This is a genomic window from Paenibacillus sp. plas6 (genome assembly GCF_057221655.1).
On record NZ_CM170151.1, the window covers coordinates 173015 to 288357 of the forward strand.

At 40.3% G+C, this 115343-nt stretch carries 114 protein-coding genes, 1 other RNA gene and 1 other annotated feature (2 of these 116 running past the window's edge); of the genes, 12 read left to right on the forward strand and 103 right to left on the reverse strand.

Annotated features, from left to right (window positions below):
• Positions 1–647 carry the final stretch of an ABC transporter ATP-binding protein gene (locus AC2TDL_RS00850; RefSeq protein WP_484698107.1) on the forward strand. The gene continues 1177 nt to the left of window position 1, outside the view, so 647 of the gene's 1824 nt are visible here — the last part of the coding sequence; its start codon lies off the left edge, out of view; its stop codon occupies positions 645–647.
• A 140-nt stretch (positions 648–787) separates the two neighbouring features.
• Here AC2TDL_RS00850 and AC2TDL_RS00855 read toward each other — a convergent pair whose 3' ends face one another.
• The 29 genes from AC2TDL_RS00855 to spoIIIAA form a co-directional block, all read right to left on the reverse strand.
• A complete protein-coding gene (locus AC2TDL_RS00855) occupies positions 788–1630 on the reverse strand; it encodes a flagellin N-terminal helical domain-containing protein (RefSeq protein WP_484698108.1) in 843 nt (280 codons plus the stop codon).
• Between the two features lie 126 nt (positions 1631–1756).
• Complete coding sequence (locus AC2TDL_RS00860; RefSeq protein WP_484698109.1) at positions 1757–1939, reverse strand: YezD family protein; 183 nt, start codon at positions 1937–1939, stop codon at positions 1757–1759.
• Between the two features lie 27 nt (positions 1940–1966).
• Positions 1967–2500 (reverse strand): nitroreductase family protein, encoded by a 534-nt coding sequence (locus AC2TDL_RS00865; protein ID WP_484698111.1) that lies wholly within the window; start codon positions 2498–2500, stop codon positions 1967–1969.
• Positions 2491–2616, reverse strand: coding sequence for a hypothetical protein (locus AC2TDL_RS00870; RefSeq protein WP_484698113.1), 126 nt, complete (start codon positions 2614–2616; stop codon positions 2491–2493). The genes AC2TDL_RS00865 and AC2TDL_RS00870 overlap by 10 nt, the downstream gene beginning before the upstream one ends.
• 337 nt (positions 2617–2953) lie before the next feature.
• The gene (gene spo0A / locus AC2TDL_RS00875; RefSeq protein WP_484698114.1) at positions 2954–3778 is read right to left on the reverse strand and encodes a sporulation transcription factor Spo0A; all 825 of its coding nucleotides are present in this window, start codon (positions 3776–3778) and stop codon (positions 2954–2956) included.
• Between the two features lie 243 nt (positions 3779–4021).
• Positions 4022–5353: a SpoIVB peptidase gene (spoIVB, locus tag AC2TDL_RS00880; protein WP_484700963.1), complete on the reverse strand. Its 1332-nt coding sequence runs from the start codon at positions 5351–5353 to the stop codon at positions 4022–4024.
• 115 nt (positions 5354–5468) lie between these two features.
• On the reverse strand, positions 5469–7175 hold the full coding sequence (gene recN, locus AC2TDL_RS00885) for a DNA repair protein RecN (RefSeq protein WP_484698116.1): 1707 nt from the start codon (positions 7173–7175) through the stop codon (positions 5469–5471).
• Between the two features lie 37 nt (positions 7176–7212).
• Complete coding sequence (gene ahrC / locus AC2TDL_RS00890; RefSeq protein ID WP_484698117.1) at positions 7213–7662, reverse strand: transcriptional regulator AhrC/ArgR; 450 nt, start codon at positions 7660–7662, stop codon at positions 7213–7215.
• Positions 7663–7702: 40 nt separating this feature from the next.
• Entirely contained in the window at positions 7703–8167 is a 465-nt protein-coding gene (locus AC2TDL_RS00895; protein ID WP_484698118.1) for a hypothetical protein, read from the reverse strand.
• 146 nt (positions 8168–8313) lie between these two features.
• Positions 8314–9147, reverse strand: coding sequence for a TlyA family RNA methyltransferase (locus tag AC2TDL_RS00900; RefSeq protein WP_484698119.1), 834 nt, complete (start codon positions 9145–9147; stop codon positions 8314–8316).
• 27 nt (positions 9148–9174) lie between these two features.
• A complete protein-coding gene (gene dxs / locus AC2TDL_RS00905) occupies positions 9175–11067 on the reverse strand; it encodes a 1-deoxy-D-xylulose-5-phosphate synthase (RefSeq protein ID WP_484698120.1) in 1893 nt (630 codons plus the stop codon).
• 134 nt (positions 11068–11201) lie between these two features.
• Positions 11202–12116: a polyprenyl synthetase family protein gene (locus tag AC2TDL_RS00910; RefSeq protein WP_484698123.1), complete on the reverse strand. Its 915-nt coding sequence runs from the start codon at positions 12114–12116 to the stop codon at positions 11202–11204.
• 3 nt (positions 12117–12119) lie between these two features.
• Positions 12120–12368, reverse strand: a complete 249-nt coding sequence (gene xseB, locus AC2TDL_RS00915) for an exodeoxyribonuclease VII small subunit (protein ID WP_484698124.1) — start codon at positions 12366–12368, stop codon at positions 12120–12122.
• A gap of 465 nt (positions 12369–12833) precedes the next feature.
• Entirely contained in the window at positions 12834–14186 is a 1353-nt protein-coding gene (xseA, locus tag AC2TDL_RS00920; protein ID WP_484698126.1) for an exodeoxyribonuclease VII large subunit, read from the reverse strand.
• A gap of 6 nt (positions 14187–14192) precedes the next feature.
• On the reverse strand, positions 14193–15047 hold the full coding sequence (gene folD, locus AC2TDL_RS00925) for a bifunctional methylenetetrahydrofolate dehydrogenase/methenyltetrahydrofolate cyclohydrolase FolD (protein WP_484698128.1): 855 nt from the start codon (positions 15045–15047) through the stop codon (positions 14193–14195).
• Between the two features lie 58 nt (positions 15048–15105).
• On the reverse strand, positions 15106–15543 hold the full coding sequence (gene nusB / locus AC2TDL_RS00930; RefSeq protein WP_484698129.1) for a transcription antitermination factor NusB: 438 nt from the start codon (positions 15541–15543) through the stop codon (positions 15106–15108).
• A gap of 96 nt (positions 15544–15639) precedes the next feature.
• Positions 15640–15870: a DUF2273 domain-containing protein gene (locus tag AC2TDL_RS00935; RefSeq protein ID WP_484698130.1), complete on the reverse strand. Its 231-nt coding sequence runs from the start codon at positions 15868–15870 to the stop codon at positions 15640–15642.
• 13 nt (positions 15871–15883) lie between these two features.
• Positions 15884–16441, reverse strand: coding sequence for an alkaline shock response membrane anchor protein AmaP (gene amaP / locus AC2TDL_RS00940; RefSeq protein ID WP_484700965.1), 558 nt, complete (start codon positions 16439–16441; stop codon positions 15884–15886).
• Positions 16442–16523: 82 nt separating this feature from the next.
• Positions 16524–16928: an Asp23/Gls24 family envelope stress response protein gene (locus AC2TDL_RS00945; RefSeq protein ID WP_484698131.1), complete on the reverse strand. Its 405-nt coding sequence runs from the start codon at positions 16926–16928 to the stop codon at positions 16524–16526.
• Between the two features lie 182 nt (positions 16929–17110).
• A complete protein-coding gene (accC, locus tag AC2TDL_RS00950; RefSeq protein ID WP_484698133.1) occupies positions 17111–18454 on the reverse strand; it encodes an acetyl-CoA carboxylase biotin carboxylase subunit in 1344 nt (447 codons plus the stop codon).
• Between the two features lie 41 nt (positions 18455–18495).
• Positions 18496–19002: an acetyl-CoA carboxylase biotin carboxyl carrier protein gene (gene accB, locus AC2TDL_RS00955; RefSeq protein WP_484698135.1), complete on the reverse strand. Its 507-nt coding sequence runs from the start codon at positions 19000–19002 to the stop codon at positions 18496–18498.
• A 191-nt stretch (positions 19003–19193) separates the two neighbouring features.
• Positions 19194–19778, reverse strand: a complete 585-nt coding sequence (locus AC2TDL_RS00960) for a SpoIIIAH-like family protein (protein ID WP_484698137.1) — start codon at positions 19776–19778, stop codon at positions 19194–19196.
• Between the two features lie 21 nt (positions 19779–19799).
• Positions 19800–20429 carry a stage III sporulation protein AG gene (gene spoIIIAG / locus AC2TDL_RS00965; protein WP_484698138.1) on the reverse strand — a complete coding sequence of 210 codons (630 nt, stop codon included), beginning with the start codon at positions 20427–20429 and terminating at the stop codon, positions 19800–19802.
• A gap of 11 nt (positions 20430–20440) precedes the next feature.
• The gene (spoIIIAF, locus tag AC2TDL_RS00970) at positions 20441–21184 is read right to left on the reverse strand and encodes a stage III sporulation protein AF (RefSeq protein ID WP_484698140.1); all 744 of its coding nucleotides are present in this window, start codon (positions 21182–21184) and stop codon (positions 20441–20443) included.
• 101 nt (positions 21185–21285) lie between these two features.
• Positions 21286–22491, reverse strand: a complete 1206-nt coding sequence (gene spoIIIAE, locus AC2TDL_RS00975) for a stage III sporulation protein AE (RefSeq protein ID WP_484698141.1) — start codon at positions 22489–22491, stop codon at positions 21286–21288.
• A gap of 23 nt (positions 22492–22514) precedes the next feature.
• Positions 22515–22913, reverse strand: a complete 399-nt coding sequence (gene spoIIIAD, locus AC2TDL_RS00980; protein WP_484698142.1) for a stage III sporulation protein AD — start codon at positions 22911–22913, stop codon at positions 22515–22517.
• Positions 22914–22939: 26 nt separating this feature from the next.
• The gene (gene spoIIIAC, locus AC2TDL_RS00985) at positions 22940–23143 is read right to left on the reverse strand and encodes a stage III sporulation protein AC (RefSeq protein WP_484698143.1); all 204 of its coding nucleotides are present in this window, start codon (positions 23141–23143) and stop codon (positions 22940–22942) included.
• 11 nt (positions 23144–23154) lie between these two features.
• On the reverse strand, positions 23155–23673 hold the full coding sequence (spoIIIAB, locus tag AC2TDL_RS00990; protein ID WP_484698145.1) for a stage III sporulation protein SpoIIIAB: 519 nt from the start codon (positions 23671–23673) through the stop codon (positions 23155–23157).
• A gap of 116 nt (positions 23674–23789) precedes the next feature.
• Positions 23790–24776, reverse strand: coding sequence for a stage III sporulation protein AA (gene spoIIIAA, locus AC2TDL_RS00995; protein ID WP_484698148.1), 987 nt, complete (start codon positions 24774–24776; stop codon positions 23790–23792).
• A gap of 191 nt (positions 24777–24967) precedes the next feature.
• Here spoIIIAA and AC2TDL_RS01000 point away from each other — a divergent pair, with 191 nt between their 5' ends.
• Positions 24968–25690 (forward strand): 2-phosphosulfolactate phosphatase, encoded by a 723-nt coding sequence (locus AC2TDL_RS01000; protein ID WP_484698149.1) that lies wholly within the window; start codon positions 24968–24970, stop codon positions 25688–25690.
• Between the two features lie 123 nt (positions 25691–25813).
• Here AC2TDL_RS01000 and AC2TDL_RS01005 read toward each other — a convergent pair whose 3' ends face one another.
• From AC2TDL_RS01005 to AC2TDL_RS01025, 5 genes are all read right to left on the reverse strand, one after another.
• The gene (locus AC2TDL_RS01005) at positions 25814–27067 is read right to left on the reverse strand and encodes an aspartate kinase (protein ID WP_484698151.1); all 1254 of its coding nucleotides are present in this window, start codon (positions 27065–27067) and stop codon (positions 25814–25816) included.
• A gap of 264 nt (positions 27068–27331) precedes the next feature.
• A complete protein-coding gene (gene efp, locus AC2TDL_RS01010) occupies positions 27332–27889 on the reverse strand; it encodes an elongation factor P (protein WP_484698153.1) in 558 nt (185 codons plus the stop codon).
• A 32-nt stretch (positions 27890–27921) separates the two neighbouring features.
• Complete coding sequence (locus AC2TDL_RS01015; protein ID WP_484700967.1) at positions 27922–28992, reverse strand: M24 family metallopeptidase; 1071 nt, start codon at positions 28990–28992, stop codon at positions 27922–27924.
• Between the two features lie 80 nt (positions 28993–29072).
• Positions 29073–29510, reverse strand: coding sequence for a type II 3-dehydroquinate dehydratase (gene aroQ / locus AC2TDL_RS01020; protein ID WP_484698154.1), 438 nt, complete (start codon positions 29508–29510; stop codon positions 29073–29075).
• Positions 29511–29628: 118 nt separating this feature from the next.
• Complete coding sequence (locus AC2TDL_RS01025; RefSeq protein WP_484698156.1) at positions 29629–30123, reverse strand: YqhR family membrane protein; 495 nt, start codon at positions 30121–30123, stop codon at positions 29629–29631.
• Between the two features lie 200 nt (positions 30124–30323).
• On the opposite strand from AC2TDL_RS01025, the gene AC2TDL_RS01030 reads away from it, so the two are divergent.
• Entirely contained in the window at positions 30324–31247 is a 924-nt protein-coding gene (locus tag AC2TDL_RS01030) for a DUF1385 domain-containing protein (RefSeq protein ID WP_484700969.1), read from the forward strand.
• Between the two features lie 20 nt (positions 31248–31267).
• Positions 31268–31567 (forward strand): hypothetical protein, encoded by a 300-nt coding sequence (locus tag AC2TDL_RS01035; protein ID WP_484698157.1) that lies wholly within the window; start codon positions 31268–31270, stop codon positions 31565–31567.
• A gap of 100 nt (positions 31568–31667) precedes the next feature.
• Here AC2TDL_RS01035 and mntR read toward each other — a convergent pair whose 3' ends face one another.
• The 11 genes from mntR to AC2TDL_RS01090 all read right to left on the reverse strand — a co-directional run bounded on the left by mntR (position 31668) and on the right by AC2TDL_RS01090 (position 40032).
• The gene (gene mntR / locus AC2TDL_RS01040) at positions 31668–32096 is read right to left on the reverse strand and encodes a transcriptional regulator MntR (protein WP_484698159.1); all 429 of its coding nucleotides are present in this window, start codon (positions 32094–32096) and stop codon (positions 31668–31670) included.
• Positions 32097–32210: 114 nt separating this feature from the next.
• On the reverse strand, positions 32211–32924 hold the full coding sequence (locus tag AC2TDL_RS01045) for a cytochrome c biogenesis CcdA family protein (RefSeq protein WP_484698160.1): 714 nt from the start codon (positions 32922–32924) through the stop codon (positions 32211–32213).
• 19 nt (positions 32925–32943) lie between these two features.
• Positions 32944–33753: a metal ABC transporter permease gene (locus AC2TDL_RS01050; RefSeq protein ID WP_484698161.1), complete on the reverse strand. Its 810-nt coding sequence runs from the start codon at positions 33751–33753 to the stop codon at positions 32944–32946.
• A gap of 1 nt (position 33754) precedes the next feature.
• Positions 33755–34543: a metal ABC transporter ATP-binding protein gene (locus AC2TDL_RS01055; protein WP_484698163.1), complete on the reverse strand. Its 789-nt coding sequence runs from the start codon at positions 34541–34543 to the stop codon at positions 33755–33757.
• 63 nt (positions 34544–34606) lie between these two features.
• Positions 34607–35704, reverse strand: a complete 1098-nt coding sequence (locus AC2TDL_RS01060) for a metal ABC transporter substrate-binding protein (RefSeq protein WP_484698165.1) — start codon at positions 35702–35704, stop codon at positions 34607–34609.
• 332 nt (positions 35705–36036) lie between these two features.
• Positions 36037–37986, reverse strand: coding sequence for a methionine--tRNA ligase (gene metG, locus AC2TDL_RS01065; RefSeq protein WP_484698167.1), 1950 nt, complete (start codon positions 37984–37986; stop codon positions 36037–36039).
• A 51-nt stretch (positions 37987–38037) separates the two neighbouring features.
• Positions 38038–38313: a binding site (T-box leader), on the reverse strand.
• 71 nt (positions 38314–38384) lie between these two features.
• Positions 38385–38627: a membrane protein insertion efficiency factor YidD gene (gene yidD, locus AC2TDL_RS01070; RefSeq protein WP_484700971.1), complete on the reverse strand. Its 243-nt coding sequence runs from the start codon at positions 38625–38627 to the stop codon at positions 38385–38387.
• A gap of 28 nt (positions 38628–38655) precedes the next feature.
• Positions 38656–39081, reverse strand: coding sequence for a Fur family transcriptional regulator (locus AC2TDL_RS01075; RefSeq protein WP_484698168.1), 426 nt, complete (start codon positions 39079–39081; stop codon positions 38656–38658).
• A 26-nt stretch (positions 39082–39107) separates the two neighbouring features.
• The gene (locus tag AC2TDL_RS01080) at positions 39108–39332 is read right to left on the reverse strand and encodes a hypothetical protein (RefSeq protein ID WP_484698170.1); all 225 of its coding nucleotides are present in this window, start codon (positions 39330–39332) and stop codon (positions 39108–39110) included.
• A 14-nt stretch (positions 39333–39346) separates the two neighbouring features.
• On the reverse strand, positions 39347–39547 hold the full coding sequence (locus AC2TDL_RS01085) for a hypothetical protein (RefSeq protein WP_484698172.1): 201 nt from the start codon (positions 39545–39547) through the stop codon (positions 39347–39349).
• Between the two features lie 62 nt (positions 39548–39609).
• Positions 39610–40032 (reverse strand): hypothetical protein, encoded by a 423-nt coding sequence (locus AC2TDL_RS01090; RefSeq protein WP_484698173.1) that lies wholly within the window; start codon positions 40030–40032, stop codon positions 39610–39612.
• Positions 40033–40130: 98 nt separating this feature from the next.
• Here AC2TDL_RS01090 and AC2TDL_RS01095 point away from each other — a divergent pair, with 98 nt between their 5' ends.
• The 5 genes from AC2TDL_RS01095 to AC2TDL_RS01115 are packed head-to-tail and all read left to right on the forward strand — an operon-like array spanning position 40131 to position 42175.
• Entirely contained in the window at positions 40131–40412 is a 282-nt protein-coding gene (locus AC2TDL_RS01095) for a spore germination protein (RefSeq protein ID WP_484698174.1), read from the forward strand.
• A complete protein-coding gene (locus tag AC2TDL_RS01100; protein WP_484698175.1) occupies positions 40412–40624 on the forward strand; it encodes a spore germination protein GerPB in 213 nt (70 codons plus the stop codon). The genes AC2TDL_RS01095 and AC2TDL_RS01100 overlap by 1 nt, the downstream gene beginning before the upstream one ends.
• A 26-nt stretch (positions 40625–40650) precedes the next feature.
• Positions 40651–41511 (forward strand): spore germination protein GerPC, encoded by an 861-nt coding sequence (gene gerPC / locus AC2TDL_RS01105; protein WP_484698177.1) that lies wholly within the window; start codon positions 40651–40653, stop codon positions 41509–41511.
• A 3-nt stretch (positions 41512–41514) separates the two neighbouring features.
• Positions 41515–41721, forward strand: a complete 207-nt coding sequence (locus AC2TDL_RS01110; protein ID WP_484698178.1) for a spore gernimation protein GerPD — start codon at positions 41515–41517, stop codon at positions 41719–41721.
• Positions 41722–41731: 10 nt separating this feature from the next.
• Positions 41732–42175 (forward strand): spore germination protein GerPE, encoded by a 444-nt coding sequence (locus tag AC2TDL_RS01115; RefSeq protein ID WP_484698179.1) that lies wholly within the window; start codon positions 41732–41734, stop codon positions 42173–42175.
• Between the two features lie 76 nt (positions 42176–42251).
• Here the strand turns inward: AC2TDL_RS01115 and AC2TDL_RS01120 are convergent, their stop codons facing one another.
• The 12 genes from AC2TDL_RS01120 to AC2TDL_RS01175 form a co-directional block, all read right to left on the reverse strand.
• On the reverse strand, positions 42252–44237 hold the full coding sequence (locus AC2TDL_RS01120) for a glycoside hydrolase family 15 protein (protein ID WP_484698181.1): 1986 nt from the start codon (positions 44235–44237) through the stop codon (positions 42252–42254).
• 15 nt (positions 44238–44252) lie between these two features.
• The gene (gene glgA, locus AC2TDL_RS01125; RefSeq protein ID WP_484698182.1) at positions 44253–45683 is read right to left on the reverse strand and encodes a glycogen synthase GlgA; all 1431 of its coding nucleotides are present in this window, start codon (positions 45681–45683) and stop codon (positions 44253–44255) included.
• Positions 45684–45788: 105 nt separating this feature from the next.
• The gene (gene glgD / locus AC2TDL_RS01130) at positions 45789–46904 is read right to left on the reverse strand and encodes a glucose-1-phosphate adenylyltransferase subunit GlgD (protein ID WP_484698183.1); all 1116 of its coding nucleotides are present in this window, start codon (positions 46902–46904) and stop codon (positions 45789–45791) included.
• Complete coding sequence (locus AC2TDL_RS01135; protein WP_484700973.1) at positions 46904–48064, reverse strand: glucose-1-phosphate adenylyltransferase; 1161 nt, start codon at positions 48062–48064, stop codon at positions 46904–46906. The genes glgD and AC2TDL_RS01135 overlap by 1 nt, the downstream gene beginning before the upstream one ends.
• A gap of 5 nt (positions 48065–48069) precedes the next feature.
• Positions 48070–49983 carry a 1,4-alpha-glucan branching protein GlgB gene (glgB, locus tag AC2TDL_RS01140; protein ID WP_484698184.1) on the reverse strand — a complete coding sequence of 638 codons (1914 nt, stop codon included), beginning with the start codon at positions 49981–49983 and terminating at the stop codon, positions 48070–48072.
• A gap of 80 nt (positions 49984–50063) precedes the next feature.
• Entirely contained in the window at positions 50064–52364 is a 2301-nt protein-coding gene (gene helD, locus AC2TDL_RS01145; RefSeq protein WP_484698185.1) for an RNA polymerase recycling motor HelD, read from the reverse strand.
• Positions 52345–54993, reverse strand: a complete 2649-nt coding sequence (locus AC2TDL_RS01150; protein WP_484698186.1) for an alpha/beta hydrolase — start codon at positions 54991–54993, stop codon at positions 52345–52347. Before AC2TDL_RS01150 ends, helD begins: the two co-directional genes overlap by 20 nt.
• On the reverse strand, positions 54969–55748 hold the full coding sequence (locus AC2TDL_RS01155) for an ABC transporter ATP-binding protein (protein ID WP_484698187.1): 780 nt from the start codon (positions 55746–55748) through the stop codon (positions 54969–54971). The genes AC2TDL_RS01150 and AC2TDL_RS01155 overlap by 25 nt, the downstream gene beginning before the upstream one ends.
• Before the next feature lie 239 nt (positions 55749–55987).
• Positions 55988–57991 carry a stalk domain-containing protein gene (locus AC2TDL_RS01160; RefSeq protein WP_484698189.1) on the reverse strand — a complete coding sequence of 668 codons (2004 nt, stop codon included), beginning with the start codon at positions 57989–57991 and terminating at the stop codon, positions 55988–55990.
• Between the two features lie 102 nt (positions 57992–58093).
• On the reverse strand, positions 58094–58534 hold the full coding sequence (locus AC2TDL_RS01165) for a hypothetical protein (RefSeq protein ID WP_484698190.1): 441 nt from the start codon (positions 58532–58534) through the stop codon (positions 58094–58096).
• A gap of 3 nt (positions 58535–58537) precedes the next feature.
• Positions 58538–58771: a DUF1540 domain-containing protein gene (locus AC2TDL_RS01170; protein ID WP_484698191.1), complete on the reverse strand. Its 234-nt coding sequence runs from the start codon at positions 58769–58771 to the stop codon at positions 58538–58540.
• Between the two features lie 53 nt (positions 58772–58824).
• The gene (locus AC2TDL_RS01175; RefSeq protein ID WP_484698192.1) at positions 58825–59325 is read right to left on the reverse strand and encodes a YpuI family protein; all 501 of its coding nucleotides are present in this window, start codon (positions 59323–59325) and stop codon (positions 58825–58827) included.
• A gap of 204 nt (positions 59326–59529) precedes the next feature.
• Between AC2TDL_RS01175 and AC2TDL_RS01180 the strand changes: the two genes are divergently transcribed.
• Together AC2TDL_RS01180 and katG are read left to right on the forward strand one after the other, a co-directional pair.
• Positions 59530–61392 carry a S8 family peptidase gene (locus AC2TDL_RS01180; protein ID WP_484698193.1) on the forward strand — a complete coding sequence of 621 codons (1863 nt, stop codon included), beginning with the start codon at positions 59530–59532 and terminating at the stop codon, positions 61390–61392.
• Between the two features lie 367 nt (positions 61393–61759).
• Positions 61760–63943: a catalase/peroxidase HPI gene (gene katG / locus AC2TDL_RS01185; RefSeq protein WP_484698194.1), complete on the forward strand. Its 2184-nt coding sequence runs from the start codon at positions 61760–61762 to the stop codon at positions 63941–63943.
• Positions 63944–64101: 158 nt separating this feature from the next.
• On the opposite strand, the gene AC2TDL_RS01190 is transcribed toward katG, so the two are convergent.
• The 31 genes from AC2TDL_RS01190 to AC2TDL_RS01340 all read right to left on the reverse strand — a co-directional run bounded on the left by AC2TDL_RS01190 (position 64102) and on the right by AC2TDL_RS01340 (position 98361).
• On the reverse strand, positions 64102–64608 hold the full coding sequence (locus tag AC2TDL_RS01190; RefSeq protein ID WP_484698196.1) for an AAA family ATPase: 507 nt from the start codon (positions 64606–64608) through the stop codon (positions 64102–64104).
• 137 nt (positions 64609–64745) lie between these two features.
• An RNA gene (gene rnpB, locus AC2TDL_RS01195) (RNase P RNA component class A) lies at positions 64746–65146 on the reverse strand.
• 197 nt (positions 65147–65343) lie between these two features.
• A complete protein-coding gene (locus tag AC2TDL_RS01200; protein ID WP_484698198.1) occupies positions 65344–66468 on the reverse strand; it encodes a Nif3-like dinuclear metal center hexameric protein in 1125 nt (374 codons plus the stop codon).
• On the reverse strand, positions 66444–67214 hold the full coding sequence (locus tag AC2TDL_RS01205) for a tRNA (adenine(22)-N(1))-methyltransferase (RefSeq protein WP_484698200.1): 771 nt from the start codon (positions 67212–67214) through the stop codon (positions 66444–66446). Before AC2TDL_RS01205 ends, AC2TDL_RS01200 begins: the two co-directional genes overlap by 25 nt.
• The gene (locus AC2TDL_RS01210; protein ID WP_484698202.1) at positions 67214–68056 is read right to left on the reverse strand and encodes a hypothetical protein; all 843 of its coding nucleotides are present in this window, start codon (positions 68054–68056) and stop codon (positions 67214–67216) included. Before AC2TDL_RS01210 ends, AC2TDL_RS01205 begins: the two co-directional genes overlap by 1 nt.
• Positions 68057–68136: 80 nt before the next feature.
• A complete protein-coding gene (rpoD, locus tag AC2TDL_RS01215; RefSeq protein ID WP_484698203.1) occupies positions 68137–69267 on the reverse strand; it encodes an RNA polymerase sigma factor RpoD in 1131 nt (376 codons plus the stop codon).
• A gap of 27 nt (positions 69268–69294) precedes the next feature.
• On the reverse strand, positions 69295–71139 hold the full coding sequence (gene dnaG / locus AC2TDL_RS01220; protein WP_484698205.1) for a DNA primase: 1845 nt from the start codon (positions 71137–71139) through the stop codon (positions 69295–69297).
• Positions 71140–71178: 39 nt separating this feature from the next.
• Positions 71179–71634, reverse strand: a complete 456-nt coding sequence (locus AC2TDL_RS01225; RefSeq protein ID WP_484698206.1) for a YaiI/YqxD family protein — start codon at positions 71632–71634, stop codon at positions 71179–71181.
• A gap of 136 nt (positions 71635–71770) precedes the next feature.
• Entirely contained in the window at positions 71771–72592 is an 822-nt protein-coding gene (locus tag AC2TDL_RS01230; RefSeq protein ID WP_484698207.1) for a pyruvate, water dikinase regulatory protein, read from the reverse strand.
• 51 nt (positions 72593–72643) lie between these two features.
• Positions 72644–74728, reverse strand: coding sequence for a glycine--tRNA ligase subunit beta (glyS, locus tag AC2TDL_RS01235; protein ID WP_484698209.1), 2085 nt, complete (start codon positions 74726–74728; stop codon positions 72644–72646).
• A gap of 1 nt (position 74729) precedes the next feature.
• Positions 74730–75608, reverse strand: coding sequence for a glycine--tRNA ligase subunit alpha (gene glyQ, locus AC2TDL_RS01240; protein WP_484698210.1), 879 nt, complete (start codon positions 75606–75608; stop codon positions 74730–74732).
• 317 nt (positions 75609–75925) lie between these two features.
• Entirely contained in the window at positions 75926–76669 is a 744-nt protein-coding gene (recO, locus tag AC2TDL_RS01245) for a DNA repair protein RecO (RefSeq protein WP_484698211.1), read from the reverse strand.
• 49 nt (positions 76670–76718) lie between these two features.
• Complete coding sequence (locus AC2TDL_RS01250) at positions 76719–76874, reverse strand: YqzL family protein (protein ID WP_484698212.1); 156 nt, start codon at positions 76872–76874, stop codon at positions 76719–76721.
• A gap of 99 nt (positions 76875–76973) precedes the next feature.
• On the reverse strand, positions 76974–77885 hold the full coding sequence (gene era, locus AC2TDL_RS01255) for a GTPase Era (RefSeq protein WP_484698214.1): 912 nt from the start codon (positions 77883–77885) through the stop codon (positions 76974–76976).
• On the reverse strand, positions 77882–78304 hold the full coding sequence (gene cdd, locus AC2TDL_RS01260) for a cytidine deaminase (RefSeq protein ID WP_484698217.1): 423 nt from the start codon (positions 78302–78304) through the stop codon (positions 77882–77884). The genes era and cdd overlap by 4 nt, the downstream gene beginning before the upstream one ends.
• Positions 78305–78411: 107 nt before the next feature.
• Complete coding sequence (locus tag AC2TDL_RS01265) at positions 78412–78771, reverse strand: diacylglycerol kinase family protein (protein WP_484698218.1); 360 nt, start codon at positions 78769–78771, stop codon at positions 78412–78414.
• The gene (ybeY, locus tag AC2TDL_RS01270) at positions 78771–79268 is read right to left on the reverse strand and encodes an rRNA maturation RNase YbeY (RefSeq protein ID WP_484698220.1); all 498 of its coding nucleotides are present in this window, start codon (positions 79266–79268) and stop codon (positions 78771–78773) included. The genes AC2TDL_RS01265 and ybeY overlap by 1 nt, the downstream gene beginning before the upstream one ends.
• Position 79269: 1 nt before the next feature.
• The gene (locus tag AC2TDL_RS01275) at positions 79270–81528 is read right to left on the reverse strand and encodes an HD family phosphohydrolase (protein WP_484698221.1); all 2259 of its coding nucleotides are present in this window, start codon (positions 81526–81528) and stop codon (positions 79270–79272) included.
• Positions 81529–81554: 26 nt separating this feature from the next.
• On the reverse strand, positions 81555–82529 hold the full coding sequence (locus AC2TDL_RS01280; RefSeq protein ID WP_484698222.1) for a PhoH family protein: 975 nt from the start codon (positions 82527–82529) through the stop codon (positions 81555–81557).
• A 27-nt stretch (positions 82530–82556) separates the two neighbouring features.
• The gene (gene yqfD, locus AC2TDL_RS01285; protein WP_484698223.1) at positions 82557–83741 is read right to left on the reverse strand and encodes a sporulation protein YqfD; all 1185 of its coding nucleotides are present in this window, start codon (positions 83739–83741) and stop codon (positions 82557–82559) included.
• 59 nt (positions 83742–83800) lie between these two features.
• Positions 83801–84079: a sporulation protein YqfC gene (gene yqfC, locus AC2TDL_RS01290; RefSeq protein WP_484698224.1), complete on the reverse strand. Its 279-nt coding sequence runs from the start codon at positions 84077–84079 to the stop codon at positions 83801–83803.
• Between the two features lie 575 nt (positions 84080–84654).
• On the reverse strand, positions 84655–85212 hold the full coding sequence (locus AC2TDL_RS01295) for a hypothetical protein (protein ID WP_484698226.1): 558 nt from the start codon (positions 85210–85212) through the stop codon (positions 84655–84657).
• Positions 85213–85252: 40 nt separating this feature from the next.
• Positions 85253–86227 (reverse strand): flotillin-like protein FloA, encoded by a 975-nt coding sequence (floA, locus tag AC2TDL_RS01300; protein WP_484700976.1) that lies wholly within the window; start codon positions 86225–86227, stop codon positions 85253–85255.
• Between the two features lie 66 nt (positions 86228–86293).
• Positions 86294–87682, reverse strand: a complete 1389-nt coding sequence (locus AC2TDL_RS01305) for an NfeD family protein (protein WP_484698227.1) — start codon at positions 87680–87682, stop codon at positions 86294–86296.
• Between the two features lie 115 nt (positions 87683–87797).
• Positions 87798–88241, reverse strand: coding sequence for a GatB/YqeY domain-containing protein (locus tag AC2TDL_RS01310; RefSeq protein ID WP_484698229.1), 444 nt, complete (start codon positions 88239–88241; stop codon positions 87798–87800).
• Between the two features lie 15 nt (positions 88242–88256).
• Positions 88257–88430 (reverse strand): 30S ribosomal protein S21, encoded by a 174-nt coding sequence (gene rpsU, locus AC2TDL_RS01315; RefSeq protein WP_213513547.1) that lies wholly within the window; start codon positions 88428–88430, stop codon positions 88257–88259.
• A 106-nt stretch (positions 88431–88536) separates the two neighbouring features.
• Complete coding sequence (locus tag AC2TDL_RS01320; protein ID WP_484698231.1) at positions 88537–88881, reverse strand: histidine triad nucleotide-binding protein; 345 nt, start codon at positions 88879–88881, stop codon at positions 88537–88539.
• Between the two features lie 81 nt (positions 88882–88962).
• Positions 88963–89598 carry a hypothetical protein gene (locus tag AC2TDL_RS01325; protein ID WP_484698232.1) on the reverse strand — a complete coding sequence of 212 codons (636 nt, stop codon included), beginning with the start codon at positions 89596–89598 and terminating at the stop codon, positions 88963–88965.
• A gap of 38 nt (positions 89599–89636) precedes the next feature.
• Positions 89637–93455, reverse strand: a complete 3819-nt coding sequence (addA, locus tag AC2TDL_RS01330) for a helicase-exonuclease AddAB subunit AddA (protein ID WP_484698234.1) — start codon at positions 93453–93455, stop codon at positions 89637–89639.
• 4 nt (positions 93456–93459) lie between these two features.
• Entirely contained in the window at positions 93460–96966 is a 3507-nt protein-coding gene (addB, locus tag AC2TDL_RS01335) for a helicase-exonuclease AddAB subunit AddB (RefSeq protein WP_484698236.1), read from the reverse strand.
• Between the two features lie 33 nt (positions 96967–96999).
• Complete coding sequence (locus tag AC2TDL_RS01340; protein ID WP_484700978.1) at positions 97000–98361, reverse strand: class I SAM-dependent rRNA methyltransferase; 1362 nt, start codon at positions 98359–98361, stop codon at positions 97000–97002.
• A 105-nt stretch (positions 98362–98466) separates the two neighbouring features.
• On the opposite strand from AC2TDL_RS01340, the gene AC2TDL_RS01345 reads away from it, so the two are divergent.
• Positions 98467–99441 carry a Na/Pi cotransporter family protein gene (locus AC2TDL_RS01345; RefSeq protein ID WP_484698238.1) on the forward strand — a complete coding sequence of 325 codons (975 nt, stop codon included), beginning with the start codon at positions 98467–98469 and terminating at the stop codon, positions 99439–99441.
• 110 nt (positions 99442–99551) lie between these two features.
• On the opposite strand, the gene mtaB is transcribed toward AC2TDL_RS01345, so the two are convergent.
• From mtaB to gpr, 15 genes are all read right to left on the reverse strand, one after another.
• Positions 99552–100928, reverse strand: a complete 1377-nt coding sequence (mtaB, locus tag AC2TDL_RS01350) for a tRNA (N(6)-L-threonylcarbamoyladenosine(37)-C(2))-methylthiotransferase MtaB (RefSeq protein WP_484698242.1) — start codon at positions 100926–100928, stop codon at positions 99552–99554.
• A 5-nt stretch (positions 100929–100933) separates the two neighbouring features.
• Complete coding sequence (locus AC2TDL_RS01355) at positions 100934–101716, reverse strand: 16S rRNA (uracil(1498)-N(3))-methyltransferase (protein WP_484698244.1); 783 nt, start codon at positions 101714–101716, stop codon at positions 100934–100936.
• A 20-nt stretch (positions 101717–101736) separates the two neighbouring features.
• Positions 101737–102408: a site-2 protease family protein gene (locus AC2TDL_RS01360; protein WP_484698246.1), complete on the reverse strand. Its 672-nt coding sequence runs from the start codon at positions 102406–102408 to the stop codon at positions 101737–101739.
• Between the two features lie 5 nt (positions 102409–102413).
• Entirely contained in the window at positions 102414–103391 is a 978-nt protein-coding gene (prmA, locus tag AC2TDL_RS01365; protein WP_484698248.1) for a 50S ribosomal protein L11 methyltransferase, read from the reverse strand.
• Between the two features lie 244 nt (positions 103392–103635).
• Entirely contained in the window at positions 103636–103818 is a 183-nt protein-coding gene (locus AC2TDL_RS01370; RefSeq protein ID WP_484698251.1) for a YfhD family protein, read from the reverse strand.
• Positions 103819–104001: 183 nt separating this feature from the next.
• Positions 104002–105138, reverse strand: coding sequence for a molecular chaperone DnaJ (gene dnaJ, locus AC2TDL_RS01375; RefSeq protein WP_484698253.1), 1137 nt, complete (start codon positions 105136–105138; stop codon positions 104002–104004).
• Positions 105139–105259: 121 nt separating this feature from the next.
• The gene (gene dnaK, locus AC2TDL_RS01380; protein WP_484698254.1) at positions 105260–107092 is read right to left on the reverse strand and encodes a molecular chaperone DnaK; all 1833 of its coding nucleotides are present in this window, start codon (positions 107090–107092) and stop codon (positions 105260–105262) included.
• 126 nt (positions 107093–107218) lie between these two features.
• Positions 107219–107809, reverse strand: a complete 591-nt coding sequence (gene grpE, locus AC2TDL_RS01385; protein WP_484698256.1) for a nucleotide exchange factor GrpE — start codon at positions 107807–107809, stop codon at positions 107219–107221.
• Positions 107810–107862: 53 nt separating this feature from the next.
• Positions 107863–108897, reverse strand: coding sequence for a heat-inducible transcriptional repressor HrcA (gene hrcA, locus AC2TDL_RS01390; protein ID WP_484698257.1), 1035 nt, complete (start codon positions 108895–108897; stop codon positions 107863–107865).
• A 140-nt stretch (positions 108898–109037) separates the two neighbouring features.
• Positions 109038–109508 carry an N-acetyltransferase gene (locus tag AC2TDL_RS01395; RefSeq protein ID WP_484698260.1) on the reverse strand — a complete coding sequence of 157 codons (471 nt, stop codon included), beginning with the start codon at positions 109506–109508 and terminating at the stop codon, positions 109038–109040.
• Between the two features lie 143 nt (positions 109509–109651).
• Positions 109652–110812, reverse strand: a complete 1161-nt coding sequence (hemW, locus tag AC2TDL_RS01400) for a radical SAM family heme chaperone HemW (protein WP_484700980.1) — start codon at positions 110810–110812, stop codon at positions 109652–109654.
• Positions 110813–110980: 168 nt separating this feature from the next.
• Positions 110981–112798, reverse strand: coding sequence for a translation elongation factor 4 (lepA, locus tag AC2TDL_RS01405; protein WP_484698262.1), 1818 nt, complete (start codon positions 112796–112798; stop codon positions 110981–110983).
• A 212-nt stretch (positions 112799–113010) separates the two neighbouring features.
• The gene (locus tag AC2TDL_RS01410; protein WP_484698265.1) at positions 113011–113496 is read right to left on the reverse strand and encodes a hypothetical protein; all 486 of its coding nucleotides are present in this window, start codon (positions 113494–113496) and stop codon (positions 113011–113013) included.
• Positions 113497–113554: 58 nt separating this feature from the next.
• Positions 113555–114787 (reverse strand): stage II sporulation protein P, encoded by a 1233-nt coding sequence (locus AC2TDL_RS01415; RefSeq protein WP_484698267.1) that lies wholly within the window; start codon positions 114785–114787, stop codon positions 113555–113557.
• A 179-nt stretch (positions 114788–114966) separates the two neighbouring features.
• Positions 114967–115343 carry the end of a GPR endopeptidase gene (gene gpr, locus AC2TDL_RS01420; RefSeq protein ID WP_484698268.1) on the reverse strand. 628 nt of this gene lie beyond the right edge of the window, so 377 of the gene's 1005 nt are visible here — the last part of the coding sequence; its start codon lies beyond the right edge, outside the window; the stop codon is at positions 114967–114969.

Consider the following 115343-nt stretch of genomic DNA (forward strand, 5'->3'; position numbering starts at 1 on the left):
CCATTGCTCTAGTTGGTCCAACTGGAGCAGGAAAAACGACGATCATTAATGTGCTGACTCGCTTTTACGAAATACAATCAGGAGAAATCTATATTGATGGTGTTCCACTTGGTCAGCTAGATAAAGATCATCTTCGCTCACAGCTTGGTATTGTACTGCAAGATTCTCATCTATTTTCAGAAAGTATCTATGAAAATATCCGCTATGGACGATTAGACGCTAGTAAAGATGAAATCATTGCCGCTGCGAAAGCAGCTAATGCTCATCGATTTATTATGGAGTTGCCACAGCAATACGACACTATTCTTGCTGCTGAAGGAAGTAATTTAAGTCAAGGTCAACGGCAGTTAATTACAATTGCACGCGCCTTGCTTGCTAACCCATCCATTCTTATTTTGGATGAGGCAACTAGTAACATTGATACTCGAACAGAAATGCATATCCAGCAAGCGATTAAAAAGCTTTTGCAAGGAAGAACAAGCTTTGTTATTGCCCATCGATTAAGTACTATAGCTGAAGCTGATCAAATTTTATTTATTGATCATGGCAAAATTATTGAACGAGGTACACATGAGCAATTGCTAGCAGCAAAAGGTCGCTACTATGAGCTTTATAACAGTCAGTTTAGACGAGCAGTCGTGCAATAACATTGACTTAGATTTTTATTTTATTTAGATTCATGGAACACAGTATAGATAAAAACGTCGTTGTAACTGTTTCTCGGTAAACCGAAAACAGAAGCAACGACGTTTTATTTTTAGACGATTATTGTATTAATAATGATAGATTAGAGCTTTTCCAGTAGCTTTAGAAGCATATTAGGGAGTGTATTGGCTTGTGCCAGCATAGCAATTGAAGCTTCGGTTAATAGCTTCGCTTTTGTGAAGTTCATCATTTCCTCTGCCATATTCGCGTCTCTAATACGCGAATGAGCTGCAGATAGATTTTCAATTGAATTAAGCACATAATTTAGTCGATGCTCTAACCTGTTTTGATAAGCACCTAGCTTAGCGCGATCAAACGCAACTTTCTCCACTGTAGACTTTAATGCATCTATTGCCGACTGAGCTCCTGAAACAGAAGAAATATCAAGAGCAGAAATGCCCTGTAACGATGTTAGTACATTTGGTATATCAAATATGATTTCATCTTCATTTTTCGGTCCAGCTTGGATAAGCAGCCCATTTTTATTGTTAGCAGGGTCTAATACTAAATTCCCATTTAGCAATGTTATCCCATTAAAATTAGAAATACCGATAACACTGTAAATTTCCTCCCGTAATTGCGAAAACTCCAATTGCAGCATTTTACGCTCTTCATCACTATAGGTTCCATTAGCTGCTTGATTTGCCAAAACGTTCATTCGTTGCAGCATTGCGTGAACCTCAGTTAACGTACCCTCTGCAGTTTGCAATAACGAGATACCATCTTGAATATTTCTTGATGCCTGTGTATATCCATTAATTTGAAATTTCATTTTTTCAGAAATAGCTAAGCCAGCAGCATCGTCAGCAGCGCGGTTAATACGATAACCTGTAGACAGGCGTTCCATGGATTTCGCTAATAAGTTGTAGTTTATTTGATAGTTACGTAACACATTCATAGCTGAAATATTCGTTTGAATATACATGGAAATCCTCCTCGCTCTCATTAATATAATCCAATGCTGCAACAATATTCCATAATTCTTCCTATTTATCCTATCATAATCTAGAGAGCGGTACAATATACCATTTCATATATAGATGAGCAATCGTTATTTTCGTTTCACACCCTGCGAGGCTGCTTTAACTATTTGATAACGATGTCGTTCTGTTCGGTCAATTTGTACAATTTGTCCGTCATGTACAGTAATATGCACTTCTCCATACGCTAAGCCCTGTACGCTTTGAATAATTTCCTTTAACCATGTATCGGTAATGACTACAGTACGTTTCACCAAATCGCCTCCAATAGCTATATTTTCCTATCTTTTCAATGTAATTGGCAAAATACTATCCTTTATTGGTCGTCTGTCATTTGGCTTTTCAAGTTCTTGAAATGACTTATCTAGCTTAACTCGGTCTCCTTTGTACCCTAATGCAATAACAGCATGCAGTTCAATATCTTCAGGCACTTGTAAAAGCTCTCTTGCCAGCGCATGATCAAATCCACCTATTGCTCTCGTAGATAATCCTAACAATCTTGCTTGAAATGCAATGCTTGCCCAGGCTGCCCCTGCATCGAATGCATGATATCCATTTAGGTTGCCGTCTTTTTTTAGCTTCTCGGAAGCAATTAATAGCAACACAGGAGCATTGCTCGCCCAAAGTAAATTGCGCGGCAATATAAATTTATGAAAGATTTCTTTTTCTGTCTTTGTCCGTGCTATATAGAATCTCCATGGCTGTTCATTGCTTGCAGAAGGAGCCCAGCGTGCTGCTTCTAATACAGTAAATAAATGGTCTTCACTGATTTTCGCGTCAGAGTAAGCGCGAGGTGACCAACGGTTTAAAAACAAGGAATGAACAGGATATTCTGGCTTGCGATTATCGCTACCTCTGGACTGTAAGTTTGCTTAGGCAGAGACTCCTGAACGCCAGTTTGATTTGATTGAATTCCATTTACTATACTCATTTCCAACATCCTCTCACTATTAATAAACAAAAAGATGCCTCACAGCTGTGGGCATCTCCGTTGGAACGGTTGATGTTCTCATTATTTAACTTATTATTCTCATTAGATTACTCGGATATGTGTTATATGATACTTGCATTTCATCAGATGGTCAATAGCAAATTTACAAATAACAGTAAAAATTGATGGATTAGCTAAAAAATACCGTCCTTTACTGGAAAGATTGAATCCAATAAAAAACGGTATTTGTTAATATGATATAAAAGTTAAATTGGCTTTCAATGAGCATTTCAAAGCATAATTAACTTGCTTATGTACTCACTAAACCTTTACTTGCCTACGACACCTTATGCTCGATGCGAAGCTTATCTGCAACCATCGCAATGAACTCAGAATTTGTTGGTTTTGATTTGCTGATATTGATTGTATAGCCAAATAGATTGCTAATGCTGTCGATGTTGCCTCTTGTCCAAGCTACCTCTATCGCATGGCGAATTGCACGCTCTACACGGCTAGGAGTAGTGCGGAATTTTTCGGCGATAGATGGATAAAGTGTTTTTGTAATTGCACCTAGTATTTCAATATTGTTATAAACCATCGTAATGGCTTCACGTAAGTATTGATAACCTTTAATATGTGCTGGAACTCCGATTTCATGAATAATGCTTGTAATGTTGGCATCCAAATTTTTATGCTTTGCAATAGGCACAACATTTGCACGACTTGTTGTTACAGTCGAGCTAAATGATGATGAGCTTGCATTGGATGACGTTGCAGTTGGGACGCCAACTAATTGTCTAATACGAGTAGATAACATATCCATATCGAAAGGCTTGAGCATATAATAAGAAGCGCCTAATTGTACTGCACGCTGCGTAATATTCTCTTGCCCGAATGCTGTTAACATAATCACTTTAGGCATAGGATTTAGATTCATTTCACGAAGTTTTTCTAGTACGCCAAGGCCATCAAGATGTGGCATAATTATATCCAGCACAAGTACGTCTGGTAGCTTTCTTGCGTTCTCAAGATGCCTTAGTACCTCTTCCCCGTTATAAGCTACACCGCATACATTCATATCATTTTGACTGGCAAAATATTCCGATAATAAATTTGTAAATTCTCGGTTGTCATCTGCTAACAATACATCGATCCTTTGCAAGATGAATGCCTCCCTTTAATTAAATATGAATGACGAGTTGTTTTTCACTCCTATTCATTTTCGACATAGGTCACAGAATTCCTTCTGTCGAATTATTTTTTCTTTATTTTTTTTCTGTTTTTCGTTATAATTAATAATTTACTACATATACTTCATTTTTTCGACAATTGAGGATAATTTTCGCAAATAACAAGAAAATGCCATCCGTTATCATTCCAGCTGATACGGAAAGCATTTTCACCTTTATGAGGCTTGATCGATTTTTTGTTCTTTATCGGAATGTAATAACACACCTGCATCTTGCAGCATCCACTCAATAAAGCATCCGTAGCCAGAAGTAGGATCGTTAACAAATACATGAGTTACCGCACCAATTAATTTACCATCTTGGATTATTGGGCTTCCAGACATTCCTTGAACAATTCCACCTGTTTTACTTATTAATCGTTCATCCGTAACTTTAATAACCATACCTTTTGTTGCTGGAGATGCCTGTTTAGCAACATGAACGACTTCGATTTTAAACTTCTCTACTTTCTGACCATTTACAACAGTCCATATCTCTGCTGGACCTTCTTTAACATCCTCTGCAAAAGCGACCGGAATCGCTTCTGTCTCCAAGCTATGAGAAGGCATTTGATTCATTTTACCAAAAATTCCGAATGGCGTATTTTTTTCAATATTCCCTAGTATCTGTTTCTCTTTAACGAAATGAGCTCGTTTTTCTCCAGGATCACCATTTTGGCTTTTATTGATTGAAGTAACGCTAGCTTGAAGAATTTCCCCTTTACCTACAACAATTGGTGTTCCAGTGTCCATATCAGTAATAATATGACCTAATGCACCATAAACTCCTTGGTCTGGAGCATAAAATGTTAACGTGCCGACGCCTGCTGCAGAATCCCGAATATATAAGCCAAGTCTCCATGCTTTTTCTTGCATATTGTAAATAGGCTTTAATTTCGTAGTCATTGTTTTACCATTGCGTACAAAGGTTATCGTTAAAGGCTTTTTATGCGAGCTTAGCTTATCAGTAAGCTCTCCGAGCGTTTTTACGTCCTCTACTTTGTATTTATTAATACCGACAATTAAGTCGCCCAGCTTAAGTCCTGCTGCTTCTCCTGGAGATAATTTGTTGCCCTGCTCATCTGTCACCTGATGATGTCCGACGATTAAAACACCTGCAGAATTAACTTTCACCCCTATCGTTTGACCACCAGGAATTACACGTAAATTTGGAACGACATCAACCTTTACTGTTTTAAATGGAATTTTTCCAAACAGCTTAACCTTCATTTCTGTTTGACCAGTCTGACTTGAATGTAATGATAAAGGTTCATTTAAACTTACAGATAGAGTTGACTGTGAGGAACCATTAACTTGTAAAGTTTTAGGATCAAATGAAAGCTCTGCTTGTACAGGTACACTTATCTGTACTTTTTTCAATTGTCCGTCAAACAGTCTCAACTCATTTGGAAAGGCAACTATATTTTGCATTGGCGTTGAAATTCCTATAAGACCAACAATTATGACGAGTAAAAGTCCAATCATTCGTTTCGGTTGCTTTGGGTCCAAATCTTTCACGCTCCTGTCATTGCATTCATTAACGACATCATCGCCAGCGGCGTAACATTAAGTTACCCCGCAAAAAAAGATTTATGACCACAAAAACATCCCAAATTTCCTTTAATCAAGCACCTTTCAAGCCAGTTGCCAGATCAAGCATCTCTTGTGCATGATGCTTCGTTTTTTCAGTAATTTCAACTCCGCCAAGCATGCGTGCAAGTTCATTAACTCGATCTTCTCCTGATAATTGAGTCACTGACGTATATGTACGCTCACCAACAAATTGCTTACGAATTTCATAATGATGATCTGCCATACACGCCACTTGCGGTAAATGCGTAATGGAGAAAACTTGGCATTCTTTTGCTAAACGAGAAAGCTTTTCTGCGATAGCTTGAGCTGCTCTACCGCTCACACCGGTATCGACCTCGTCAAAAACAAGAACTGGGATTTGGTCGATTTTCGCAAAAATTGTTTTTAATGCTAGCATAATCCGTGACATTTCTCCACCAGAAGCAACTTTATGCAACGGCTTTAACGGTTCGCCAGGGTTTGTACTCATCATAAATACAGCTTGATCAATTCCAGTCGCACTTAAACGTGCTCCATGCTGTTCGTCATGCGGCATCGAATATAAATCCACTTCAAAATTCGCTGCACCCATTTGCAGTTCGGTTAAATGAGCTTTTATTTCTCCAGCTAATCGTTCAGCTGCTTCTCTTCGCATAGCGGATAGCTCTTGAGCTAGACTGTATGCAGAACTATATATCGCTGCTTCCTGCTCCTTTAATTCTGCAAGCAATTCTTCACGATTTTCTAGCTTATCTCGTTCGCTTATAATTTTTTCAAGATAGCTATTAATTTCTTCTATACTTTCGCCATATTTCCGTTTTAAGCTGCGAATCAAATCCAATCTATCCTCAACATATTGCAATTGCTCAGGATCCGATTCAATCCCGTCACGATAACTTCTTAATTGATACATGACATCCTCAGCGGTATAGTAGGCATTTTGCAATTGTTCTAACATAGGCGCTAAGGCATTTTCATCATAATTGACGATGTCAGATAATCGGCTAATTGCACGACTTAATGCCTCAAGTCCTTGACCATCATTTAATAAGCTATATGCTTCATTTACGGAAGAGGCACGCTTTTCAGCATACATTAACATTTTACGTTGCTCTAAAAGCTCCTCGTCTTCTCCGACTTTTAGTTTAGCAGCGCTAATTTCCTCTATTTGAAATTGATACAAATCTTGCATCTGCATATTATGACGTGATGTATTTTCAAGCTCATGCAGTTGTGAGCGGACGAACAATAATTGCTCATAATGTTCATTATACTGACGTTTTTTTTCGAGCAATGCTGGTCCGCCGTACATATCAAGCCATTCTAAATGCTGTTCACTTTTTAAAAGCGATTGATGCTCATGTTGACCGTGAATATTAACTAAGCTTTCCCCGATTTCTTTTAACATGGTAATTGTGACAAGCTGGCCATTTACGCGGCTGCTGCTTTTACCTGATGCTGTTAATTCACGGCGCACTACAAGCATCTCTTCATTATCATGCTGAATACCAAGATTTTTTAAACGTTGCCAGACAGGATGATCTGCTCCAACATCAAATAAAGCCTCGACCTCCGCTTTATCACAGCCGTAGCGCACCATATCAGCTGATCCTCGTCCACCAACAACAAGGCTGAGCGCATCAATTAGAATCGATTTACCAGCTCCTGTTTCTCCTGTTAGAACATGAAATCCTCGGTGAAATTGTACATGTGCTTCCTCTATAACCGCTAAATTGCGAATCGACAGCTCGTGCAGCATGCCGTTCCCTCCTCAAATTACCAAAATTAATCTGTAATCACAGCATCGATAAAAAGCGCTCTACAACGAGTTTGCTCTGCTCTTTAGAACGACAAATAATCAGAATGGTATCATCACCTGAAATGGTACCCATAATATCTTCAGTATCCATACTGTCAATAAGAGCAGCAAGCGTGCTTGCTGTTCCCGGTAAGCATTTCATTACAACTAAATTCTCTGTATAGTCAATACTTGTGAAATGATCCTGTAATGCCCGCTTCAATTTAAAAATAGGATTTGTTTTTTGCGTTTCCCCAGGCATCGCATATTTATAACCGCCACTGGCTGATGGTATTTTAATAAGCATTAGCTCTTTAATATCTCTAGAAACTGTTGCTTGTGTTACATTCATCCCGCTTTCTCTTAATGCATCAACAAGCTCTTCTTGGGTTTCAATATCACGTTCTGCAATAATTTCCTTTATGCGAAACTGCCTTATTCCCTTCATCTTTTCAAGGCTCCTTATTCTGATTTTAATTTAAATTTTTTTATTCTGAAATGTGAAATTTGATCACATGAAGTTTGTTTTCTTTCTTATTTATGTATATTATGCCACTCATATCTGGCAGCAATAATGCGTACATTAATAAATGATTTTTTAAATCTGCCGCCGTCATTTCGATTGGTTGTCGTTCTCGTTCTGTTCTCACTATGTATGAACGGCCCTTTTTTTCCGCAATATAATCAATAATAATCGTTGCTGTGCGATCTAAAACCTCGTGGTCAACCTCTATTACTACTGGAATCTGATGCCGTCCAGAAACAACAACATATCCGTGCTGCTCAAGTAAGCTAATGTTTGGATCGTTATCTTTTAACTTTCCGCCACGTCCTAACTTAACTCTTGATATCGTAGCCGGTGAATGTAACCAGCGATATATCATTCGGTAAAGCACTAAGATTAAAAAAAACGCAGTAATTAGCATTATAAAGAGTTCCACAAGGTTGTCCATAGAGCAAAGCTCCTTTCACAAATCCTATTTACAGAACACTTGTTTGCATATATAGTGTATCAAACGAAGCAATTAACTGTAAAGAGAAAGATGCCTCCCGATTTACTCGTTTGGCATCTTTGCTGTTTACTATATTATTAAGCTGTTTAACCTCGTGACAGCTTAAATGTTGCATTTGCTTCTTGTACGACGTCCTCTACTTGAACTAATGAAAGTGTATGGAGCATCGTTTGATTTCGCCAAGTCCAGTGTGCAAGAAACTCAATATTGCCTTCCCCGCCTGTTATTGGCGAAAAGGTCAAGCCTTTTAGTTCATAACCAACTTCGGCTGCAAACGTAAGCACTTGCTGCAAAACTTCCTTATGCGTCGATGCTTCACGCACCACTCCGAGCTTACCAACTTTTTCGCGACCAGCTTCAAATTGCGGCTTAATTAAAGCGATAACCGTTGAATCCAGCGGCAACAAAGTAGATAAATTAGGCAATATATGCTTTAAGGAAATAAATGATACATCAATTGTAGCAAAACTCGGTGTCGGTCCTTCCAGCTCCTCTGGCTTTAAATAACGAAAGTTGGTACGTTCCATGACTTTGACCTGCGGATGCTGCCGCAATGACCAATCCAGCTGGTTATACCCAACATCAATTGCATATACATAGCGAGCACCGTGCTGCAGGGCGCAATCTGTAAAACCGCCAGTAGATGCTCCAATATCCAGCATAACTGCATCCTTTAAATCAATTTCAAAATGCTTAATTGCCTTTTCTAATTTTAAACCACCGCGACTAACGTAAGGATGCAATGCACCCTTCACTTTAATGGCAGCAGAACGAGGAACTTTCATACCAGGTTTATCGACTGGCACTTCATCTACAAGTACAAGACCTGCCATTAATGCTTTTTTCGCTTTTTCGCGGCTATCAAAATACCCGCCCTCAACGAGCAAAATATCTATTCGCTCCTTAGGTCCAGTTGTCATCAAATCCCTACCTATCTTGCAACTATGCTAATTTGCATTTTTTTTGCGTCTCGCTTTCATTCCATGTATGATATTGACAATTGCTGTAGCATTTAAGCCGACCTCTTCACGTTGCTGCTCAATACTGCCATGTTCAATAAACATATCAGGAATCCCTTTTATTCTAACTGTCATATCATCTAAATGATGCTTAGCGTAAAATTCCAGAATTGCACTTCCTAAACCGCCTAACTCAGCACTTTCCTCAATCACAACAAGTTTTTTATGCTGTGCGGCTAATCTTAGCAGCATCTTTTCATCTAACGGCTTAATAAAGCGCGCATTAATAATTTCAACATCAATTCCATCACGAATAAGCAACTCTGATGCTTCCTTAGCAACCTTAAGCATAGGTCCAATTGCCAGTAACGCGTATTCGGACTCGCCTTCCTTCAACACTTCCCAAGTTCCAATTGGAATGGTTGTAAGTTCCCTAATAATTTCCACACCTTCAGCATGATTTCGCGGATAACGTACGGCAATCGGTCCATCATTGTACTCTATCGCTGTCTTCATCATTTGTCGCAGCTCATTTTCATCCTTAGGCATCATTAATACCATGTTTGGGATATGACGAAGGAATGGAATATCATAAATCCCTTGATGCGTTTCGCCATCTGGACCGACAAAGCCTGCGCGGTCAATAGCAAAAACAACATTAAGATTTTGTCGGCATATATCATGCACAACTTGATCGTACGCACGCTGTAAGAAGGTTGAATAAACAGCAAACACCGGTTTCATTCCCTCGATTGCTAAAGCTGCAGACATTGTCGCAGCATGCTGCTCTGCAATACCAACATCAATCATTCTCGTTGGAAAACGTCTAGCAAATTCCATTAATCCAGAACCGCCAGGCATTGCAGGAGTAACGGCAACAATGCGTTCATCCTTTTCAGCAAGTTCAATTAACACATCTCCGAAAACTTGCGTGTACATTTGCGGTCCGACAGCTTTAACCATTTTACCAGATTCAATTTTGTACGGGGATGCACCGTGCCAAGCATGAGAGTCCTTTTCTGCAGGTTTATAGCCTTTTCCTTTAGTCGTTATAACATGGACTAAAACAGGACCATTAATTTTATCCGCTTGCTTAAGTACTTCAATTAAATCTTCAGTATTATGTCCATCTACCGGTCCAAGATAAGATAAACCAAATTGCTCAAATAAAATGCCGCTCACCAATAAATACTTCACACTATCCTTAAAACGGCTAATCGTTTCTGCCAGCTTACCGCCGATTGAAGGTATTTTGTTAAGAAGCTGATGAACTTCTTCTTTTGCCTTCTGATATTGTTTCCCCGTTCTAATTTTCCCTAAATAATGGTGCAATGCTCCTACATTGGGAGCAATCGACATTTCATTGTCATTTAGAATTACCATTAGTTTACGTTTTTCATGACCAATATGGTTAAGCGCTTCTAATGCCATACCGCCTGTTAAAGCACCATCACCAATTACAGCAATAACGCGGTTTTTATCACCTTTAAAATCACGAGCCATTGCCATGCCAATAGCTGCAGACAAAGAAGTGCTGCTATGTCCCGCTTCCCACACATCATGTGAACTTTCATTGCGCTTTATAAAGCCGCAAAGCCCTTTATATTTACGTAAAGTGTCAAATTTATCTTTACGACCTGTTAAAATTTTATGAACATAGGATTGATGACCAACATCAAATATTATCTTGTCATTTGGACTGTCAAATAAATAATGGATAGCCAAGGTAAGCTCTACGACTCCAAGATTTGGAGCAAGATGACCACCGGTATAAGACAATTTCTCAATTAAAAAATGACGTATTTCTTCTGCTAATTGATCTAATTGATCAACTGTCAATTTCTTCAAATCCTTCGGGTCATCTATTTGATCTAAAAGCACATCGCCTTCCTCGCTTTCAAAAAAGGTTGTAATTCTTGTTTACTGATAACAGACAACTAACGGTATTATAACACAATATTAACAACCTACATAATCTTAGTTATCAGATATATTACAGCCAAATTACAACGCTATTAATATTCACGATGAACTAAGTAGTCTGCTAATGCCAAAAGCTGTTCTGTATGTGCAAGATCAGCCGTAGCAATGGCTTCCTTTGCTTCTTCTGTCAGCTTTGCTACTAACCGTTTACTTTCGTCCATACCTAGCAAAAATGGATACGTAACCTTTTGCTCTTCTATATCGCTATTTACTGGCTTCCCTAACTTCGTCTCGTCACCAATAATATCTAAAATATCATCTTGAATTTGAAAAGCCATACCTATATTACGTCCGTAACGCTCAAGTTGTTGCAGTTGAAATTCGTTAGCGCCTCCAATTCTTGCTCCAGCCTTTACAGAGAAAACTATTAAGTCACTAGTTTTATGTTGGTGAATATATTCAAGTTGCTCGATTGTTGTAATCCCTTGCTCGCCTTGCATGTCAGCTACTTGTCCGCCAACCATTCCCTGAGCTCCTGCATAGCGAGACAGCTCATCGATGATTTCAATACCGATCTCTGCCGCAAGCTTGCCTTCCTTCACTAATCCTGTAATAAAGCTAAAAGCACCTGTTAGCAATGCATCTCCTGCAAGAATCGCCATCGCTTCACCAAACACTTTATGATTGGTTGGTTTGCCACGTCGCAAATCATCATTATCCATTGCTGGCAAATCATCATGAATTAATGAGTACGTGTGAATATATTCCACCGCACATGCAGCTGCTGCAGCTTTGTCAATTATCGTTTGATCCCCTTTAATCGCATAAGCAGAAGCTAATACTAAGTAAGGTCTAATTCGCTTGCCACCAGCTGTTAAGGAATACTCCATTGATTCTATTAGCTGTTTTGGCGCACCCTCAAATTTAGCAAGAGATGCTTTTAATTTTTCGGTAATTTCTTGTGCTATTTGCTGAATATGTTTATGTATCGATTCTGATTGGTTCACAATTTAGTCTCCTTTTTCTAATTGTGAGGTAGTAAAGGCTTTTGTTGTTATTCCTTGCTCATTTTCGATAAGCATTTCAATTTTACTTTCTACTTGTTTCAATTTACCCGTACATAAACTAGATAATTTCATGCCTTCTTGATAAAGTTCTATCGCTTGTTCTAATGGTACGTCTCCATTTTCCAGCTGATTAACAATAGCTTCTAAGCGTTCCAGCGCTTGCTCAAAGCTTAAATTTTCATTGGCTGACATTTGACACTCCTCCTGTGCTTCGCTTATAACCTCCTCTATCGCTCCACTTTCCTGCGAAAAAAGTCGCTTTAGAGGTGTCATAAGCTTTGCTGTAGATTTATTTTGTTATGGCGTACTATTTGCAGGGGGTTTCCCTGCGAACCTCGGCGCTTCGCTCAAGCCTGCTTTTGTAGCGTAAATAAGCCTACGTGAGCAATGGAAAATCTAGGTGAGTCCCATATTCGACGTCGCCCCAGCTTCACAGCTCTGCTTCGTCATCAACTTCCAGACTTTTTAACTTCCTCATTTAATATCCGTTAAAAAGCTGGGAGTTCAGGAACGAGAAGATGGGATGAACCTTGAATTGAACCTTGAATTGAACCTTGAATTTGAGTAGCGCAGCGTAGATAAGCCTACGTGAGCAACGGAAAATCTAGGTGAGTCCCATATTCGACGTCGACCCAGCTTCACAGCTCTGCTTCGTCATCAACTTCCAGACTTTTTAACTTCCTCTACTTTGCAGGTTAAGTTGCCGTTAGTTATTTTTACTACTATCGCATCCCCTGCTACAACTTGCTCAACATCTTTAAGTAATTGCCCATCCTCAGTATATGTTAAGCTGTAACCACGAGCCATAACTTTAAGCGGGCTTAATGCATCGAGCTGGCGGATTAATGCGCCTGTCTGCATTGATTTATGCTTTATATTTGCTTTCATTTGCTCATTTAGCTTTCCCTTTAGATAAGCTAGCTGACTGCCTAATAGCTTTATACGCTGTTCAGGGTGCAGTCGTGCCAGTTTACTTTCATTTTGTGCCAGTCTTACCTTGCTTTGTTGTAGTTTTTCCTGCAAGCTATTGCGCAAGGCGAGCTGCAAATAATCAATTCGTTCTGCTTGCTGCAAGAAATAACGCTTTGGTTGAGCAAAGATCGGTGTGCTTTGCAAGCGTTGCAAACGTTCATTTGCTCTATCGAGCTTGCGCTGCATTGCAGCAGCCAGTCGTTCTTCATATCTATGTAACGTAGCGATTAGCTCCTGAATATGCGGTACAGCGAGCTCAGCAGCAGCAGTTGGCGTAGCTGCTCTTACATCAGCAGCAAAGTCAGATAATGTAAAGTCGGTTTCATGACCTACTGCACTAATGACTGGAATTTGCGAAGCTGCGATTGCACGCACGACAATTTCTTCATTGAATGCCCATAGCTCCTCTAGAGAGCCGCCTCCGCGTCCAACAATTAATACATCACAGCAGGCAAGCTCATTCATTAACGCAATGGCCCGCACAATGGAGGGTGCTGCTAACTCACCTTGCACTTGAACTGGCGCTAATAAAATATGAGTAGCCGGCATACGCCGCTGTATCGTTGTGATGATATCTCTAATCGCCGCGCCTGTTGGCGAAGTAATTACACCTACCGTAACTGGAAAAAGAGGAAGTGTACGTTTGCGTGAAGCTGCAAACAACCCCTCCTCCTCAAGTTTTCCTTTTAATTGTTCATAGGCTAAATACAAGCTCCCGATTCCATCGGGCTGCATCATATTCGCATAAAACTGGTAGGCACCGTCACGCTCATAAACTGAAATGATTCCTCGGGCGATTACCTTTGTGCCCTCTTTAGGAATAAATTTAAGTCGAGCATTATGGGAGGAGAACATCACACATTTGATACGACTATCTTTATCCTTCAAGGTAAAATACATATGACCACTGGAATGATGCGTAAAGTTTGAAATTTCACCGCGAAGCCAAACATCAGACAATATCGCATCACTATCCATTTTCATTCGAATATATTTGTTAATTTCCTTGATCGTATAAATATGTGGCTCCATCGCCATCGGAAATCACATCCCGTTTGCTTTTTTAGCCGCTGTAATTGTATTTTTCATAAGCATAGTGATTGTCATTGGACCTACGCCACCTGGAACTGGTGTAATATAGCCAGCTTTTTCAAGGCAACTTTCATAATCTACATCGCCTGCAAGCTTACCATTTTCTAGTCGGTTAATACCTACATCAATGACAACTGCACCATCTTTAATGTAAGATGCATCAATTGCTTTTGCACGGCCAATTGCTACCACAACAATATCCGCTTGCTTAACAACTTCTTGTAAGTTAGCTGTACGAGAATGACAGATGGTCACTGTTGCATTTTCTCTTAATAAAAGCATCGCAACAGGTTTACCAACAATATTGCTGCGACCGATAACGACAGCATGTTTACCAGCAATCTCAATTCCGCTGCGTTTAATTAATTCAATTACGCCTGCTGGAGTACATGGCAATAAGCTATCGTCGCCAATAACAAGATTACCGACGCTTTGCGGGTGGAAGCCGTCTACATCCTTTTCAACACTAATTGCATCGATAACAGCTTTTTCATTAATATGTTTAGGCAATGGAAGCTGCACCAAAATACCATTAATGCTCTCTTGCTTATTTAATTTATCAATAAGTGCAAGTAGTTCCTCTTCTGTCGTTTGCTCAGGGAGACGATGAACTTCAGAATACATGCCTAGCGCGATGCACGCTTTTTCCTTAGAGCCAACGTACACTTTACTAGCAGGATCCTCACCAACTAAAATTACTGCTAAACCTGGAGTTACACCTTTTTCTTTAAGTGTTGCCACTTCTGCAATCATTTCATTACGCATGTCTGCTGAAATTTGTTTTCCATCAATAATATTAGCTGCCATTATTAATCACTCCTCATTTTGCTCATGAAAGAAGCTTATCGCAAGCTGCGCGACAAGCCTATGACTTCGTAGAATCTAAATTTTGCAATAGCTTTGCCAACACTCCGTTTACGAATTTACCTGATTCTTCTGTTCCAAAGTGCTTTGCTAATTCAATCGCTTCGTTTACAGCAACCTTTGGCGGAGCATCGTTTGCAAACACCATTTCATAGCATGCTAAACGTAAAATTTGACGATCTACACGAGATAAGCGATCGACTTGCCAACCTGTTAAATGCTTAGCTAACAAATCATCAATTGCTACACGATGCTCCACTACACCTAAGAGCAATTTGCGAGCAAACTCATTTGTATCTTCATCACTAATTTTATTGCTTACATCATCATCTGCTACTTTTTCTATTACGCTTTGCAATGCTTCATAGGCTTGTACTTCATTAATTTCCATACTGTACAAGCTTGATATTACCATCTCTCTTGCTAATCTTCGTTTCATGGAACCTCCAAGTCATTCACATTAATGCAATTCTTTACGTTATGATCTCCTCCCTGCTACGAATTCATAAATCCGAGGCACGGAGGAGACCACAGCTTAGCGATATGGTTTAAATAGTTTACCAATACTATGCCATATCCGCTCCCATGGAAAAATTGAGCCAGAAGTATATTCTCTTTGCTTGCCATACCAATATCCTGCTCCAACAAGTAAAGCAATAAACAACATGTCCCAAAATCCCCATATTAGATAAATAATGCCAAAAAACAAACCAACGCCTGCTCCAATAATTCGTTTCCAGTACTGCGTCCAAATATCTCTCCACATAGATAGATCACCTCTACTCTACGCGACTTTTAATCGTGTTGTTCTGTACGATATTTGCCACATAAACGGAAACGTTAGTTACTGGAATTCCTGTTATTTCTTCAACATAATTTTTAACAGACTTTTGAATTTCCTCTGTCAATTGGGGAATCGACACTTCACCATCAACAACAGTTCTTAACACGATGTCCATTCCAGCATCCGTTGCATGCACACGAGCCCGCAGGTCTTTAACACTACGCTGCTTCATTGCTGCCTTTAATGCCAAATTTTCCATCGTTTCAATTGAAATACGTATATCCCCAAATTCTGTTCGCTGATCGATCGATTGACTAGACACCGAGCTACGAGATAATGAAACAATAAAGAAGCGAAGACTTATCAAGAACATTACAATCCCAACAATAGCAACGATCAATAGAATCGTGCTGCTGCTATACAAACTTTCAATAGCATCCATCACTAGTCTAGCAGATATCCATTTGAATCCTATGCTGACAGCCACTGCAGAAACAAGGGCGATGATGATGCTATATAAAAACAATAGTAGCTTGTCCACAACTCTGATCAAGTTCTTCATCCTCTCTATCTAACGTAATCAACCCCCTGCGTCAAGCGCAAGCTTGAGTCACTAGGGGGTTAATATCGATCTATTACTTCACACGCGAAGTTTGTTCTTCTGACTCTGCTTTGACCTCAGTCTTAAAATGAACATCATGAACATGAACATTAACTTCGACAACTGTTAAGCCTGTCATGATTTCAATGGAACGTTTAATGTTTTCCTGAACGCTGCTAGCTACCTCAGGAATTTTATAACCGTATTGAACAACTACAGAAACATCAACCGCTGCTTCTTTTTGTCCAACTTCCACCTTCACGCCTTTAGCAACATTTTTTCTGCCAAGAAGCTCGGCAATACCTCCAGCTAGACCACCACTCATGCCTGCAATACCTTCAACCTCAATTGTTGCAAGCCCTGCAATTACTTCAATTACCTCAGGAGCAATTTGAATTGTGCCCATGTCTGTTTTTTCATATTCTGCAATTATACTCATTTTCGTTGCACCTCCAAATTATCATTTCACGCATATGGTCATGCTTACCAATGTTACTTATTTCTATACTATAACATTGCACAACAATTATGACAAACAGTATTGTCGCCTGTACAAATAATTTGTAAGTGCCGCATGCCCTGCATTAATAGAAGCACTGCAAATAAATTTATGAAGCAAGCTTAAATTTCATGCTCCTCTAAAAACTTAATATCAAAATCCCCGCTTAAAAACTTCTCATGCTCTAATACTTTCAAATGGAACGGTATTGTCGTTTTAATGCCCTCGATTGAGAACTCTTGCAATGCACGTTTCATACGCATAATCGCTTCTTCGCGTGTTGCCCCCCAAACAATGAGCTTGGCAATCATCGAATCATAGTGTGGTGAAATCGTATAACCTGGATAAACCGCACTATCAACGCGAACGCCGTTTCCGCCTGGAGCAAGATAAAACGGAATATGACCGGCAGAAGGCATAAAGTTGCGCTCAGAATCCTCTGCATTAATACGGCATTCAATGGACCAACCATTTATTGAAAGATTCTCTTGCGTAAAGGAAAGCGGATTGCCTTCAGCAACACTAATCATTTCCTTAATCAAATCAACGTGCGTAATCATTTCAGTTACTGGATGTTCAACCTGAATCCGTGTATTCATTTCCATAAAATAGAAATTACCGTCTGGTCCAAGCAAAAATTCAAGTGTGCCTGCCCCAGAATATTGTACAGCTAGCGCAGCACGCACTGCAGCTTGTCCCATTGCCTCACGAAGCTCTGGCGTCAACACAGCACATGGCGCTTCTTCAATTAGCTTTTGCCGACGGCGCTGCACAGAGCAATCACGCTCAAATAAATGTACAGCATTGCCATGCTTATCAGCCATAATTTGCACTTCAACGTGCTTCATTCCGGTTAAATATTTTTCGATATAAACGCCGCCATTACCAAATGCTTTTTGCGCTTCCTGCTGAGCAGTTGTAATTTGTGAAACAAGACTTGCTTCATCCTCAGCAATGCGGATACCTTTTCCTCCGCCTCCCGCAGTTGCTTTAATAATGACCGGATAGCCGATATCACGTGCAATCATAATCGCTTCATCAATATCTTCTACTAATCCGTCTGAACCAGGAATAACAGGAACGTTAGCAGCTTTCATTGTTTGCTTTGCAACTGCTTTATCTCCCATTTTGCTAATCGCTTCAGGTGAAGGACCAATAAACGTAATGTTACAGGACTCACAAATTTCCGCAAAATCAGCATTCTCAGCTAAGAAGCCATATCCTGGATGAATGGCATCACATTCTGTAAGCGTTGCAACACTCATTATATTTGTTAAATTCAAGTAGCTGTCTTTTGAAGCAATTGGTCCTATACAGTAAGCTTCGTCTGCCAGCTTCACATGTAATGAATCTCTATCTGCTTCAGAATACACTGCCACAGTTTGAATACCTAATTCACGGCATGCGCGAATAATACGAACTGCAATTTCACCGCGATTGGCAATTAGAATTTTTTGGAATTTCACTTTAATGAAGACCCCTTTCAACCATCTTTTCCAGTTAGTGGCTAGTCCGTCTTAACAAGGAACAATGGTTGTCCAAATTCTACCAATTGTCCGTTTTTAACTAAGATTTCAACGATTTCACCGTTAACCTCAGCTTCAAGCTCATTCATAAGCTTCATCGCTTCAAGAATACATACAACGGTTTTCGTATTTACACGGTCCCCAACCTGTACGAATGGAGCTGCATCAGGAGCCGGTGCGCTATAGAATGTTCCTACCATTGGAGACGTAATTTTATGATAATTCTCAGATGTCGAAGTTGGTGCAGGTACAGCCTCCTCAGCTGGTGCAGCAGTTTGTTGTGGAGCTGGTGCAGCAACAGCAGCAGTTTGAACAGCTGCAGGCTGTGTATATGTATGCATAACTGGAGCTGGTTGTACAGTAACCAATTCAGAGCTTTTTGGTTTTCTTATATGAAGACGAGCGCCCTCATTTTCAATTTCAAGTTCTTCAACAGAAGTTTGATCAACTAATTTGATTAACTCTTTAATCTCGCTCAACTTAAACATTAACGTTATCACTCCTTTTTTTACATAACGTTTAACATTATATCACAATAATTCTATCATAACACGATTTCTTTATCACGAAACAATATATATGATTCATTGTGACTAAAACAAAACTCCAATAGTCGCGTAATATCGCAGCTAATGGAGTTTTTACGATTAGGAGTTTATTATGATAACGTAATTTATGATTACGGGTTAGCGATAAATTCTACGTATACCTGATTTGGACGAATGTCAAGCTCAGCAATCACTTGCTCAATAATTGCTGCTGCTTGTTTTTTCTCAGCAGTGTCGCTTGTTACTACTACTTTATATTTATCATCTACTTCCTCAGAAATTAATACAACCTCATACGTTTCTTTTAGGCTCTCCTCAAGTTTGCTTACCTTCTCCATTTTTTCTTCAAGCTGCTCCATTTCTTTCCATGCTTCAAGAGAGGTTTCTGTATCGGCAGTAGTATCAGCTAATACAGACATAATGCGATTTTCTTCTTCTTCAAGTTTATTTTCGCGCTTTGTCATTAGCTCGCCAATGACGCTGTCACCAAAATAGCCCTCTGCCTCAAGCTGCTTTAATACTTCTTGATCTGCATCTGAAATGCTATATTCCTCTTCTCCTTCAACGCTTGCAACTACTGCTCCATTTTCCCCTTGCGTAGCATCAGTCAATTTGTCCTTACCTGTAATATCTTGCGTAAACAAATAGTAAGCCGATAAAATTACCATTAAACTTAACATTGAAACTAACCAAATTGTTTGTCTTCTCGTATTCATATAGACCCTCCATATTTTCATTTATTTTTTGCTCGGAACGACAGAGATCCGAGTAGGAACCACATTTAGTCCTTTTTCAACTGCTTGTATAATCAGTTTTCGTACAGCAGCATCCTCTGCTCCTTCAGCAACAATTAATACGCCGCGAATCCTTGGGTTAATGATTTTAGTAACAAGAGGCTGCTGTCCATCTGTAGCTTGATAAAGTACCACTTGACCATCAGTTGTCACTGTCGTTAAATGTCGTTTTCCTCCGTTGCGATCACTTTCCTCAGTCTCACTCTCACTCTTGCTTAGGTTACGCTCAACTACTTTTTCCTCCGTTGATTCTACTGTAATCATCACATCAACCTTGCCTACACCTATCATCTTTTCTAGCATTTCTTTCAATCGTTCCTCCAAAGTCATTTCTATGCTGGCAAATGGATTGTCGGGTGACGGCTCTCTTTTAAACACTTCTTCAGTTGGAGGTACGGAAGTTGGTGACGCTTCAAGATTTTCAACTCGTTTGAAAGGAAGATAAGATTGAATGAGCATAAAGAGAATGCCGACGGCTCCAATTAAGATTAGCGTTCTGACGACAGTTATTCGCTTTTTGCCGCCTGGTCCTCCACCAAATAATTTTTCAAAGCTGGCATACCAATTCCCCACATCAACTCCTCCTAATCGTTGGCTGCTTGCTGCACATAAATATGATCAACTCTTACATTCCAGCCCGATGCAATAATAGAAACGATTTCTTGAGCTTGCTGGCGAAACTGTTCTGTCCGTTGCCCATTGCTGTCCAGTGTTTCCTGCTGCCTTTCTTTTGTTGCTTGCCTGTGCTGTTCACTTGATTCCTTGTGTGAATTGTCTATCTCAACTAGAGGTATATTTACTTCATCAATTTCAACTGGTGAGATGAGTTTGATTGCTTCACTGTCGCTTAAGTCCTGCTGCTCTTGAACTGTTACGGTTACTGCCTCTATATAAGGAAGGGATTGATTTTTGCTTGTCTCACTCCATCCTAATGCTACGGAAACTTGCGATATAAAAGCTGAAGTTGACCTCTTAAGCTCTGACTCGATCGCTTGTTCAATGCTAGTCTTTGTCATCTCTAGTGCAGCTTCTTCTCGTTTCTGCTTAAGTTGCTCCGCTTGTTCAGTTATTTGCTGCAGAGATGGAAGACTATTACCTTTAGCTTGAGCTTCCTTTTCCCATAAGGAGTAGCTCGCATTCAGCTTTTCTTGTAGATTAACCTGAAATAGCTGCAATATTGGATTGAGAACAGTTAGCAGCAATATTAAGCCCACCACGAGCCGAGAATACCTAAGCATTTTATTGTTAGGAAGTACTAGCTCAACAACGATTGCTAATAGTACAACAACTACAATACTTTGCAACCATTCTCCTAACCAAGCTAACACATCTTCCTCACCTCCCTAGCGGAATATGCTTATAGATACAATATTTTGGATGATACATGATGATTTTTTGCTCTATTTACTCAATGAATATCGAGCTCTTTTTAACGTATCATTACACTCGCATTTCCAGCGGTAATAATGATCGTTATCGCTAAGAAAAACATCAGACTGACTACTGCCAGTGAGGCAAAGATGTACAGCATCGTTTTCCCTATTGTCTGTAAACAAGTAGCGATAGGTGAATCTCCTAAAGGTTGCATTACTGCCCCCGCAACATGATAAATAGCTGCTAAAGCTACTATTTTAATTGCTGGAAATGCACAAATGATTAACAGTATCGTAATCCCTGCGATTCCAATTGCATTTTTAGCAACAAGCGAAGCTGAAATTATTGTATCTGCTGCGTCAGAAAACATTTTTCCAACAACTGGCACAAAATTACCTGTAACAAATTTTGCTGTCCGTAATGCAACGCCATCTGTTACTGAGCTTGTCGCTCCTTGCACCGAAATGACACCTAGAAAAGCAGTTAGCAAGATACCAAGTACGGTTACTGCCACACCACGTAACATATTGGCAAGCTGTGTCAGCTTAAATCGATCGGTAATTGCACTAACAATATGTAAAACAGCCGAGAAGAAAAGCAATGGAAAAACTACAAGATAAATTAGTGTGCCGACAACATGAATCATTAAAATGATTAGCGGATGCATAACAGAAACAGTAACAACACCGCCCATAGAAGCTAGTAAAGTGAGCAATAATGGAACCATCGCCATCATAAACGAAATCATTTTTTCAATCGCATCTTTGGCATAATCACTGGCCACCATAAAGCTGTTGATTGCAATCGTAACAAGCACCATGTAAATGATCGAATAGGCTATTTTACTTATATTATTTTTTTCAAATGCGGTTTGCAGGGTTTCAAGCATCATGCTAAATATAGCCAGCATTACAATAATGAGCAGCAGCTTTCCGTTGTAAATCACTTCCTGGAGAAAAAAATTTATAATCCCCTTTATCATTGCCCAACTATCTAACTCATGTTTTTGATTACTAAACATTAAATCTGTTAGATCAGGTAGCTGCTCGCCAGGAAAATATTGAGCGTATTGCTTGCCAAGCTCATTCCAGTAATACTCAATGCTATCGGTTTCCAGCATATTGACCTGCTGCTCGATCCACTTATCGCTCCAATCCGATGGGGATTGTTCCTGCTGTGCAGGGGAGGCATAAAGCTGCTGTGCGCCCATAACCATCAAGCCTATTAAAATAATAATTAAGCGCCATAATGTTGACTTCATTTTTTCATCAGCCCGCCTCCTTATCAGCCACTACCGAGCGGCAGTAACGTCAGTAACGTCTCGATAATGACGTTAATAATGGGAATTGCAAGCACTAAAATGAAAATTTTTCCGGCAAATTCGATTTTTGATGCAATACTTTCTTGCCCAGCATCTCTCACCATTTGTGCGCCGAACTCTGCTACATAGGCAATCCCAATTATTTTCAATATCGTTTTTAAGTAAACATCTGGAATACCCGAACGGTTGGCTAGCTCGTTTATGACATTGATGACCCCACCTATTTTGTCGATTACTAGCAAAAACAGAAACACTCCAGTAAATACAGTAATTAAAAAGGCAAACTGTGGCTTCTGTTCCCGAACGATAATGACTAGCAGCGCTGCAATTAAGCCTATACCGACAACTTGGATAATTTCCACGACTTCACCTACTTACAGCTTTCACCCTACTGAAATAAAAAAATGGATTTAATCTCTTGGAAAAGTTGTGCAATTACATCTATCACCATAAATATTCCGATCACAAAGCCGAGCACTGTAATCCAGTGTGCAATATCTTCCTTCCCCATTTGCTTAAGCACTGTATGCATAATCGCAATAATAATACCTACACCTGCGATTTGGAAAATTGCTGTAATATCCATAGTCATCCTCCAACTTTTTACACCATCAATATGACGATTAATATCGCTCCCAATGTACCGAGACTTCGCCACATGTTGACATAACGTGCTTGCTCCTCGCGAGCAATTTCTTCCTCACTTTTTAATTGAAGTTGAGCAAGCTGTAAATGCTTGAGCTGTTCATTCGTAGCACTCATACCAAGTACACTGCTCATACGGAGCAAAACCTCCTTTTCTCTATCCCGTAATGCTGTCGCGCCCCATTCCTCATCAATGCATTGTTGCCAAGCCTCCTGCATTGATAGCTGATGCTCTGAAAGAAGCAGTTCCGATGTTTTTGTGAAAAGTCGGCTAACAGGAGGTTGTAAACCTTCACTGCATTTAATTAAGGCGCTAGGCAACTCTGTCTGCCCATAATTAATTTCAGTTTCTAAGCGTTGTAAGGCATGAATAAGCTGACGAAGTTGCTTACTACGGTTGATGTACGCAGATGCCTGTACAAATCCAATCGCTGTTCCAGCAAATAATATGAGTACTGCGCCTATTAGCTTAATCATACTTTTTGCTTGTACGAACGTATTTTAGTGAACTCGTACATGCACTCACCTCATTTCAGAACCAACTCTTAGCTATTCAGCTTAGCGATCCACAGCTTTCATCTTAACGAACTATCTCAGCCATTTTTCTGCAAAGAAAACCAACTGCTGCTGCGTTCTTTAGCTAATAAGCTATCGACGGAAATCATTCGATGCATAAACCCTTGTTGACTGCGCTTTAATTCAACAATATTGCGGAATACCTTATCTTCTATAAGTCCCTTTAGTTCATTGCGTCCTAAAGCATCTTGTACGTTAAAAGCGTGTGCAGTCGCGATAACTTTAACTCCGCAATGAGCAGCTTCGCGAATTGCTTGTGCATCCTCTGGTCTGCCGATTTCGTCAACAACGATCACCTCTGGTGACATCGAACGTAATAGCATCATCATTCCTTCTGCTTTTGGGCAAGCATCCATAATATCAGTTCGAGGACCTACATCGAACGAAGGGACTCCTTTTACACTAGCAGCGATTTCAGAACGTTCGTCAACAATTGCTACCTTCATTGCCAATTGACGAGTATGTGTTCCATAGCTTAATGAACGAGCTACATCACGCAGCATTGTTGTTTTCCCTTGCTGAGGTGGAGAAATGATAAGCGTGGATTGCAGCGTTCCACCTTCACCTGAAAAAAGCTTAGGCAATAGCATTTTAGCGGCTCCTATCACCTCTCTAGCGATACGAATATTAAAACCACCAATATCACGGATAGCTCTTACCATGCCGCCCTCTAATACGGTTCTCCCAGCAAGTCCAATTCGATGACCACCTGCAATCGTAATGTATCCTCTGCGTAATTCTTCTTCTAATGCATATAGTGAATAATTTGTAATGCGCTCTAACAGTTTTCGGCACTGTTCAAAGGATGGACAGTAAGCTTGTCTAGAATCAAGTACTAATGCTCCTTTTTCTGTTACATAATGAAAGCTTCCTTGATATGAAATTTCAAGTGGACGATTTTCGCGGATACGAATTTCCTCCAAGCTATGTTTGACTTTCTCTGGCAGTTGAAAAAGGATGCTCTTTAGCTCTTGCGGTAAAATTTGTGTGATATGTTCTTGCATAGCTTGTGGTCACTCCTTGCAAATTGCTGTTAATGATACAAGTCTATGCTTGTCTTGCTTAAAATATCACAACATTTTGTACACATTGCTAGCTTAGTAGAGAGTAATGTTAGTCTAGTGCCTTTCACCAGCTTTACGCATTATGCATACGGTATGTTATGAATGTCGTTAAGGAGAAAGAAGGACTAGGAATGAAAGTTCAGATTATTTCCAATGCAAGTGATGCCCATCACGCTCAATTTTTGGGGAAGGTGGCGATAGTTATTGATGTAATTCGCACATCAACCTCTATTATTGCTGCATTACATGCAGGAGCATCTAGTATTATTCCAGTAGAAACGATTATGGAAGCGAAAGATATTCAAAGACATGGGGATTTATTAGGAGGGGAAAGATTTTGTAAACGAATTTCAGACTTTCATTTAGGAAATTCCCCGCAGGATTACGCCGCAAACGTAGTGAAGGATAAAACGATTATTTTAACTACGACGAACGGAACAAGTGCCATTAAACGATGTATTCGCGCAGATTCCTTACTTGTTGCTGGTTTAGTGAATGTTACAGCTTGCTGTGAACGAGCAATTGCTATAGGTAAAGATATTGTCATTTTATGTGCTGGAAGTCATGATCAATTTACAATTGAGGACGGCTATTGCGCAGGATACTTGGTCTCCTTACTGCAGGAACGCCTTTCTCCAGAGGAGTTAGAACTTGACGATAATGCCTACACGATGCTGGCTCTATATAAATATGCCAAACCCAATATTAATGATATTGTTCGTCGTTGCATTTCTGGAAGAAGATTATTAGAACTAGGTTTAGAAAAAGATTTAGACACTTGTATGCAAGTAGATTCTATGCCAACTGTGCCACTCTTTAGCTTTGATAGGCTTATTAATGCTGCCCGTTGCTAAGAAGTTTTAATGCTTTAAATAATGATATTGTTTTAATACAAACATCCTTTTAAAACATAAAAGCCCGTTATGCGTTAACTAGCATCCGGGCTTTATATGATCTATCAATAGCGTAATTACTTATTATCTTCTTTCAGCAGGACCGCCAACAAATACTTGTTCATTAGCATCTAAACCATAAGCTGTATGAAGTGCAATAATAACTTCATTTAACTTATCTGCTGCGATGACACAAGAAACTTTAATTTCTGATGTGCTTACCATGTTAATGCTGACACCAAGGGAAGAAATTGTTGAGAACATTTTCGCAGCAACTCCAGGATTACTTACCATACCTGCACCAACGATAGATACTTTCACAAGGTTACCCTCTGATACAGCTTCACGATAAGGTACAACATCCTTCAAAGTTTCAATAACAGCTAACGCTTTGTCTTTATCGTCTCCATGTACTGTAAATGCAAAATCAGCTTTACCATTTTGCGTTCCACTTTGAACAATAATATCTACATCAATGTTGTTATTTGCTAATGCCCCAAACACATTTGCAAGAACACCAGGAACATCATCAACGCCCATAATTTTAATTCTTGCAACATTTTTTTCAGAAGCGATGCCGCGTACAACTACACCTTGCTCCATAACTGCTTCCTCCTTAACAAGTGTGCCTTCATTCTTTGTAAAGCTAGAACGAACAACCAATTGAACATTATATTGCTTAGCGTATTCCACTGCACGCGGATGCAGTACAGCTGCTCCTAAATGAGCTAGTTCAAGCATTTCATCATATGAAATTTCGTTTAGCTTACGTGCATTTTTAACAATACGTGGATCTGTTGTATATACACCGTCTACATCGGTATAAATTTCACACAAATCAGCGTTTACCGCTGCAGCTAGCGCAACAGCAGTCGTGTCTGAACCGCCACGACCAAGTGTCGTAATTTCTCCATCTTCGCTTGCGCCCTGAAAGCCTGCAACAACAGCGATATATCCAGCTTTTAATGCATCAGTAATTCGATTAGCTTGAATATCTGCGATTTTTGCTTTTCCATGAATCGCATCTGTTGTAATACCTGCCTGCCAACCTGTGAAGGACATCGCCTTACCGCCGGCAGCTTCAATTGTCATGGATAACAAGGCAATTGAAATTTGTTCTCCTACTGTTAATAGCATATCCATCTCACGAGGTGATGGATTAGGATTTAAAATCTTAGATTGATCAATTAAATCATCCGTTGTATCACCCATTGCAGATACGACTACAACAATATCATTTCCTTCTTGCTGTCTCTCAATGATGCGTTGTGCAACATGTTGCATTCTTTCTGGTGTTCCTACTGAACTTCCGCCAAACTTCATCACGATCAAAGACAAAGCTGCTCACTCCCAACTCTGACATATGCATACGGTTATATATTATATCACCCATTATGCTAAATGAATACTGTTGTTTGAAAATTTGTTTTATTGTTTACAACACTGCAGAACTAGCATGCGTATCCAGCCACTTTTTAATGGATAATGACAGCATATTTGCTAAAAAGCTAAATACGCACAAAAAAGTTGTAAGAAAAGACGCTCGGTCTTTTCCTTACAACTTTTTTACAGCAGGGCTAGTCATGCCCTTTCTGTGAATGATTAGGCACGAGAAATATATTTACCTTCACGAGTATCGATTAGTAGTACATCGCCCTCGTTAATGAATAGAGGTACTTGTACGTTAAGACCTGTTTCAAGTTTAGCGTTTTTAGTTGCACCTGTTGCAGTGTTACCTTTAACGCCTGGTTCAGTTTCAACTACTTTAAGTTCAACGTTGTTTGGCAATTGAATACCGATAATTTCTCCTTGATAGCTTGTAATGTTAACATTCATGTTTTCTTTAAGGAAGTTTAATTCCCATTCAAGCTGTTCTTCACTTAAAGTAAATTGGTCATAAGTTTCGTTATCCATAAACGTATACTCAGAACCAGCGTTGTACAAGTATTGTACTTCACGGTTTTCAATCATTGCACGGCTTAAAGTTTCACCAGCGCGGAATGTTTTTTCAACGATGTTACCGTTGCGAAGATTTTTTAATTTAGAGCGAACAAATGCCGCACCTTTACCTGGTTTAACGTGTTGGAACTCCAATACTGTGAAAATATCACCTTCAAATTCAATTGTTAAACCTGTTTTAAAATCGTTTACTGAAATCATGAATGATTCCCTCCTGAAATTTTTGATCCCAATCACAAAAGAATTAATTCTTTAGGTGATGCGGTTAATATTTGATTTCCGGATTCCGTAATTACAATATCATCCTCGATTCTTACTCCACCGAAACCAGGGATATAAATACCAGGCTCTACAGTAACCGTCATTCCGGGTGTTAACATTGTATCACTTAGACGTGACAATCTAGGGGCTTCGTGGATTTCCATCCCAATACCGTGCCCAGTGCCATGTCCAAAGTTTTCTCCATAGCCATATTTCGTTATAACATCACGGCACAATGCATCTGCATCAATTCCCGACATTCCTGCTTTAATATGCTTTAACCCATGCAGCTGAGCTTCTAGCACAATGTTATAAATTTCTAAATGCTTTTCTGTCGGTTTTCCTACAAATACAGTACGAGTAATATCGGAGCAATACCCCTTATAATATGCGCCATAGTCAAGCTTAACAAATTCATTATTACCAATAACTCGCTCACTTGCTACTCCATGCGGCAATGCAGAACGTTCACCAGATGCAACGATCGTATCAAATGAAGTACTCGTCGCTCCGTTTTTACGCATAAACATTTCAAGTTCTAATGCAACATCCAACTCACGCAAACCCGGTCTAATAATATTTAAAATATGAGTAAACGCGTCATCAGCAAGTTTGGCTGCCTCTTTAATAATCGCTAACTCATGCTCATCTTTTATTTGACGGATTTGCTCGACAATACCTGAGGTTGGGACAATTTGAACATTATTTAGCGCAGCCTCATAGCGTTTATAGTGAGCAAAAGAAATAATATCTTCTTCAAAACCTACCTTTTTTGCCCCATGCTTCGCAAGTAAATTCTTAATGTCATCTAATGGATGCGAGGCATAGATGATAACCTCAAAATTTGGTGCCTGCTCTGCTGCTTGAGTTTTATATCGAAAATCTGTTAACAAATAGCACGCGTCATTAGTAATAAGCAATGTTCCTGCTGACCCTTGGAAACCACTTAGATAACGACGATTCACTGCACTATCTATAATGATTCCATCTAGTCCCTTGCTAGTCAGCGATTGACGAAGCTTTTCAATTCTAACATTGGTCATCATATTCCCTCGCTTTCAGTTAGGCATATAAGAAGATATTAATAGTTAATCATGCAGCAATTCTATACCATATAGTTACATTACTGCTGCAAATGCTGAAGCAATGCTAGCAGTGCTAATTCATATCCGTAACCGCCAAATCCAGCAATTTGCCCAACGGCAACAGGAGCAACTACGGAATGATGGCGAAATTCTTCACGTTTATGTATGTTCGAAATATGAACTTCAACGACAGGCAGTGAAACAGCTGATAATGCATCACGAATCGCATAACTATAATGTGTCCAGGCTCCAGGATTAATGATAATCCCAGCTGCTTGTCCGTAGCAGGCATGAATTCGATCAATCATTTCACCTTCATGATTGCTTTGGAAAAAGTGTAATTCAACACCTAGCTCCTTAGCTTTAGCCTGTAAATTTGCTTCGATTGCTGACAATGATTGACTGCCGTAAACTCCAGGCTCACGAATTCCCAGCATATTTAAATTCGGGCCATTTAATACTTCAATTCGATGCATTAGCTGCACCTCCAACCTACATCAAATGAGCCCACATAATGAGCCTTTGACATTTTACCACAAAAACAGGCTATTTGAGAAGCCTTACTTGCAGTTAGCATCGCGTATTCTCTCTTAGCTAATGCAACGTTGCTGGTTCTCGATTAGCTTCATTTGTAAATTCAAAGGCTATGGAATAACCGATAAATAATCCCCAAAGCAGAAAAAAACAAAAATCTGTAGCTGCAAAGGTGAACGTAACATTTAGTGAAGTTTGAGTAAAGCCTAGCCATGGTCCTAGTCCAAATAATATTCCCCACCAGCCAATCCCATACCAAATTCCTGGCCAAGGTCCTTCTAGTGTGCGAAAAAACAATATGTACAAAAAGGACGCAATCATCGAAAAAATAATAAAGCTAATTGTTCCTGTAATATGACCAAACATACCAGTTGCTGCTTCTTCTGTTAACCAGCCTTTAATTAATAATGATGGGGGCTCATAAGTAAAATGAAGAAAGTAAGCAATTAAACGTAACGCTCCCCATATTAAACCTGCAAAAAAACCAATGTTTAAAGCATATGGAACAGGCTTTGTTACTCCTGTTTGTTGCAAGTTACTAAAAATACTGCTCACAGATTACACTCCTTTAATGATCTATCTATTTTTGGATATGAATAGTATGGGCGTTTCAGCGATAGCTTATCCCTGATTAACTAGCATTCATACATAAAATAAAGTACAATAGAACTATATTGGTTAGTAAGGAAGGGGACTTATTCTTGTCAGACAATGCACCTACATTATATGGCGGACAAGCGGTCATTGAAGGCGTTATGTTTCAAGGTAAACACGTTAATGTCACCGCAGTTCGTCGTAAAAATAATGAAATTGAGTATTTTGAAGTGCCAAAGAAAACAATACCTTGGGTACAAGCACTAAAAAAGATCCCGTTTGTGCGTGGAGTCGTTGGAATTATTGAATCCAGTGCGAAGGGCTCCGTTCATCTTAACTTTTCTGCAGATAAATATGCCGAGGATGAAATGGAGGACATGACTGAGGAAGAACGAGCTAAGCAATTAGAAAAAGCTAAAAAGAAAGAAGGAAGACTAAGTCTGTCGATGATTTTCAGCGTCGCAGCAATCGGCGTACTTTCCTTCATTTTTGGTAAGTTAATTTTTACGGCAGCACCAGCTGCTGCTGAACAATTGTTGTTCGGCAAACTGTTTGAAAACAAGATTGGTCACAACTTAATAGAAGGTCTAATAAAAATTATTTTCTTATTCGGCTATCTTTATTTAATGACACTTACACCAATTATTAAACGCTTGTTCCAGTATCATGGAGCTGAGCATAAAGTGATTTCTGCTTATGAAGCTGGTGTCGAGTTAACAGTGGAAAACGTTCAACGTTTTAGTCGTTTGCATTATCGTTGCGGTTCAAGCTTTATCGTCTTTACGGTCATTGTCGGTGTTATTATTTACTCTATGTTCACATGGGATACTTTATGGGAACGAATTTGGATAAGAATTTTGCTGCTGCCTGCTGTACTCGGTGTCTCTTATGAAGTGCTTCGTATCACAAATGCTGTACGCGATATTCCTGTGCTTCGCTTTTTAGGATACCCTGGACTATGGCTACAGCTTTTAACAACAAAAGAACCAAATAATGAACAAGTTGAAGTATCAATTGCCTCCTTTAATCGTATGTTAGAATTAGACAAACAGCACGAAAAAAATAGTGCATCTGTTAACTCGTAAGCAGAAAGGAGAATAGCACTATGAAAGCAAGAAAATGGGGGACTTACATTGTTCTTGGGCTTATTGTATTAGGAGTGGCAGTTACTCTAAAAGAATCGCCTATGTTGATCATTATCCCTGTTGTCATTTTCGCGCTCATTGCGTACTGGTACAAAAAGCCGCCTGCTTTTTTAAATAGAGGACAACAGCGTACGTACAGCAGCTATCGTGCTACGACGAAAACAAGTAAAGCAAAAGAAAAACGTTCTCGTTCAAAAACTGTGCCATTTAAAGTAATTGATGGCGGCAGAGACGATAACGACACTCCTCGTTATCATTAACTTTAATAAGGTTCCTAATAAATAATAAAGCCAATATAGAGAGTTACAACTGCATGTTGCATTGTGTACTCTCCATATTGGCTTTTTTACGAACATTGTATTAGTCGTTATTTTCCATTTCCATTTTTACTTGCTGCAATTCTTGTATACGAGATGGATCTCTTCGAAAATATTCTACTAGCGCTTCTATACAAGTAATAGAATCCGAGCTCAAATGATGCTCGATTCCTTCCACGTCATGATATATATTTTCTTCTTGTACACCAATCGTAGTTAAAAACTCCTCGAGCAATTGATGTCTTTCCATTAGCCGTTTGCCCATCTTTTTCCCTTTTGGCGTCAAGATTAGTCCACGATATTTTTCATAAATTAAATAGCTGTCCTTATCTAGCTTTTGAATCATTTTAGTAACTGAAGAAGGATGGACAGACAAGCCTTCTGCAATATCAGATACGCGAGCGTATCCTTTCTCTTCCATTAATTTATAAATTCGTTCCAAGTAGTCTTCCATGCTCGGAGTAGTCGGCATTGAAGAACCTCCTATCATTGCTTCATCACCGTACGTTGGTGTCACTGATCTATCATACACTTTTTTACGATCATTCTGCAACTTTTTAAGCGAAAATGAACAATTTTGCACATACTAAAACTTTAACCAATCAGGGGTAATCATATTAAGCCAAACTGTTATTTTGGTCATTTGATCAGTAAATAATAATATTCCCATAAATATCATCAGCACACCGCCAACCTTCATTACTCGTCCTGAATACTTTATTACCCAACGCGATGAGCCTAGAAAAAACGCCATTAAGAAAAATGGAATAGCAAAGCCTAAAGCATAGGCGGTTGTTAATGAAAACCAAGTGCCAGGCTGAGCTGCAGCCATTCCGACAATAGCAGTAAGTGCAGGACCAATACAAGGAGTCCAACCAGCAGAAAAACCAAGACCAAATATGTAAGATCCGATATAGCTGCTTTTTTTCGGAATAAAATTAAAGCGAGTATCCTTCATTAACAGCGTCGGCTTAAAAATTCCTATTAAAAATAATCCCATTAAAACAATTAAAATTGCGGATAAACGTCGAATCAATTGACTGTATTCAAAAAATAATTCGCTAAACGCATTAGCTCCATAGCTTAGCGTGTAATAAATTGTACTAAAGCCTAAAATAAAGAAGAAGGTGTGACTTAGCATTAACCATCGATTTTTACCTTTAAGTTCAGAGTTTATAATTTCTGAAACAGATATCCCCGTTATATAAGATAAATAAGATGGGTACAACGGTAAACAGCATGGCGAGATAAACGAAGCAAAGCCCGCTGCAAAAGCGACCCATATCGTAATATCATTCACAACATCACCCCATTTTGGTTTAGACCAGTCGTGCGAATATATTTCTTCCTAACAAAATAAGTAGCAGCATGACAATAAGCACAAGCACAATGGTACCGCCGGCCGCTAAATTCCATACACCAGCAATTAATAATCCGGCAATCACCGCTAATTCCCCTACGGCAACAACAATAATAATGCTTTGCTTAAAGCTTTTTGCCAATAGCAAGCTGCAAGCAGCAGGAATCGTTAACAATGCCGACACTAACAGCCCGCCAACAATTTTAATTGAAATGCTAATGACGAGTGCGGTAAGTACGCTAATCATAACATTGTAATAGCTCACGGGCAAGCCGCTTACAGACGCTGCTTCCTCATCAAAAGTAATTAAAAATAGTCCATGCAGATGCTTGCCTACGATTAAAAGTACAGCAACCGTTACAGCAAACATTGCCCATAAATCGGTAGCTGTTAATGTATAAATGAATCCAAAGAGGAAACTGTCTGCATCCATACTTAAATCTCTTCCCAATGTAAAAAAGATTGAAGCAAGCGCAATGCCCCCGGACATTATAATTGCTAACGATAATTCAGCATACGATTTATATGATTTACGTAACTTTTCAATTGCAAAAGATGCTAATAATGAAAACAATAGTCCAAACAGAATTGGAAAATCTCCAATAACAAAGCCTAATGCTACCCCTGCAATCGCAGCATGACTTAAAGTGTCCCCAATCATTGATAATCTGCGCAGCACTAGAAAGATACCAATTAGTGGAGCCGTAATACCTATCAGCATTCCTCCGATTAATGCCCGTTGAAAAAAGCCACTCCAAATTATATCCACACTAATTCCCTTCCTTCACGCCAGCCATTTGTGCTCGTAAATGCTTTAAGCTATGGGCAAGATTTTGCTCAACGCAATCCTGTGTTTCGTGTGAATGGCGAATATAAAAGTTCAACTTACCAGCTTTTGCAGCTGGCTGCGCACCCAAATATCCTTTAATCATTTCCATATCATGCGAAACCATAAGAAACGTCATATTATGATGCTGATGCATATGCTTAATCATATGGAAAAAGCTTTCCTGCGTTTCATAATCAATCCCAACAGTTGGTTCGTCTAAAATTAATAGTGTAGGATTATTAATTAAGGCGCGTGCAAGAAACACACGTTGCTGCTGACCGCCTGAAAGTTGTCCTATCCTCTTATCAGCTAAATCCTCTACTCCCATTGCCATTAACGCATCATCGCATTTGATTTGATCTTCACGAGTATATCTGCCAAACCACTTTCGTTTTCCTACTAAGCCAGACAACACAACTTCTTTCACAGTCGCAGGAAATAGCGGATTCAGTGCGTTTTTTTGCGGAACATAACCAATTTTATGCCACTCTTTAAACTTGGAGATAGGTTCCCCAAATAATTTAATTTCACCTGAAGTAGGCTTTAGCAGGCCAACAATCATTCTAAGCATCGTTGTTTTACCTGCTCCATTTGTTCCAATTAATCCAATAAAGTCGCGTTCCTTTACGCGAAAGCTAACATCGCTTATCACGTTTTTTTGCTGATAGGAGAACGAAACCGAATCTACTGTTATGACATCCTGATGACAATCCTCTGTTCCTATACTCATTTTTCTCCCCCTTCACAGCAAAACGGAGCATTAATAATTGCTCCGCAGCCAATTCCATAAGTTTTATTGTAATGCTTCAACTAAATTTTGCAAGTTGCGTTCCATAAGTGTCAAATAATCTTCTCCAGCTTTTTCCTGTTTCGTTGTTAGTCCCTCTAGCGAATATATCACATTTGTTTCAACTTTAGCTTCACTAGCAAGCATTTTCGCTAATTTATCAGAGACTAGCTCCTCAAAGAAAATTACTTTTACACCTTTTTCCTTCACTAAATTTGCGATATTTTTAATATCCTGCGCTCTTGGTTCAGCACTTGGCGACAAGCCCATAATCGAAACTTGCTCAAGATTGTAATCACGTGCTACATAACCAAATGATTGGTGAGATACGACTATCGTACGCTTTGACACATTGGCAAGCTGCTGCTCATATTGCTCATCGATGGACTTTAATTTTTCGTCTAGCGCCGCATAGTTTTGCTCATAAATAGCTGAGTTAGCAGGATCAACCTCAATTAAGCTATTTTTAATATTTTCTGCGATAATGCGAGCTGATTTGGGAGATACCCAAGTATGAGGGTCAATGTCATGACTATGATTGTGATTATGATTATGCTCGCTTTCAGTTGCTTCAGCCTCGTGGTCATGGTCATGCTCCTCAGCCACCGCCTCATGATCATGATCGTGTTCCTCTGCCTCTGCTTCATGATCGTGATCATGCTCTTCTGCCTCATGATCGTGGTCATGCTCCTCTGCTTCAGCTCCATGCTCATCATCATCTGGTTCAATGAGCTCTATTCCATCGCTTACCTGCTTAATAACTACTGAGCTATCCTTTTCTAATCCATTTACAAAATTATCTATCCATGTTTCAAGCCCTACTCCATGGTATAACAATAAATCTGCCTCTGATGCGGTCAGCAAATCCTTGCTTTTTGGCGTCCAATCATGCGGTTCCACTCCAGTGGAAATTAAATTAACCACATTCACTTTTTCTCCACCAATTTGCTTTGTTATGTAGTAAATTGGATAAAAGCTAGTAACAACATTTAATTTAGCCTGCTCACTGCTACTTTTTCCGCTATTACTGTTCTTCTCATTACTACCACAGGCTGTCAACACTAGGACTACAGCTAATAGAATAAATAATAATTTCTTTTTCATTATTTCTCCCACTCTTTTTTATAGTTTCTTGCATTTAATAGTAATCGTTACTATTACGATTTCAATTATATTGGGGCTTAATCGTAATGTCAACTATTAAACTTAGTATATTATTCATTTTTCCATAATCCCATTGGCTTTATCCCTTGCAATACAGATTAATTATTGCCTAGTATTCGTCCTGTTCACTTCCGTTTTCATTTTCATAGGTTTCATTACTTCGCATAGAAATAAAAAAAAGGATTATTTAGACTGTCAGCTTTATATCTGACACCTAAACAATCCTAATAAACTATGTCTATTTTTAATTTTGAAGCTTGTACTAGCTAACCTTATTTTACAATTGCCCCATTAGGCATACTGTCTGCTACTGTTGCCAATGTTAGCTGGTCATCCTTTGAAGCTGCTAGGATCATCCCTTGAGAAAGCTCTCCGCGAAGCTTAACAGGCTTAAGATTCGTCACACAGATTACTTTTTTCCCGACAAGGTCCTCTGGCTTATAAAATTTCGCAATACCAGATACGACTTGGCGTTGCTCATAGCCAAGGTCTAGTTGCAATTTTAATAGCTTGTCAGCTTTTGGAATTGGCTCAGCACTAATGACTTGTGCTACACGCAGTTCAACCTTAGAGAAATCATCAATAGCGATTTCTGGTTTTAAATCTGCAGGCGGCTCTTGTTTAGCCTCTTGCTTTTTACCACCACTCATCGATTCTGTAATAAATGTTACCTCTTGCTCCAAATCAAGACGTGGGAAGATTGGCGCTGCTTTAGCAACTTTTGTACCTTCTGCAATTACTTTATAATTACCGATGCTTTCCCAACCGGTAGCCTCGCCCTGTTGCAGACCTAATTGCTGCCAGATTTGCGCTGGTGCATGAGTTAAGAACGGTTGTAGCAAAATGCTAATCGAACGCAATGATTCAGCTAAGTGATTCATTACTGAAGCTAATTTGCCACGATTGCTTTCGTCTTTCGCTAAGCTCCATGGTTGAGTTTCATCAATATATTTATTCGTGCGGCTAACAAATTGCCAAATCGCTGTTAAAGCAACGGAGAACTCCATTTTTTCCATCGCATCTTCAACTTGCTGTAACGTTTGAGTTGCGATCCGCTCAAGTTCACTGTCAAACTCTGTTGCTTCAAGCCCGCTTGTTGGAATGACTCCGTCAAAGTATTTATCAATCATCGCAACAGTACGATTAAGCAGATTTCCAAGATCGTTTGCAAGGTCGAAATTAATCCGTTCTACAAAGTTCTCTGGTGTAAATGCACCGTCTGCTCCAAATGGAACTTCCCGCAGCAAATAATAACGAAGTGCATCTAGTCCATAACGATCGATTAACACTACTGGGTCAACAACTGTACCTTTTGACTTGGACATTTTTCCTTCTTTCGTTAATAGCCAGCCATGGGCAAACACTTTTTTCGGAAGCGGCAGACCTAGCGCCATTAACATAATTGGCCAATAAATCGTATGGAAGCGAACAATTTCTTTACCAACAAGATGAACATCCGCAGCCCAATATTTTTCAAACATTTCTTTCTTTTGCTCATCACCATAGCCAATTGCTGTAATATAGTTCGTCAACGCATCAATCCAAACATAGATGACATGCTTCGGATCACCAGGAACTTTAATACCCCAATCAAAGGTTGTACGAGATACAGCTAAATCCTCTAGTCCTGGTTTAATAAAGTTGTTAATCATTTCATTACGGCGTGATTCTGGCTGAATAAACTCTGGATTTTCATCATAATATTGCAGCAAACGATCAGCGTATTTGCTCATTCTGAAGAAGTAGCTTTCTTCTTTAACTAGCTCTACTGGACGTCCGCAGTCTGGACAATTTCCGTCCTGCAGTTGACGCTCAAGGAAGAACGATTCACACGGTGTACAGTACCAACCTTCGTAAGTACCTTTATAAATATCATCTTGTTCCAACAAACGTTGGAAAATCTTTTGTACAACAACTTTATGACGTTCTTCCGTTGTACGAATAAAGTCATCGTTGGAGATCTCAAGTTTTTTCCACAGCGCTTGGATGCCAGCTACAATTTCGTCAACAAATTGCTTCGGAGTTTGACCTTTTTCTTGTGCCTTGCGTTCAATTTTTTGTCCATGCTCATCTGTACCTGTTAAGTACCAAACATCATAACCTCTCAACCGCTTGTAGCGTGCCATTGCATCACCAGCAACAGTCGTATACGCATGGCCGATATGCAATTTATCACTTGGATAATAAATTGGCGTTGTAATATAAAATGTCTTTTTTCCCATCGTTAAACCTCCTACTTTTTTACAAGTTTAAAATCAAAAAGCCCCCGTCCAACATGGGACGAGAGCATGACTCACGTGGTACCACCCAATTTCCAAGTCAATCAACATTGACTTGCTCATTGCGCCTATCGGCTTAAGTCTTTATCGCAGACATACGCTTTTCCCTTACACCTTACAGCCTTCAATACCATCCGCAGATACGAAGTGAAGACGCTCGAAAAAAGTGCCTCCCAGACCATCTTCCACTAGCTTACTTTGCCGACTTCCACCAACCGTCGTGCTCTCTATCTAAGCTCACTAATGTACTCATCTGTTCATTGGCTTCCATATCAATATTTAATATAAAAAAAGTACCATGCAAAGTCAAGCTCCCATACTAGCTCGACTCTCAAAAGCCTTCAATGATCCTCACAGTTATGCTTTCTCCTAGGTTCTGGCACGAAGTCAACGCCGCCAGGATGAAAAGGATGACATTTGCATATCCGTTTCACTGTCAGCCAGCTTCCACGAAACACCCCATGCTTATCAATAGCCTCTAAAGCATAGGCAGAGCATGTAGGATAAAAGCGGCAGGTTGGTGGCATATGCGGAGATATCGCTTTCCGATAAAAATGAATCGGAGCTTTAGCTACTTTTTTCATCCAATTCGAGGTAATTGTTGACTTCACTTTACAACCCTTCTTCTTCAGCACAGCTTTTACAATGGCCAAATACTTCAAATTTATGGCGCAGCACTTTAAAATCTGCTGGCACTTCCGTTTGATCCATTGGACAAACCTTAATAGGATATGTTTTTCCGCAGCCTAAGCATATCAAATGATGGTGATGATCATGCTCACGACAATGCAGCTTAAACTTTACTCCTTCCTCAAACATAACTTGCTCTAGTACGCCTAGCTCTTCCATTACTCGCAAATTGCGGTAGACAGTATCAAAGCTTAATCCAGAATAGGATTTGCCCATATATTCATAAACATCCTTAGGCGACAAATAGCCGTCCGTTTCTGAAAAAAGCTTCGCTAACGTTCTTCTTTGATCGGTTACTCTTAACCCACTGGAAGACATGAGCGAGACGATTTCATCAATCGTTTGCATGAACATTCCTCCAAACTATACTTAGTCTACCCATTAATATGCATATTAGCTAAAAACGAAACGCTCATTGCAATAAACAATATAACGGTAACAACAATAAAAATATTTCGTATTACGTATATTTTTCTAATTTTTTGCGCATTAGAACGTTCTTGCTTAGCCATTGAATATGCTCGCTGAACAAATAGCGTCACAATAAATGATGCAACAAAGAAAATATTAATTACAAACCAGACTGCTGTCAAATTCATGCTGCTGCCTCCAACTACAAGTACCATCTATTAAGTAAGATAACAAAGATGATAGAGCTGACAACCGCGCCTGCAAAACTAATCCAGCCAGCACGAAAACGCTGCTGAAACATTTTTAGGATGCCTAAGCTTAGTAAACCAAATACGAGTAATATAAATACAACAGCAAAAACAAAAAATCCTGCTGAAACTTCGCTTACATCTACTACAGTCAAGGTAGACACTCCTTCATATGACAGAACTCAATCCATTGTCATTATACTAAATCCTAGCTTTATTAGCTAGTTTGAATGTAGTGCTCATAAAACTTTCTTGAACGCGGACGCTTTTGCAGCCTAATTTGCAATTCCTGATCAATAATTTTTGCTCGACAATATTTTGCTTTTACTAGTTTTGGCAGCTTAATCATTTCAATATAATCATCAGGTAATCCTTCAATTCGAATATAATCTTCCCGTAAAAATAATCTTAAATCTTCAACATTACAATTGATTGGCAATGTATATAACACATCAATAAACTCTTTTCCTTCTTTAAATCGATAGTCTTTCCCTTCATTTGTCTGCTCCTTATTGCTTGCACCTTGTCGTAAGCTGCGAAAAAACTGTTCGACTACAGGAATATCTTTGAACATTTCCATTGCTTTTTCAAAGTTTGTTGCATTTAACCATTTCTCAACTTCCGACCATCTATTATTCATTGTGCTCACCTTTTCATGCCTCATTTCAAATTACACTATATTTTTTAGCTTATACAGCATATGCAATCTTTCTATAGTAGGCTACTGCCGCTACGAACGTGTCACGTCTAGGCGAATGCTGCATAGACTACATTATAGAAATGAAAGCAGGTGAAGTTATGCCGTCATTCGTAGGATTTGTAAATATCGTCAGTAATGGTTCAGGGGGAGTCGTGCAATTTGGCGATTCGATAGGAGTTACCCCAAACAGTTCATCTAAAACCTTTGCGGGTGCAGGTTCTTTCTTAACCGGCAGTCTTGCCAACTCTAATACGGGAGCAAGTGCAACAAATACGTTAGATAATGAGATAATTGGCAACTTAGGAGGAGCTACGTCATAATGACGATCCATGTTCAGCAGCATATCTACATTGGAAACCTGCGAATTGATGCAATTAGCAACAGCTCCATGCTGCAAATTGGAACTTCCGGTGGGATTAGTGCCACCTCATATTCTAACGAAACGTCTCCTCTTGGCACCGTGCTTGAGCAACCCAGTGAACCAGGAGAGTTTTTCTTTCCTTCCCTAGTTCCATTGCCTAACCCAACCTAAATTATTAAAGAAGGGTATTGGTCACTATGCATCATTCTGATCCACCTTCTGGCACATATTTTAACGCTTGGCAGCATTGGGCCTTTCGTGTAGAGCAGCGCTTGCAGGAGCAGCAGGATATGATCCAAAAGCTGCAACAGGAGCTCGACTTGCTTAAACAACAGCTCACCAGAGAGCAGCAATCTCCAGCAACGATTCACGTCGACAAAATTGAATATCATTTTGATCAATTAAAGGTTGATACACTGGAAGGCTCGTTGCAAATTGGATTATCTACAAGTAATCCTGAGCAGCTTCCAATGATGATTGAAGACATTATGATGAAGCAGCAACATGACAATGGAGCTATACCAGCAGCGAATGAATCCGTTCCTAAGAAACAAGCACAAGCCCCGTTTACTAAATATGGCAAGAAGTCAAATGCTAAGCTATATAATTTAGAGCAAAATTTCCAACATTCAAATGCGAAGGTTCGTCAGCAGAATGGGCAAACAGATAGTGAACTTCCTTTAGAGCAAACACAAAATAACAAGAATGTGGGGCAAGGACCAGCAGCAAGCAATTCAGAGCTTATCAATCAACAATTAATCGATCATTGCATTCAAGTGTTAAACAGCGATTTAAATAATGGTTATAAACACTATATCACTAGACAAAGCTCGTTAATGAATGTCGATATGAATGAAGAGCATATGAAGCTAATCATCGATGATATATCTCGTCAGTTGCCAGCGAGAGTGCATCATTACTTAACAGAACAACAAATAAAGCTGACTCATGCCAACAAAGATAATCTGCTACAGCAAGTAATTAGCTTAACGAAACGAGATATTGAGGAAGCAATTGACCGATACATTTATCAATTAACTCAAAAACCGGAGGGATAAAAAATGAATATATATATTCATCAGCAGCATTTAAAGGTAGGCAATATCGATATTATCGCGGTTTCCTCGAGTTCAACTTTCCAAATCGGGGATAATGATCAAGTTATTCTATATGCAATTGCTGAGGATGTGCCTGACAGCATACAGATCGGTCCATTTCCTCAAGTGCAATCAATTCAGTCTTTTGTCACTCCTCTAAATACTTATTAGGAGCCAGTAGATGAGCAAAGAAACGTGCGTAAAGCTGAATCGGCTAAATGTTGTAAATAACTCCACCAGCTCGGTTCTGCAAATAGGAGATCGAGAGTCTACCTATCTTTACCATCAAGGTTTATCTATTTTACGCAGCAGAGCGACTTATGGTACTGATGAGCCTTATTTTTCTTGGTATCCGATGTTTTTTTATGAAATGCCTCCATTATTTGAAAATTTGCCTGCTGGAAAGGTAGTACATGAAATGTACAGTAAGCTGGCACCATTACCTAATACGCAGCCAACAATTGAAGTAGGACGAGTAAACATCATAATCAATTCCTCTTCCTCCAATATTCATATTGGTAACGGAGAAAAATTAGTCGCTGATAATCGGCAAAAGAATATTCGTCAATTTTTGGATGGATTAACGATTAATCTTCAAGAGCTTACAGCAGCACAGCAAAATTAAGATGCTTAGAAGACGCAAGTTTATGCGGCGTTCTAAGCATCTTTTTTTGTCTATGGAAATGAAAAAGAGAGAACAATTATTGATTTACATAATTTTCTTGTTTCGTTTTTAACTGACGATATTTAGCCGCATATTTACAAACCGATTGAACAACAGTAGCATGAGACCAAGTTAGCGGCGCAACCGATAATGGACTGCCATCGAACGGATTAAGCTGCTCTGGCAATATTCCGCTTTCTAAAGCATGTCTTGTTACCCATTCTAACGTTCTCTTTGGGCTTTCCAGATCGGCTAATGTTTTAGCTGAGTCAATTTCAAAGTTGGCAACCCACAGAGTACAAATGATCCATGGATTACCTGGAATACGATCGATATCTCCTGTTTGCTGGAAATAATAGTCGTTTCTATAACGCGCGATACCGCCGATCTCTGTTTTTACCTGCAATCCATATTTTATTGCCAACATCGTTTTTTGGACACGCTCATCTTCTACAGGCAGTACCCCGAATTCCAGCACCCCAAACAGGCTGCTTTCCAATGTCATATCTTTAACCCATGCTCCATCCTTAAAAATAAGTCCGCGTGCAAAACGGCCCGCTTCCTCATCCCATAAATGCTCGATCATCCCTTGTTTGATTTTTTCAGCAGTATGACGATAATGATCACTGCGTTCATAGTCACCAAATAAGTCTGTAAAGTATGCTGCCGCCATTAAACCGCCATAAACGCTAGCTGCTGTATACGTCCAAATGCCAAAGCGTTCCTCCCATAAATCATAGCTTGGCTTCGGCAGATTTAGCTCTGGCTCGATAAAACTGCTTAAAAAATTAGCAGCCTTACGAATTAATTTAGAGTATAAGCTTTGTGGCAGCTCAATAACTTGATGTCTGGTATAGTCCTTCCATAAAGCTAATAATACAAGTGCTGTTTCGTCCTCTTGAATCGGCAATCGTTGCACACCTTGAACGATATACGGATGCCAGCTTGAACCTACTGTTCCATCAGGATTATATTTATGGAACAAATAGCCCTCACTAGAGAGAATATTGGCGCAAAAATGGAAAAATGGTGCGATCATGCTCTGATAACCTGCTAATGACATCGCATCAGCAATTAGCGCACCGTCACGCGGCCACATATAGCTGTAATGATCACGGTTATACTGCAAAATATCCGTATCATTCGCAGCAAGAATCGCCCCCCGTTCATCCGTCTGAGTTCTTACAAGCAATAAGCTAAGCTTAAACAGCCTTCTAACTTCTTGCGGCAAATCACCAAGATCAGATTCAGCCCGCTGCAGCCAATGACTCCAGTAAACAACAACCCTACTTAACAAGCGCTCAGGATGCGAATCTCTTACATATTGATCTAATCGTTTTACTTCTTCAAGATTTTTACCAATCGACATCCAATAATAAATCGATTTCGTGGAATTTGCAGTTAATGTTGTTTTGAAGCTAAGCGTGCTATCCACAGAGCCTTGAGCAATACTATTGCCCATCAAGTTTCCGTCCTCTGCATCACGCCATGTTCCTTCCGCAGTGTTAAAACGTTTTACACCAGTTGAATACTGATAAATTCCGCCCTCGTCCGAAAATCCGTTAAACATAAAATAGTTTGAACGTTTATAATGATAAATCGTATTATTGTCAGGATAATAAACGGCTGTATCACCAACCTCCGAGCCTTCGATCATCAAATCTTGATGAAAAAAAAGTCTCACTTCTCGCACATCATCTCGAAGATTACGAATTGTAACCTGCTTTAAGAAAATGCACTCTCGTTGATGAATACCGTCGTGAATTTGCAACTGCACACCTAAGCGGTCATGTTTGGCGATAACATTTGTGACAAGTGAATCATCCAAATAATCCAACTTAAATTTCCATTCGGGATGATCCAGCCATGAAAATTCGCCTGCTACCCAAATTCCGACGCGACAGTAATGTCCGCCCACATGATTTAGTTGCCCCACGTAAGGATAATAAATATCGCGGATAAAACCATGTTGATCTAAGTTAATAAGCAGCTTACCATTTCCAACAACAAGATGACGAGCCATGAAGATTCCCCTCTCCTAGTTCTTTAATGTTTGATAAAGCGATTTATATTGCTTCGCTGAATTTTTCCAGCTATAGTCGTCACGTGAACCATTATCGACAATGCGTTGCCAAACATCGCGATCATGATAGAATCCAATCGCTCGCTTCACCGTAAATAAATAATCGTGAGCGTTGTAATTCGTAAAGGTAAAGCCATTCCCCTCAAATGTATACTCATTGTAAGGAGTAACGGTATCTTTCAACCCGCCTGTTTCGCGCACAATCGGAACAGTACGATATCGGAGTGAAATCAACTGACTTAAACCGCATGGTTCAAAACGAGAAGGCATCGAAAACAGATCAGCCCCTCCATAGATGCGACTAGCCATACGATCGCTATAACCAAGCCAAAAACGAAACTTATTAGGATGTCGGAGTGAAGCATCATAAAAGAACCGTTCATACTTCTCCTCGCCCGAGCCTAGAACGATCATTTGTACCTGCTCTTGCAATAGCTCGTCTAATGTTGCAATAACAAGATCAAGTCCTTTTTGCTCAACTAGGCGAGAGACAAGACCGATCAAAGGAATGTTTTCATCAATGGGCAACGCCATTTCCGCCTGTAAATCAATTTTATTTTTGCGCTTTCTTGCTAATGAATGACGGTAGGGAGATACAAGATGCTTATCCTTCATCGGATCATAAAGCTCCGTATCAATACCGTTAATAATGCCATAAAGATCTTCACGGCGATAACTTAGCAGTGAGTTCATTCCTTCCCCATAATATTCAGTTTGAATCTCCTGCGCATAGGTTGGACTAACTGTAGTGAGCTTGTCTGCAAATTGAACGCCTGCCTTCATGCAACTTGCATTGCCGAAGAATTCTAAGCCTTCATGCGTAAACCACTCGTCGCCAGCACCGAGCAGCTCTTTCATTTGCTCAATACTATAAATACCTTGATACATTAAATTGTGAATCGTATAAATGCTCCTTGTATTACACCAATAATTATGTTCCTTAAACCGCTGCTTAAGCAGAAAAGGAATTAGTCCTGTTTGCCAATCATTACAATGAATGAGATCAAAATGCTCTTCCTCATAAAAGTAAGCTGCGGCAAGTACGGCGACACTAAAAAATACAAACCGTTCTGCGTCATCTCCATAGCCATATAGCCCGCCACGCTTAAAATAGTATTCATTGTCGATCAAATAGTAGGTAACTCCATCAATTAAACCTTTCCACAAGCCTACATACTGATTACGCCAGCCAAATGCTACTTCAAATTCTGCTATTCGCTTGAAATCTTTCAGTATCTCCTCTTTTATTAAGCCATACTTAGGTAAAATAACTGCAGTATGAATACCTAATCCTTCTAGCGCTTTCGGAAGAGCGCCTGCTACATCAGCAAGACCGCCAGTCTTGGCAACAGGTACAGCCTCTGAAGTTGCAAACAGAACATTCATCCTCTCTACCTCCTATCACTTTATCTCTATTGATATAACAATTAAGCTGCGAGAAATAATAAATGCTCCTATTCATCATTTATCGCAGCTTAACGGTTTACAAGATTAAATGACTTTACGTTTTCCCGCTAAATAAGGACCAGAGCTTACACCTTTTACATGCTGATTTTCTTCAATAACGACATCTTTATCAAAAATTGCACATTTGACTGTGCTGTTCGGTAAGATGACGCCATTTTGCATAATGATGCTATCCTCAACTACGGCTCCTTTATGTACATGGACACCGCGGAATAAAATACTATTACGCACCGTACCTTCTATTAGACAACCATTAGCAATGATTGAGCGCTCCACTACTGCATCATGATAATAGCGTGCAGGTGGGCCGTCCTTTACCTTCGTATAAATTGGACCTGGCTCTCGGAATAAGCTTCGCCATATCTCTGGTTGCAGCAGCTTCATGTTATTCTCATAGTAGCTGTTAATCGTATTAACAACGGCAAGGAAGCCATCATGTACATAGCCGTATACATTAAGCTGAGAAAGCTTAGAAAATATTGCATGACGCACAAGATGATCCTGTCCCTTAGCTAATGAAGTTTCTACAAGATCCATAAGCAGCTCTTTTTTCATTAAATACATTTCCATATTGTAATAATCACTTAGCATTCTGCCATATGAATCTTGGATTTCTGTAATTTTTCCATTTTCATCCATACGCACCTTGCGTGCCTTACCAAGCAGGGGCTGACTGCTGCGATGACATACTACTGTAATGTCTGCATTTTTCTCCAAATGATAGGCAAGCACTTTACGATAATCGATATTACATACCATATGACTGCGTACAATGAGCACGTAATCAGACTTTGAGCGCAAGAAAAAGTCTCGATTTTGATAAAAGTGGAATAAATCTCCGCGACTAAGCTCCTGTACATCATCTGTGATGGGCGGCAACACAAACAATCCGCTTTGACGGCTTTGCAGATCCCAGCTCTTACCGTTTCCAATATGGTCCATTAAGGAACGATATTTTTTATGAACAAAAATGCCGACTTGGTTAATTCCTGAATTGACCATATTAGATAAAGTAAAATCTATTAACCGATAACGAGCTCCAAAGGGTACTGTCGCTGTACAGCGCCCAATTGTAAGCTTATCGAGTTCATCTGTTTCATGGATAAGATTGACTACACCCATAACCTTTAAGCTGTTCATTATTCCACCCCCATTAAATTTTCTTGCGAAAATACATGCTCACCTACAGGGATTACTTTAATTTCAGTGCTATCAGGAGCACCGATAATTGTATTATCTTCAATTACTGCGCCATCACCGATAATGGCTCTGTAAATTTTCACATTTTTACCGATTTTCACACGGGGCATAATTACCGATTCATGAACAATTGAAGCTTGCCCTATCTCTACACCATAAAACAATACCGAACGATGAACCTCTGCCTCGATAAAGCATCCTTCAGATACAATACTCGAAGTCACCTTTGCTTCCTCCGTTATGTATTGTGCAGGTTGGTTAGGATTGACGGAATAAATTCTCCATTGGGGGTCATTTAACTCTAACGGTGGCTTTTCTTCCAACAAATCCATATTTCCTTCCCATAAGCTGTCAATTGTTCCGACATCACGCCAATAACCGTCAAATGTATAGCAGCTTAACAGCAATCCATCCTTCATCATTGCAGGAATGACATCTTTGCCAAAATCGTTGCTTGACTCAGCATTTTCTTCATCTGCAATCAAATATTTCTTTAATGTCTTCCAGTTAAATATATAAACGCCCATAGAAGCTAGATTACTTGTCGGGATTTTAGGTTTTTCTTCAAAGCCAGTAATAACCATCTCATCATTTACATGCATTAAACCAAAGCGACTTGCATCCTTCCACTCTACTTCAAAACCTGCTATAGTCAGCTCCGCACCAGTACGCTTATGATGCTGCAGCATTCGATCATAATCCATCTTATAAATGTGATCTCCAGAAATTACCAGCACAAATTCTGGATCATAGCGTTCTATATAAGGAATGTTTTGATAGATTGCATTGGCGGTTCCTTTATACCAAACGCCTCCTTCTTTCTGCACATAAGGAGGTAATATTGTCATTCCACCATCTCTGCGATCAAGGCCCCAAGGCGAACCTATTCCCAAATAACGATTTAGCTCAAGCGGTTGATACTGTGTCAGCACCCCTACTGTATCTATCCCTGAATGAACACAGTTGCTGAGCGTAAAATCAATGATTCGATACTTCCCGCCAAAATAGACAGCGGGCTTCGCCAAATCCTTTGTTAACACACCAAGCCGCTTACCTTCTCCACCAGCTAACAGCATTGCTATCATTTCTTTACGAACCATCAATATCATCCCCCAGTTGATTGATCTCCTTCGGCGAAGGAAAATAACATAAAGGTGAACGGTGGAAGCTCTATGGAGATACTATAGTTTTGTCCATGAAACGGTATCTCCTCACTATGATATTCCCGTGTCACAACGGTGGTTGTGCCACCATGTTCAACCTCATTGCTATGCAAAATGAGTGAGTAAATACCTTGTTTGGGCACTCCAATACGATAATGACGATAATGATTCCAGGAAAAATTAATGACTATAAGCAACATGCCCGAAGCACTTCTGCGGATAAATGAGATTTGCGATTGTTCGTTATTATTAACGTCGATCCATTGAAAGGTTTCTGGGTGAAAATCATTTTCCCATAATATGGGTTGATTGAGGTAAATATGATTAAGCTTTTTTACAAATTGGTGCATTTTTTGGTGAGAGTCATATTGGAGGACAACCCAATCCAACATTTCTTGATCCTTCCACTCGTCAAATTGTCCCCATTCTCCGCCCATAAATAGCAGTTTTTTACCCGGATGGGTCATCCAATAACCGTAAAACATGCGAAGTTGGGCAAATTTTTGCTCATAGCTGCCCCACATTTTATTCAGCAGAGAACGTTTACCATGAACAACCTCGTCATGAGACAAGGGAAGTACGAAGTTTTCTGAAAAAGCATACCATAATGAAAAAGTAATTAAGTGATGATGATGGGTGCGGTCAGCCGGAGATAAGGCTAAGTAGCGAAGTGTATCGTTCATCCAGCCCATATTCCATTTGTAATTAAAGCCAAGACCCCCCATATAGGTCGGCTTCGTAACTGATGCATATGCCGAGGAATCCTCTGCAAGCATTAGCAAATTAGGGTAATAATGAAACACTGTTTCATTTAATTTCTTTAAGAAGGCAATTGCGTTTAAATTGAGATGTCCGCCTTCAGCATTTAACGTATGCAGCTCAGGCGGTTTGTCCATATGAAGATCAATCATTGTCGCAACTGCATCGACGCGCAGGCCGTCGAAATGAAATTGATCAATCCAGTAAATTGCGTTTGAAATAAGAAAGCTTTGTACCTCACTAATACTATAGTCAAAGCTGAGCGTACCCCATAATGGCAGCTCTGCTCGTTTCCAATCTGCTCCTTCAAAAATTGGACTACCATCAAATCGCCGCAGCCCGTGAGCATCTTTGCAAAAATGTCCTGGAACCCAATCAAGAATGACTCCGATTCCGTTACGATGACATTCATTAATAAATGCTTTCAACTGATCTGGTGAACCATAGCGGCTTGTCGGACTGTAGAAGCCCGTAACCTGATAGCCCCAAGATTGATCTAGCGGATGCTCCATTAATGGCAAAAACTCAATATGAGTGTAGCCCCATTCCACAACATAAGGGATAAGCATATCCGCTAGCTCTGCATATGTATAATAATCTTCTTTTCCTTTTATTTTCCAAGAGCCTGCATGTACTTCATAAATAAGCAGCGGTCGCTCGTAAGAACGATATTTTTTCAGGCTGTTATACCATTTTTGGTCAGTCCATTTGAACTTGGATAGACCATACACGATAGAGGCGGTATTCGGCCTTAGTTCACTATAAAATGCATAAGGATCACTTTTTAAGATTACTTCGTCGTCCTGTGTAGTAATCCTATACTTATATAACTCCCCTTGACCAATACCTTCTATAAATCCTACAAATACACCGGTTTCGCCTGCACGCTGCAAGGCTGCGCCGGCAGTATCCCAACCGATAAAATCACCAACAACAGACACCGCCTTGGCATGAGGCGCCCATACCGCAAAGCGTACACCTGACTTGCCAAGCCATTGTATAGGATGGGCCCCCATAAACCGATAGCTGTGATGTGATGAACCACAATTAAAGAGGAATAAGTCCTCTTGCTTAATACCCCAATACGATTTCTTCATCACTTCACCTCCGCGAAGTCATACTGACGTGAAGTTAGTTGCCATATCCAGCATAAAACGACTTATCCCGTAAGGACCGATTAACTATTTAAGAACGGACTAGGCTCACCAACTGTCAGCAAATGAAGCTCATGCATTGCTCGTGTACATGCTGTGTAGAACAGTTTTCGTTCACTTTCCAAATGGTAATTGTGAGAGCTCGCGTTATAAATTAACACCGCATCAAATTCAACACCCTTGGCCAAATAAGCGGGAATAACCATGATTCCTGGCTCAAACGTAGCTGTTTCTTGGGTAATTAGACGAAGTGCTATCCAGCGCTGTACAAAGCGTTGGTAAACCGCTTTGCTTTCTTTTGCAGTTTTACAAATGATTGCAATCGACGTATACCCTTCTCTAAGCCATTGATGCAAAATGTCATCTACTTGATTATCGTACTCATCATCAGATGCTAGAATGGTTACGACAGGCTGCTTGCCATGGCGATTGAACGGAATAATTTGCTCGCCACCTTCAATCATTTTTGCGGTAAACTCGACAATTTCTTTTGTGGAACGATAGCTACGATGCAATGTTATACGTTCTATCTCTTCCTTGTTATATATATTCTCGTAAAGACTAGGATTTTCCTGCAAGCTGGCATGAACAAAAATTGATTGATTAATATCGCCAACAATAGTCATTCGACTGCGCGGAAAAATTCGTTTTAAATAATGCAACTGAAATGGCGAGTAATCCTGTCCTTCATCAATAATGACATGTTTAACGGAAGTGTTAGTATGGAAGCCTTCCAATCGTTCTTTGAGATAGAGATATGGCGTAGCATCCTCATATGGCATTTGCTTATTCATTAAAGCCTCGATCGTTAATGCCGCTATCTGTTCCCAGCGATCACAATTTGCAGGAGCAGTACCCCTCTGGAATAACCCGCAATAAATTTGTGTTGTATCGACATACTTAAGGAGCTTTACTTTACGGCGCAGCTTTTTAAATTTTTCTTGCACAACACGAGCAGCTAGCAAGTTGCGTTCAGTCTCAAAATCATTAAATGAATTTTCGTGAAAGTGATTTTTTTTCCTAAGCTCATAATATGCTTCAACATAACGTTCCTTGTCTAACAACTCAATTTCTTCATCTACCCAAGCCTCATTTTGCTCTTCTTTACTTAGGGCAGTAAGCATTTTTAGCAGTTGTCTTGTAAGCTCCTGTAAACGAAGCGGAATGCTTAAAGAAGCATCAAGACTATAAAACATTTCATGAATTTCATCTTTTGAAATCAGCACTTTACCACGGAATGTAATGGACTTAAAGCACATTCCCGCTTCTGCAAGCTGGCTTATATATTCATCAATAAAGTCCATAAAGTTCGTAGTGCCTTTTAGCTTAATGCTTTCGATCTTATTTTCATATTGCGGATCGTCGTAAGCAGTCAAACAATATTCAAGCTGCTGGAATTGATCCTCAAGCTGAAAACTTTTACCGAGTCGATGCTCTAAATATTCTCCATATGTAGTTTGCTGCATATTTTGCTCGCCAAGCTCTGGCAGCACTGTCGAGACATAGCTGTTAAACATTGGGTTCGGAGAAAATAATACAATTTGCTCAGCAGTAAGCACATCTCTAAAGCGATAGAGCAAGTAAGCAACTCGTTGCAACACAGCAGAAGTTTTTCCGCTGCCAGCCGCTCCTTGAACAACAAGCAGCTTTGCTTTTTCATTACGAATAATCGCATTTTGCTCCTGTTGAATTGTAGCAACAATGCTTTTCATTTGTGCATCGGAGTGTTTACCAAGCACATCCTGCAATATTTCATCACCGATCGTTACCCCTGTATCGAACATGCTTAATAAATTCCCGTAACGAATAATATATTGACGCTTTAGCGTCATTTCCCCATTGATTGTACCGTTCGGTGTGTTATAAGTGATTGGTCCCGGGCCATAATCATAATAGACACTAGAAATTGGCGCCCGCCAGTCATAGATAAGATAGTTTTCATTGGAATCGTCAAGCAGTGAACCAACCCCAAGATAGATCGTTTCACTGTCTCCTCCCTCCAAAGTTACATCGATTCGTCCAAAATAAGGGCTCATCTCTAACTTTTGTAATAGCTTGATTTCATTTTGTCTTACCCGCTCGCTTCGTTCACGCTCAGATAATAGTTCTGCTTGTTGCTTCATACTGGCATACGTTTCTGCAGTTTCAACTGCGTCCTCGAAATTGACGGTAACGTCATCCCAGAAATTCCGTTTAATATCTACGATTTCAGACTTTAAATCCCCAGTTTCATCTGTTAATTTATCTAAACGATGTCTAATTAACTCAGTTACTTCTTTTACCCGTTGTTCCTCTAATTCATAATCATCTGCGATATTCGACATAAGTGCCTCCTTCTGTTATAAATCCGACTGCGTCTATAATTAAACTTCCCTGTTCCCCCTTGAATATAAGCGAGAGAGATTCCAAATCTGTCGTAAACAGCGAGCCATCTCGTGGAGACTGCTGCTCAATTAGCGATATCGGAATAACATAGGTTTGTAGCAAAGGTTCAATTTCAACATCATATTTACCTTTTTTTATGTTCTCCTCCAGCCATTTTATTTTCGTAAAATCATGCGCGGCTGGCTGTAAAATATGAAAATAGGATTCAAGATCGATAATTTCTGTCCCCCATTGCTTTGCCTTCAGCTCAATCATAAGCTGTAATCCTCTGTATGGTTCATCTTCCTTTGCAGCCTCTTGCTCATCGTCATTTTGCTTTTCCCCTTGCGTATCTTTGCTTGTCGCTGCCAAAGAGGATTGTTCGGGGGATTCTTTAAGCGTTTTATTAGTTCCTTTGTTTAGTAATTCAGATGAAGCAGTATTGGCAATATTTTCAATATCAATTACAGGGTTTTCCTCATCTCTTTCACTAACTAAAGCAACCTCTTCATTCATTTCCTCTTCAGCATCAAGATATAATGATTCAGCTCGAGCAAGAGAAATGACAATTGCACCAATCCGTGATTGCTGGCGATTAATTAACTTAGAATCTAGCGGGAATTGTAATACGCTGTTAGGCTGCTGCCATGTTACAGCAAGCACGCGATTTTTTTTATCCCCTCCGCTTCGCCCTTTTAAATCTATTGTTTTGATGCGCATTTCTTCATCTGATGCAATAAGCTCCTCTGCTTGCGTTGCGCCTTCAAAATCATACCATAACTTAGTATTCGAGCTATGATAGCGACTGACATAACCAGTCAACGGTAAATATTCGCCAATCGTTCTAAAATCCTGAAATACTGCCTCATAACGCGATTCACCAGTAAAGCTGGCCTGCAAAAAGCTATGAATGAACAGCTTAGCCGCTAGTCTCTGATCCTCGCCTTTCATTAACTGTGCAGTATTTAATACAAGTGCACCAGGAAATTGCTCATCGTATTTTCCCCACACTGTGTTAAATTGCCCGTGATTGGCGTGATATAACTCGACTGTAGCTTTGAAATGTCCATTTTCAGTGAACTTTGTTCGTTCATATTGTCTTTCACCAAAGGATTCCGTCAAATCTGAATCCATCGTGCCGTGTAATGTTAAATAGTTAATATTGTATAAATTCGCCAGCTTTCCATCAACTGCGTAATCTGTCGGAGCAATTGCAACAACGGCTTTAATATTTACTTTATTTAGTATATCTACTACAGGCTCATCAGGGATCCATCTCTTTGCATCTACAGCCATCGAAGCCGCCTGACCACCTCGTGAATGACCAATTAAAGCAACATTATTCCAATCGATAGGAACAATGTCAGCTGCTTCATCATACAATTTTGCAACATGGGCAAGCATAAGCCATGATCTTAGCAATTGATCATCATCTACAATGCCAGACCATACGGAATAGTTCAAAAAGTTTGCGTCGATCGAGCTGACAATCATTCCATGTGATGCAAGCAACTCTCCTAAGTAGCCGTAGCCATCTGAGGAATCCTCCTCGCTTATGTGGTTACCATGCATAATAAAAACAATCGGAAATGGTCCTTCTCCATCAGGTACCCATAATTGCCCCTTTATAGGAATTTCCTTTTCAGTAAACCCCCATACAAGTTCCTTGGTCCAAGACCAATCCTTTAACAAAGTCTCACCATTCGTAGGAGAAAAATATAGCGTTGATGCATCCTCATCATTAAGCCAAACTTCATTAGCACTGTACCTATAATGTTTAAAGCTATATTCACCTTGCTCGGCTAAATTTTCATTTAAGCTTTGCAGCTTTAGCGTATCCGCTTGTTGTTGACCCGCTTCGCCTGTTATTTCTCCATCCTGCTTATCATTACCTTGCGACGATAAATTTGAACCGTCTGATGAATCCTTAACTAAAGCTTGCTTATCCTCGTCACTGTTTTGCACCACTTTGTCCTGCAGCAGCAGCTCAGAGTATTGGGCAAGATAGTTTTGCTGCTGTACTTTATTCCAATATGCTTTACCAGTTAAACCAAGGACGACTAACAACACTAAAGAAGCTAATGTTGTAATGACAGAACGCGGAGACTTATTTTTATAAGCATATAAATAAGCAACTAACAAGGCAATTAGAATAAGTATTCCTAAAATAATACCAGACATTATGCTAGCAGCTTTCCAGCCCCAATTGCTTTTTTGCAAAATTAAATAGCTCTGTACAGCGATTCCTATTGCTCCGCTAAGCCAACCGGCAACATATTTCAAATAAAAGAAAGAAAGTACGAATATTAATAAGCCATAAACAATTGCTGCAGCAAGTAAATAACCTAATCCAAATACAATATAATCAAACCATATCCCTATCCCTGTCGGTATTCCCGGAATGGTAAGGGCGATCTCTACACATAACCCCATATAAAAGATAGCTATTGCAGCTTGATTGCTTTTACTAGGTAATTGAATCGCCGTTTGGTAGCGTCGCTTTAGCCAAGCTCTAAGTTTTTGCTTAAAGTTGGGATTAGGACTAGGCTCATTTACATTTTCATTTATTGCTGCTTGATCGTTAGCCAAAATCGTTCGTTCTCCTTTTCTAACTGAATTCGCGCTTCAAAAAAAGCACTCATCCGCTCTCCAGTCAGCATTTGCTCCGTTTCTCCTTGAGCAAAGACCTCACCGTTTTTTAGCAAGAGCGTATGTGTAAAACAAGGTAATATTTCTTCAACATGATGCGTAACATATATCATCGTTGGACAATCTTCTTGCTCAGAAAGACTCGCAATACGTTCTAGCAACTGCTCTCTAGCGATAAGATCAAGACCTGTGCATGGTTCGTCTAAAATTAGCAGCTTAGGCTTGTTCATAAGCGCTCGCCCAATTAAGACGCGTTGCTTTTCTCCTTGAGACAGTGTTTGGTATTTACGATCTGCTAATTGCTCACAACGCAATGTACGCATAATGGAGTAAGCCTGCTCACGTTCTTCCTCGCTCGGTATATCATATATGCCAATTGAAGCAGAACGTCCGCTTAAAACAATATTTAATGCAGTATCGTTTCCATAAAGCATTTGCTGTAAAGATGTACTCACCCAGCCGATTTCCTTACGTAATTCTCTTAAATCATATGTACCAAACTGATGACCAAGTACGCTAATGGTGCCTCTAGTTGGCCATTGATAACCATTTACCATATTTAATAAAGTTGTTTTCCCTGAACCATTTAGCCCAAGTAAGCACCAATGCTGCCCCCTCTTTACCTGCCAGCTAACATTATTTAATATTGTACGATCATCTCGTTCCCAAACAATTTGCTGTAAATCTATTATCATCGATCATTCCTCCGAAGTAAGTATCCTTTTCTATATTCTATCACGAACTTGCTCTAAGCCACTACTTTCACAAGCTATGCTTTGCTTAATTAACGTCTTAATCCCAAATATCATCCATTTCTTAATTCTACTACACAGTAAATATCAATAAGCAAAGGCTATGCTTATTCATCCTCTGAATTGCATAGCCCTTGCTGGTTCACTCATCAAAAATAGATAAGTACTGCATATTTTCTAATTTACTTTGTAATTGTAATGCTGCCCTTAGTTGAATCGTAGCTTACTTTACCGCCAAGCTTATCATTAACAAAGCGAAGCGGCACAAAGGTTGTTCCTTTCACTGTAACTGGCGCTACCTCTAGCTGACTTTTCACGCCATTTACAGTAACTGTTTTACTGCCCTCAGTTAACACAATCGTTGAAGCGCCTTTTATCGTAATCGTTTTATTAGAACTATTCCATTTTACATCAGCGCCTAGCTCAGTGCTAATAAAGCGTAATGGGACAAGCGTTCTGCCTTGCTCTGAGAATGGAGCTGCTGCCAGTTCCAGCTTGCCGCCTGCAGTATAGACATATTTTTCATTAAGATGCATTACAAGCTGATTGCTCTCAAGACCTGTTACCTCTGCACCGATTTTTAGAGTAGTTTGCTTTGTTGAAGCAACTCGTCCTTTAGAGTCATATACCGTAACTGTAAGTTTATGATTGCCTAGCTTATATTGCGAAGTATCAACTGTAAATTGATAAGGATATTGCTTACGTTCAGCAACTTGCTTGCCATCAATTGAAAATACAACTTTACCGATGTACGGGTCATATGTTTTTACCCAAGCGATAACTTTTGAATTTTTACCGCGCACCGCTTGATCAGCTAACTGAGCAATACTTTGCTTAACTGAACTTCGGCTCGCTGACAACTGCGCAACGTTGCTTAAATAATACGGATCTTTAATCATTGAGCTATATGCATTTAATACAGAGCTGTTTTCCGTAAGACTGAAATTGTTCAAAGCGCGATCGGCACTATGGGAATCGGTTAACGTATTTAAACTAAACCAGTTAATATTTTTCAGCCTTGGATATTTTAATTTTGCCCCATGATACATCATATTCATTTTTGTAATCGCAAAATTAACTGCTGAAGTGTTGCCAGCCTTACTAAAATGAGTTGCACCATATTCGCTGACCATAATTGGTTTGCGATCCGAATACTGCTCATATACATAATCTAATGAGTACAATGGATTAACATGATCAGCGGGATTATTCACATCGCCGTTAAAATATTTAACGCTATAAATACTTAAGCCTACCCAATCAACATAATCGTCACCAGGATAATAATCGTTAATGTACTGCTTAGGATTAGCTGCTGGCGACCAAACCATTGCTACATTCGGAGCTTCTTCTTTCATAATTTTAGCAACTAAGCGAAACTTCTCTTTATACAGTTCAGGATTTCCATTCCACTTAACCCAGCTTCCGTTCATTTCTGAAGCAAAGCGAAGAAAGATCGGTACGCCCGCTGCCTGCGCGTCACGTGCAAATTTACGTAAATATTCATTGTCTTTAACCTCTTGCAAGCCGCCATCTGGCTGCAACGCAAGATGAATTGCTCCGCCGGCAGCTTTTACTTGGGACGCCCAAATATACGGGAAATCAGCTCCATAACGATGATAATTAAAGTAGATTGCATGCTGTTTTCCTGTTAATTGATTAAATGCTGCAAACTTCTCTCCTCGTTTACTTTCAACTCCGCTATCTTTCTCGATATAAGCTCCAATATACATTCCGTTTTCTGGTTCAAATTTAGCTAAGCCAGTTGTAGCTTGAACTAGCGGTACATCGTCTTCAATATAAAGTTCAATTTCCGTATTTAATGCATCAGCCATTGACATTACTGCGTAATATGTATTCAAATCTCCGCTTTTCAAGCCAAGCTCATAATGGATCGCTGCTTCAGCATAATACGTATCAGCCGCTTTTTGAAACTGTTCATTTTTCTCGTATGCTTCAGCAAGCTTACGCAAATAACTTGCATTTTTCGGCTCTTGCTTTACTGCTTCTTGAAATTGCACAATAGCTTCTTTATACTTCCCTTTTTTCATTAGATCTACACCATTGTTATAATGCTTCCAATGATGTGTTGTTGCAGCTTCAACATTCACTGTTAATGGTGTAATTGCAATGAGTAATACGAACACCATCGATAAAATTACGCTTTTTTTCCATAGAGTTTTCATGTCATCATCCTTTCCTGATGACATTATAGTACAATTGTCCAAGTCTGGATAGAAAAAATAAAAACCCATCTCGATTTACTTTTCGAGATGGGCTTTTTGCTATTAAAGTCTAGAGAAATAACCAACAATTGAGCCAATAATCGCAATTAATGATAATACTGCAGAAACAATGGCAATTTTACGGGTACCTTGCCGATAAGCTGAATAAGATAAAATTAAACCTGATAACCCAGTCCAAAAAGGCCAAACAAATAGCGCTACAATTGATACAACTAACGCTAAAATTCCGACATACCAGCTCACTATTCCAGTTCCTTGCGCTTGGTTCTCTCCGAAGTTACTTAAGCGCTGGCTATGACTCGCATGCCGTTCTTCATAAGTTAAATCTGCACCCATTTCGGTATAGACTCCACCTCTTTCGAGCGGTGGAAGCGGCTCATGCTGTAAAACCGCTGTATCATCATGCGGGAGCATTGATTTATGAATTACTGGCGCTTTGCGATATACCTTATTGCCTCTAGAGAACGAATTATGCTTGCCCATCTTTTATCGCTCCTTATTCTTTGCTACAAAGGTCAAGCAACATGTCTCCGCAGATTTTTTAGCGGTATCCTTGTGAGGAGCATAAGCATAATCTGTGGCAAACTCAGTGTCATTATGCTTGCTGCCAAACTGGCGGGAATGGGCATCAAGATCGATTTGAATTTCAGGAGCAATACATTTGTTATTTTCAGCCCAAAAATGACAGTTAGATACAGAACAAGCTACGCCTTTAGGCATAAAAAATCACCTCCATCATCAGGTTTCCCTGATAACGAGGCGATCTATACTCGTTATTTTTTTCCCATCATACGTCGTTGAGTCATATAGTCACTTTCATAATATGCCAATTCATCGCGAAGCTCTTCAAAAAATTTCGTAACATTCATAATTACATTTCTTGCGTCACGTTTTGGCTTATAGCGGAAACGGATGGCATCCTGTCCAGTATAAGCATAACGACCATCTTCGGAATAACATTCATTTTTCGGATAAAAGAATGCGTTGACACAATTGTGATATACCTCGTAAAGAGCACGTTCAGCAAAATCATGATCAAAGTTTGGTCTTCTTAACAATACTCCAAGTTTTTCATAGGAAACTTCACAGAACACCAATAGATGTCTTAGATCGGATAAAAATCCTTTATAAAATTGCTCCTCTTCTTCCTTTTTCTCCTCACTAATAAGTGTGTCCAAAGAGTGTGAATTTAAAAATGATTCCAAAATGTCAATCGCTTGTTTTAGCTTCTCACGTGATGCTTCACTTAGCGACTTCACATCAGTCGATGGCATGTTGGTAGATCCCCTTTCATTTTCCAAACCAATAACTATTCAATACTATCCTATCATAATTTTACGTAAAAAGGTACTCCTTCTCCTACAATCCTGTATATTTTGCATACAATTACGAAAAATAAACTGAAGAATTTGGCTTGCGAAACTGCAGCTTAACTTATTTTATAAGACAGAGGCTTTAGGAAATAGGAGTGTGTAAAAATGAGACGAAAAAAATGGCTTGTCCCAATTGGTGCAGCAGCCGCAATTCTGTTATTGCTTCTAGCATATAATCCTGATCGCAATCAGGTGCAGGAGCAAGATCCAAATATCGCTAAACTTCCTCCCACGACAATTCATGATACGCTTAGTGCCAATTTAGAGAAGGAGCAAAAGCTTAGTATTTTGCAAAAGGATGTTAATAATAGTGAGCGACTTATACTTGCTGAAATTGAAAATGATCTAAACAAGCTAATCAATTGCCAGAATGCAAAAAAGGCTTCTGCTTATATTAAACAGTTGCAAGCTGAACATCCGCACTATGTTTATCTAAAATGGGAATACGATAAAGCAAAAATTCAAAGCGGAAATTACCCTGCTTCCAACAGTAATGAAGCGAAAGCATATATGAAGGAAGCAGGTCGATATTACGTTCCGGGCAGTTCATATAGCTCTGACTTATTTTATGGGGATGACCGCCAGCTATATCGCGTTCTATCTCGTATTGGTAATAATGATGTAAAAGTAACTGCAGTAGTGAAAAACTCAATCCTATCTCAGGTTGAGGACCATCAACGGAAAAATCTTCGCTTAGTTCCTTACCCAAGTGAAGGTACGATGAAAGTCGAGTCCGTTAAACCAAATTCTACCGTTGATACGACAGTAGTTACAGGAGAAGATAACGGCAATGCCAGTCACTACTATGAACGCGAAGTCGTTGTGCAATTCAGTCAGCCGCTAACGGATGAACAAATGGCTCAGTTAAAAAAAGATATCGATTGTATAAGTGTTAAGCAAATGAACAGCACCTATATATTCGTATCTGGCTCAGTCCCTACAGAGCAATTGATTGCTTATTTTCGAGAAAACTGGCCAATATCGTTTATTGAGCCACACTATATTTATTTAACCAATGATGAAACGGAAACAACAACGATTATTCCTAATGACTCTTTATATTCTCGCTACCAATGGAATATAAAAAATATTCAAGCAGATAGTGGCTGGAAGCTTAGTAAAGGAAGCGAAGATGTCATTATCGCGATACTTGATTCAGGCGTCCAGTCAAATCATCCTGATTTGCAAAATCGGCTTATGACTGGTTTTAATGTAAACGATAGCTCCAGCAATGCCAATGACGATCTGGGACATGGCACGCATGTAGCAGGGATAATTGGCGCAACTGCTGATAATTACGAGGGGATTGCAGGAATATCGTGGTATAATTCCTTAATGCCTGTAAAAGTTCTTAATAGTACGGGGGCAGGTTCAACCTACAGCGTTGCCCAAGGAATAATATGGGCTACCGATAACGGAGCTAAAGTCATTAATATGAGTCTAGGCAATTATGCCTCTGCAGATTTTCTGCATGAAGCAATTAAGTATGCTTATGAGCGTGATGTAGTATTAATCGCAGCAACAGGTAATGATAATACAAATCGGCCTGGTTACCCTGCTGCATATCCAGAGGTTTTTGCTGTGGGAGCTACAACTAGTGCTCAGCAACGGGCAGCTTTCTCCAATTACGGAGATTATATCGATGTTGTTGCTCCTGGGGATTCGATCGCCAGCACCTACATTGGCGGACAATATGCCGCGCTTTCCGGCACCTCGATGGCTGCACCGCATGTCGCTGCACTTGCTGGATTAATCCGCTCAATCAATCCGGCACTCACAAATGTAGAGGTAATGGATATTATGCGACAAACAGCAACTGATCTCGGTGAAGAAGGTTACGACCCATATTACGGTTATGGCGAGATTAATGTCCAAAAAGCTTTGGCTACAGCTGCTAGCTACACAGGAACTTTGCAATCTTATCCGCAAAAAGTGAAAAATAAGCTAGACAAAATCATTAAGCAATAAATAGTAAAGAATTAAGAGGCTGTCAAATAACAGTCTCTTTTTTCTGTTTTGCACAGCTTTCCATTAATTAGTAGTCTAAAGCTCGGTCTAGCTGCATAAATTTCATCTTACATATTGCTTATATATCGTTTTCAATTTACGCATTCAATTCATTCTCTTTTCGTCATTTCATCCAATTGAAACTTATATGCGAGCATTATGTTCTTAAGCAAGAAAATTAATTTCATTAATTTTTCATTAAATTACAAATAATGTGAAGTTTAGATGAATGTTGTAATCTTTCATTGATTTCTAACTGATTTAGATTTATAAAAAGATTAGAGCAATTATTATTTGCTACTTCTTTTAATTGAAGGGAGATGATTTTATGGACAAACAAACCTCAACCTCTTTAGGAAAATGTCCAGTGATGCACGGCAGTGTAACCAGCTACAAATCAATTGCTACCACGAATAAAGATTGGTGGCCAAATGGGCTGAATTTAAGCATTTTGCACCAGCATGACAGAAAATCAAACCCTATGGAAGTAGATTTTGATTATTCAGAAGAGTTTAAAAAATTAGACTATTTTGCTCTCAAACAAGACTTAAAAGAACTAATGACAACTAGTCAAGATTGGTGGCCTGCAGACTATGGGCATTACGGTCCACTTATGATTCGGATGGCGTGGCATTCTGCAGGTACATACCGCATTGGTGATGGACGTGGCGGCGGCGGCAGCGGCTCACAACGTTTTGCTCCGCTAAATAGTTGGCCGGATAATGCCAATCTTGATAAAGCTCGAAGACTTCTTTGGCCGATTAAGAAAAAATACGGCAACAAAATTTCTTGGGCAGATTTATTTATACTAGCAGGCAATGTCGCAATTGAATCGATGGGCGGCAAAACGATTGGCTTTGGCGGAGGCCGTGAAGACGTATGGCATCCAGAAGAAGATATTTACTGGGGTGCTGAAAAAGAATGGCTTGGCGATAATCGCTATACTGGCGATCGCGACCTGGAAAATCCTCTAGCTGCAGTTCAAATGGGTCTTATTTATGTAAACCCTGAAGGACCAAATGGCAACCCTGATCCAGTTGCCAGCGCACGTGATATTCGTGAGACATTCTCTCGTATGGGAATGAACGATGAAGAAACAGTAGCGCTTGTTGCTGGAGGTCATACCTTTGGTAAAGCGCATGGAGCCGGTGACGCAGCACTTGTTGGACCTGAGCCAGAAGGGGCTCCTGTTGAAGCGATGGGGTTAGGCTGGATTAGTAGTTATGGTTCTGGTAAGGGACGCGATGCGATTTCAAGCGGAATTGAAGGCGCTTGGACGGCCAATCCAACTCAATGGGATAATGGCTATTTTGAGCTGTTATTTCAATATGAATGGCAATTAACAAAGAGCCCAGCTGGAGCTTATCAATGGACTCCAATTAACCCATCTGAAGAGCATCTAGCTCCTGATCCTGAGGATTCATCAAAGCGTGTTACCACTATTATGACGACTGCAGATATGGCATTGCGTTATGATCCGGTTTACGAAAAAATTTCACGTCGTTACTACGAAAATCCTGAAGAGTTTGCTGACGCTTTTGCACGTGCTTGGTTTAAACTTACTCATCGTGATATGGGACCGCGCAGCCGTTATTTGGGTCCTGAAGTACCTGAAGAACAGTTTATATGGCAAGATCCAATACCGCCTGCACAATATATTCCTACGGAAGCTGAAATTGAAGAGCTAAAAACAGCAATTCTTGATTCTGGTTTAACAATTAGTGAGCTCGTCTATACAGCTTGGGCAGCAGCAAGTACTTATCGCAATTCAGATAAACGCGGCGGTGCTAACGGTGCGCGAATAGCTCTAGCTCCGCAGAAAGATTGGGAGGTTAACCAACCTCAACAACTTCAAAAAGTATTGGCTATCTTAAAAGGAATTCAAGACGATTTTGGCAAGCCTGTAAGCCTTGCTGATCTCATTGTACTTGGTGGCAGTGCCGCTGTCGAACAGGCTGTGAAGGAAGCTGGTTTTAATATTAAAGTTTCTTTTTCTCCAGGTCGCGGTGATGCGACACAGGAGCAAACTGATCCTAATAGCTTTGCTGTACTTGAACCAGTTGCTGACGGTTTCCGAAACTACTTGAAGCAAGACTATGGTATTAATCCAGCCGAACTATTAATTGATAAAGCACAATTATTAAATCTGTCTGCACCAGAAATGACTGTGCTAATTGGCGGATTGCGCGTTCTTGGAGCAAACTACGGCGGAGCAAAACACGGGGTATTTACCGATCGTGTAGGTGTATTAACTAATGATTTCTTTGTTAACCTGCTCGATATGAACATTGCCTGGTCTCCTGCAGAAAATGGCGTGTACGAGGGTCGTGATCGGAAAACTGGGCAAGTTCTCCATACTGCAACCGTTGTTGATCTTGTATTTGGATCAAACTCTCAGCTTCGTGCGATTGCTGAAGTTTATGCTCAGAATGATAATAAAGAAAAATTTGTACGAGACTTTGTAAAAGCTTGGGAAAAAATTATGAATGCAGATCGTTTTGATCTTAAATAACAAGCAATTAGCACTTATTGCAATTAAATTACTCTAATGAATAAGGGATAATTAACTGTTCTGCTTGCTTAGTTCAGTTAGTTATCCCTTTTATTTATCATCTTTCTCATAGCGATAAAATCATCGCTCTACTTATCTTTTATTTGTCTAGTTTTCTTCTAATCGGTCTTAATTTGATTTGCGATAATTTTTGCTGCGTCTTTTGCTGAAATATCACTTACATCTATTTTCATCGTGTCCATTTCAACGTAGCTCTTTAATCGCGGAACACTTCGTTCTATAATGTCTTGATTTCTTAGCCCCTGTTCAATATCACCCGTTAAGCGAGATATTAGGGCTTGCTCTGAGCAAATAAGCGAAAATTTGTAGACGGTACAATTCGTTTGATTAAGTCGTAATAAAATATCATCGAGTATACTTTGCTCATGCATTACCCAGCAAAAAATAATATTTTGAAATGCTGAGCACGCGATGAAGTTGTTCAACAGATATGTAATATTGTTTAACACCATCGTTTTTGTTTCTTCGGTTACAACAAATGGGGACATGTCCCAGCACCAATCTCCATCCAGAAAAACGAAATTGGGTAATATCTTTTTCAGCTCATTACTGACTGTGCTCTTCCCTACGCCCATTGTTCCGTTAATCAACATAAGATTTTTCATAACTCTCCCGCCCCCTATCCATCAATGGAGATTCAATTGCTTAGAAATACAATAAATTTAAAATAAATGCCTTTACCAAATAAATATAGCCGCTAATTGCTTAGCGGCTATCAACAATTAAAATATTAAATGCCCGTGCGGAAAGTTTGCCATAAGCCGGGTTCTGTACTCGTTGTGGTGATAACGGGAACGACCCTCCCACTTTGAGCGACAATCATCTATCTAGGCTATATATTACTATATAGCTCAAGCAACTCACCCGAACAAACCTCAGGCTAAGGTTGCAGCTTACACTGCGTTGTTCTCTCGGTTTTGCTCCAGATGGGGTTTACCAGCAACGTAGTCACCTACGCCACTCGTGGTCTCTTACACCACGGTTCCACCCTTGCCTGTGCTGATTGCTCAGCCATCGGCGGTCCATTTCTGTGGCACTTTCCTTCGGCTCGCGCCGACTGGACGTTATCCAGCATCCTGCCTTGTGGAGCCCGGACTTTCCTCTCGCAGCATCAAGGCTGCCAGCGATTGTCTGTCAAACTTTCCGATGCAAAGTACAGTATACCACGTTTACGTAATAACTCAATAGTAAAATTTAGAATGATCGTTATTTCATTTTTCTCCTCCGGTGCTTTTGGTTGCTCTTACTCTGGAGACTAAAAAACAACAAGCTGCGAATGCAAGCGCAGCTTGTTGTTGGTGATGTATGAAATTGATGCTTCAAATCTGTTAGGCATCGCCCTACAGAAAAATAAAAGGTTCTGTGTGAACTTCGGAGGCAAGGATTGTTACGTCTGCGCGTTCTGAAGCGCATTTGTTCTGCAGCCACTTTTGTACGCCTTGAATCATGACTTTCTCTATATGATGCCCAGGATCGATAATACACATTCCATCAGCTAAAGCATCCTGTGCAGTATGGAAATCGATATCTCCTGTAATTAGGACATCTGCACCTGCAAATTTAGCTGATCGCACATATTTAGCTCCCATGCCACCTAAAATCGCAATTTTTGTAATTGGTGTATCCAAATTGCCGACTACACGTAAGGCTGGCACATCATATGCTACTTTGAGTTTTTCTGCAAGCTCACGCAGTGTCGTCGTTCCGTTGCTTAGCTTACCAACTCGACCTAAACCGTATGCTGTACCGCTTTGTTGCAATGGCAACAAGTCATAGGCAACTTCCTCATAAGGATGAGCTTTAATAACACTGCTTACTACTTTACGCTGCAAGCTGTTTGGCACGATACACTCAAAGCGAATTTCTGGCTCACGATGCAATTTATGTTGCTCGCCTACATATGGGTTTGCTCCTTCCTCTGCCATAAACGTTCCTGTTCCATTACTTTGGAAGCTGCAATGGCTGTAATTGCCGATATGCCCTGCACCAGCCCGCCAAGCAGCTTGAGAAACAGCATCAATCGCCGACTCAGGCACATAAACTACCAGTTTGCTTAATCCATCGACATATGTAGTTTCCAGTAACTTACGATTTTCTTTTTCCATACCAGCAAGGTCAGCTAATAAATCATTTACTCCGCCAATCGCTACATCTAAGTTTGTATGTGAAATATAGACGGCAATATCATGCTTAATTAGCTGCTCATAAAGTTTACCTGCTGGCGTCGAAGTATCAATGCTGCCGATAGGTCGAAAAATAATCGCATGATGAGCAATGATTAAATCAACATTTTTATCGATCGCTTCCTGTACAACATCAAGTGTTACATCTAACGTAATAAGCACACGTTCCACTTTTTTATTTAACGTGCCAAGCTGAAGACCAATTCGATCATTTTCTACTGCATAATATTTTGGAGCTAGCTGCTCCATATATTGAATTAAAGTTTGACCGTGAATAGCCATTGTAGAACCTCCGTTATTAGCCTTTGATCCTGTTTGACAGTTAGTAGTTTAGCTTTTGCGCTGTCTAAATCGGACTGTGACAATGAGGAAATAATATGCTCAAGCTTTTCCAGCTCTGCTGTCCATTTTCTTTTAAGAACCTCATCTCTTTTTCGCAACAAATGAGGCCCCATACGAAGCAAAATCGCTCGATTAATCGGTGCTGGATATGGCAGCAGGCCTTCTCCTTCATAAAGACGCTCATTAGCTTCTTTCGCATCACTCGCCTTTATTGCATGAAGAATTTCGTAAATTTTTCCATCTTCCTCTAGGATGGACTCATCTTGAAGCAGCCAATCGTGCTGGAGCAACCATTCTCTGACATAATCTTCTCCAACATTCGGCTGCAAAATTAGCTGTTGCACTCCTTCAAGTTTTCCTTGTTCAAATCCTCTTTGCAAAATCGAGGAAATGAGAGAGCCTCCCATTCCGCATATCGTTATGGTCTCCGCCTCAAAAGGGTTTAACACCATTAAGCCGTCTCCTTGACGCACCTCAATCTGCGAGGAAAGGTTGGCATTTGCTACACCATTACAAGCAGCTTGCCAAGGACCTTTATTCAACTCTCCTGCAATTGCTCGTGATACTTTCCCACTTTGCACAGCATAGATAGGAAGTAAAGCGTGATCGGAACCAATATCGGCTAATGAATTTCCCTTTTTTATGTAATCTGCTACCGCTTGAAGCCGTTTTGAAAGCTGAATCATTAGATTACCCACACCATCCATTTTTTTCTCAATACAAATAATAATAAACTTCCTACTACAACTTTACAAATAAGTTGAAGCTGCAAAAAGCTTTGTTCTCCAATAAAGACATATTGAAAACATTCCGGCATAAACCAAATAATTATCCCAACAAGAAATAAAATTGCAGAAACAGGCTTAAACCAACGATGAATAAACCAACTTATCCAGAAGAAAAGAATAGAAAGCGGTAGCCAGTAAAGCTGTATTTCATACCACTCTTGCCCGCTCGTTAAATGATGCAGAAGCATTGCATACCCAATTAAAAACGCCACCCAGCCAACTAAGTGCAAAATGCCAAGCTGACTCTTTATTCCATAAACTATCCAAAAGATTGAACATAATAAAATTAATGCGAAGCTCCAATACCATTCCGATAATTCATACTGGGATATTAAAGTAAGACCGCCATACAGCAAAACTAAGTGTCCGAGAAAAATTCCAACAAAACCAACAGGTGGATTTTTTTTACGAATCTTTTCACCATACCAGAGCAAAACAAGTGTTCCAAGTAGTATGATCGAAATTTGCAATACAGGATGAAAAACGCTAAAATAAAGAACAATAAATGAAATGATTGTAAATAGTCCAATCGTCATAAACCATTGTTTGCCTGTTGCTTTTGAAACTGCATAAATTGCTTTACCAACTAGATGCTTTGGCTGCTCATCCTCTGACTTAGGTGCGATTATAGGATCTGCATATAAATTAAGTAGAAAGTCGCAATATTGATCAGGTAGCAGCTTTGACCTACGCCAATGTTCTATTTCGCGAACGATAATTGTTCTTCGCTCTGCCTTCATAGACCTGTTCCTTTCTATTGGAGGTTTGTATTGATAAAAATGACCTTTACTGCAATGCAGAAAGGTCATCAATATACCGCTTATTCAAGAAAATCTTTCAGACGTTTACTTCTACTTGGATGACGAAGCTTTCTTAATGCTTTTGCTTCTATTTGACGTATACGCTCGCGTGTTACGCCGAAAACCTTTCCAACCTCTTCTAATGTACGAGTACGACCATCATCTAAGCCAAAACGTAAACGAAGAACATTTTCTTCACGCTCTGTTAATGTGTCGAGTACATCCTCTAGCTGCTCTTTCAGCAATTCATAAGCAGCAGCATCGGCTGGAGCAAGTGCTTCCTGATCCTCGATAAAATCCCCTAGATGTGAGTCATCTTCTTCACCTATTGGAGTTTCCAACGAAACTGGTTCTTGCGCAATTTTCATTATCTCGCGAACCTTTTCTGTGCTTAGATCCATTTCAGCAGCAATTTCTTCAGGTGTCGGTTCGCGCCCAAGCTCCTGAAGCAGTTGACGAGAAACACGAATCAATTTGTTAATGGTTTCAACCATATGAACAGGAATACGTATTGTACGCGCTTGGTCAGCAATAGCTCGAGTTATGGCTTGACGAATCCACCAAGTTGCATACGTACTAAACTTAAATCCTTTTTGGTAATCGAACTTTTCCACTGCCTTTAGCAAGCCCATATTACCTTCTTGAATTAAATCAAGAAATAACATTCCGCGACCTACATAGCGCTTCGCAATACTTACAACAAGACGTAAGTTTGCTTCTGCAAGTCGTTTTTTCGCTTCCTCGTCGCCATTTTCGATGCGGATAGCCAGTTCAATTTCGTCCTCAGAAGATAACAAAGGAACGCGACCAATTTCTTTTAAGTACATACGAACTGGATCGTTAATTTTAATGCCTGGCGGTAGCGCCAAATCATCATCAAAATTAAACTCATCCCCATCTCGCTCCTGATCATCTCCTGTAGGCGAAAGTGGATGGTCATCATCGTTTTCGTTCAGCACTTCAATGCCTAAATCATCAAGCTGCTCGAAAAACTCATCGATTTGTTCAGGATCTTGGTCAAACGGAGAAAGCTTCTCCATAATTTCCTTATAAGTAAGGGAAGATCTCTTTTTCCCTTGCTCAATTAGTTGATCCTTCGCCAGATCCAACTTTTGCTCAGTATCTAATTCAGTATGCTGATCATTCGCCATTTTGCGACTCCCTCCTCCCTAGAATATTTACTGAAATCCATGCTTCAGCTCACGCTCTAGGGAAATAATCTCTTGCTGCAGCAACGCCGCTGTTATTGCATCACCAGCGCGTTCAGCACGCAAAGCTTCTTCTTTCTTTTCTTTAAGTTCACGCAGCTTTGGAACTTTTTGAATATCTGTAATCCAAGCTGTCATAATATCTTCATCAAACGGAAATCCGCCATCCATCATAAGCAGTTCAGTGGCAGTACGTTCAAGCTCTGGGTCATTTAATGTCTCAACAAAACGAGCTGCATCAGCATCGTTACCAGCAAAATAATAAGCATATAAATACGCGGCAACGGCTTCATGATTTGGAACGTTAAATGCATCACCTAATTTTTCATAAACTGCTAGCGCAACCTCTCGATTCCTCATCATGACATGCAATAGCATTCGCTCAGCTTTAACATATGCTGGTAGAACTGTTGAACTTCCTTCTCTTTTCCGTTTTTCATTCCTACCATTATTCCACGAAATTACGTTATTATCCCTTGGATGCTTGAAATTTTGCATTTGAACGCGAAATTCATGACAATCTTGCTTCAATGCGTCTAAAGATATGTCAAATTCCTTCGCTAATTCCTTAAGATAAATTTCTCTTTCCGTAGATGAATCAAGCTCTGCAACTATTTTTACTGCCTCAACAATGTATTGATTTCGACCTTCTTCTCTTGAAAGTATATGGTTTTTTCGTAAATATATAAGCTTAAATTTTGTAGGTGAAACCGCCTGCTCGATAATTTCCATGCGAAACGCATGTCCACCATTACGCTCAATATATTCATCTGGATCCATTCCTTTAGGAAGAAGCGCAACCAAAACTTTTAATCCTGCTTGTTCTAGCATTGGAATTGCCTTGTAGGCAGCAGCTTGTCCCGCACTGTCTCCGTCGTAGCAAATAATAATTTCATCTCCATGACGTTTAAGCATTAAGCAATGTTCTTCCGTCAACGCAGTACCCATCGTTGCTACTCCATTTTGCACATCAGCCGACCATGCCTTTATGACATCCATATATCCTTCGAATAATACAATCTGCTTCGCTTTTTTTATCGCAGGTCGAGCTAAGTTCAAATTATATAGCATCTTACTTTTTGTAAATAGCATCGTTTCAGGAGAGTTTAAATACTTAGGTTGGGCATCTCCAATGCTTCTCCCTGCAAAAGCAATCGCTTTACCATTTCTGTCCCAAAGCGGAAACATTATGCGGTTACGAAAACGATCAAAATAGCCCTCACCGTCAGATTTATGTGAAATTAAGCCACCCTTTTCTAACAGTTTGTAGTCAAATCCTCGATTGTTTAAAAATCGAGCTAACACATCCCAATCAGTTGGGGCATAACCGATCATAAACTGATCAATTAGCTTATCCGTCAGACCTCGCTCCAGTAAGTAGCGCTTTGCGCTGGCACCTTGTGCTGTATTATTTAATATATAATGATAGAACTTTACAGCTAGCTCATGTGCTTCGATCAATTTGCTGCGAGCATCATCCTCAGGATTTTGTGTGAAACCACTTCTATTAGAAATCCAGGTGACTGGAATACCTGCTTCCTCCGCTAACGCACGTACAGCCTCGGGAAAAGTATATCCCTCCATTTCTTCGACGAATCGAATAACGTTACCGCCTTTGCTGCATCCATAGCAATAAAAAATTTGCAGCTCAGGTGTAACTGTAAATGAAGGAGTTTTTTCAGAATGAAAAGGGCATAACCCCTTCATATATTTACCTTGCTTTGTCAGATGAACATATTTACCCACTACTTCTACGATGTCATGGTGATTTCTGACTGCATTAATTACTTCATCTGGGATTAATTCACCAGCCATTTCACATCACCTTCAAAATGTGCGCTCTAGTAATATTCGCTAAACTTCACTTTTTTCCTGCTTTTCTGTTAAAAGTTTTGTCAGGTTTTGTTGAAATTTTTTGCGATCCTCATCTGTAAGCGGTCTCGGGCCTTTACTGCGCATCCCTTGTCTGCGGCGTTTAGCAAACTCCGCTCGGCGCTCCAACAAATAATCAATATTATGTTCAGTATAAGTTTCACCACGAAAAGAAAGGGTATACGCATGCTTTGCAATTGCTAAACATGCTAAACCAAAATCTTGTGTAATGACCACGTCGCCAGCCTTCACTTTATTCGCAATAAACATATCTGCAGATTGACTGCTGCGATCTACCTGAACCATTTCAACTCCATCAACTTCAGGCAGGCGATGATCAAATGATGCAACCATACAAACCGGCACTGAAAATCGTTTAGCAGTTTCAATGATTTCGGTTTTAACTGGACAAGCATCGCCATCCACAATAATTCTCAAAGCTTAACACCTCACAGTGACAGCCCCTACACCAGCCGAATATTATGTGTTCTTGTATTATATACGCTAAATCAAGCAAAAATCCTTTATAACGCAGAATATTTCTGGTTCCATTCCATTTCGCGAGTTTATTTTACTATTGATTTCCGTTTCGCCGTATTTTACCCATTATAAGGCTGGCTGTTTCCTCGACTGCTCGATGAGATACATCTATTACTGTGCACTTTAATTTTTCCATGATCGCATTAGCGTAGTTAAGCTCATCCTGAATACGCTCTGTAGTTGCGTATGATGCTGTATCTGGCAAGCCAAGAGCCTTAAGACGCTCTTTACGGATCACATTTAAATAATTTAGCTCAATCGTCAGTCCAATAATTTTGGAGCGAGGAACTTGAAACAGCTCATCAGGCACTTTAATCTCAGGAACAAGCGGAACATTGGCAACCTTAAATTTATGATGTGCCAAATACATGGAAAGCGGTGTTTTTGATGTTCGAGAGACACCAACTAATACAATATCTGCTTTTTTAATCCCCGAAGGATCGCGTGCATCATCATAGCGCACTGCAAATTCCACAGCCTCCACTTTACGGAAATAATCTGCATCGAGCACATGATTAAGACCTGGTTCCTGACGTGATTTTCTGCCTGTTCGTTGTTCAAGTGTTTCAATAAGGGAGCCCAATAGATCGATTGCTTGAATGTCATATTGTTCAGCAAGCAGACGCATATGCTCCCTTAACTCAGGTATAACCAGCGTATACATGACAATCGCATCAAGCTGCTTCACCTTCGCCGCTATTCCTTCTAACACAGCCTTATTTGTTACAAAAGGCGCTCTGCGGATATCGGTATTAATAGGATGAAACTGGGCAAGTGCCGCACGTACGACATATTCCCCGGTATCTCCAGCTGCATCTGATACGACATAGACAATGACATCCGACTCTCTGCTCATCTTGGTAACTCCCCCTCTTTTATTAGATTAAACAAATATTAGATATACTGCTTATGCCCAAACAAGCTTCGAAAGATCAGCAATGGCACGAATATCATCCGCAATTACTGCCAATGTAGCTAGGCGATTACGTTTAACCGCTTCGTCCTCTGCCATAACCATTACTGAATCAAAATAAGCAACAATAGGTTGACGTAGACTAGCTAATTTTTCATAAGCTTCATCTACATGGCGAGCAGTAATTGCTTCAACAAAACCAGCATGCACATTGTTCCATGCATTATACAAATCATGCTCAGATTGTTCACGGAATAAGCTTGCATCAACTTGCTTGCTTTCTGCTTTTGCTGCCAAATTACATACACGATTAAATGCTTCAACATTGCTCTTAAACTCAGCTTTAGTCTCATCCTGTAATTGGTTAGCTAGCAATTCTGCACGATTTTTTGTAAGTTGAAGGTCAGCAAAGCCAACTTCCATAACTGCATCGATAACATCGTATCTTGCACCATGTTCACCAAGCCAGTTCTTCACACGCAATGCAAAGAAGTCCTGTAAATCTTTGGCAATTTCTGCTTCACTACGCTTTGTGCCACGTTCAGCGTGAACTGACAGGCTAAGCTGGAATAGCTCAGTTAAAGACATTTGCATATCATGAGCAAGTAAAATTTGAACAATTCCTGTTGCTTGACGACGAAGAGCATAAGGGTCTTGTGAGCCTGTTGGCACAATACCAATTGAGAAGCAGCCAACGATTGTGTCAATTTTATCTGCTAAGCTGACAATTGCTCCAACGGTTTGGGAAGGTACTGCATCGCCTGCAAAACGTGGCTGATAGTGCTCATTAATAGCTTTTGCAACCTCTGCATCTTCACCAAGGCGTGTAGCATAATCTTCGCCCATAATTCCCTGCAACTCTGGGAACTCATAAACCATTTGCGAAACTAGGTCGAATTTACAAATTGCTGCAGCACGCTCTACTTTCGCTTGTACATCTGAAGCAACAGCTAGCTTGCTTGCAATTAGTAGTGCTGTTTTTGTCACACGGCGTACTTTATCACCAACTGAGCCTAGCTCCTCGTGATAAACGATTGATTCAAGTTTAGCCAGTGCCGCTTCAATCGTTAATTTATGATCTTCCTCATAGAAGAATTTCGCATCGGATAAACGTGCACGTAATACTTTTTCATTACCTTTGGCAACGACATCTAGCGAACGCTTGTCACCATTACGAACAGTTACGAAATACGGCAGAAGTTTACCAGATTTATCTAGAACAGGGAAATAACGTTGATGCTCGCGCATGGAAGTAATTAATACCTCTTGCGGAATGTTTAAGAACGATTCCTCAAATGTTCCGTACAAGGCACTTGGATATTCTACAAGGAATAGCACCTCTTCAAGCAAATCGTCTTTCACGGCAATTTCCCAATTGTTTTCGTTTGCTAGTTGCTTAATTTGTTCCACGATTAAAGCTTCACGCTCTGCAACATCAACGATGACGTATTGCTCACGTAGCTTTTCCACATATTCAGCAGGTGTCGCAATCGTTGTACTGTCGCCAAGAAAACGATGTCCGCGAGTAATACGATCACTTTTTACTCCAGTAATTTCAAATGGAATAACTTCCTCGCCGAATAAGGCAACAAGCCAACGAATTGGACGAATGAAGCGCATATCGTAGCTGCCCCAGCGCATATTTTTCGGGAAGGTCATTGCATGAATAACATCTAGGAAGCCTTGTGCCAGCAAACCTTTCGTTTCTACACCCACACTGCTCTTTTTCGCATAAACATATTCAACCCCAGCTAGCTCTTTAAAATAAAGGGCATCTGGTTCAATTCCTTGACTGCGAGCAAAGCCTAATGCTGCTTTACTCCAATTGCCGTTTTCATCTTGAGCAATTTTACGGGAAGGTCCCTTTGCTTCCTCCTCAATATCGGCTTGCTTTTCTGCAACAGCAGATACGACTAGCGCTAAACGGCGAGGAGTTGCATACGCTTTAATCGCTTCATACGAAATACGTTGCTCCTGCAACCATTTTTCAAAGCGCTGCTGCAATTGCTCCATAGCATCGCGTACAAAGCGCGCAGGCACTTCTTCTAAACCGATTTCTAACAATAGGTCTTTTGCCATTTTAGTTCTCTCCCTTCTTCAATAGCGGAAAACCAAGTTTTTCACGTTCTTCTAAGTAGGTCGTCGCAATTGCACGAGCGAGATTACGTACGCGAGCAATATATCCTGTGCGCTCTGTTACACTGATTGCTCCGCGTGCATCAAGTAAATTGAACGTATGGGAGCATTTTAGAACATAGTCGTACGCTGGAAAAACTAAATGCTGCGCCATAATTTTCTTTGCTTCTTCCTCGTATTTATTGAAGAGAGAGAATAGCATTGCTGTATCAGAAATTTCAAATGTATACTTAGAATGCTCATATTCAGGCTGATGGAATACGTCTCCATAAGTTACTCCTTCGACCCATTCAAGCTCATATACATTTTCTTTTTGCTGAATATAAGAAGCTAGACGCTCCAATCCGTAAGTGATTTCTCCCGAAACAACACTCGTTTCAATTCCGCCGACTTGCTGGAAATAAGTAAATTGCGTAATTTCCATACCATCTAGCCAAACTTCCCAACCAAGTCCTGCACAGCCAAGAGAAGGGTTTTCCCAGTTATCTTCAACGAAGCGAATATCGTGATCCTTCGCATCGATACCTAGACGCTTCAAGCTTTCAAGATATAACTCTTGAATGTTGTCTGGTGAAGGTTTAAGAATAACTTGAAATTGATGATGTTGATAAAGACGGTTCGGATTTTCACCATAACGACCGTCAGCAGGGCGACGAGAAGGCTCAACATATGCAACATTCCATGGCTCTGGACCAATAGAACGAAGAAATGTCATTGGATTCATCGTACCCGCACCTTTTTCAACATCGTAAGGCTGGACAATGATACAATTTTGCTCTGCCCAAAATTGCTGCAAGGTTAAAATCATGCCTTGAAAATTCATGACTACACAACTCCTATACTTTTTTATTGAAACTTTTGCTTTAGAAACAGGCATTTCAGAGCACAACTAAAAAACTCTCATCGCTACGCCTGCTTCCAGACGTAGGGACGAGAGTTTTTCCCGCGGTTCCACCCTACTTGATTATTCGTTAGGAATAATCCACTTTTAATCGACAGGCTCCAGAGTGCCATGGTATATGACCGTACCTGCTAGGCTTTCACCATCCCTAGCTCGCTAATAGGTCGAATTCATATCCAATTCTCTATCATAGCCACATATTGAACTTCTCATAATTTTATTCAACTCTTGCCTGATTGTCAAACTAATTTGCCTAGATTATCTAAAAATCCACGTGTTTTAAAGTGAATGCCTAGCTGCATATCTAGTAATTGCCGTATTTGGTGGCAAACTTCCTGTTTAGTAGCTGGCGATAAATTAATGTTGCCAACTTGTCGCAAATCTATAGATTTAAACAAACGGAGCAGCTTTAAAGCTGTTTCACTGATTGATGGAAGGGAAGCATCTTGAGCGGAGCAGCGCGAGCATACAATGCCGCCGCCATAACCAGACAGTTTAAAAGGTGCTACGCGATTGCCACAATGAATACATTCTTCAACAACAGGGCTGTAACCACTTAACATAAGCATTTTCATTTCAAAAATCGCTGTCAGCACTGCTGCATCTTTCCCATCCATTAATGCAGTAAAACAAGCCTTTAGCTGCTCAAAATGAATATTGCCAATTTCCTCATCAGCAATACAGCGATCTATTAGTTCAGCGATATAGGATGTGTGCGCTGCAAGATCAAGATCAGCACGCAACTTATGGTTTGAAGCAATTAATTCTCCATGCTGTAACGTTCCTAGCCCTGATCCTCTTGTATACGTGTACTCACCGTATGTAAAAGGTTGCGCAAGCGAGGCATACTTGCTGCGTACCTTTCTAGCGCCACGAATAAGAACTCCGACTTTTCCGCTATTATTCGTTATTAGCGTTACAATTTTATGGTTTTCCCCATAATCGACAGTTCGGATAACGATACCTTCCACGCGATAAAGCATGTTTTTTCCCCCAACTGGCAAACGATTCGCCGAAGTTCTGCCTTATAACTTATTCAGCTCCTTCTAGCGACAAATCGTCTTCTTCTTCATTCGTACCCAATGACTCGGTATCGATCGAATCTCGATGACGCTCCACTTCTTTGTAGAGTAAATAAGATTCGACATCCCCGGTTAACGCAAAATATTTCCACGAAAAATCCCTCATTCGTATCCATCCTTTCCGCCTCGGAAATGTACATCTTGACGTTAGTTAGGATGAACACAACGAAAAAATATATCCTAGAAAATATTACTTTCTCAATGACTATTCATGCTTGAAACCTAAGTCATTTAAGACGCGTTCTTGATTTCGCCAATCCTTTTTCACTTTTACCCAAATTTCTAAAAACACTTTTGAGCCTAGCAAATTTTCTATATCGATACGTGCATTTTTTCCTACTTCTTTAAGCAATGAGCCGCGCTTGCCAATGATGATCCCTTTTTGTGAATCACGCTCAACAAAAACAACTGCACCAATATAAACAACACCATTTTCCTGTACACGCATATCTTCAATTTGCACGGCGATGGAATGCGGCACCTCTTCACGCGTTAGGTGTAAAATTTTTTCGCGAATTAATTCTGCACAAACAAATTGTTCAGGATGATCAGTCACCTGATCGGCAGGATAATACTGCGGTCCCTCTGGCAAATATTTTCTAATTTGCTCAAGCAAAGTAGAAATATTGTTGCCGTTCATCGCTGAAATCGGTACAATTTCTGCAAAATTATATAGATCTTTATACTGAACAATTTTATCGAGCAAAGCTTCTGGTTCAACTTTATCGATTTTATTTATGACTAGAAATACGGGTGTTTTTACTTTATGAAGCTGCTCAATAATATAGCGATCTCCGCCGCCAAGCTCCTCAGAAGCATCAATCAAAAAGAGAATTGCCTCTACTTCTTTTAATGCACTCTCCGCTGATTTCATCATATAATTGCCCAGTTTTGAGTTTGGCTTATGAATACCGGGTGTATCAAGAAACACGATCTGCATATTGTCTTCTGTATAAACCCCGTGAATTTTATTTCTCGTCGTTTGTGGCTTGTCTGACATAATCGCAATTTTTTGACCAATTAAATGATTCATTAATGTCGACTTTCCAACATTCGGTCTGCCAATTATCGCAACAAAGCCAGAGCGAAATTTTTTCGATTCTGCTTGTTCAATCATGATTGCTCCTCCTTCAACAACGATGCAGGTGAAAATGCCCCTGGCAATAAATCTGCAATCGTCATCACCTTTGTATCTCCTTTTAAGTTACCCATAATTACATTCATATCTGGCGAGCATAGCTCAATTAATACCTGACGACATACACCACAAGGGGTTATCGGTTCTGCTGTATCGCCAATAACTGCTATCGCCTTAAAGCTGCCAGGCTTCGCACCTTGCGCAATCGCACTAAATAACGCTGTTCGCTCTGCGCAATTGCTTGGTCCATACGCTGCATTTTCAATATTACAGCCACGATAGATTTGCCCTGATTCATGCAATAAGGCAGCGCCTACTCTAAATCGGGAATAAGGTACATAAGCATTGTCCATCGCAGCTCTTGCTTCAGCTAGCAATGATTTCAGATTGGGATCCATATACTTATCTCCCTTCTAATCTTTACAAGCTATATAGTAATGATGCATATTCGTTCAACTTTTCTCATATATAATGCTATATGGCTATTAAACCTATTACAATAACTTCAAAACAGTAGATTAAGTAACTTTGGCAGAAATATAATAGTCCCGATGATAACTGCTCCAATAGCCATCACAAGCACAGCTCCTGCGGCTGTATCTTTTGCAATTTTCGCTAAAGGATGATATTCAGTTCCCATCCGATCGATTGCTGCTTCAATCGCTGTATTAATTAGCTCTAAGCTAATAACAGCACAGATTACTAAACAAATAATACACCATTCTATCAGACTAAGTGAAACGATGGCACCAAGTATCGCTACTATAAGTGCCACCGTCACATGAATTTTCATATTACGCTGTGTACGTATCGCATACCAAATTCCTGAAAAAGCATAACTAAAGCTTTTTAACAGTTTAATCATTAGCGTGTTAAGCCTACTTGCTGCAAAACAGCTTCTTGCTTTGCCATCATTATTGCTTCTGACTCTTCATCTTGATGATCATAGCCTAGCAGATGCAAGAAACCATGCACGAATAAAAAGCCAATTTCTCGTTCAAGACTATGCCCATATTCGAGTCTCTGCTCATCAGCACGCTCGATTGAAATAATAATATCACCAAGCATTCCAGAAATCGGATCAAGCTCATCCTCGCTTTCTACTTCAAAAATGATGTCCAGCTCATCGACACCATCATCGTTCATCGCAAACGAAAGCACGTCGGTTGGCCGATCAATTCCGCGATACGTTTTATTTAGCTCATGAATCTCTTCATTATCTGTAAATGTCAACGTTACTTCGCCAGAAGTTAATCCTTCATTTTTCGCGGCGATCTGTAATATTTCATTAAGCATCGTAATCCACGAATCTGGAATTTCAAATTTAGTTTGATTATTGTTCCAATCTAGTACTAGACTCATGTTAAGACTCCTTTTGATTATCTTTAGCTTTACTATCCTCTGGGTATTCGATACGTGAATGGAAAATCCCCATCAGACTTTCTTTAAGTGACTGAGCGATTTTATCTAGCTCTTTCATCGTCAAATCACATTCATTATATTGATTATCATCTACACGACTTTTTATTATCTTGTGAATCATCTCTTCAACCTGCTCAACAGTTGGGTTTCGCAGGCTGCGAACTGCCGCCTCAATACAATCAGCGATGCCAACGACAGCAGCCTCCTTCGACTGAGCCTTCGGACCAGGATAACGGAAATCATCTTCTGTAAAATCAGGCTCGATCCCCGCTTCCTCCGCCTGTTTTTTCGCTTTATAGTAAAAATATTTAAGCGACGTCGTACCATGATGCTGCTCTGCAATATCCCGTATTTGCTTCGGAATTTTATATGCTTTAAGCATTTCTGCGCCATCTTTAGCATGAGCGACAATGATCGATTTACTAAGCATAGGATCAATCGTATCATGCGGATTTTCTCTATTGTTTTGATTTTCTATAAAGTAGCTTGGACGCTTCGTTTTACCAATATCATGATAAAATGCTCCTACTCGACAAAGCAAGCCGTTCGCGCCAATCGCTTCTGCCGCTGCTTCAGCTAAATTTCCAACCATAACACTATGATGATAGGTTCCTGGCGTCTCAGTCAACAACTTGCGCAGCAATGGGTGGTTCGGGCTAGACAGCTCAACCAGCTTAAGCGCTGATAAAATACCAAAAGATATTTCGAAAAACGGCATTAAGCCAATGACGAGAATCGATGTTAACAATCCTCCACCAATAGCAAAACCTAGTGAATATAGCAATGGCAGCCGCTCAAGTTGCTCTACCATCAAATTCATAGCTAGTACCGCTAAGCCACCAATCAAACTGACCATAATCCCAGCTTTCAGAATTGCCGAACGTTGACTAGCATGTTTAATTGAATATATTGCTGTTAAAGAGATGACGATAATATAAAAGCCAAAACGGAAATCAAATAATCCCGTATTAGAGCTATTTAATATAATTGCTCCCGCTACCGTAGCAATAAAAGTGAATGCCATAGCAAGCTGCTCATCAATAAGCAGCGTTATAAGCATTACTCCAAGTGAAGCTGGCACTAGATAGCCGACCGCATTGTTACTCATTTCTCCTTGAATTATAGAGAAAATTTGCATTACTGCTAAATTTAACAGTGTAATAAGAAATAACATAAATAATTGTGAATTGTTGTACTCTTTTTTGGCATGGCCACTTGAGCCTTGCGTAAGGTACACATATAAGAATGCAGTTAGCATCGCTGCGGCAATTACAATGCCTAGTTTAAGCCAATTATGCTTTTTATCCTGCAACAAATTTGCTTCAACAAGCAGCTCATAAATATCAGGTGTAATCAGATCGCCTTTTTTAACGATAATTTCATTTTCCTTATATACAACTGGCTGAGTATTTAATCTTGCTTGCTCACGTGCTTCTTCAGTAGCAGTACGATCTAAAAATTTATTAGGTGTAATCGCAAAACGAGCAATTTCAGAAACAATTTCGCGTGCAGTACGATTAGAGATCGAGCTGGAATTAACAAGCTCAGCTACTTCTGTTCGAGCAATATTAGCATCTCTGATCTGCTCATTCGTTAGCTTGCGCACAATATCTTTCGCTACGATACGCATTTCAGACAGTTCTTCTTGGGAAAGCTTTGGCAGCTTATAAAACGTTTCCTCTGGTATCGTATATTTTTGCTCAGCAGTAACCCTTTGCATCTCCTCGAGCAATTCTTCATTATACGTCTCATTTGCAAGACTTGTTTTTATAAAATTAGAAATGTAATCGTCATAGTATCGTGTAGGGATTTCGGTACGATAAATATCGATTTTGTTTTGCTGACTAACTTGATCGTCAGCATTTAAACCTTCTATCCGCAAAAAAATTGACTCAACTAGCAAATCATTACGTAATGCGACAATAGAGTAAATATCCTCGATCGCATTAGCCGCTTGCTCCTCTGCAGCTCGCGTTGCTTTTTCATCTCGAATTAATGTAGGAGCCTTAATATCCTTGTCACTTCTTGAATTTTCCGTAATATTATACGTTTCAGGTATAATATGTGGAGCTAAATTGAAGTAGAATAGGACAACGAATAACCCCATGAGTAACCATTTTACGGCGGAACTTTTTCTCCAGTCAGCTGTTAATTTATAACGTCGCTTTTTGATTGGACTAGGCTCACGTCTTGTAGTCATTCGCTCTCAATCCTTTCTTCAATATTCTAAAGATTTTTATCTCCATTTCTTTCTTCGGCATCCCGATCATAAGCCATGATAATTTTTTGTACAAGCGAATGACGAACGACATCCTGTTCAGAGAATATCATCATTCCTATTTCCTCAATGCTGCTTAAAATTCGCTTAGCTTCTATTAATCCTGAATTTTTTCCTCGCGGCAGGTCAATTTGTGTCACATCACCTGTAATTACCATTTTAGAGCCGAAGCCAAGCCTTGTTAGAAACATTTTCATTTGCTCCGGTGTTGTATTCTGCGCTTCATCCAAAATGATAAAAGCATCCTCTAGCGTACGTCCACGCATATAGGCAAGTGGTGCAATTTCAATCATGCCGCGCTCAATTGCTTTAGCGGTTTGTTCTGCTCCGAGCACATCATGCAGCGCATCATATAAAGGTCTTAAATACGGATCAACCTTTTCCTGCAAATCTCCAGGTAAGAACCCAAGATTTTCTCCAGCTTCAACCGCTGGACGAGTTAAAATAATGCGCTTTACTTTATTCTCTTTTAATGCCGTTACTGCTAGTACAACCGCTAAATACGTTTTACCAGTACCTGCGGGACCAATACCGAAGACAATATCATGCTTGTGAATTAGCTTAGCATATTGACGCTGGCCAATCGTTTTGACTAAAATTTTCTTTCCCCGATATGTAGTTGCAATCGGCTTTTTAAATAAATCAAGCAGCTCCTCTGCCTGCATTTTAAGGGCAAGATCAAGCGCATAAGTAACATCGCGCTCAGTAGGAACATATCCTTCTCGCACTAATTGCAGTAACACTTGATAAAGCTGTTCTAATGATTCAACTTGCGCTTCAGGTCCTGTCACAATAATTTCAGCGTCTCTTGATGAAATCTTTGCTTCAACACGCTCTTCAACAATACGTAAAAACTTATCCTGCGGACCAAGAACGGCTAAAGCCTCTGCCGCATTCTCTACTGGAATTCTTACTGTTTTCATTTCTTTCTGCAACAACATTCAATCTCCCTACATATGGACTATTGGTAGCTCTTTTGTAATAGACTGATTTACTTCATAAAGTACTTTCATTACCACTTTACCATTGTCTGTCGCTTCATGCAAAATAATTTCGCTAATAATTTCAGCATCTTTTCCAGCATGCGCTAAAATTCTCAATCTTGCCTGCCCTAAGCTTTCTTTTTTTGCTTCCTCTACCGTCAATTTTCTCTGCTTAAAAGCAACCTCTTGCTCCATCTCTTTCATTTTACCAATTGGCAAAGTATATTTTCCAATCGTTAACATATCTGTTGTCGTGATAACCTCAGATTTTTCATAAGGCTCTTGATTAAAGCCGCTTATTTTCAGAGCACGATTACCGAGGACGATATATGAACGTGCTTGTCTTTCACCAGTAAATACACGATATTTTTGCACTAACGGAGCTTTCACTTCATATTCGTACCAGACAAGCCCCTTCACTTCACCTTTTGCAACTACAATTTGCGAATGTGCCTCACTTCCGATAACACCAGATATTAAAATATCGCCTGCTTTTACCCTCTGATTTTTCTTAACCATCGGTTTACCCTGCTGAGCTATAATATACGTAATTACAGCATCTTTTGTTGCAACTAAATGACGCGGACTGTTTAATTCCTGCTTTTCTGGCATCGTCGCTTCAACAATCTGTATTTTTATTTTTGTACCGACCTTTTCAACACCAATCCATGTCGTACCAGGAATTGCGGCTACAAGTTTTTTTGATAATACATCTGCATCATCTAGTTTAAATGACCACTGAAAACGATACAGTCCTTCCTTTTTAGCTGCTTCCATAATTACATCAGTAGGAATTGTTTTATTCCCCTTAACTTCAATAGACCAAATCATGGAGGATAAGCAAAAAATAATCGTAAAAAACAATCCAATGCCAATCGTAAACCACATTCGTTTTCCTAGCAGCACAAGGACAAACGGAAGCCCTGATTTTTTTACTAGCTTTAATTTTCCACCAGAAGCTCGTACATATTTTCTCAATAAAAAAAAGTTGTCCACCGAAACTGTAAAATGTACTGTGTTACTGTCTCGCCAAGAAATATCGGACAATTCCAGCTTGTCTAACGTAACTTGATTTAGAAATTGAGCTACGTTGCTGCCATGTAGCTCAACCTCAACCGAACCTTTAAACCATTCAATAAATGATTGCCGCATGATTATCACTCCTTTAACATGCAAAATTGTCTATGCTATTAAAGCTGTTTTGCTTTTTATTAAGGTGATAGCTCAATGCCAGTAATAATGCCTTCTACAAACACCTCATCCGTCCAAATTGTACGAATAACTAGCTCTTTTCCTCGCACCTTAAGCTCTCCCTTACTTAAGGACAAACGCAGTTCTTCATTTGAAAAATCAATAACGCCGCGATGATTCTCAATGTATAGCTGGCGATCACCGATTAGTGTAATTCTTGGCAGCTCAAATACAACATCCTGCGGCATGTCAAGCCAAGATGCCGTCAGCTTATGCAGCTTACGCTTCATACGCCCCATTGAGTCAACTCCTCCTTCCACTGCTGTAACAACTACCCGCTACACAGTTTGGTACTCTATCAAAATATGCGGTAAGGCTGTTAAATATGAGTGCTGTAAAAGCTATTTGCTTAAATATGAAAAGAAGCTACTTGAAGAGGTAAATGAACCGATTAATACAGTGTCCGATAAGAGAAGCATCAAATTTACAACCAAAAGAGAGGCTCACATAGGAGGATATAGCTGCAGAAGAGCTGTCTAAACAGAAATTACTTAATGATAGTTTTTCTCCAAACTGTACAGTAAAGAGAATAAATCAAGCTATTTTCTCCTAAAGAAAACGGAAAGACGTTTTGGTTAATGGAAATGACATTTGCAAAAAAGGTTACAAAACCTCGAAAGGAGTCAAAATCGGGGATAAAATCGAGGAAGTAAAGACGGGCTTGTTCATGAGATTCGAATTTATTATGAACCTCCTTAATCGGAATAAGAAAAAAACATGCACCCGTAAGATGGTTTATCTCAAATCATCTTATTGGGTGCATGTTGCATTCGAAAACGGTAACTCAATTGATAATTTAGGTTCTGTTAATTGCTTATCTGCGATAATGTCGCTTCGCTCTTGGCGGACCTAATATTTCACTCCAAATTACTGCATTCTGTAAATCCGTACGCTTTACCTCTTTAGTTTTTAGAGCAGAAATAGGCTCTCTCTTCATAACGGATGATTGCTGAGCTTGTTGAGCTTTCATCAGCTCGGCAAGTGCTCGCTTCCGCTTTATTCCCTCTAAATTGGACAGCTCTGACGCTGTTCTTTGCATTCGTGCAGCTAATTCTTCTTTGCGGCGTTCAGCAGCCAGCTCCTGCTCACGCTGCCGCTTTAACTCTTCTAACTGACGCTGCCGCTCTAATTCCTGCTGCCTTCTTTGCTGCTCTTGTTCAAACTGTTTATATCCTGAACTATCCTCTTCATCATCTTCCTTATCTTGCCACTGCTGCGGCGATTGATGCGGCTCTCCACCAAAGGTAGGCATACCAGTCGGCTTTGACTTTCCAGAGGAACCTGTAAACAACTTAAACAAGAAAAATAGCACAATTGCAGCAATATAAACGTTATCGAATATCAGATCAATTATAGTGTCTATTTCACTCACCTCCGTCTTGGAATAACCAAATTAACTGTCGGCGAGTTGGTTATTTATTTTTCGGATCAGTGTCGTTTGGCTCACCAATTGATTTACGCATATTCGTATCTGCTTCAATGTTTTTCATATTTAAGTAATCCATTACACCAATTTTACCGCTACGCAACGCTTCAGCTAGCGCCAAAGGCACTTGAGATTCTGATTCTACAACGCGAGCTTCCATCTCAACAACTTTCGCCTTATTTTCTTGCTCTTTGGCAACCGCCATTGCACGACGTTCCTCGGCTTTCGCTTGCGCAATGTTTTTATCTGCTTCAGCTTGCTCCGTTTGCAATTGTGCACCGATGTTTTTACCAACATCTACGTCGGCAATATCGATTGAAAGAATTTCAAACGCTGTACCTGCATCAAGCCCTTTTTCAAGCACCGTACGAGATATTAGATCTGGGTTCTCAAGAACGTCTTTATGAGAAGCACTACTACCGACAGTGGAAACTATTCCTTCACCAATTCTGGCAATAATTGTATCTTCTCCGGCGCCCCCGACTAAACGATCAAGATTTGCACGTACTGTTACTCTGGCACGCACTTTCACTTCAATACCATCTTTCGCCACGGCGGAAACAGAGTTTGTTTCAATAACACGAGGGTTAACACTCATTTGCACAGCTTGTAATACGTCACGTCCTGCTAGATCGATTGCTGCAGCGCGCTCAAATAATAACGGAATATTTGCACGCTGAGCAGCAATAAGCGCATTAACGACACGGTCTACGTTACCGCCAGCAAGATAATGCGTTTCTAATTGGTTTATGGAAACACCTAAACCAGCTTTTGTTGCTTTAATCATCGGATTGACGATGCGACTAGGGGTTACTCGACGAAGTTTCATTGCAAACAACGTAATGATCCCGATTTTTACACCTGATGCTAATGCTGAAATCCATAGCATTACTGGGAAAAAGCTTAGCAATACAAAAAATACGATTACCGCTAAAATAACAAAAATAACCGTCACTAACATAGGGTCAAGGCCTAATAATAAATTCATTGAACTACCTCCTAAATGTGAATAGTTAAGTCATTACCGCTATTGTTCGCCATCTTTAAGCTCTCTTACGACCACCCAAGTTCCTTCTGCTTTTACCACAATGATTGGGCGATGATTTTCCACAAAGCCGCCTTCTGTCACAACATCGACTCTTTGCTCATTAATTAATGCTGCTCCAGCAGGACGAAGCGGAGTAACTGTCACTCCCTTTTGCCCTACTAAAGACTGCTTTGATTCGGCTGGAACAAAGCCTTCTTCAGTCGTTAGCTTTTCACGCAAAACAAACTTACTCCAAATAGTTCTGCCCTTTTTCGTACGAGAGAACAGTACGATAAGAACGGTTGCAACAACGACTGCAAAAATAATGGCATATACTGCGGATTTCCAATCAGGCGCTGCTAAAATAATGCCCGTAATAATAGCTCCTCCCCCCAATATACCAAGTATGCCAAATGCAGGTATAAATAATTCTAAAATGATTAACACAAAACCGAGAATAAATAACAGTGCAGTTTCCATTCCAGCAAGCCCTCCTAAATAGGAACCAAAGAAATACAGTCCCATTGCTAATACACCGATAATTCCCGGCAAACCAAAGCCCGGTACAAACAACTCAATACCAATACCAGCAAAGCCTATAATGAGGAGAATAACTGAGACAGCCGGATGCAGCAGAAAGTCAGCCAGCTTCTCAGCAAAACTCATTTCTACCTCAATAAGATCGCGCTGGCTATACCCTAGCCAATCTATAACTTCCTGTAAGTTTTTTGCTGTATATTCGGAATAACCAATGTTTTGCGCATCACTTGCAGATATGGCTAGCACATCTCCAACCGCAACAACTTTACCTAAAATATCCGTTAAATCTACCTCAATTCGAGGATCGACCATTGCGACAGCAACACGCGGATCGCGGCCGTTCAGCTTCGCCGCTTCCTTCATCTGCTCAACCCAATAACTAATAAGCTTAGGATTTTCAACTAACTTACCAGTTCCATCGACAACAGCTGCACTGCCAATAGTGCTGCCTTCTTGCATAACAATATTATCTGCATTAAGAGCAATGTACGTGCCTGCTGATACTGCTCTACCTTCAACGTAAGCTGTAATCGGAATGTCAGCTGAACGAATTAATTCACCAATTTCCGATGCAGAATCCGTTCGCCCTCCATAAGTATTTAAGGTAAGTATAATGTGTTCCGCTTTTGCTTCCTCAGCTTCCCTAATACCACGTTTTAAATATTGAGCCATTGCAGGTCCAACATCATCCTTCAACTGAATGTGGTAAATCGCAGAACCATATTCATCAACTGCACTGGTTTCAGCATATATTGAAAACGGAACAATAATCATTAGCAATACCGTTAAGCAAACTACAGCAAGGCCAAGAAAGCTTTTTCTTTGATGAGCTGAAACTTTATCGTTCATCTCATTTCCCTCCTCTCTGCTTCTGTAGTACTACTATACGTATGGAATCACAGTCTGTTTCAACAATTATAACACAAAAAAACACCCCGAAGGGTGTTTTGTGTCCGCACGTATTCTATTGCAGAAATTGCTGTACAATTTGGTTTACTAGTTTACCGTCTGCGCGACCTTTTGTCTTAGGCATAAGGGCGCCCATCACTTTCCCCATGTCGGCTTTCGAAGAAGCACCGAGTTCTTGGATGGTCTGCCTTACTATCTCTTGTATCTCTTCTTCAGTGAGCTGTTCGGGAAGGTATTTACTAATAATATCAATTTCTGCTGCAAGATTCTCAGCCAGGTCATCGCGACCCGCCTTACTAAATTCTTGGAGGGAATCTTTGCGCTGCTTGACTTCTCGACTTAATACTTGAAGGACCTCGTCCTCTGTTAAAGAACGTTTTGCCTCTATTTCAGTATTTTGAATACTTGCTCGAAGCATTCGTATTACTGAAAGTCTAACTTTATCTTTATCCTTCATTGCTTGCTTCATATCGTCGGTCAATTTATCGCTCAGGCTCATTATGGAAATATCCTCCTAAAACTTTCTCTTACGCGCAGCCTCGGACTTTTTCTTGCGCTTTACACTTGGTTTTTCGTAGTGCTTGCGTTTCTTAACCTCTGCAAGAATACCATCTTTCGCAGTGGAACGCTTAAAGCGACGAAGCGCAGCATCAATAGATTCATTTTTACGAACTTTAATTTCAGACACCAGTTTTCCCTCCCTCCGAAACAGACCGTCCAGAGTTATTACACGGTTCATCAACCTTAATTATAAGTCAACAAATAACGGTATGTCAACTTGAACAAGCCACTTTCTATTCAGCAACTAATGGACCTAATTTTTTGCCAGCTAGAAGATGGAAATGTAAGTGATAAACAACTTGTCCGCCATCGCTATTGCAGTTGTTAATTAAGCGATACCCAGCTTCTGCAAAACCTTGCTGCTTCGCGATTTCTCTTGCTGCAGCAAAAATCTCTGCCATCACTAAATCATCTTCACGCGTAACATCATTCATTGTCGCAATATGTTTTTTTGGAATAATTAAAATATGTGTCGGCGCAGCAGGAGCAATATCTAAAAACGCCACCACATGTTCATTTTCATATACTTTAGTTGATGGAATAGTACCCTCTACAATTTTACAAAACAAGCAATCCATGTTTAAATGCCTCCTAATAAAATGCTTTGCTTTACCACAACTTAACAAAGCAGTTGTTGAATAAAGCTATTGTACCGCAATTTACTTGGCTTGTTCAACAATAGTTGCTTGACTAAATTGCTCTGCGATCTCCATCCAATCAAAGCCAGAGGATAGGCGAATCATCGCATTTTTATTTCCTTCCATCTTAAAGTTAAATTGAGCCACTGTCTTGTGCAGCTGATCAATCTGATTTTGCAAAAGCTTAAGCTTTAAATAGTCCTCATTGACAAGTTCCTTATTTGCGGATAGTTTACCTATTAGTTCGTCCTTTGCTTTATGCCAAGCAGTTAATTGTTGAGCCTGCTCTGCACCAAAATAATCTTTCTTTATTTTATCCCCAAGAACATATAATTCATTAATATGATCATGAATATCTTGCAGTAAAAATTGCGAATAGCCACTGGTTAGGCTTGCTGCTTCATCCCAGCTCTCAGCTTTCTCAATCAACAAGGTAAGATTGCTTTGCAAAACAGTTAACTTACGGTCAAGCTGTTTAAAATGCTCTACAATGTTATTGCCAGTTGCAACTTGTATTTCTTGCTTGTATGCGATATTTTTCGCAGAAAACAAAATAACGAATAATAAGCTAATCGTTAACAAAAGAAGTGTTACAGCAAGAGCAATCGGTTTTTTCTTTGGCTCTTGCTCCGTTAGTTTATTACGTTGCTCCGACACATTATCCCCCCATCTGACAATTTCTTATTCATGCTTAATTATAAGCGAACAGAAACGCCGCCATCAAAGAAAAATACGAAAATTTCATCAACTTTTCGTTTTAATATTAGCTCTAAGCCTTTCGCATACATTTCAAGCTGGAAACGATGCTGTTCCGCTTTTTCCTTCCAATTTCCTTGATAAATTCGATCTGTCTTATAATCGACTAGCACCAAGCCTTGCGAATCCTCAAACAAGCAGTCGATTACCCCTTGTATAAAGATCGGCTCCTCCGCAGCATAACTGCTCACTTCTTGGTAAACTTCACTTGCAGGCAGCATAAACGAAAACGGCAGCTCACGTTTGACCCATGCCGCAGCTCTCATTCGCTCACCAAGCGGAGATTCAAATAGTCCAAGAATGCCTTTTACATTAATTGCAGCAGCCTGAGCAGCCGTAATTAATTGAATAGCAACCATATGTTCAATTGTTGACAGTATTACTTCATGATCGATAGTTATATCAAGAGGCAAATGCTGCATTACAAGGTGATTAATTGAGCCTCGTTCAGTAGGAGTAATTCCTTTCTGTTCCATGAAGGCAGGACGCTCTAAATGTAAGGTATGTTTATCGAACTGAGAATCGGCAGTCTGTTTTTCAGAAAACTTCGTTTCGGAAGAGTTCGCTCCAGCAAACATAAAGCTATCTTCCTCTTCCTCAAATCCAGCTCGGATACGCTTCATCTCCGTAATTGAAGCCTTTGCGCCAAGTGACACTGCCTCTTGATAGGGATACACGTATTCCAGTTGCTCACGGAGCAATGAATCTTCTTCAATATGTTCTAGCTGAGCTAATGCATCAACAGCCATTAAAATGCTTTTCCGCTCCTGCTGCTCCGCTTCAGAAACATTCTTCTCTTGATCTGTCAAAGACAGCTCTTGAGCTGGCACCGTCTCAACAATCCAGTCAAATGGACTATAACAAATTCGCTCCTCTGCATTTCGCGCTTGCAACGATTGCTCTAAGCTTTTACATACTAAAGGACCGATCCAATCTAAATAATTACTTGCCTCGGCAATACCGGATAAAGTTACTGTCCCATCGGCTTCTAAAGCCGAATTCCAGCGCATTAGCTTATTGCTAAGCTTATCAACAGTTCCAAGTAAATACAGCTTCTCCTTAGGTCTTGTTAGAGCGACATATAAAATTCGCATTTCTTCAGCAAGCATCTCCATTTTGATAGCACGCCGTATCGCGATATATGGCAATGAAGGATAGCTTGTTCTTAGCTGAAGATCAATAACTTTCGGACCAAAGCCAAGCTCTTTATGGTATAAAAAGCTTGCTCTCATATCTTGTTCATTAAAGTTTTTACCTAGACTTGCAACAAAGACGATAGGAAACTCCAAACCTTTGCTGGCATGAATCGTCATAATCCGTACGACATCCTCACCTTCGCCAATCGCCAGCGCTGTACCAAGGTCTTTGCCATTATCACGCATCCGTTCAATAAATTTTAGGAAGCGGAATAAGCCGCGAAATGAAGTTGCCTCGTATTGTCGTGCACGGTCATGCAAGGCACGTAAGTTCGCCTGACGCTGCATGCCTGCAGGCAAGCCGCCTACAAAGTCATAATAACCTGTCTGTTCATAAATAAGCCAAAGTAAATCAGCTAGCGCTCCTTCTCGCGCATAGTCACGCCATTCATCAAGCTTTTGGAGAAAATAAGCAAGCTTTGTTCTGCCCTCAAATGAAAACTCCTCATTACCGGCAGCATGCACCACCGCATCATAAAAACTGCTCTCCATAGATAAAATACGAATATGCGAAAGCTCCTCGGCCGTTAGCTTAAACAGAGGAGAACGAAGCACTGCGGCAAGCGGAATATCCTGATACGGATTATCTATAACTTGCAGCATGCTTAGCATAGTCTGTACTTCAATCGCATCAAAATAACCTGTGCCAATGCTCGCATAAGCTGGGATGCCTGCTTGCTGTAACTCCTCTAAAAATACCGGAGCCCATACGGAAGTTGATCGAAGCAAGATGACACAATCACGCCATTGCATCGGACGATAGCGTTCAAGCTTTGCATCATAAACTAATGCCCCAGACTCTTGCAATTGCAACAATTGCTGAGCGATATATCGCGCTTCAAGCTGTGATGCTTTTTCGTCTTGCTTACGTATCGCTTCCTGTTTAATTGATTCATCTACAGCCTGCTCCTCGTCCCCATCCTCATAAGCTTGATCTAGCTCAGGCTCCTCTTTATTAATGACTACACATTGTACACGACAGCCTTCAAGCGACTCTGGAGATGGAAAATATGTTGCTCCGTGGACAAGCTCTGCAGCTTGATCATAATCCAGCTCTGCAACTTTTTCCTTCATAATCGCCTGAAACACAAGGTTTACAGCATCAACAACTTGCTTGCGGCTTCGGAAGTTTCTTGCCAAATCAATTCGTTTCCCATCATTCGCCTGCTCGCCTTTACCATAGGTTTTATATTTTTGCAGAAACAGGCCTGGGTCGGCAAGACGGAAGCGATAAATACTTTGCTTAACGTCCCCTACCATAAAACGATTGCCTTGCTCCTTATTACTGATTAAGGCAACGATTGTTTCTTGTACTAAATTCGTATCCTGATACTCATCTAGTAAAATCTCGTCAAATTGACGCTGATAGCTCCTTGCTGCATCAGATGGAATTGGCTGCTCTGGCGTAGAGCTTGGATCAAGTAAAATCGCTAAGCAATAATGCTCCAAATCACCAAAATCCAGCAACCCTTTTGCTTTTTTATGCTCTTGAAATCTAGCGGAAAATTCATTAATTAAAGAAACTAGTTCTTTCATTAACGGGGCAAGTGAACGCAGCTCAATGACATATTGCTCTGCACTTCTGCCAAAGTATTCTCCGATAATTTTCGTAATCGTTTTTTTACCTTTCTCACGATAGCCTTTAGCAAGCTCTTGCAGCTCCTTATCATGTTCCTTGCCACGCAATGTTGCTAGCCTTGGAAATGAGACAGCAGCAAATCGTTCAGCCCATTGACGCCACGGCAATTGCTTTATATCACGGGACAAGCTGCTAACGATTTCAATATCTTGTTCAAATGTAGAGGCATAAGCATACGGTCCAGCAGGAAGTCTTGTAAGCTCAAGCCCTTGTTGAAAACTAGCAATCGCACTTTCTAGCTTAAGCTCAACGTCTGCCATTAATTGTTTAACCCAAGAGGATTGCTCCAGCTCGTCTACATCAGCTATCTCAAATGCAGCAGCCATTTGTTCAAGCCATAGCTCTGGCCATGGATGTGAACGAGAAAATAAATATAAGCGCTCAACAAGCTTAATTAATGGCTCATCTCCCTGTTGACCGCCAAATGCATCCACTAATGCAACAAAATGCTTACGTTGCTCAGCTTCGGCATAACGATTTTCAAACAACTCCAATAGTACATCGTTGCGAATTAACTCGATTTCTGTTTCATTGCCGATACGAAAACCAGGGTCTAAACCGATCGTCGAATAATATTTGCGTACAACCTCTGTACAAAATGAGTGCAAGGTTGTAATAGATGCCTTGCCCATTAATGCCAATTGCTTACGCAAATGCTCTGAATCAGGTTCTTCCTCAAGCTTGCGCTCTAGTGCTATTTTAATCCGATCCTTCATCTCTGCTGCAGCAGCTTTTGTAAAGGTCGCCACAAGTAAACGATCGACGTCAGTATGAGTAGAAATTTTACGGATGATTCGCTCAACGAGTACAGCTGTTTTTCCTGATCCCGCTGCAGCGGCTACAAGAATATTGGAGCCAGATGATTGTATTGCATCTAACTGCTCTGCACTCCACTTAGGTGCTCCATTAGACTGTCCACTCATCCCTTCACTCTCCTAATCGTTTCCATATCTTGTCATCATCTGTTTTCGTTAGCTTGCGGTATTGATTGCCTCCTAATGTTGGGTCAAATTGGCATACCGCCTTATAATCGCAATATTGGCAAGGTGTTCGATCTCCTTGTTGATACGGCTCGATAGAAACGACACCTTGTCCGATTTGTTCCCCAATTTGCTTTATTTTAGCGCGCACAAAGCGTCTTAATTGCTCCCACTGTTCATGACTTACTACCGATGACTGAGAGTAAAAGCTTTCATCTGTTTTTATACCAGCAGGTACAATGTTGGAGCGTCCACTTTCTAGTTCAGTATCCATCATTCGTACAACAGTTGTACTAGCAGTTAATAGACCCTTCATTTTATATTTTTTTAAGAGTTGCTCCTTCGCTGCGTCAGGTCCAATTCCATTACTAACTTGTAATAATGGGTTATGCACATGGAAATAGAGCACACCTGCAGGCAAAACTTTCTTGCCAAGCCATGACTCACCATGAGTAAGCAACACATCTAAGTAAGTGAGCATTTGCAGCGATAAACCTTCTATCACTTCTTCTAGCTTCAAATCTTTACTGCTAGATTTATAGTCTAGTACACGCAACAGCAGTCCATCCTCTGTGGTTGCTCCATCTACACGGTCGATACGTCCAACAATTTCGATCATATTGCCATTATCCAGTGTAAGCATTAATCCTGGAATTTTACCCTTCGGTCCAAAATCCACTTCTGTAGCGATAGGTGTAAAATGCGCCCGCGCTGCATGCTCGCTAAGCATGGTTGCAGCCTGCATAACAATTTCTTTTAGCTTACGAGCGATGAATTTAAAACGATCACTGCTTAACAATATTTCCGATTGCAGGCGTGGAATAAGCTCATCAACAATTTCATTTGCATGACGTTGCACTTTATCTGGCGACAGTCTCCCCCAGCTTTCACCGAGCTGATTTGCCAGCTTGCCAAGTGCAGCATGAAAAAGTTGCCCCATATCCGGTGCAGCAAGCTTATATTGCTTACGCTCCTTAAGGCGCAGTCCATAAATAGAGAAATGCTGAAAAGGGCATGATACGAAACGCTCAACACGTGATACGCTCATGCGCAAATTATTACCGTAAAGTCCTTCGGCTGTTGCTAATTTCAAAGGTCCTTCTATATTGTCATAATTTAACGAGGCTAATAATGCCTTAAGCTTAGGATGATACTGCGGTCGTAAAGCATACCAATTGTATAAATCCCACCATAACGAAGGAAGCTGTTCGCCTGACTGCCATTTTCGCAAATTAGCAATTAAATAAGTCATTGCAGTATTGGGATGAACAAGGAAGCTGCGCTGCTCGGCAATTTCCATGCTTGGCTTTGGCTCTATACCAGTTGTTTGCAGCTTAAGCAAAGGAAACTGATAGCGCAATTGCCGAATAATTTCTGATGGGAGCAGCCCTTTTCCTTCTTCATCTGCCAGCGGATAACTAAGCCATAGCCGCTCAGAAGCCCTTGTCAGCACATTATAGATAATAAAGCGTTCATCAAGCAGTTTACGTCTTGCGCTTGGTGCCATGCTTATTCCGTTTGCCTGCAGCAGCTCACGCTCATCTTCGGTCAATATCCCGTCCTCGCCTAATACCATCGGCAGCACACCGTCGGATACTCCTAATACAAATAATGCTTTCACATTTGCTAGACGTGAACGCTCCATTGTGGCAACAACAATTCCATCTAGACTTGGCGGAATATTTGCTAGCTGCAACGCACTAAGTCCAGACTCTACCATACCCATAAACAGCTCAGGCGTTACGGATTCTTCACCAGCTAGCTCCACAAGCTCATCCAAGAGCTTCAACACATTGCTCCAGAGCTGGCGATGAGTGCGTGCCATTAGCAAATTGCCGCGTTCCTGCTCCCTTATGCTCCATTGTTCCAAACGGAACGCAGCCCCCGTTTCTTCAAGCAACTCATATAAAGCAATACACATCATTTTAATATTGCGAGCTTTATTAAGCTTCTCTTCAAATCTGCTAATCGGCGGTACAATAACCCCTCGCGCAGCTAATGCAATCGCCAGCTGCTCTTTAGCTGCATCTGAAATATAATAAGCTGTATCTTCTTCTTCATCCAGCGAAACCGTTGCGAGCGGCCGCCATTGGCGATCATCCTTCCATTTCCATCCGTTAATTCCTGACGCCAGCACATAGTTTTCCAAAAGATCAAACCATTCACGCGGCATCGAGCCATCGCAAGGAAATAAAAGCTCTGTTTTCACTAAACGAAAAACAGCATCGTATTGCCAGCCATGCACTGTTGTCTCCAATGCAGCACGAATAAATTCTACAAAAGGGTGATATAACGTTTTTTGCTTTTGATCCATAAACACAGGAATATCATATTGCTTAAAAATAAGTTCAAGATAATCGCTGTAGCTTTCAAGATTTCGCACCATAATTGCCATATCCCGCCAGCGATAGCCGTACTCACGCACATGGCGCAACAATTCTCTTGCCAATGCCTCAACCTCAGTACGGCGATTAGCAGCAGCGTGTATTTGTAAGCCATACTGCTCGCTGCTTTCTGCAGGAATAACATACTGCTTTCGCTTTCCATAATTTTGCTCAATAAAAGCAAGCTGAGGAGACGCTGCAAAACGAACTGGCGGACGATCGAGTATAAGCGGAGACTTCACCTCAATCCCGAGCTGCTGAGCTAAACTTATAATATTTTGATAGGTCTCTGCGGTTTGATAGAACAAATTCAGCTCATCAAGCCCCTCATCTGGCTCATAATGGCGATCTAGCGTTAGAGCAACCGTTATTTCATCGCAAACAGTCATTAAAGCAGCAAGCGCTTCATACTCCGTTGGAGTCATCCCATGGAAACCGTCTACCCATATTTTGCTGCCGCGTAAAAATGGTGAATCTTTAGCGCTTTGAATTAACAGTGATAAATAATCTTCTGCATCCACATATTTATTGCTTAACTCCTGCTCCATCATCTGATATAACAAGCTAAGATCATAAATTTTTTTATAAAGCAGTTGTGCGCTGCCATCATTGCTGTTGCTTTTTGCAAGCTGACCAGCTAAATCGGATAGTTGGGAAGCTGATACTCCATATCGCTTCCATTCTGTAAGCATGCTATTAACCCGTTCGATAAAGCCTGCTTGCAGTTCTCCCCCACGAAATAGTTGAAGCTCTTCGCTCAGCCGATGTACAAGCTTATATAACAACATTTGCTTTCCGGTGTCGGTAATCGGTATACGTGCAATACCGCCGCATTCCTGCATAACGCGAAATGCTAGCCTTCTAAAGCTAAGCGCTTGGGCACGCAGCGTACCTTTAAGTTCACTTTGCTTTAACAGCTCATACTCCATTTGAAAGGATGCCTGCTCAGGAGTTAATAAAATGAGCGGACTTCCAATTGGCTGCTGACGTAGCTCAGTTCTTACCTGCTCCAGACAAGTTGTTGTCTTACCTGTACCTGCAACACCAAGAATGAATTTGACCGCCATCATCGTTCCTCCCTACATCTATTTTTCCCGCCGCAATTAACCTTGCCGTTTTGAGGTAACTTCGAAAATCGCAAACTTCAAATAATGACTTTCATTGAAGCCTAAAATTTGCGGATGATCCTTTCCAGCGGCGCGCCATTCAATCAGTCGCAGCACTTTTCCTGCATCCTTGGCAGCGTCAGCAATGGCTTCCATAAATAGCTCTGGTCGCATATGATAGGAGCAGCTTGCTGTCACTAAATAACCGCCTTCATTGACTAGCTTTAAGCCGTGCAAATTAATATCTTTATAACCGCGTTTCGCACCTTCAATCGCAGAGCGAGATTTAGCAAACGCTGGAGGGTCCAAAATAACTACATCCCATGTGCGACCTTCCTGTTCCAGCTTCTTTGATGTATCCACTAAACCAAGATGACGTTGTTTTCGTTCCTCCAGCCCTCTTACTTGATCACGCAAATATTGAAACGCATCGGCAACAACAAACTCCACACGATCGCTAAAGCCATTGCGGGCAACATTACGCTTTGCTGTTTCAATCGCATGCTCAGATACATCTAGACAAGTTACCTTTTTTGCACCGTATTGACAAGCGTGTAAAGTGAAACTTCCCGTATGAGCAAAGCATTCTAATACCGTAGCCCCATCCCAATATGGAAAAGTCACTTCTTTGCCATTTCGATTGACAGGAGCCACTCGACCATCTTCGAGCGTTTGCAGCTTAATCCCGCTGCGCTCCCCCCAACCAGTCATTAGCGGCTTAATTGCTGCACGGTTTTCGCGCTGATCGAAGAAATAGCCTGTTTTTTGCCCCTGAACAATGTCTACTTCCATATGCAACCCATTTTCAACAATTTCGACGATTGACGGGCATTCTCCATAAAGCACTCCTGTACGCTGTTCTAGACCCTCTAATTCGCGTACAGATACATCGCTGCGCTCATAAATTCCTCTTGGCTGAAAAACATCGATTAACGCTGCGATTAGCGCCTCTCTATGCTTGTCCATGCCTAACGTTAAAATTTGCACAACAAGCACATCTGCGAATCGGTCAACAATTAAACCAGGTAAAAAATCAGACTCTCCATAGACTAGACGGCAATCTTGATCACGAACAAAACGTTCACGATGCCGTTTGCAACGCAACAAGCGCTCACGGAAAAAATTTTGATCAAGCTCAGAAATCGGCTCGTAGCTTACAATTCGTATCGTTAATTGAGATTTCGGATTCCAATATCCTGTTGCTAAATATTTACCGCTATGTGTAACAACATCAACAAGCGAACCCGGTTCGACATCATCGCGATCGAGTTCCGCAATTTCACTAGCATAAACCCAAGGATGACTTTCCTCAATCCGTTTTTTACGAGCTTTAATTAATATTGCTTTTGCATTTGCCATCATTAATACCTCTTTCAAATTGCATTTTTTAAAATGTTAAGCATGCTCGTCCTCCATCTCGCATAGGTATAAGCTTAACAGCTTTATTATGAAAGGAGACGGGCTGTGGTTACTTCAATTCTTTTGCCAAGCTTGCTTGGTTTTTCGATTTTTATGTGTGGAATGAAGCTAATGGAACTAGCACTCTTTTCCTTAGGCGGCAGCGGTATGCTTAACCTGTTGCAACGCTCGACAACTACTCCATTGCATGGCCTTGTACTTGGCACGGTAAGCACTGCTTTCCTGCAAAGCAGCACCGCAGTAACTGCATTATCAATTAGCTTAGTCAATAGTAAATTACTGACTTTTTCGCGTACGCTTGGCATTATTTTAGGCACAAACATTGGTACCTGTCTTACTACAGAGCTTATCGGTTTAAATATCTTTCATCTGGCTAAGCCAATTCTAATTGTATCTTTTATTCTGTGGTTAATTTCTTCCACATTAATTGAACTAAAGATTTTGCCTAACTCTGTTCGCAATTGGCATGGCAATACATTAATCCGCTCTTTAGCTGTTGTGTTGTTTGGCTTTGGACTGCTGCTGCTAGGCATTACTACAATGCAAAGCATCGGACCAAGCTTACAACAAACAGATCTATATAGCTGGTTTGTCGAACAAGCGCAAACGACGATGCTATGGGGAATGTTTACAGGTGCAATATTGACCGCACTTTTTCACAGCAGCTCTGCAGTAATTGCCATGATTATGGGAATAGCTGCGCTGGATAGTTTACCGCTCTCGCTCTGTATCGCAATTGTGCTGGGCAGTAACATTGGAACATGTTTTACAGGGATCCTTGCCTCGCTCGGCGGCACAAGAGGCGGACAATTTGTCGCTATATCACATCTTTTGCTCAACGTAGGCGGAGCCATTCTATTTTATCCATTTATTGATGGGCTAGCTGCTGTTTCGTTATGGATCACCGACTCAATTCCTTCAGCAATTGCTCATTCGCAAACATTATTCAACGTTATATGCTCCTTTATCGCCTTGCCGATCTGCTATATAAAATGGTTCGAACGACTAGATCAAGTTTAACATAATGCTGCCAATAACAGGAGAGGATTCTAGCATCGCTTCATTGCGAAACGGTACTAGAATCCTCCTTTTTTCCATGCAAATAACGATTAATTTATCGTAAAAATATGTTATGCCTGTTTAGCGATTGGCTGAATTGGTTGACTGTATGCAGGAGCATTGTTTTCAAGCACGCGGACAAGCTGTCCACGACACTCATTCACACCTGCTTCAACCACTTTAACAGCTACTACTTTGCCGATTAGTGATTCTGAGCCTTCGAAGACGATGTTCAAATAGTTATCAGAGTAACCCATGATATAACCGCTGCCTTCGTTGCCTTTTTGCTCACGCTCAGGAATAACATATAACACTTGTCCAACAAAACGCTTAGCATATTCTAGCTGCATACTTTCTGAAAGTTCGATAAGTTTATGAACGCGCTCATGTTTTACTTCCTCATCCACTTGATCAGTCATACGCGCTGCTGGCGTACCTGTACGGCGTGAATAAGGGAACACATGCATTTCAGCAAAGCCTACCTCTTTCATAAATTGATAGCCAGCTTCGAACATCTCGTCCGTTTCACCTGGGAAGCCAACAATGACATCAGTTGTTATCGCTACGCCAGGCATAGCTTCCTTAATTCTTCTAATTTTTTCAGCATATTGCTCTGTCGTATATTTACGGCGCATCCGTTTTAATACGCTATTTTCTCCAGCTTGCAAAGGAATGTGAAGATGGCGACACATTTTGGATGACTTATTAAGCACCTCAATCATCGCATCATCAATTTGACTAGCTTCAATCGAGCTAATACGAATTCGCTCTAAGCCTTCTACTTTATCCAAATCCCAAAGCAAGCGAGTCAAATTATAGTCTTCCATATCATCGCCGTAACCGCCTGTATGGATACCTGTCAATACAATTTCCTTGTAACCAGACTCAACAAGAATTTTAGCTTGTTCAATTACTGATTTCGGATCACGGCTGCGCGATAAACCTCGTGACCAAGGAATAATACAGAAAGTACAGAAATTATTGCAGCCCTCTTGAATTTTCAGGAAAGCACGTGTACGTTCTGTAAAGCTTGGTACGCTTAAGTCTTCAAAGCTGCGAGTTTTCATAATGTTGCGTACGGCATTTACCGGTTTGCGCTCTGCTTGAATTTGCTCGATAAACGTCATAATTTTATCGCGATCTTGGTTACCAATTACGAGATCGACACCTTCAATTGCCATAATTTCTGCTGGCGAAGTTTGCGCATAACAGCCTGTTACCGCAACAATCGCATCAGGATTACGACGAATCGCTCGACGAATAATTTGGCGGCTCTTTTTGTCCCCCGTATTTGTTACTGTACATGTGTTAATTAAATATACATCAGCAGATGGAGATTCAAAATCCACTTGCTCATATCCCGCTTCTTTAAATATCTGCCAAATTGCTTCTGTATCATAAAAGTTAACTTTACAACCTACTGTATAAAATGCGACCGTTTTTGCCATTGTGGTCACACGCCTCCCATCTCGCCTGATTCATAAAGTATGCAGGACAATGCTGCAATACCTGCTGTCTCAGCTCGTAAAATTCTTTTTCCTAAACCAACCAGCTTAGCTCCTGCCTCTTCAGCCTGCTGTGCTTCGCGCTCTGAAAAGCCGCCCTCTGGACCAACCATTAACAAAACTCGAGGCTGACTTAGCTCAGCCTGCCCCCACTTAAGTTTATATTCACTTAGCACATCTCTTAAGCCAACTCCATGTCCTTCATCACCTGCTCGCTCATAGCAGAACAATGCTAAATCATACTCAGCAATTGCTGCAAGCAGCGCCTTCCAGCTAAGCGGTTCCTTAATTGAAGGAATGAGGTTGCGATGACTTTGCTCGGCTGCTTCCTTCGCTATTTTCATCCAACGCTCCAAGCGTTTGGCTTCCTTTTTGTGATCGTATTGTACAATCACCCGCTCGGATTGAAATGGAATAATGGCTGCAACCCCAATCTCCGTGCATTTCTGCACGATAAGATCCATTTTATCACCTTTCGGCAATCCTTGGGCAAGTGTAACTCGCCAAGCAGCCTCTGAGCTTTGTGCAAGCTCCTCTACTATGGCAAGCCTCACTTCTTTATTATTAACCGACACTATTTCTGCACGCACAGTACGGGATATGCCATCACTAACAATAACTTGAGCCCCTTCTGTCATCCGCATCACTCGCGAAATATGATGTGCATCATCACCCAGTATTACCAGCTCATTGTTAAGAAATTGCGCTGGATTTACAAAATATCTTTGCATATTCGACATTCCTTATTAGATTAAAAAATGATTGCATACGCTATATTTAATATTTCTTGTGCCAGAGATGTACCTAATCCAAGAATTGGATCAAGCGTTACTCTGCGCAACGGATCAATAAAAACAAGCAATAAAAAGATAATCGTACCCCAGTATGCATTTTGCTCCAGCTTAAAGCGTGTTTGCAGCGGTAAAAATTCAGCTACAATCCGATAGCCGTCAAGCGGCGGCAATGGAATAAGGTTAAAAATAAATAGTAAGAAACTAAAATGAATCATATAACTGAAAAATACTTCTACCGCACTAACTACTCCTGTAGAAGCGCCACTTAATACATCAGACTTTAAGATAAGCAAATATCCGAAGATCGATATAATCCCTAGCAGCAAATTACTAAGCGGTCCAACTACCGATACGATAACACTCATCATACGCGGATTTTTAAATCTGCTAGCACGCACTGGAACAGGCTTCGCCCAACCGAAGCCTGCGATCAAAATTAGAATAAAGCCGAAAATGTCGATATGGGCAAACGGATTTAGTGTAACCCTTCCTTCCCGATAAGCCGTATCATCGCCAAACTTATACGCCGCATAAGCATGAGCAAATTCATGAACGGTAAATTGAATAAGCAGTACAAGGACGATAAATGGCAACATTTCCAGCGGAAATGCTAAAAAATTAAAATCCATTTAAATCACACCTTTGGCTTAATCGCTACAAATGCAAGCCAATCCTCATCTCGATTTTTTTCTTTAATTTCAAATCCTGCAGCAAGCAGTCCTTGCTCAACAAGCTCTTCTTTATTTTTCCAAATCCCTGAAGCAATATAGGTACCGCCTGGTTTTAATGCTGCAAAGACATCATCAATAAACAGCATAATAATTTCTGCTAATATATTTGCAACAACGAGATCAACTGGCGGCTTCACTTTTAAGGAAGCTGATGCAGCCTCATCTTGACGCAAGATGCCGAGCAGGTCACTAAGCTGTACATCAATTTGCTCACTAAGTCCGTTTAATTTTACATTTTCTGTCGCACTTGAGACAGCGATAGGATCAAGATCAAGCGCCAATACTGCAGACGCACCAAGCTTAATTGCCCCAATTGCTAGTACGCCAGAGCCAGTTCCAACGTCAATCACCGTTTCTCCGCCTTGAATAACCTTTTCTAATGTTTTTAGGCATAGCGATGTAGTTGGGTGTGTCCCTGTGCCAAAGGCCATCCCAGGATCAAGCTCAATAATCAATTCGCCTTCTTTCGCCTCATACTCTTCCCATGTCGGCTTAATCGTTAGTTTATCTGTAATTGGAATCGGATGAAAATAATCTTTCCAAGCCGTAGCCCAATTTTCATCATCAACCTCAATGTAGGAATATTGTACGTTTCCTGGATCAATCTCGAACTCACGCAGCCCTTCAATACGCGGCTTCAAATCAGCAATTAGTTGTTCCATATTTGTATCTTCTGGAAAATAGCCTTTAATAATTGCTTCACCTTCAGGTATATCATTAAGCGGTGTATCGTACCATTGACCGAGAGATGTATCTCTCGGTTTATTCAAAGTACCCGATTCTTCGATTGATACTCCGCCTGCGCCATGCTCATGTAAAAAATTCGATATCATTTCAGTTGCAATCTCAGTTGTTGCAATCGTTAGTTCATACCATTTCATTTATGTAAAACCTCCAAGTTTTTGACCGTACTTTTAAGACCTACCCTCTATTGTACAACAGCTTGCGTAACTTGACAAAGGGAAGGGTAAAATTGTCTAAATTATTGCTTAATATGAAAAACGCAAGCTCCTGAGATCGCTCAACTAACTTTCGTTATACGAGCAAATCCCTAGCGAAAGCTTGCGTTTTTCACTAATGATCTATTATGTGAACATGAATCGGCAGGCTACAAGCATAGGCTTGCTACATTTCATCATACCAATCAAGCTTGCTAATCTTGCTATGTTTATTACTATTTTGAGTTTTTTGTTTGTAGTTGCTTAATTGCTCATCCTCATAGTACTCTTCTGCAAACTCTTCATCCTCCCAATCAACAGGCAAATCACCAAAATTTATTTTTTCCATCTCTTTTTTTTCGTTGTACATCACTTCACCTCCTACTAGCCCGTAGCTAGTATAAGAAAAATGACAACAATTTATACCAATTGAATTATAAAGAAAAAGCCTAATTTAACAATTTTCTACTCAAACTAATAGCGCTTGAGCATCATTGTTAAACTAGGCTTATCATCAACGATTAGCTAACCTATTACACGAGTTACGCGAGTATTATTCGCCACGGAAAGCTCGCTTCATACGTTCAAAGATAGATTCATGGTGATCATCAGCACTGCTGTATGAAGGTGATGAGCTTAAACCATCAAATTGACGAAGCAGTTCTTTTTGCTCTTCTGTCAAGTTGGTTGGTGTAACGACTGTCACCTTAACATGCTGATCTCCTGTCCCCATGCCGCGCAATTTAGGAACACCTTTTCCTTTTAGACGGAAGTATTTACCAGTTTGCGTGCCTGGTGGAATTTTCATTTTTACACGATCAGTTAGCGTCGGCACCTCAATTTCCGCACCTAATGCTGCTTGAGCAAACGTAATCGGTACTTCCACATAAATATCATCGCCCTCACGCATGAAGAAGTCATGCGACTTCACGCGCAGCACAATATAAAGATCTCCTGGAGGCCCGCCATTTTTTCCGCCTTCTCCTTCACCGCTAATGCGAATTTGTTGTCCGTCATCCACACCAGCAGGAATATTAACTTTAATACGGCGTTGTTTTCTTACGCGACCTTCGCCATAACAGCTTGGACATTTGTCAACGATGATTTTTCCTTTACCTCGACAAGTTTGACATACGCGACGATTAGCAATTCGTCCAAACGGAGTATTTTGGACAATCTCTTGCTGACCTGTTCCGTGACATGTCGAACATGTTTTTGGAGAAGTTCCAGGTTTTGCTCCAGTACCATGACACGTATCACAGTTTTCTTCACGCGGTATTGTAACTTCAGTTTCTTTACCAAAAACTGCTTCAATAAATTCGATCGTCATCGTGTACTGTAAATCTTTACCTCTTTGCGGCGCATTCGGATCGCGTTGACGACCACCACCGCCAAAGAACATATCAAAAATATCACCAAACCCGCCAAAGTCAGCGCCGCTAAATCCGCCGCCGCCCATTCCTTGATTCGGATCAACATGGCCGTAACGATCGTAAGTAGCACGCTTACTATCGTCACTTAATACATCATAAGCTTCCTTAACTTCTTTAAATTTCTCTTCAGCATCAGGTGCCTTATTTACGTCAGGATGATATTGACGAGCTAATTTTCGATATGCTTTTTTTATTTCATCGCCGGAGGCATCTTTACTTACCCCAAGCACCTCATAATAATCACGCTTTCCAGCCAATTGATCTCACCTCCCAGTCGAAATGAATGATCTTTAGAAGATGCACTCAAGTTTACGGTTATACACATGCGAAAGGTCAAAGTTGGGGGAAAGCCCGCTTTGACCCTTCAGAATGACCTTATTACTTGTTGTCATCCACAACTTCGTAATCAGCATCAACTACATCGTCGTTGCCTTTTGCATTGCTTGCACCAGCATTGTCAGCGCCTGCTTGAGCTTGTTGTGCTTGCTCGTACAACTTAGTAGATAGAGCTTGCACGATTGACATTAGCTCATCAGTTGCTGATTTAATTGCCTCAATATCATCAGTTGCAACAGCAGATTTCACTTTTTCTTTCGCTTCGTTTGCTTTTGCTACTTCTGCTTCATCAACTTTGCCTTCAAGATCTTTCAATGTTTTTTCAGTTTGATATACTAGCTGATCCGCATTATTTTTAACTTCTACTAGTTCTTTACGCTTCTTATCTTGCTCAGCGTATAGCTCAGCTTCCTTCATCATTTTATCGATTTCCTCGTCGCTTAAGCCGCTAGAAGAAGTGATTGTAATATTTTGTTTTTTACCTGTACCTTTATCAGTTGCTGTAACGTTAACGATACCGTTAGCATCAATATCGAAGGTAACCTCGATTTGTGGAACACCACGTGGTGCTGGTGGAATATCGTTAAGTTGGAAGCGTCCCAATGTTTTGTTGTCTGCTGCCATTGCACGTTCACCTTGAAGAACGTGAATTTCAACGCTAGTTTGGTTGTCAGCATAAGTAGAGAAAATTTGTGATTTACTTGTAGGGATTGTTGTATTACGATCAATCATTTTCGTAAATACTCCGCCTGCTGTTTCAATACCTAGAGATAGAGGTGTCACGTCAAGCAATACAACGTCTTTAACATCACCAGTTAATACGCCGGCTTGTACGGCAGCACCAAGAGCAACAACCTCGTCTGGGTTAACGCCTTTATGAGGCTCTTTACCGATTAGCTTTTTAACTGCTTCTTGAACTGCTGGAATACGAGTAGAACCACCAACTAGAACAACTTTATCAATTTCGCTAGTTGAAAGTCCAGCATCTTTTAGCGCTTGACGAGTTGGAACCATTGTACGCTCAACTAGATGAGCAGACAACTCTTCAAATTTAGCACGAGTTAAATTCATTTCTAAGTGAGCAGGAACTCCGTCAACCATTGTAATGAACGGAAGTGAGATTGTTGTAGTTAATACACCAGAAAGCTCTTTTTTCGCTTTTTCTGCTGCGTCTTTCAAACGTTGTACAGCTGCTTTATCTTTGGAAAGGTCTACGCCGTTTTCTTTCTTGAATTCAGAAACTAGATAGTCGATAATTACTTGGTCAAAATCGTCACCGCCAAGTTTATTGTCACCGCTAGTCGCTTTAACTTCGAAGAAGCCATCGCCTAATTCAAGAATGGAAACGTCGAATGTACCTCCACCAAGGTCGTATACTAGAATTGTTTGATCTCCGTCTTTATCCATACCATATGCAAGTGCAGCCGCTGTTGGTTCGTTGACGATACGAAGCACTTCTAGACCAGCAATTTTACCCGCATCTTTAGTCGCTTGACGTTGACTATCGTTAAAGTAAGCAGGAACTGTAATTACAGCTTGCGTTACTTTTTGACCTAAATAAGCTTCTGCATCTGCTTTTAGTTTTTGCAAAATAATTGCAGAAATTTCTTGTGGAGTATAGTCTTTACCGTCAATTGTAACTTTGTGATCAGTACCCATATGGCGTTTGATCGAAATAACTGTTCGATCAGGGTTAGTAATCGCTTGGCGTTTAGCAGTTTCACCAACAATGCGTTCGCCATCTTTTTTAAAACCTACAACTGAAGGAGTTGTACGCGCACCTTCTGGGTTAGGAATAACAACTGGCTCGCCGCCTTCCATAACAGCTACGCAAGAGTTTGTAGTACCTAAGTCAATACCAATTACTTTACTCATTTTTTATAGTCCTCCTAAAAGAAATGGAATCTAATTTCTTTGTATCCTAGCATTATTTAAGTAACTTGCTTGCAGTATTTAATTAAGTATATGAAGTAAGAAGCTTGCTTCATTTTTATACGACGCTTAACCACTTACTTTAACCATAGCAGGACGGATTACTTTATCCTTGAGCATATAGCCCTTTTGAAGCTCCTCGACAACAATGCCTTCTTCATACTCGTCACTTTCCACAGTCATCACTGCTTCATGATACTCTGGATTGAACGGCTCACCAACTGTTTTCATGACCTGTAAGCCTTCAGCTTCCATCGTAGCCATAAGCTGACGGAAAATCATATCTAATCCTTTAGAAAGTGATTCATAATCGCCTGTAGAAGCTGCTGCTGCAAGCGCACGATCAAAATTGTCGATAGAAGGTAAAAGATTTGTAATCAATTTTACAGAAGCGTATTTCGCTAGATCTTCTTTTTCCTTTAATGTTCTTCTTCTAAAGTTATCATAATCAGCTTGAACACGTAGCAATCTGTTATTTAATTCCTCAACTTGCTTTTTAAGCTGCTCAACTTCAGAGTTAACTTTAGCTGTTTCCTCCTGTGCTTCCTGTTGAGCCTCTTGCTCACTTACTTGTTCAAACTGGGTGGTATCAGTCGTTTGTTCTTGAGCTTCTTTTTCTAATTCTTGCTCAGTCTGATTATTTTGTTCGTTAGTACTCACCCTGTCACCTCCTAAATTTTTCTACTACAACTTACATAGTACTTGTACTAGTTTTATTTGTAAAACCATTTACCCATTATTGTGCTCATATCCTTGGAAATTAGCTCAAGATAACGGATCACTTTACCATATTCCATACGTGTAGGACCTAAAACTCCAATCGTCCCTAATACTTGGCCATCAAGTGAATAGGTCGCAGTAATAAGACTGCAGTCTGCAATAGCCTGATGATTATTTTCTTGACCAATTCGAACTTGAATACCTTGCGGCAAGGATGAAAAAAGCTTCATAATGGTTGGTGTTTCCTCAAGCATATCTAATATCGTTTTAACCTTATCGACATCCTTAAATTCTGGCTGAATAAGCATATTGGTCGTACCACCGACATACACTCGATGCTCATTGCCATTTTTAAGCGCATCATCAAGAGCTTCCACTAAACTTTCAAAATGACCAACATAACGTTCCAATTCCTGACTAACTTCGCTATATAGCTTAGATTTAAGCTGAATTAATGGAACACCAGCAAGCTTTGCATTGAGAATGTTCGATACCTGTTGTAATTGTCCCATCGAAATTCCTGCTGGAATGTTAATTGTACGATTTTCTACATGACCTGTATTCGTAACAATAATCGCTACAGCCGTTTGCTCATTTAACGGAACAATGCCAAAATGCTGCAAGGAATTGCTGAACAGCTCAGGTCCAAGCAATATAGAAGTATAGTTTGTTAAATTGGAGAGCACGGATGCAGCATGTTGAATAACCTGCTCGATGCGATTAAGCTCTTCAAACAAAAAGGAATGAATTTTTGCTTTATCTAGCTCAAGTTCTTCATCATCCTGCTGCTTTAGTAGATGGTCAACATAATAGCGATACCCTAATGTCGAAGGAATCCGTCCTGCGGAAGTATGCGGCTGCTCTAAGTAGCCTAGCTCTTCAAGATCTGCCATCTCGTTGCGAATCGTCGCTGGGCTGAAGCCGATGCCTTCTCGCTTAGATATGCTTCGAGATCCGACAGGTTCCGCTGACCGAATATAGTCATCAACAATCGCTTTTAATATTAACCTTTGTCTCTCTGTTAGCATGTCATCATCCTCCGTTCTTAAGGTTTTTCGCCATTGCTTTTTTTCGTTAGCACTCAAACCAAGTGAGTGCTAATCATTAATACAAAAATACCAAATCAACTTAAACATTGTCAAGTCGATTTGGTAGTCCACACATGAAATTATAGTATTTTTTTCATAACTGCGATTTCATCACAGGCATGACGCTTAGGGCAACTTACACAATCTGTCCAAACCTTTTCTGGAAAAATCTCTTTATCAACAACATGAAATCCATTTTTCACGAAAAATGAAACTGCATAAGTTAGCGCCATAATTTTGCTAATTCCTTGTTTCTGTGCATTTTCAATTAGCCGCTCTACAATCAAGCCACCAATACCGTAACCTTTATACTCCTCTGACATACCTAAAGAGCGAATCTCAACCAAGTCTTCACCAAGCCGGGTTAATGCTCCGCAGCCTACAAACTTGCCATCGATTTCCGCAATAACAAATGAATCTATATTTTTTAGCAACGCTTCGCGCGAGCGAGGCAGCATAATTCCTTTCTCAGCGTAGCTAGTAATTAATTGATATAACGACTCCACATCGTCAGGTTGTGCGTTTCTGCATGTAGCATGTAGAGTTTTCATTGCTGCCTCCACCTCCAAGTAAGCTTTCACGTTGCATTACCGTCCTTTAAGAATTAATAAATATTCATTCAATATGAATGAATATACATCATTCTCTCCGATTTTGCAATGGTTAATTTAATATCAATTTGCAACGATTAAAACTACTCAGATAAAAATGCGGCAAAGACCTCGTTTCCTAACAAAAGCCCTTGTTTGGTAAGGCGATAATTCACATCATCCTGCAGTTCAATCCGCTCCATTAAGCCAAGTTGTACCTGCTTGTCAATAATCGCTCCAAAGTCTGTTTCAATGCTGGATGATGGAAACTGTTGCTGATAGCGTGATGCTGTGACACCATCCAACAAGCGTAGTCCAACCATCATAAAATCTTCCTTAGCCTCTTGTTCTGGTATGTCATACTGCTCAAGCCGCGGAAAACTTGTTTTACAAGCTTCGATATATGGATTTACACCTTTAATATTCATATGACGCTTGGAGTTTACATAGCCATGTGCGCCTGTGCCAAGTCCATAGTATGGTTCATTTCGCCAATAGGTGCAGTTATGCCGGCTTTCATAGCCAGGTTTGGCAAAATTGCTAATCTCGTAATGCTTATAGCCAGCCCCAGTAATACGCTCCATTAAATGAAGATACATGCTATATTCTTCATCTTCTGTGGGCAAAATGAGCTTATTGCTTTCATATAACTTATGGAAAAGCGTATTTTCCTCAATTTTTAAGCTGTATAAGGAGTAATGCGGCAAATCCAGCTCTAACGCTCGATTTACGCTTTCCTCTAAAAGCTCTATCGTTTGACCAGGCAGACCAAACATTAAATCAATCGAAATATTTGTAAATCCAACCGCGCGTGCATTATCAAGACTGCGGTATACATCTTCCACTTCATGAATGCGGCCAATACGTTTTAACAACTCATTATCAAAGGATTGCACGCCAAAGCTAATTCGATTGACACCACCATCGCGCATCGCTTGCAACTTATCTCGATCAGTTGTGCCAGGATTTGCTTCCATTGAGAATTCCACATTATCTGCTAACGGAAACCAGCGATGAACGGATGCAAGAAAACGTTCCATTTGCTTAGGCGTAAGTACAGTAGGCGTACCTCCTCCAACAAATACTGTATTTATTACTTTTGGAGGTAACTCTTTAACCGTGCGCTCCATCTCAAGCTCAAGTGCATCTAAATATTCGTCAACCGGCTGACCCTTTAACACATATGACGTAAAATCACAATAATGACATTTATTCGTGCAAAACGGAATATGAATATATAACGCTTCAGGAAATTGCTGCAAAATTCATATCCTCCTCTCTAAGGGGTGATACAATTCAAACCCCTACTCATCATCTCTCCGAGGTTTGAACTGCCTATCAAAAAAGGCTGCTTTGTGGGTGAGTTCTATATTAACCTCCTCCCTCAAAGCAAGCCTCATTACTCTAAGCAATTAGAAGCAAATCGTTGTCGCTTAATCCTCATCAATTTTCAACACAGCCATAAATGCTTCTTGCGGAACTTCAACACTACCAACCTGCTTCATCCGCTTCTTACCTTCTTTTTGCTTCTCTAGCAATTTACGCTTACGGCTAATATCACCGCCATAACATTTCGCAAGCACGTTTTTACGCATCGCTTTTACTGTTTCACGAGCGATAATTTTCGTACCAATCGAAGCTTGAACTGGCACCTCGAACATTTGTCGAGGGATAAGCTCTTTTAACTTTTCACAAATCACTCGTCCGCGTTGATAAGCGCGATCGCGATGCACGATAACGGACAAGGCATCGACTTGTTCTCCATTAAGCATAATATCCATCTTAACAAGGTTCGAACGTCGATAACCGATCAGCTCATAATCGAATGATGCGTAACCTTTTGTACTTGATTTCAACTGATCAAAGAAATCATACACAATTTCAGCAAGCGGTAAATTGTACGTAATTGTAACGCGATTTTCATCCAAATATTCCATATTTACAAACTCACCGCGTTTATTTTGGCAAAGCTCCATAATTGCCCCAACATAATCATTTGGCACAATGATGCTTGCCTTTACAAACGGCTCTTCCACAAAATCCAACTTACTTGTATCAGGATAATTTGATGGGTTATCAATTTCAAGCACTGTGCCATTTGTTAAAGTAACACGGTAAATAACGCTTGGCGCAGTTGTAATTAGCGGAATATTAAATTCACGTTCAATACGCTCCTGAATAACCTCCATATGGAGCAAACCTAAAAATCCACAACGGAAGCCAAAGCCCAATGCAGTCGAGCTTTCAGGCTCATAACGCAGTGATGCGTCATTAAGTTCCAATTTTTCAAGCGCTTCGCGTAAATCATTGTAGTCTTGAGAATCAATCGGATAAAGCCCGCAATATACCATCGGGTTGATGCGGCGGTAACCTGGTAAAGGAGCTTCTGCAGGGCGTCTAGCATCAGTTACCGTATCCCCGACACGAGTATCCTTAACGTTTTTAATACCTGCTACAATAAAGCCTACATCGCCAACGCGCAATTCATCAATGATAGTTGTTTTCGGTGTAAAACAGCCAACCTCAATCACCTCAAACTCAGCGTCTGTTGCCATAAAGCGAATATGCTGACCTGCTTTAATTGAACCATTCACGACTCTGACATATACAATTACTCCTTTGTAAGGATCATAATGCGAGTCGAAAATTAGCGCTTGCAGCGGCGCGTCTGGATCTCCTTCAGGTGCTGGCACCTTCGCAACCACTTGTTCAAGAATATCTTCGATCCCGATACCAGCTTTTGCAGAAGCAAGAACCGCATCACTAGCATCAAGTCCGATTACATCTTCAATCTCTTGCTTCACACGCTCAGGCTCAGCGCTAGGCAAATCAATTTTATTAATTACTGGAATGATTTCCAAATTATTATCTAACGCTAAATAAACATTAGCTAAAGTTTGTGCTTCAATCCCTTGTGCCGCATCAACAACAAGCAATGCACCTTCACAAGCTGCCAAGCTGCGAGATACCTCATATGTAAAGTCGACATGTCCTGGCGTGTCAATTAAATTTAAATAATACTCTTCTCCGTCTTTTGCACGATACGTCAAACGAACAGATTGAAGCTTAATCGTGATGCCACGTTCTCTCTCCAAATCCATTTTATCGAGTACTTGAGATTGCATCTCACGAGAGCTAAGCGCTCCAGTAAGCTCAATAATTCTATCTGCCAGCGTTGATTTCCCGTGGTCAATATGAGCAATAATCGAAAAATTTCTTATTTTCTTCTGTCTTTCGCGAACGTCGGTCATTCCTAACCCCCACACATTCCATGAATAAAATCAATCAACCTATTATAACAGTAAGCGCAAGCTACATCAATCACTTGACAGAAAAGTGTGAGTACAATTTAATAAAAATCTCCTTTTGCCTCCCATATAAACATTCCAGCTCCGCCCATACCTGCTCCGCTTGCCATTTTGCCATAAGGAAATGGAGCTAGTAAGCAGGTATAGGCAGAGCCTTAATTGATCACATTACTAAACAATTTCGCAATAAATTGAATACTGCTCTGCGACGTTTTCTGCAGCACCTCAGATGTGCTATCTGCTATCCGATTGACCGCAGGCTTGTCTACTTCCTCATTAATTAGCAGCTTTTTCTGTAATTCCTGCTTTTCTTTAAGCAGAGCTTGACGTCGAAGTTCAGCGATTTCCGCTTCAAGCGCAGCGATCTCTTGATCAATTGGAGAATAACTTGACTGTTTTCTTATATTCTCATCGTAACTGTCATTTTCGTAGTAATTGTCTTGCTCTGTTATCGGTATTAAACCTTGTCCATTTGCTGCACCTGATTGCTTTTGCTTGAGCTGTTGTACGACGGCTTCCTTTTGCTCGAGCGGACCGTAAACCCGCTCGATACCAGCAGTCGTTAATTCAACCATATATAATCCAATTATGGTAATCGCACTGCCTAGCAGCAGCCATTTCCATGCTTTATTGTGAAACATAGCCGTCTCCCCTTTCTGCTGCTGAGCCTGATCCATAAAAATAATTTTCGTTTGATTGCTATTGAGTTTCGTTATGTAGCTCAGCAATAACTTCTGCTAACGCCTTCGCCGTGCGATAGCTCTCCTCTAAATTGTTATCAACCCCGCCTATTTCAATAAGCACACTTTGACTAAATAAGGACTGATTATATTCTGCATTTCCACTACTTGGATCTTTCCCCCAAATTCCTCGGGATAAACCTGGATACTTTTCTTCTATCTTGTCATGAAGCTTACGGGCAAAGCTTTCATTTTCCTTCCAATTCGGATTGCGTTGTCCAATAATAAAGTAAACTTGAGCATAGCTTTCTCCGTTTATCTCTGCAGTCGTATATTTTCTTGCTTGTGAGTCGCGATGAATGTCAAAGATATATTGTAAGCTGTCAGCACTAGCAATTGCTTCTTTAACTGTTTTGCGCGAATATTTATAGCTATATACCCATTCATAATCTGGAACAGCAGTCGGATAATCTGTATCTGACACTAAAGTGGATACTCCAAGCTTCTCCAGTTCCTCGGCTAGTCGCTGACCGACTAAAGTTATATTTTTTTGACTTGACTGATCGTTCCGATCACCATCTGAAATTTCTTCATACCATGACTCACGATTATGGGAATGATAAATAAATGCAACTGGTTTATTGCTGTTCGCTAGCAAATTTCCCTCATTCTTATCGCTCGCTCCATCTGTTAACGAGCCGGCATTCGCAGGCTGCGAATCTTTTTTATCCTCCCCATTACTTCCAGTGATAGGAAGCTGGCTTTGCTCATTAGAATTATGCTTATTGTTTTCTTGAGCAACATCTTTAGTTGCTCCATTCTCTTCTAAGCCATCTCCGCTAAACAGCTTCATCGCTTGCTTGTCTACCGTATGATAAAGCAACTCGCTACTCACAATTGCAGCTGGATTAAGGAGGGATGTGTCAGTTAAATGCTCTAACAATCCAATTCCAAGTCCTTGCAATGATTTATTATCCATTTGTTGATGTACGCGATAATACGCTAGTTCCTCGGCGAGTAAACCTTGCAGCTGTTGCTGGTCAACCTGTGCTTCCTGTGCTGCAGATTCACTTAAAACATGCTCGCTTAACATATTGTGACGCAAATATGCAGCAATACCTATTACCATAATTAATAGAAATGACATTATCATTAGGAGTAAAAATTGCTTCCCATAAATTTTAATCTCCTGCCAATCTTCAGCTTCCTTCCATTCATTCAACACCACATTGAAATTTAATCTGCGTTCCATCGATTCAACTTCCTCTCTAGCTTGACTATTAATCTACTTCTACTCTATGAACGATAGAGTTTTACTAGAACAAGATTTTTAAAAAATAAAACTGCAAGCAATGTCACACTGCCTGCAGTTTTAGATTATTATGCTCTTTGGGTTCATCCTCTTAATTCATCGACAAGTATCTAAGCAAATTAGTGAGTATACGCTGCCACATTGCTGCTATCTACTGCTTCATGTAGAGCTGCATTTAAGCCGCTTGCGATGATGTTACCAATGTCCTCAATAAATTCATCAATTTCTTTAGGAGTGACAAGCAAATTATGACCAACTGGCTCAAGCACTTCTTTAACGAACAACAGTCTTTCCTGCTCACTCATTTGATTGAGCAAGCCGAATATTTTGTCATTATCGCCGTTTTGCTTAGCTAAATGCTCACGCATCAGATCAATCGTATTATTAACAATCGTAGAAGCATATACAACAGTAGGCACTCCTATTGCGATCGTTGGTACACCTAAGCTTTCAAAGGTAATTCCTTTGCGCTTATTACCAATACCTGAACCGGGAT

Coding starts and splice junctions, on each gene's coding strand:
- spoIIIAA (WP_484698148.1), bottom strand. CDS start 24,776: ATGCAAGAACATATCACACAAATTTTACCGCAAGAGCTAAAGAGCATC.
- AC2TDL_RS01410 (WP_484698265.1), bottom strand. CDS start 113,496: ATGTTTCACAATAAAGCATGGAAATGGCTGCTGCTAGGCAGTGCGATT.
- spoIIIAE (WP_484698141.1), bottom strand. CDS start 22,491: ATGAAGTCAACATTATGGCGCTTAATTATTATTTTAATAGGCTTGATG.
- rpoD (WP_484698203.1), bottom strand. CDS start 69,267: ATGGCGAATGATCAGCATACTGAATTAGATACTGAGCAAAAGTTGGAT.
- AC2TDL_RS01415 (WP_484698267.1), bottom strand. CDS start 114,787: ATGGAACGCAGATTAAATTTCAATGTGGTGTTGAATGAATGGAAGGAA.
- AC2TDL_RS01310 (WP_484698229.1), bottom strand. CDS start 88,241: ATGAGCCTGAGCGATAAATTGACCGACGATATGAAGCAAGCAATGAAG.
- AC2TDL_RS01110 (WP_484698178.1), top strand. CDS start 41,515: ATGAATATATATATTCATCAGCAGCATTTAAAGGTAGGCAATATCGAT.
- era (WP_484698214.1), bottom strand. CDS start 77,885: ATGATTGAACAAGCAGAATCGAAAAAATTTCGCTCTGGCTTTGTTGCG.
- AC2TDL_RS00870 (WP_484698113.1), bottom strand. CDS start 2,616: ATGAGTATAGTAAATGGAATTCAATCAAATCAAACTGGCGTTCAGGAG.
- helD (WP_484698185.1), bottom strand. CDS start 52,364: ATGTCGAATATCGCAGATGATTATGAATTAGAGGAACAACGGGTAAAA.
- AC2TDL_RS01060 (WP_484698165.1), bottom strand. CDS start 35,704: ATGAAAAAGAAATTATTATTTATTCTATTAGCTGTAGTCCTAGTGTTG.
- xseB (WP_484698124.1), bottom strand. CDS start 12,368: ATGTCAGCCAATGAAAATTTAAGCTTTGAGCAAGCGCTGGAACGCTTA.
- recO (WP_484698211.1), bottom strand. CDS start 76,669: ATGCTTTATCGCGTGGAAGGTATCGTTATCCGAACTGTCGATTATGGG.
- accB (WP_484698135.1), bottom strand. CDS start 19,002: ATGTTTAAGTTGAGCGAGATTAAAGAGTTAATCAAATTAGTTGATCAA.
- yidD (WP_484700971.1), bottom strand. CDS start 38,627: ATGAAAAAAGTAGCTAAAGCTCCGATTCATTTTTATCGGAAAGCGATA.
- AC2TDL_RS01030 (WP_484700969.1), top strand. CDS start 30,324: ATGTTTCAAGGTAAACACGTTAATGTCACCGCAGTTCGTCGTAAAAAT.
- AC2TDL_RS01055 (WP_484698163.1), bottom strand. CDS start 34,543: ATGAGTATAGGAACAGAGGATTGTCATCAGGATGTCATAACAGTAGAT.
- AC2TDL_RS01340 (WP_484700978.1), bottom strand. CDS start 98,361: ATGGCAAATGCAAAAGCAATATTAATTAAAGCTCGTAAAAAACGGATT.
- glyQ (WP_484698210.1), bottom strand. CDS start 75,608: ATGAATTTTCAAGGCATGATTTTAACCTTGCAGCAATTTTGGGCAGAG.
- AC2TDL_RS01355 (WP_484698244.1), bottom strand. CDS start 101,716: ATGCAAAGATATTTTGTAAATCCAGCGCAATTTCTTAACAATGAGCTG.
- AC2TDL_RS01275 (WP_484698221.1), bottom strand. CDS start 81,528: ATGACTACAAGACGTGAGCCTAGTCCAATCAAAAAGCGACGTTATAAA.
- AC2TDL_RS01230 (WP_484698207.1), bottom strand. CDS start 72,592: ATGAGCAGAGAGTCGGATGTCATTGTCTATGTCGTATCAGATGCAGCT.
- xseA (WP_484698126.1), bottom strand. CDS start 14,186: ATGGCGATGGAGCCACATATTTATACGATCAAGGAAATTAACAAATAT.
- AC2TDL_RS01075 (WP_484698168.1), bottom strand. CDS start 39,081: ATGCAAACGATTGATGAAATCGTCTCGCTCATGTCTTCCAGTGGGTTA.
- AC2TDL_RS01180 (WP_484698193.1), top strand. CDS start 59,530: ATGAGACGAAAAAAATGGCTTGTCCCAATTGGTGCAGCAGCCGCAATT.
- yqfD (WP_484698223.1), bottom strand. CDS start 83,741: ATGCGGCAATCATTTATTGAATGGTTTAAAGGTTCGGTTGAGGTTGAG.
- folD (WP_484698128.1), bottom strand. CDS start 15,047: ATGGCAGCTAATATTATTGATGGAAAACAAATTTCAGCAGACATGCGT.
- nusB (WP_484698129.1), bottom strand. CDS start 15,543: ATGAAACGAAGATTAGCAAGAGAGATGGTAATATCAAGCTTGTACAGT.
- AC2TDL_RS01305 (WP_484698227.1), bottom strand. CDS start 87,682: ATGAACGATAAAGTTTCAGCTCATCAAAGAAAAAGCTTTCTTGGCCTT.
- gerPC (WP_484698177.1), top strand. CDS start 40,651: ATGCATCATTCTGATCCACCTTCTGGCACATATTTTAACGCTTGGCAG.
- AC2TDL_RS01190 (WP_484698196.1), bottom strand. CDS start 64,608: ATGAAAAATCTTATGTTGATTAACGGAACAATGGGCGTAGGGAAGAGC.
- AC2TDL_RS01170 (WP_484698191.1), bottom strand. CDS start 58,771: ATGCCTAAAGGCGTAGCTTGTTCTGTATCTAACTGTCATTTTTGGGCT.
- lepA (WP_484698262.1), bottom strand. CDS start 112,798: ATGACCGACGTTCGCGAAAGACAGAAGAAAATAAGAAATTTTTCGATT.
- dnaK (WP_484698254.1), bottom strand. CDS start 107,092: ATGAGTAAAGTAATTGGTATTGACTTAGGTACTACAAACTCTTGCGTA.
- AC2TDL_RS01360 (WP_484698246.1), bottom strand. CDS start 102,408: ATGGATTTTAATTTTTTAGCATTTCCGCTGGAAATGTTGCCATTTATC.
- spoIIIAB (WP_484698145.1), bottom strand. CDS start 23,673: ATGATTAAGCTAATAGGCGCAGTACTCATATTATTTGCTGGAACAGCG.
- AC2TDL_RS01165 (WP_484698190.1), bottom strand. CDS start 58,534: ATGGGCAAGCATAATTCGTTCTCTAGAGGCAATAAGGTATATCGCAAA.
- AC2TDL_RS00945 (WP_484698131.1), bottom strand. CDS start 16,928: ATGAGTATAATTGCAGAATATGAAAAAACAGACATGGGCACAATTCAA.
- glgD (WP_484698183.1), bottom strand. CDS start 46,904: ATGAACAGCTTAAAGGTTATGGGTGTAGTCAATCTTATCCATGAAACA.
- AC2TDL_RS01135 (WP_484700973.1), bottom strand. CDS start 48,064: ATGGTTCGTAAAGAAATGATAGCAATGCTGTTAGCTGGTGGAGAAGGT.
- floA (WP_484700976.1), bottom strand. CDS start 86,227: ATGTTAGTGACGGTTATTTTTGTTATTTTAGCGGTAATCGTATTTTTT.
- prmA (WP_484698248.1), bottom strand. CDS start 103,391: ATGAAATGGTATGAACTAACGATTGCAACAACTGAGATTGCAACTGAA.
- efp (WP_484698153.1), bottom strand. CDS start 27,889: ATGATTTCAGTAAACGATTTTAAAACAGGTTTAACAATTGAATTTGAA.
- mntR (WP_484698159.1), bottom strand. CDS start 32,096: ATGCCGACTACTCCGAGCATGGAAGACTACTTGGAACGAATTTATAAA.
- AC2TDL_RS00855 (WP_484698108.1), bottom strand. CDS start 1,630: ATGTATATTCAAACGAATATTTCAGCTATGAATGTGTTACGTAACTAT.
- AC2TDL_RS01175 (WP_484698192.1), bottom strand. CDS start 59,325: ATGCCATCGACTGATGTGAAGTCGCTAAGTGAAGCATCACGTGAGAAG.
- AC2TDL_RS01205 (WP_484698200.1), bottom strand. CDS start 67,214: ATGATTCAGCTTTCAAAACGGCTTCAAGCGGTAGCAGATTACATAAAA.
- yqfC (WP_484698224.1), bottom strand. CDS start 84,079: ATGGGGCGTATGAAGCGTAAGCTGCATAAGCTGACGGCATCTTGGCTT.
- mtaB (WP_484698242.1), bottom strand. CDS start 100,928: ATGGCAAAAACGGTCGCATTTTATACAGTAGGTTGTAAAGTTAACTTT.
- AC2TDL_RS01200 (WP_484698198.1), bottom strand. CDS start 66,468: ATGGCTATTCACGGTCAAACTTTAATTCAATATATGGAGCAGCTAGCT.
- AC2TDL_RS01250 (WP_484698212.1), bottom strand. CDS start 76,874: ATGAGGGATTTTTCGTGGAAATATTTTGCGTTAACCGGGGATGTCGAA.
- AC2TDL_RS01090 (WP_484698173.1), bottom strand. CDS start 40,032: ATGAATAATAGATGGTCGGAAGTTGAGAAATGGTTAAATGCAACAAAC.
- AC2TDL_RS01320 (WP_484698231.1), bottom strand. CDS start 88,881: ATGGATTGCTTGTTTTGTAAAATTGTAGAGGGTACTATTCCATCAACT.
- AC2TDL_RS01120 (WP_484698181.1), bottom strand. CDS start 44,237: ATGGCTCGTCATCTTGTTGTTGGAAATGGTAAGCTGCTTATTAACTTA.
- AC2TDL_RS01160 (WP_484698189.1), bottom strand. CDS start 57,991: ATGAAAACTCTATGGAAAAAAAGCGTAATTTTATCGATGGTGTTCGTA.
- AC2TDL_RS01265 (WP_484698218.1), bottom strand. CDS start 78,771: ATGATTAAACTGTTAAAAAGCTTTAGTTATGCTTTTTCAGGAATTTGG.
- addA (WP_484698234.1), bottom strand. CDS start 93,455: ATGAGTGGACAGTCTAATGGAGCACCTAAGTGGAGTGCAGAGCAGTTA.
- AC2TDL_RS01370 (WP_484698251.1), bottom strand. CDS start 103,818: ATGTACAACGAAAAAAAAGAGATGGAAAAAATAAATTTTGGTGATTTG.
- hrcA (WP_484698257.1), bottom strand. CDS start 108,897: ATGCTAACAGAGAGACAAAGGTTAATATTAAAAGCGATTGTTGATGAC.
- AC2TDL_RS01000 (WP_484698149.1), top strand. CDS start 24,968: ATGAAAGTTCAGATTATTTCCAATGCAAGTGATGCCCATCACGCTCAA.
- AC2TDL_RS00960 (WP_484698137.1), bottom strand. CDS start 19,778: ATGAATACGAGAAGACAAACAATTTGGTTAGTTTCAATGTTAAGTTTA.
- metG (WP_484698167.1), bottom strand. CDS start 37,986: ATGGGAAAAAAGACATTTTATATTACAACGCCAATTTATTATCCAAGT.
- AC2TDL_RS01015 (WP_484700967.1), bottom strand. CDS start 28,992: ATGACCAATGTTAGAATTGAAAAGCTTCGTCAATCGCTGACTAGCAAG.
- AC2TDL_RS00895 (WP_484698118.1), bottom strand. CDS start 8,167: ATGGACAACCTTGTGGAACTCTTTATAATGCTAATTACTGCGTTTTTT.
- recN (WP_484698116.1), bottom strand. CDS start 7,175: ATGCTGCACGAGCTGTCGATTCGCAATTTAGCGGTTATAGAGGAAGCA.
- AC2TDL_RS01395 (WP_484698260.1), bottom strand. CDS start 109,508: ATGAAAACTCTACATGCTACATGCAGAAACGCACAACCTGACGATGTG.
- cdd (WP_484698217.1), bottom strand. CDS start 78,304: ATGGATCCCAATCTGAAATCATTGCTAGCTGAAGCAAGAGCTGCGATG.
- AC2TDL_RS01115 (WP_484698179.1), top strand. CDS start 41,732: ATGAGCAAAGAAACGTGCGTAAAGCTGAATCGGCTAAATGTTGTAAAT.
- AC2TDL_RS01210 (WP_484698202.1), bottom strand. CDS start 68,056: ATGAAGGCAGAGCGAAGAACAATTATCGTTCGCGAAATAGAACATTGG.
- AC2TDL_RS00900 (WP_484698119.1), bottom strand. CDS start 9,147: ATGACAACTGGACCTAAGGAGCGAATAGATATTTTGCTCGTTGAGGGC.
- AC2TDL_RS01280 (WP_484698222.1), bottom strand. CDS start 82,529: ATGAAAACAGTAAGAATTCCAGTAGAGAATGCGGCAGAGGCTTTAGCC.
- AC2TDL_RS01155 (WP_484698187.1), bottom strand. CDS start 55,748: ATGATAATAGATTTACAGCAAATTGTTTGGGAACGAGATGATCGTACA.
- addB (WP_484698236.1), bottom strand. CDS start 96,966: ATGATGGCGGTCAAATTCATTCTTGGTGTTGCAGGTACAGGTAAGACA.
- ahrC (WP_484698117.1), bottom strand. CDS start 7,662: ATGAAGGGAATAAGGCAGTTTCGCATAAAGGAAATTATTGCAGAACGT.
- AC2TDL_RS01100 (WP_484698175.1), top strand. CDS start 40,412: ATGACGATCCATGTTCAGCAGCATATCTACATTGGAAACCTGCGAATT.
- ybeY (WP_484698220.1), bottom strand. CDS start 79,268: ATGAGTCTAGTACTAGATTGGAACAATAATCAAACTAAATTTGAAATT.
- AC2TDL_RS00935 (WP_484698130.1), bottom strand. CDS start 15,870: ATGTGGAGAGATATTTGGACGCAGTACTGGAAACGAATTATTGGAGCA.
- dnaG (WP_484698205.1), bottom strand. CDS start 71,139: ATGGCTGGTGAATTAATCCCAGATGAAGTAATTAATGCAGTCAGAAAT.
- AC2TDL_RS01080 (WP_484698170.1), bottom strand. CDS start 39,332: ATGAATTTGACAGCAGTCTGGTTTGTAATTAATATTTTCTTTGTTGCA.
- katG (WP_484698194.1), top strand. CDS start 61,760: ATGGACAAACAAACCTCAACCTCTTTAGGAAAATGTCCAGTGATGCAC.
- glyS (WP_484698209.1), bottom strand. CDS start 74,728: ATGGCAAAAGACCTATTGTTAGAAATCGGTTTAGAAGAAGTGCCTGCG.
- AC2TDL_RS01035 (WP_484698157.1), top strand. CDS start 31,268: ATGAAAGCAAGAAAATGGGGGACTTACATTGTTCTTGGGCTTATTGTA.
- glgA (WP_484698182.1), bottom strand. CDS start 45,683: ATGAATGTTCTGTTTGCAACTTCAGAGGCTGTACCTGTTGCCAAGACT.
- aroQ (WP_484698154.1), bottom strand. CDS start 29,510: ATGCATCGAATTGAAGTATTAAATGGCCCGAATTTAAATATGCTGGGA.
- spoIIIAC (WP_484698143.1), bottom strand. CDS start 23,143: ATGACTATGGATATTACAGCAATTTTCCAAATCGCAGGTGTAGGTATT.
- glgB (WP_484698184.1), bottom strand. CDS start 49,983: ATGAAGAAATCGTATTGGGGTATTAAGCAAGAGGACTTATTCCTCTTT.